Annotated in this window: 118 protein-coding genes, 1 pseudogene and 1 riboswitch (2 of these 120 running past the window's edge); of the genes and pseudogenes, 90 read left to right on the forward strand and 29 right to left on the reverse strand. The window is 47.0% G+C overall.

All coding sequences use genetic code 11. From position 1 onward, the window contains the following. Both rpiA and EXW93_RS05755 read left to right on the forward strand, forming a co-directional pair. Positions 1 to 509 carry the 3' portion of a ribose-5-phosphate isomerase RpiA gene (gene rpiA, locus EXW93_RS05750; RefSeq protein WP_174316106.1) on the forward strand. It extends 190 nt beyond the left edge of the window, so only the last 509 of its 699 coding nucleotides appear in the window; its start codon lies beyond the left edge, outside the window; it ends in the stop codon at positions 507 to 509. Between the two features lie 21 nt (positions 510 to 530). Next, positions 531 to 791 carry a hypothetical protein gene (locus EXW93_RS05755; protein WP_174316107.1) on the forward strand — a complete coding sequence of 87 codons (261 nt, stop codon included), beginning with the start codon at positions 531 to 533 and terminating at the stop codon, positions 789 to 791. A gap of 634 nt (positions 792 to 1,425) precedes the next feature. On the opposite strand, the gene EXW93_RS05760 is transcribed toward EXW93_RS05755, so the two are convergent. Further along, on the reverse strand, positions 1,426 to 1,569 hold the full coding sequence (locus tag EXW93_RS05760) for a hypothetical protein (RefSeq protein ID WP_174316108.1): 144 nt from the start codon (positions 1,567 to 1,569) through the stop codon (positions 1,426 to 1,428). A 1,425-nt stretch (positions 1,570 to 2,994) separates the two neighbouring features. On the opposite strand from EXW93_RS05760, the gene EXW93_RS16620 reads away from it, so the two are divergent. Together EXW93_RS16620 and EXW93_RS16625 are read left to right on the forward strand one after the other, a co-directional pair. Next, positions 2,995 to 3,300: a DDE-type integrase/transposase/recombinase gene (locus EXW93_RS16620; RefSeq protein WP_371811109.1), complete on the forward strand. Its 306-nt coding sequence runs from the start codon at positions 2,995 to 2,997 to the stop codon at positions 3,298 to 3,300. Positions 3,301 to 3,312: 12 nt separating this feature from the next. After that, positions 3,313 to 3,525, forward strand: a complete 213-nt coding sequence (locus EXW93_RS16625; protein ID WP_174316110.1) for an IS3 family transposase — start codon at positions 3,313 to 3,315, stop codon at positions 3,523 to 3,525. Positions 3,526 to 3,551: 26 nt separating this feature from the next. Here EXW93_RS16625 and EXW93_RS05775 read toward each other — a convergent pair whose 3' ends face one another. The 4 genes from EXW93_RS05775 to EXW93_RS05790 all read right to left on the reverse strand — a co-directional run bounded on the left by EXW93_RS05775 (position 3,552) and on the right by EXW93_RS05790 (position 6,860). Beyond that, positions 3,552 to 4,082 (reverse strand): hypothetical protein, encoded by a 531-nt coding sequence (locus EXW93_RS05775; protein WP_174316111.1) that lies wholly within the window; start codon positions 4,080 to 4,082, stop codon positions 3,552 to 3,554. A gap of 1,021 nt (positions 4,083 to 5,103) precedes the next feature. Beyond that, positions 5,104 to 5,508, reverse strand: coding sequence for a DUF350 domain-containing protein (locus EXW93_RS05780; protein WP_023467822.1), 405 nt, complete (start codon positions 5,506 to 5,508; stop codon positions 5,104 to 5,106). 13 nt (positions 5,509 to 5,521) lie between these two features. Beyond that, complete coding sequence (locus EXW93_RS05785) at positions 5,522 to 5,689, reverse strand: hypothetical protein (RefSeq protein WP_023467823.1); 168 nt, start codon at positions 5,687 to 5,689, stop codon at positions 5,522 to 5,524. A 55-nt stretch (positions 5,690 to 5,744) separates the two neighbouring features. Further along, positions 5,745 to 6,860, reverse strand: a complete 1,116-nt coding sequence (locus tag EXW93_RS05790) for a GGDEF domain-containing protein (protein WP_174316112.1) — start codon at positions 6,858 to 6,860, stop codon at positions 5,745 to 5,747. A 239-nt stretch (positions 6,861 to 7,099) separates the two neighbouring features. Here EXW93_RS05790 and EXW93_RS05795 point away from each other — a divergent pair, with 239 nt between their 5' ends. The 5 genes from EXW93_RS05795 to EXW93_RS05815 are packed head-to-tail and all read left to right on the forward strand — an operon-like array spanning position 7,100 to position 11,928. Continuing rightward, positions 7,100 to 8,539: a GntP family permease gene (locus EXW93_RS05795; protein WP_035398062.1), complete on the forward strand. Its 1,440-nt coding sequence runs from the start codon at positions 7,100 to 7,102 to the stop codon at positions 8,537 to 8,539. Positions 8,540 to 8,564: 25 nt separating this feature from the next. After that, positions 8,565 to 9,266, forward strand: coding sequence for a CoA transferase subunit A (locus EXW93_RS05800; protein ID WP_055967230.1), 702 nt, complete (start codon positions 8,565 to 8,567; stop codon positions 9,264 to 9,266). Between the two features lie 13 nt (positions 9,267 to 9,279). Then, positions 9,280 to 9,942, forward strand: coding sequence for a 3-oxoacid CoA-transferase subunit B (locus tag EXW93_RS05805; protein WP_035398057.1), 663 nt, complete (start codon positions 9,280 to 9,282; stop codon positions 9,940 to 9,942). 5 nt (positions 9,943 to 9,947) lie between these two features. Then, the gene (locus EXW93_RS05810) at positions 9,948 to 10,724 is read left to right on the forward strand and encodes a 3-hydroxybutyrate dehydrogenase (RefSeq protein WP_055967233.1); all 777 of its coding nucleotides are present in this window, start codon (positions 9,948 to 9,950) and stop codon (positions 10,722 to 10,724) included. A gap of 13 nt (positions 10,725 to 10,737) precedes the next feature. Continuing rightward, positions 10,738 to 11,928: an acetyl-CoA C-acetyltransferase gene (locus tag EXW93_RS05815; protein ID WP_174316113.1), complete on the forward strand. Its 1,191-nt coding sequence runs from the start codon at positions 10,738 to 10,740 to the stop codon at positions 11,926 to 11,928. A gap of 58 nt (positions 11,929 to 11,986) precedes the next feature. Here EXW93_RS05815 and EXW93_RS05820 read toward each other — a convergent pair whose 3' ends face one another. Continuing rightward, positions 11,987 to 12,919, reverse strand: a complete 933-nt coding sequence (locus EXW93_RS05820) for a DUF2268 domain-containing putative Zn-dependent protease (protein ID WP_174316114.1) — start codon at positions 12,917 to 12,919, stop codon at positions 11,987 to 11,989. A gap of 280 nt (positions 12,920 to 13,199) precedes the next feature. On the opposite strand from EXW93_RS05820, the gene brnQ reads away from it, so the two are divergent. The 11 genes from brnQ (at position 13,200) to EXW93_RS05880 (ending at position 25,919) form a co-directional block, all read left to right on the forward strand. Continuing rightward, positions 13,200 to 14,540, forward strand: a complete 1,341-nt coding sequence (gene brnQ, locus EXW93_RS05825) for a branched-chain amino acid transport system II carrier protein (protein WP_035398051.1) — start codon at positions 13,200 to 13,202, stop codon at positions 14,538 to 14,540. A 153-nt stretch (positions 14,541 to 14,693) separates the two neighbouring features. Next, positions 14,694 to 15,014 (forward strand): antibiotic biosynthesis monooxygenase, encoded by a 321-nt coding sequence (locus EXW93_RS05830; RefSeq protein ID WP_174316115.1) that lies wholly within the window; start codon positions 14,694 to 14,696, stop codon positions 15,012 to 15,014. 132 nt (positions 15,015 to 15,146) lie between these two features. Next, the gene (locus tag EXW93_RS05835; RefSeq protein ID WP_174316116.1) at positions 15,147 to 16,625 is read left to right on the forward strand and encodes an AraC family transcriptional regulator; all 1,479 of its coding nucleotides are present in this window, start codon (positions 15,147 to 15,149) and stop codon (positions 16,623 to 16,625) included. A 326-nt stretch (positions 16,626 to 16,951) separates the two neighbouring features. Beyond that, positions 16,952 to 18,646, forward strand: coding sequence for an IucA/IucC family protein (locus tag EXW93_RS05840; RefSeq protein ID WP_174316117.1), 1,695 nt, complete (start codon positions 16,952 to 16,954; stop codon positions 18,644 to 18,646). Beyond that, positions 18,603 to 20,228 (forward strand): IucA/IucC family protein, encoded by a 1,626-nt coding sequence (locus EXW93_RS05850; RefSeq protein ID WP_254606182.1) that lies wholly within the window; start codon positions 18,603 to 18,605, stop codon positions 20,226 to 20,228. Before EXW93_RS05840 ends, EXW93_RS05850 begins: the two co-directional genes overlap by 44 nt. Further along, the gene (locus EXW93_RS05855) at positions 20,215 to 21,411 is read left to right on the forward strand and encodes an AMP-binding protein (RefSeq protein ID WP_174316120.1); all 1,197 of its coding nucleotides are present in this window, start codon (positions 20,215 to 20,217) and stop codon (positions 21,409 to 21,411) included. Before EXW93_RS05850 ends, EXW93_RS05855 begins: the two co-directional genes overlap by 14 nt. After that, complete coding sequence (locus EXW93_RS05860; RefSeq protein WP_023467837.1) at positions 21,399 to 21,650, forward strand: phosphopantetheine-binding protein; 252 nt, start codon at positions 21,399 to 21,401, stop codon at positions 21,648 to 21,650. Before EXW93_RS05855 ends, EXW93_RS05860 begins: the two co-directional genes overlap by 13 nt. Continuing rightward, positions 21,643 to 22,641, forward strand: a complete 999-nt coding sequence (locus EXW93_RS05865) for a DUF6005 family protein (protein ID WP_174316121.1) — start codon at positions 21,643 to 21,645, stop codon at positions 22,639 to 22,641. Before EXW93_RS05860 ends, EXW93_RS05865 begins: the two co-directional genes overlap by 8 nt. Continuing rightward, on the forward strand, positions 22,589 to 23,416 hold the full coding sequence (locus tag EXW93_RS05870; protein ID WP_174316122.1) for a sugar phosphate isomerase/epimerase family protein: 828 nt from the start codon (positions 22,589 to 22,591) through the stop codon (positions 23,414 to 23,416). Before EXW93_RS05865 ends, EXW93_RS05870 begins: the two co-directional genes overlap by 53 nt. Before the next feature lie 94 nt (positions 23,417 to 23,510). Next, positions 23,511 to 24,623: a glycerol dehydrogenase gene (locus tag EXW93_RS05875; RefSeq protein WP_023467840.1), complete on the forward strand. Its 1,113-nt coding sequence runs from the start codon at positions 23,511 to 23,513 to the stop codon at positions 24,621 to 24,623. A 147-nt stretch (positions 24,624 to 24,770) separates the two neighbouring features. Then, a complete protein-coding gene (locus EXW93_RS05880) occupies positions 24,771 to 25,919 on the forward strand; it encodes an FAD/NAD(P)-binding protein (protein WP_174316123.1) in 1,149 nt (382 codons plus the stop codon). Positions 25,920 to 26,143: 224 nt separating this feature from the next. Here EXW93_RS05880 and EXW93_RS05885 read toward each other — a convergent pair whose 3' ends face one another. Then, positions 26,144 to 26,881, reverse strand: a complete 738-nt coding sequence (locus tag EXW93_RS05885; RefSeq protein ID WP_058265243.1) for a peptidoglycan DD-metalloendopeptidase family protein — start codon at positions 26,879 to 26,881, stop codon at positions 26,144 to 26,146. A 326-nt stretch (positions 26,882 to 27,207) separates the two neighbouring features. Here EXW93_RS05885 and EXW93_RS05890 point away from each other — a divergent pair, with 326 nt between their 5' ends. From EXW93_RS05890 to EXW93_RS05925, 8 genes are all read left to right on the forward strand, one after another. Next, the gene (locus EXW93_RS05890) at positions 27,208 to 27,669 is read left to right on the forward strand and encodes an NUDIX hydrolase (protein ID WP_174316124.1); all 462 of its coding nucleotides are present in this window, start codon (positions 27,208 to 27,210) and stop codon (positions 27,667 to 27,669) included. An 88-nt stretch (positions 27,670 to 27,757) separates the two neighbouring features. Next, on the forward strand, positions 27,758 to 28,633 hold the full coding sequence (locus tag EXW93_RS05895) for an SDR family oxidoreductase (protein WP_023467844.1): 876 nt from the start codon (positions 27,758 to 27,760) through the stop codon (positions 28,631 to 28,633). A gap of 13 nt (positions 28,634 to 28,646) precedes the next feature. Beyond that, on the forward strand, positions 28,647 to 28,835 hold the full coding sequence (locus EXW93_RS05900; RefSeq protein ID WP_029341324.1) for a hypothetical protein: 189 nt from the start codon (positions 28,647 to 28,649) through the stop codon (positions 28,833 to 28,835). A 152-nt stretch (positions 28,836 to 28,987) separates the two neighbouring features. Continuing rightward, complete coding sequence (locus EXW93_RS05905) at positions 28,988 to 29,368, forward strand: GntR family transcriptional regulator (protein ID WP_023467846.1); 381 nt, start codon at positions 28,988 to 28,990, stop codon at positions 29,366 to 29,368. Beyond that, complete coding sequence (locus tag EXW93_RS05910) at positions 29,361 to 30,038, forward strand: ATP-binding cassette domain-containing protein (RefSeq protein WP_055967275.1); 678 nt, start codon at positions 29,361 to 29,363, stop codon at positions 30,036 to 30,038. Before EXW93_RS05905 ends, EXW93_RS05910 begins: the two co-directional genes overlap by 8 nt. Then, complete coding sequence (locus EXW93_RS05915; protein ID WP_174316125.1) at positions 30,035 to 30,850, forward strand: hypothetical protein; 816 nt, start codon at positions 30,035 to 30,037, stop codon at positions 30,848 to 30,850. The genes EXW93_RS05910 and EXW93_RS05915 overlap by 4 nt, the downstream gene beginning before the upstream one ends. Before the next feature lie 55 nt (positions 30,851 to 30,905). Beyond that, positions 30,906 to 31,928: a hypothetical protein gene (locus tag EXW93_RS05920; protein WP_158408685.1), complete on the forward strand. Its 1,023-nt coding sequence runs from the start codon at positions 30,906 to 30,908 to the stop codon at positions 31,926 to 31,928. A gap of 78 nt (positions 31,929 to 32,006) precedes the next feature. Next, a complete protein-coding gene (locus EXW93_RS05925) occupies positions 32,007 to 32,300 on the forward strand; it encodes a hypothetical protein (RefSeq protein WP_023467850.1) in 294 nt (97 codons plus the stop codon). 27 nt (positions 32,301 to 32,327) lie between these two features. Here the strand turns inward: EXW93_RS05925 and EXW93_RS05930 are convergent, their stop codons facing one another. Continuing rightward, the gene (locus tag EXW93_RS05930; RefSeq protein ID WP_174316126.1) at positions 32,328 to 32,816 is read right to left on the reverse strand and encodes a DoxX family membrane protein; all 489 of its coding nucleotides are present in this window, start codon (positions 32,814 to 32,816) and stop codon (positions 32,328 to 32,330) included. Positions 32,817 to 32,943: 127 nt separating this feature from the next. Next, positions 32,944 to 34,128: an MFS transporter gene (locus tag EXW93_RS05935; protein WP_023467852.1), complete on the reverse strand. Its 1,185-nt coding sequence runs from the start codon at positions 34,126 to 34,128 to the stop codon at positions 32,944 to 32,946. 190 nt (positions 34,129 to 34,318) lie between these two features. Between EXW93_RS05935 and EXW93_RS05940 the strand changes: the two genes are divergently transcribed. The 8 genes from EXW93_RS05940 (at position 34,319) to EXW93_RS05975 (ending at position 40,183) form a co-directional block, all read left to right on the forward strand. Further along, on the forward strand, positions 34,319 to 34,744 hold the full coding sequence (locus tag EXW93_RS05940) for an OsmC family protein (RefSeq protein WP_023467853.1): 426 nt from the start codon (positions 34,319 to 34,321) through the stop codon (positions 34,742 to 34,744). Next, on the forward strand, positions 34,741 to 35,961 hold the full coding sequence (gene nagZ, locus EXW93_RS05945; RefSeq protein ID WP_174316127.1) for a beta-N-acetylhexosaminidase: 1,221 nt from the start codon (positions 34,741 to 34,743) through the stop codon (positions 35,959 to 35,961). The genes EXW93_RS05940 and nagZ overlap by 4 nt, the downstream gene beginning before the upstream one ends. 56 nt (positions 35,962 to 36,017) lie before the next feature. Continuing rightward, positions 36,018 to 36,120, forward strand: a riboswitch (TPP riboswitch). Positions 36,121 to 36,202: 82 nt separating this feature from the next. Further along, positions 36,203 to 36,796 carry a thiamine phosphate synthase gene (locus EXW93_RS05950; protein ID WP_023467854.1) on the forward strand — a complete coding sequence of 198 codons (594 nt, stop codon included), beginning with the start codon at positions 36,203 to 36,205 and terminating at the stop codon, positions 36,794 to 36,796. After that, complete coding sequence (locus tag EXW93_RS05955; RefSeq protein ID WP_023467855.1) at positions 36,793 to 37,737, forward strand: FAD-dependent oxidoreductase; 945 nt, start codon at positions 36,793 to 36,795, stop codon at positions 37,735 to 37,737. Before EXW93_RS05950 ends, EXW93_RS05955 begins: the two co-directional genes overlap by 4 nt. Continuing rightward, positions 37,734 to 37,934, forward strand: coding sequence for a sulfur carrier protein ThiS (gene thiS / locus EXW93_RS05960; protein ID WP_023467856.1), 201 nt, complete (start codon positions 37,734 to 37,736; stop codon positions 37,932 to 37,934). Before EXW93_RS05955 ends, thiS begins: the two co-directional genes overlap by 4 nt. Positions 37,935 to 37,936: 2 nt before the next feature. After that, the gene (locus EXW93_RS05965) at positions 37,937 to 38,701 is read left to right on the forward strand and encodes a thiazole synthase (protein ID WP_035398021.1); all 765 of its coding nucleotides are present in this window, start codon (positions 37,937 to 37,939) and stop codon (positions 38,699 to 38,701) included. Beyond that, the gene (locus EXW93_RS05970; RefSeq protein ID WP_174316128.1) at positions 38,698 to 39,705 is read left to right on the forward strand and encodes a ThiF family adenylyltransferase; all 1,008 of its coding nucleotides are present in this window, start codon (positions 38,698 to 38,700) and stop codon (positions 39,703 to 39,705) included. Before EXW93_RS05965 ends, EXW93_RS05970 begins: the two co-directional genes overlap by 4 nt. 121 nt (positions 39,706 to 39,826) lie before the next feature. Next, positions 39,827 to 40,183 (forward strand): hypothetical protein, encoded by a 357-nt coding sequence (locus EXW93_RS05975; RefSeq protein ID WP_023467859.1) that lies wholly within the window; start codon positions 39,827 to 39,829, stop codon positions 40,181 to 40,183. Positions 40,184 to 40,302: 119 nt separating this feature from the next. On the opposite strand, the gene EXW93_RS05980 is transcribed toward EXW93_RS05975, so the two are convergent. Next, positions 40,303 to 40,677: a hypothetical protein gene (locus EXW93_RS05980; protein ID WP_035398016.1), complete on the reverse strand. Its 375-nt coding sequence runs from the start codon at positions 40,675 to 40,677 to the stop codon at positions 40,303 to 40,305. Positions 40,678 to 41,079: 402 nt separating this feature from the next. Here EXW93_RS05980 and EXW93_RS05985 point away from each other — a divergent pair, with 402 nt between their 5' ends. From EXW93_RS05985 to EXW93_RS06000, 4 genes are read left to right on the forward strand one after another with little or no spacing between them, the layout of a single operon-like run. Further along, positions 41,080 to 42,201 carry an exonuclease SbcCD subunit D gene (locus EXW93_RS05985; protein WP_174316129.1) on the forward strand — a complete coding sequence of 374 codons (1,122 nt, stop codon included), beginning with the start codon at positions 41,080 to 41,082 and terminating at the stop codon, positions 42,199 to 42,201. Further along, positions 42,183 to 45,188 carry an AAA family ATPase gene (locus EXW93_RS05990; protein WP_174316130.1) on the forward strand — a complete coding sequence of 1,002 codons (3,006 nt, stop codon included), beginning with the start codon at positions 42,183 to 42,185 and terminating at the stop codon, positions 45,186 to 45,188. Before EXW93_RS05985 ends, EXW93_RS05990 begins: the two co-directional genes overlap by 19 nt. A 13-nt stretch (positions 45,189 to 45,201) precedes the next feature. Then, the gene (locus EXW93_RS05995) at positions 45,202 to 45,993 is read left to right on the forward strand and encodes an AAC(3) family N-acetyltransferase (RefSeq protein WP_174316131.1); all 792 of its coding nucleotides are present in this window, start codon (positions 45,202 to 45,204) and stop codon (positions 45,991 to 45,993) included. Between the two features lie 57 nt (positions 45,994 to 46,050). After that, a complete protein-coding gene (locus EXW93_RS06000) occupies positions 46,051 to 46,788 on the forward strand; it encodes a Bax inhibitor-1/YccA family protein (protein WP_023467864.1) in 738 nt (245 codons plus the stop codon). A gap of 170 nt (positions 46,789 to 46,958) precedes the next feature. Here EXW93_RS06000 and EXW93_RS06005 read toward each other — a convergent pair. Next, a pseudogene (locus EXW93_RS06005) lies at positions 46,959 to 47,311 on the reverse strand (hypothetical protein). Between the two features lie 128 nt (positions 47,312 to 47,439). Continuing rightward, positions 47,440 to 48,315: a LysR family transcriptional regulator gene (locus EXW93_RS06010; protein WP_174316132.1), complete on the reverse strand. Its 876-nt coding sequence runs from the start codon at positions 48,313 to 48,315 to the stop codon at positions 47,440 to 47,442. Positions 48,316 to 48,432: 117 nt separating this feature from the next. On the opposite strand from EXW93_RS06010, the gene EXW93_RS06015 reads away from it, so the two are divergent. From EXW93_RS06015 to EXW93_RS06030, 4 genes are read left to right on the forward strand one after another with little or no spacing between them, the layout of a single operon-like run. After that, a complete protein-coding gene (locus EXW93_RS06015; RefSeq protein ID WP_174316133.1) occupies positions 48,433 to 48,999 on the forward strand; it encodes a DapH/DapD/GlmU-related protein in 567 nt (188 codons plus the stop codon). A 49-nt stretch (positions 49,000 to 49,048) separates the two neighbouring features. Further along, positions 49,049 to 49,441 (forward strand): cyclophilin-like fold protein, encoded by a 393-nt coding sequence (locus EXW93_RS06020; RefSeq protein WP_217448900.1) that lies wholly within the window; start codon positions 49,049 to 49,051, stop codon positions 49,439 to 49,441. A gap of 25 nt (positions 49,442 to 49,466) precedes the next feature. Then, positions 49,467 to 50,213 carry an SDR family oxidoreductase gene (locus EXW93_RS06025; protein ID WP_174316135.1) on the forward strand — a complete coding sequence of 249 codons (747 nt, stop codon included), beginning with the start codon at positions 49,467 to 49,469 and terminating at the stop codon, positions 50,211 to 50,213. 15 nt (positions 50,214 to 50,228) lie between these two features. Next, the gene (locus tag EXW93_RS06030; RefSeq protein ID WP_174316136.1) at positions 50,229 to 50,603 is read left to right on the forward strand and encodes a cupin domain-containing protein; all 375 of its coding nucleotides are present in this window, start codon (positions 50,229 to 50,231) and stop codon (positions 50,601 to 50,603) included. Between the two features lie 43 nt (positions 50,604 to 50,646). Here the strand turns inward: EXW93_RS06030 and EXW93_RS06035 are convergent, their stop codons facing one another. Then, the gene (locus EXW93_RS06035) at positions 50,647 to 50,952 is read right to left on the reverse strand and encodes a hypothetical protein (protein WP_029341343.1); all 306 of its coding nucleotides are present in this window, start codon (positions 50,950 to 50,952) and stop codon (positions 50,647 to 50,649) included. 130 nt (positions 50,953 to 51,082) lie between these two features. Here EXW93_RS06035 and EXW93_RS06040 point away from each other — a divergent pair, with 130 nt between their 5' ends. The 10 genes from EXW93_RS06040 (at position 51,083) to EXW93_RS06085 (ending at position 60,046) form a co-directional block, all read left to right on the forward strand. Next, positions 51,083 to 51,817 carry a nuclease-related domain-containing protein gene (locus EXW93_RS06040; protein ID WP_174316137.1) on the forward strand — a complete coding sequence of 245 codons (735 nt, stop codon included), beginning with the start codon at positions 51,083 to 51,085 and terminating at the stop codon, positions 51,815 to 51,817. 75 nt (positions 51,818 to 51,892) lie between these two features. Then, a complete protein-coding gene (locus tag EXW93_RS06045; RefSeq protein ID WP_053453045.1) occupies positions 51,893 to 52,315 on the forward strand; it encodes a MarR family winged helix-turn-helix transcriptional regulator in 423 nt (140 codons plus the stop codon). Positions 52,316 to 52,383: 68 nt separating this feature from the next. Then, positions 52,384 to 53,394, forward strand: coding sequence for an ABC-2 transporter permease (locus tag EXW93_RS06050; RefSeq protein ID WP_174316138.1), 1,011 nt, complete (start codon positions 52,384 to 52,386; stop codon positions 53,392 to 53,394). A 182-nt stretch (positions 53,395 to 53,576) separates the two neighbouring features. Continuing rightward, positions 53,577 to 53,891, forward strand: a complete 315-nt coding sequence (locus EXW93_RS06055) for an ArsR/SmtB family transcription factor (RefSeq protein WP_029341347.1) — start codon at positions 53,577 to 53,579, stop codon at positions 53,889 to 53,891. A 132-nt stretch (positions 53,892 to 54,023) separates the two neighbouring features. Then, positions 54,024 to 55,328 carry an arsenic transporter gene (locus EXW93_RS06060; RefSeq protein ID WP_174316139.1) on the forward strand — a complete coding sequence of 435 codons (1,305 nt, stop codon included), beginning with the start codon at positions 54,024 to 54,026 and terminating at the stop codon, positions 55,326 to 55,328. A gap of 20 nt (positions 55,329 to 55,348) precedes the next feature. After that, positions 55,349 to 57,007 (forward strand): FAD-dependent oxidoreductase, encoded by a 1,659-nt coding sequence (locus tag EXW93_RS06065; RefSeq protein ID WP_174316140.1) that lies wholly within the window; start codon positions 55,349 to 55,351, stop codon positions 57,005 to 57,007. Positions 57,008 to 57,142: 135 nt separating this feature from the next. Further along, positions 57,143 to 57,475: a PadR family transcriptional regulator gene (locus tag EXW93_RS06070; RefSeq protein WP_023467878.1), complete on the forward strand. Its 333-nt coding sequence runs from the start codon at positions 57,143 to 57,145 to the stop codon at positions 57,473 to 57,475. Further along, positions 57,465 to 57,992 carry a DUF2812 domain-containing protein gene (locus EXW93_RS06075; RefSeq protein ID WP_023467879.1) on the forward strand — a complete coding sequence of 176 codons (528 nt, stop codon included), beginning with the start codon at positions 57,465 to 57,467 and terminating at the stop codon, positions 57,990 to 57,992. The genes EXW93_RS06070 and EXW93_RS06075 overlap by 11 nt, the downstream gene beginning before the upstream one ends. 203 nt (positions 57,993 to 58,195) lie before the next feature. After that, positions 58,196 to 59,410: a hypothetical protein gene (locus EXW93_RS06080; RefSeq protein WP_174316141.1), complete on the forward strand. Its 1,215-nt coding sequence runs from the start codon at positions 58,196 to 58,198 to the stop codon at positions 59,408 to 59,410. 18 nt (positions 59,411 to 59,428) lie between these two features. Next, positions 59,429 to 60,046, forward strand: a complete 618-nt coding sequence (locus EXW93_RS06085) for a hypothetical protein (RefSeq protein WP_174316142.1) — start codon at positions 59,429 to 59,431, stop codon at positions 60,044 to 60,046. Positions 60,047 to 60,100: 54 nt separating this feature from the next. Here the strand turns inward: EXW93_RS06085 and EXW93_RS06090 are convergent, their stop codons facing one another. After that, positions 60,101 to 60,739, reverse strand: coding sequence for an SDR family oxidoreductase (locus tag EXW93_RS06090; protein WP_174316143.1), 639 nt, complete (start codon positions 60,737 to 60,739; stop codon positions 60,101 to 60,103). A gap of 264 nt (positions 60,740 to 61,003) precedes the next feature. Here EXW93_RS06090 and EXW93_RS06095 point away from each other — a divergent pair, with 264 nt between their 5' ends. The 15 genes from EXW93_RS06095 to EXW93_RS06165 all read left to right on the forward strand — a co-directional run bounded on the left by EXW93_RS06095 (position 61,004) and on the right by EXW93_RS06165 (position 79,225). Next, positions 61,004 to 61,834 carry a transporter substrate-binding domain-containing protein gene (locus tag EXW93_RS06095; protein WP_174316144.1) on the forward strand — a complete coding sequence of 277 codons (831 nt, stop codon included), beginning with the start codon at positions 61,004 to 61,006 and terminating at the stop codon, positions 61,832 to 61,834. Then, a complete protein-coding gene (locus EXW93_RS06100; protein ID WP_023467882.1) occupies positions 61,827 to 62,624 on the forward strand; it encodes a transporter substrate-binding domain-containing protein in 798 nt (265 codons plus the stop codon). Before EXW93_RS06095 ends, EXW93_RS06100 begins: the two co-directional genes overlap by 8 nt. A gap of 102 nt (positions 62,625 to 62,726) precedes the next feature. Beyond that, on the forward strand, positions 62,727 to 63,005 hold the full coding sequence (locus EXW93_RS06105) for a hypothetical protein (RefSeq protein ID WP_174316145.1): 279 nt from the start codon (positions 62,727 to 62,729) through the stop codon (positions 63,003 to 63,005). A gap of 170 nt (positions 63,006 to 63,175) precedes the next feature. After that, positions 63,176 to 65,380 (forward strand): glycoside hydrolase family 3 N-terminal domain-containing protein, encoded by a 2,205-nt coding sequence (locus EXW93_RS06110; RefSeq protein WP_174316146.1) that lies wholly within the window; start codon positions 63,176 to 63,178, stop codon positions 65,378 to 65,380. Beyond that, positions 65,340 to 68,546 carry a GH36-type glycosyl hydrolase domain-containing protein gene (locus EXW93_RS06115; protein WP_174316147.1) on the forward strand — a complete coding sequence of 1,069 codons (3,207 nt, stop codon included), beginning with the start codon at positions 65,340 to 65,342 and terminating at the stop codon, positions 68,544 to 68,546. The genes EXW93_RS06110 and EXW93_RS06115 overlap by 41 nt, the downstream gene beginning before the upstream one ends. A 66-nt stretch (positions 68,547 to 68,612) precedes the next feature. Further along, positions 68,613 to 70,139, forward strand: coding sequence for a glycoside hydrolase family 13 protein (locus tag EXW93_RS06120; RefSeq protein WP_174316148.1), 1,527 nt, complete (start codon positions 68,613 to 68,615; stop codon positions 70,137 to 70,139). A gap of 18 nt (positions 70,140 to 70,157) precedes the next feature. Next, complete coding sequence (locus EXW93_RS06125) at positions 70,158 to 71,123, forward strand: LacI family DNA-binding transcriptional regulator (RefSeq protein ID WP_174316149.1); 966 nt, start codon at positions 70,158 to 70,160, stop codon at positions 71,121 to 71,123. A gap of 149 nt (positions 71,124 to 71,272) precedes the next feature. Beyond that, positions 71,273 to 72,505, forward strand: a complete 1,233-nt coding sequence (locus tag EXW93_RS06130) for a sugar ABC transporter substrate-binding protein (RefSeq protein ID WP_174316150.1) — start codon at positions 71,273 to 71,275, stop codon at positions 72,503 to 72,505. A 34-nt stretch (positions 72,506 to 72,539) separates the two neighbouring features. Next, complete coding sequence (locus EXW93_RS06135) at positions 72,540 to 73,427, forward strand: carbohydrate ABC transporter permease (RefSeq protein WP_149427119.1); 888 nt, start codon at positions 72,540 to 72,542, stop codon at positions 73,425 to 73,427. Between the two features lie 18 nt (positions 73,428 to 73,445). After that, positions 73,446 to 74,339, forward strand: a complete 894-nt coding sequence (locus tag EXW93_RS06140) for a carbohydrate ABC transporter permease (RefSeq protein WP_174316151.1) — start codon at positions 73,446 to 73,448, stop codon at positions 74,337 to 74,339. A gap of 174 nt (positions 74,340 to 74,513) precedes the next feature. Continuing rightward, on the forward strand, positions 74,514 to 75,437 hold the full coding sequence (locus EXW93_RS06145; RefSeq protein ID WP_254606183.1) for an ATP-binding cassette domain-containing protein: 924 nt from the start codon (positions 74,514 to 74,516) through the stop codon (positions 75,435 to 75,437). A 1-nt stretch (position 75,438) separates the two neighbouring features. Next, the gene (locus tag EXW93_RS06150) at positions 75,439 to 76,206 is read left to right on the forward strand and encodes an ABC transporter permease (RefSeq protein WP_023467885.1); all 768 of its coding nucleotides are present in this window, start codon (positions 75,439 to 75,441) and stop codon (positions 76,204 to 76,206) included. 63 nt (positions 76,207 to 76,269) lie between these two features. Then, complete coding sequence (locus EXW93_RS06155; protein WP_023467886.1) at positions 76,270 to 77,040, forward strand: hypothetical protein; 771 nt, start codon at positions 76,270 to 76,272, stop codon at positions 77,038 to 77,040. Further along, positions 77,037 to 78,263, forward strand: a complete 1,227-nt coding sequence (locus EXW93_RS06160; protein WP_035397981.1) for a glycosyltransferase family 2 protein — start codon at positions 77,037 to 77,039, stop codon at positions 78,261 to 78,263. The genes EXW93_RS06155 and EXW93_RS06160 overlap by 4 nt, the downstream gene beginning before the upstream one ends. Further along, on the forward strand, positions 78,260 to 79,225 hold the full coding sequence (locus tag EXW93_RS06165) for a hypothetical protein (protein WP_023467888.1): 966 nt from the start codon (positions 78,260 to 78,262) through the stop codon (positions 79,223 to 79,225). Before EXW93_RS06160 ends, EXW93_RS06165 begins: the two co-directional genes overlap by 4 nt. 50 nt (positions 79,226 to 79,275) lie before the next feature. Here the strand turns inward: EXW93_RS06165 and EXW93_RS06170 are convergent, their stop codons facing one another. The 8 genes from EXW93_RS06170 to EXW93_RS06205 form a co-directional block, all read right to left on the reverse strand. Then, on the reverse strand, positions 79,276 to 79,713 hold the full coding sequence (locus EXW93_RS06170) for an Asp23/Gls24 family envelope stress response protein (protein WP_023467889.1): 438 nt from the start codon (positions 79,711 to 79,713) through the stop codon (positions 79,276 to 79,278). A 52-nt stretch (positions 79,714 to 79,765) separates the two neighbouring features. Next, the gene (locus EXW93_RS06175) at positions 79,766 to 79,972 is read right to left on the reverse strand and encodes a DUF2273 domain-containing protein (protein WP_023467890.1); all 207 of its coding nucleotides are present in this window, start codon (positions 79,970 to 79,972) and stop codon (positions 79,766 to 79,768) included. A gap of 20 nt (positions 79,973 to 79,992) precedes the next feature. After that, entirely contained in the window at positions 79,993 to 80,535 is a 543-nt protein-coding gene (amaP, locus tag EXW93_RS06180) for an alkaline shock response membrane anchor protein AmaP (protein ID WP_023467891.1), read from the reverse strand. Positions 80,536 to 80,870: 335 nt separating this feature from the next. After that, a complete protein-coding gene (locus EXW93_RS06185; RefSeq protein ID WP_035397971.1) occupies positions 80,871 to 82,241 on the reverse strand; it encodes an amino acid permease in 1,371 nt (456 codons plus the stop codon). Between the two features lie 163 nt (positions 82,242 to 82,404). Further along, a complete protein-coding gene (locus EXW93_RS06190) occupies positions 82,405 to 83,289 on the reverse strand; it encodes a hypothetical protein (RefSeq protein ID WP_055967366.1) in 885 nt (294 codons plus the stop codon). 58 nt (positions 83,290 to 83,347) lie between these two features. Then, positions 83,348 to 83,941 carry an undecaprenyl phosphate transporter UptA gene (uptA, locus tag EXW93_RS06195; RefSeq protein WP_023467894.1) on the reverse strand — a complete coding sequence of 198 codons (594 nt, stop codon included), beginning with the start codon at positions 83,939 to 83,941 and terminating at the stop codon, positions 83,348 to 83,350. Between the two features lie 123 nt (positions 83,942 to 84,064). Beyond that, positions 84,065 to 85,384, reverse strand: coding sequence for a Na+/H+ antiporter family protein (locus tag EXW93_RS06200; protein WP_035398635.1), 1,320 nt, complete (start codon positions 85,382 to 85,384; stop codon positions 84,065 to 84,067). Between the two features lie 314 nt (positions 85,385 to 85,698). After that, on the reverse strand, positions 85,699 to 86,250 hold the full coding sequence (locus EXW93_RS06205) for a beta-class carbonic anhydrase (protein ID WP_035397969.1): 552 nt from the start codon (positions 86,248 to 86,250) through the stop codon (positions 85,699 to 85,701). Between the two features lie 336 nt (positions 86,251 to 86,586). Between EXW93_RS06205 and adhE the strand changes: the two genes are divergently transcribed. From adhE to EXW93_RS16375, 4 genes are all read left to right on the forward strand, one after another. Continuing rightward, positions 86,587 to 89,181 (forward strand): bifunctional acetaldehyde-CoA/alcohol dehydrogenase, encoded by a 2,595-nt coding sequence (gene adhE / locus EXW93_RS06210; RefSeq protein ID WP_174316152.1) that lies wholly within the window; start codon positions 86,587 to 86,589, stop codon positions 89,179 to 89,181. A gap of 190 nt (positions 89,182 to 89,371) precedes the next feature. Then, entirely contained in the window at positions 89,372 to 90,772 is a 1,401-nt protein-coding gene (locus EXW93_RS06215) for a hypothetical protein (RefSeq protein ID WP_174316153.1), read from the forward strand. A gap of 463 nt (positions 90,773 to 91,235) precedes the next feature. After that, a complete protein-coding gene (locus EXW93_RS06220) occupies positions 91,236 to 93,371 on the forward strand; it encodes a bifunctional 2',3'-cyclic-nucleotide 2'-phosphodiesterase/3'-nucleotidase (protein WP_254606184.1) in 2,136 nt (711 codons plus the stop codon). Further along, positions 93,368 to 93,949: a hypothetical protein gene (locus EXW93_RS16375; RefSeq protein ID WP_254606185.1), complete on the forward strand. Its 582-nt coding sequence runs from the start codon at positions 93,368 to 93,370 to the stop codon at positions 93,947 to 93,949. The genes EXW93_RS06220 and EXW93_RS16375 overlap by 4 nt, the downstream gene beginning before the upstream one ends. Before the next feature lie 38 nt (positions 93,950 to 93,987). Here EXW93_RS16375 and EXW93_RS06225 read toward each other — a convergent pair whose 3' ends face one another. After that, positions 93,988 to 94,869: a LysR family transcriptional regulator gene (locus EXW93_RS06225; RefSeq protein WP_174316154.1), complete on the reverse strand. Its 882-nt coding sequence runs from the start codon at positions 94,867 to 94,869 to the stop codon at positions 93,988 to 93,990. A gap of 101 nt (positions 94,870 to 94,970) precedes the next feature. Here EXW93_RS06225 and EXW93_RS06230 point away from each other — a divergent pair, with 101 nt between their 5' ends. The 8 genes from EXW93_RS06230 (at position 94,971) to EXW93_RS06265 (ending at position 104,457) form a co-directional block, all read left to right on the forward strand. Continuing rightward, positions 94,971 to 95,990, forward strand: a complete 1,020-nt coding sequence (locus EXW93_RS06230; RefSeq protein WP_174316155.1) for a ketopantoate reductase family protein — start codon at positions 94,971 to 94,973, stop codon at positions 95,988 to 95,990. A 13-nt stretch (positions 95,991 to 96,003) separates the two neighbouring features. After that, positions 96,004 to 96,741 (forward strand): acetoacetate decarboxylase, encoded by a 738-nt coding sequence (locus EXW93_RS06235; RefSeq protein ID WP_023467903.1) that lies wholly within the window; start codon positions 96,004 to 96,006, stop codon positions 96,739 to 96,741. A gap of 90 nt (positions 96,742 to 96,831) precedes the next feature. Further along, the gene (locus EXW93_RS06240; RefSeq protein WP_023467904.1) at positions 96,832 to 97,350 is read left to right on the forward strand and encodes a GrpB family protein; all 519 of its coding nucleotides are present in this window, start codon (positions 96,832 to 96,834) and stop codon (positions 97,348 to 97,350) included. Then, positions 97,343 to 97,789 (forward strand): DinB family protein, encoded by a 447-nt coding sequence (locus EXW93_RS06245; protein ID WP_035397955.1) that lies wholly within the window; start codon positions 97,343 to 97,345, stop codon positions 97,787 to 97,789. Before EXW93_RS06240 ends, EXW93_RS06245 begins: the two co-directional genes overlap by 8 nt. A gap of 19 nt (positions 97,790 to 97,808) precedes the next feature. Further along, on the forward strand, positions 97,809 to 98,693 hold the full coding sequence (locus EXW93_RS06250; protein ID WP_174316156.1) for an alpha/beta fold hydrolase: 885 nt from the start codon (positions 97,809 to 97,811) through the stop codon (positions 98,691 to 98,693). Positions 98,694 to 99,171: 478 nt separating this feature from the next. Then, positions 99,172 to 100,293 (forward strand): GTP-binding protein, encoded by a 1,122-nt coding sequence (locus EXW93_RS06255; protein ID WP_174316747.1) that lies wholly within the window; start codon positions 99,172 to 99,174, stop codon positions 100,291 to 100,293. Between the two features lie 111 nt (positions 100,294 to 100,404). Beyond that, positions 100,405 to 101,928 (forward strand): cardiolipin synthase, encoded by a 1,524-nt coding sequence (locus tag EXW93_RS06260; protein ID WP_174316157.1) that lies wholly within the window; start codon positions 100,405 to 100,407, stop codon positions 101,926 to 101,928. A 153-nt stretch (positions 101,929 to 102,081) separates the two neighbouring features. After that, positions 102,082 to 104,457 carry a glycoside hydrolase family 31 protein gene (locus EXW93_RS06265; RefSeq protein WP_174316158.1) on the forward strand — a complete coding sequence of 792 codons (2,376 nt, stop codon included), beginning with the start codon at positions 102,082 to 102,084 and terminating at the stop codon, positions 104,455 to 104,457. A 75-nt stretch (positions 104,458 to 104,532) separates the two neighbouring features. Here EXW93_RS06265 and EXW93_RS06270 read toward each other — a convergent pair whose 3' ends face one another. From EXW93_RS06270 to EXW93_RS06280, 3 genes are all read right to left on the reverse strand, one after another. Next, on the reverse strand, positions 104,533 to 105,327 hold the full coding sequence (locus tag EXW93_RS06270) for an SMI1/KNR4 family protein (protein ID WP_174316159.1): 795 nt from the start codon (positions 105,325 to 105,327) through the stop codon (positions 104,533 to 104,535). 104 nt (positions 105,328 to 105,431) lie between these two features. After that, positions 105,432 to 106,013, reverse strand: a complete 582-nt coding sequence (locus tag EXW93_RS06275; RefSeq protein WP_035397944.1) for a DUF1643 domain-containing protein — start codon at positions 106,011 to 106,013, stop codon at positions 105,432 to 105,434. Between the two features lie 15 nt (positions 106,014 to 106,028). After that, positions 106,029 to 106,712: a lytic transglycosylase domain-containing protein gene (locus EXW93_RS06280; protein ID WP_035397942.1), complete on the reverse strand. Its 684-nt coding sequence runs from the start codon at positions 106,710 to 106,712 to the stop codon at positions 106,029 to 106,031. Positions 106,713 to 106,819: 107 nt separating this feature from the next. Between EXW93_RS06280 and EXW93_RS06285 the strand changes: the two genes are divergently transcribed. The 5 genes from EXW93_RS06285 (at position 106,820) to EXW93_RS06305 (ending at position 110,946) form a co-directional block, all read left to right on the forward strand. Then, entirely contained in the window at positions 106,820 to 107,494 is a 675-nt protein-coding gene (locus tag EXW93_RS06285; RefSeq protein WP_052017160.1) for a CPBP family intramembrane glutamic endopeptidase, read from the forward strand. A gap of 147 nt (positions 107,495 to 107,641) precedes the next feature. After that, positions 107,642 to 108,064, forward strand: a complete 423-nt coding sequence (locus EXW93_RS06290) for a hypothetical protein (RefSeq protein WP_055967405.1) — start codon at positions 107,642 to 107,644, stop codon at positions 108,062 to 108,064. A gap of 303 nt (positions 108,065 to 108,367) precedes the next feature. After that, positions 108,368 to 109,048 (forward strand): ATP-binding cassette domain-containing protein, encoded by a 681-nt coding sequence (locus tag EXW93_RS06295; protein ID WP_174316160.1) that lies wholly within the window; start codon positions 108,368 to 108,370, stop codon positions 109,046 to 109,048. Further along, positions 109,045 to 109,863 carry a hypothetical protein gene (locus EXW93_RS06300; RefSeq protein ID WP_023467915.1) on the forward strand — a complete coding sequence of 273 codons (819 nt, stop codon included), beginning with the start codon at positions 109,045 to 109,047 and terminating at the stop codon, positions 109,861 to 109,863. The genes EXW93_RS06295 and EXW93_RS06300 overlap by 4 nt, the downstream gene beginning before the upstream one ends. A 12-nt stretch (positions 109,864 to 109,875) precedes the next feature. After that, positions 109,876 to 110,946, forward strand: a complete 1,071-nt coding sequence (locus EXW93_RS06305) for a hypothetical protein (RefSeq protein ID WP_174316161.1) — start codon at positions 109,876 to 109,878, stop codon at positions 110,944 to 110,946. 99 nt (positions 110,947 to 111,045) lie between these two features. On the opposite strand, the gene EXW93_RS06310 is transcribed toward EXW93_RS06305, so the two are convergent. From EXW93_RS06310 to EXW93_RS06320, 3 genes are all read right to left on the reverse strand, one after another. Then, the gene (locus tag EXW93_RS06310; protein WP_023467917.1) at positions 111,046 to 111,939 is read right to left on the reverse strand and encodes a hypothetical protein; all 894 of its coding nucleotides are present in this window, start codon (positions 111,937 to 111,939) and stop codon (positions 111,046 to 111,048) included. An 89-nt stretch (positions 111,940 to 112,028) separates the two neighbouring features. Further along, positions 112,029 to 112,235 carry a DUF2922 family protein gene (locus EXW93_RS06315; protein ID WP_023467918.1) on the reverse strand — a complete coding sequence of 69 codons (207 nt, stop codon included), beginning with the start codon at positions 112,233 to 112,235 and terminating at the stop codon, positions 112,029 to 112,031. Positions 112,236 to 112,271: 36 nt separating this feature from the next. After that, positions 112,272 to 112,499: a DUF1659 domain-containing protein gene (locus EXW93_RS06320; protein ID WP_023467919.1), complete on the reverse strand. Its 228-nt coding sequence runs from the start codon at positions 112,497 to 112,499 to the stop codon at positions 112,272 to 112,274. 68 nt (positions 112,500 to 112,567) lie between these two features. Here EXW93_RS06320 and EXW93_RS06325 point away from each other — a divergent pair, with 68 nt between their 5' ends. From EXW93_RS06325 to EXW93_RS06340, 4 genes are all read left to right on the forward strand, one after another. Further along, positions 112,568 to 113,563, forward strand: a complete 996-nt coding sequence (locus EXW93_RS06325; protein WP_235147642.1) for a potassium channel family protein — start codon at positions 112,568 to 112,570, stop codon at positions 113,561 to 113,563. Positions 113,564 to 113,632: 69 nt separating this feature from the next. Next, positions 113,633 to 114,325, forward strand: coding sequence for a hypothetical protein (locus tag EXW93_RS06330; RefSeq protein WP_023467921.1), 693 nt, complete (start codon positions 113,633 to 113,635; stop codon positions 114,323 to 114,325). 59 nt (positions 114,326 to 114,384) lie between these two features. After that, positions 114,385 to 114,798, forward strand: a complete 414-nt coding sequence (locus EXW93_RS06335) for a hypothetical protein (protein ID WP_023467922.1) — start codon at positions 114,385 to 114,387, stop codon at positions 114,796 to 114,798. Between the two features lie 49 nt (positions 114,799 to 114,847). After that, positions 114,848 to 115,343 carry the start of a S8 family peptidase gene (locus tag EXW93_RS06340; protein ID WP_023467923.1) on the forward strand. 848 nt of this gene lie beyond the right edge of the window, so only the first 496 of its 1,344 coding nucleotides appear in the window; the start codon lies at positions 114,848 to 114,850; the stop codon falls past the right edge of the window.

Consider the following 115,343-nt stretch of genomic DNA (forward strand, 5'->3'; position numbering starts at 1 on the left):
TACACATTCCGTTGATCGACTTGGAAGAGGGAATGGAAATCGATGTGACGATCGATGGGATTGATCAAATTGACGGACACTTCCAAACAATCAAAGGTGGTGGCGGTGCACTATTTCGCGAGAAAATCGTCGCACTGATGAGTCGAGAATTGCTCTATCTGACCGATTCCTCGAAGTTCGTCCATCATTTAAGCGGACCGTTACCGGTCGAACTGGATCCGTTTGCCTTACCGTATGTGCGGCAACGGTTGCGTGATAAGCATGTATCCGCAACGCTACGCGTGAAAGACAATCGTCCCTTCGTTACAGATGGAGGTCACGTGATTCTTGACGTAGACTTATCAGCCATCTCGGACGTCCGAGTATTCGCAAAAGAAGTGAAGAGTTGGTCGGGTGTACTCGAGACCGGTTACTTCGAGCGACAGCCCGATCATGTCCTGACGGTCGAAGAGGGCAAGGTCAAACGTATCGCGCATCCACGACTGCGTGACGGTGGTGGATTGGTTTAAGGAAAGAAAGAAGGAAACCGTATGGGCTTGAAAAAACGGTATTTATTCGGAGCAGGTGTCATTGCCGGTGCGAGTCTATTGTTGTTCAGGAAGCGGGAACAGGGCACACAGACCGATGCGCTACGTGATTATTTAGAGCATCTCGATCAGGATCCGAGTCCCGATGCTGCGAAAGACCCGGATGAGGTCGGATTGACGAAACTGGATTCGATCTATCGAGCTGAGTGGCAAGCGAATGGGTTCCCGCGTTCGCGGACGGAGTTAGAGGAGCTTGAAAAATAAAAGAACATGAAAACAGCCTTGAATCAAATGATTCAAGGCTGTTTGATTTATAAGTAATCGAAAAGTGTAGAAGATTACCATGAAAAATGGAATATTATGAGAAATTTCTCCGCTTCTAAATTAATCGAAACACATTTTTTTCAAACAAATAGCGGGTATCTATTTTGGTTTCATTTTATGGAACAGAGTTTGTTTTATTAATTTTTGTACCCAACAATCAATCGTGATTCCGGTTGGTTTAAAGCACGTTCTCCTACAAACTCTGACATCCAGTACCGGACATTTGTATAGGGTTTCTTCGCCGACCCTCAACGAATACGTAACCTGCAGGCGATTTTTAGGCGACTCGCGAGTATATCCCAGTCATCCGGTCACTCGTGAGGGACCTGCCAATGTATGATTGTGAGGACTGTCCTTAGCGATATGCTTCTATAATCATCATTTCTTTCTGACATTGCTTCGTGTTATTCCATAAGTAAACAGGTATTGAATAAGCGTTTATCACTGATGAACGAGTCTACGGCGGGAGATATGAATCAATTCATCATTCTTGTGCTTCCGTTTTGCGATCACTTGATTCTCTCCGACGACGGTTCGGGTACGATAATAGAGTTGCAAAATTCCTCGTGTCTCTTTACTCTCTTGTTCGATTACAATTCGCCAGTGTAAGCTGATACGTCATACCGTCAAACGTGCGTACGGAATCTGCGAGTGGAAGCTCTGTTAGATCAAAACGTTCTTGCTTCAGGTACGACCAGTTCCGTTTCTTCTCCATCATTAAGTCGAACGCATCCTAAGGAATGGATCCAAGTGTCTGTTCACAGGCTATTGCAAGGATTTGGATATCGAGGATAGAAGGAAGTGAACGATTGTGCTCATAGGCGCTGATTACTACCTGTGAGATCTCTCCATACGTCCTTTCGACCAACTCTACCACTCTCCGAATCGGTACATATCCATGCTTATTTCCTTCAAGAACCACAATATGACAATGTTTTTCTTGTGATAGTTAGAACGTAACAATTTATCCTGTCAATCAAATCGTTATTTTGATGTGTCAAAGATATTAAGGATGTTGCAATTTGTCGACATACGCTGTATCAACTAAAATATAACTTGCTTATATTTCGTATTAAATTAAAATTGTAAAATTATACATTAAAATATTTATTAATCTTATTATCTATTTAGTTGTAGTGCGAATATCCTCCATTTATTAAAAATAAAATGTAAGTTAGTTTTTATTGTCCTGTTTTTAATTTTTAAAGTTAATCAACCCTTTATTTGTTAGGTTTGCGTTGAATATCAAAGGTGGGCATTAATTTGAAAAAAGTCACAACTACAATTGTTAGCGTCATCTCTTGTTTTATGTAGTATTTTTACCTTCGACGATTCATGCTACAACGAACGATGCAAATGCATAAATACAGGAAATTAATGAATCTATTACTGATATAGATTCAACAATTCATGATTATAAGCCTTTTGTAAAAATGAATGAAGGAGGATACATTACTTTTACTTTCCAAGAAAATATTCCTCAAAGAATACGGGAACAATATGCTGTAGATGAACTGCAACTGCACTTTGATACTCTAAATCAATCAGTTAAAAATGGTGAAATCAGAATCAATTAAGACTTAAGTATCGATGAGACGATGATAGCAAGAGTAGCTGTATATAGTAAACGTACGTACCACTGGTGGGGATACGATCGCAAATTCAATAATTCACAAATAAAATCCTATATTAATTATTGTCAAACGATTGCAGATGAAGCAGATATAGTCACAGAAACGGGAGTATACTTCCCACCAGTTGCATTAATCGACAGGATACTGGTCATTGTTTGCTATACGTCTCGATGCAAATAATAAGTGGCAGGCGTTTATGTTGTTGTGACGTGGGCAATAGTATTCGTTATTGAACCTTTATAATTTTTGATATCAGCAAGAGAGAGGAAGCTTTAAACGGAGAGAAGGGTCTCTGGAACGACAAACATGGAAAGGTTCTGGAAGGTGGACGCCCGAAGACAGACGTGTCGATGGAGAGACGTTGGCGAAGATAGAGGAACGGATCAAATACCTGACGGCAGAGAACGTGCTCTTAACAAAGTTAGAGAAGTTAGAAGGACAGGTAAAACATTCGAACTAACACTAGCAGAGAAATATCAGACCATCAACACCGTTATCCGCATCGCGTCGTGCCGAACCGATTGAACCGCGAGTTTCGGAAGAGCGACCCCGGGAAGGTATTCGTGACCGATATCACCTATCTCCCCATCGCCTCCGGCGAGAACGTCTATTTGTCTTGTGTGAAGGACGTCGCCACACGCGAAATCGTGGCATACAAACTATCCACGGATCTTCGCATGGACCTCGTCTTTCAGACGATAAAAAAGCTCGAAGAGCATCTCCAGGGGAATCGACATCCCCAGACGACGATTCATTCGGACCAAGGCTTCTACTATACCCATCCAGGCTACCAGCGACTCGTTGACAACCCCTGACTGATCCAGTCCATGTCACGTCGGGGCAACTGTCTCGACAACGCACTGATCGAATCGTTCTTCGGTCATTTGAAGAATTATATCATCAACCGTTCGTGCGGATCAATCGAGGAGGTCCGAGAGAGGGGCGGGAGTTACATAAGCTATTACAACTGCGAGCGTGGTCGATGGAACCTAAAAAAGATGACCCCGAAACAATGTCGGGACCATCTAATCGCAGCATAGAAAACTTGATCTTTTTATTAAAATTTCTATTTTACAGGGTAGTTTACTGTATAGCAATCATTAACTTTTCTGTTAACTTCTTCATATGCTTCTTTTACATATGCCATAAAACTATCTATATGATAGGGGTTATTTACTTTTTTTGCATATTCTAATCCGTATAATGGTTCATTCCCAAACTCACCAGGATAATACAAATCATCCATATCTTCGCTACTTGTTAATGGATTTTCAATTCTGTGTTTTTGAGTTATTTCAAAAACTTCATCCTTATTTAGGGATTTCGAGAGATTTATAAACTTTTCTCTGTCTGGTCCAAGGTTAAACTGTATTCCAGTAAAATCAATACATATATTTTCACCTTTTGTCCAGCCATGAATAAATTCTCGGAATTTGAATGTACGATGAATAAATTTTTTATTAAAATGAACTGTTAAATAAGAAGAAATTAGATTCGCTGAAGTATGACAGTCGAATGGATAACCACGCTTCGCTTTATACATATAATAGATATAATCTTTTTCGATCATCCTGCAAAATTCTTCTTCCGACATCATGATTATCACGTCTTTCTCTCGCTATCGAGAATTGATGTTTTGAAATTGAAAATTGTATCTTAATATAAAGGGTGCTATATTTCAACAGGAGAAAAACTATTTCTTTGAGTAAACACTTGGTTCCTACTATTCAATTATACCAAAATGCTCATTCTCTTTAATAGAGTTTAATTACTTAACCTCTTGTCTAATCCATATTTTATTGCATCGTGATCTTTATAATAACTTAATCAATAATGCACCAATCTCAACTTATTGAAACCTATACGCGTTATGAATCATTTTAATTTCTAATTAGCCTGCATCAAAATCATATCAAGTTAGGCAATGACTTTTTTAATGTTACATCTTCTTTTTAAATTTTCGACTTGTTTTAAAAAAATCTTGATACACTGGCAATGTTAACGATTCATTTGGGTCAATATAGCTAAGACTAAGTTTCTTCGTGGCAGGATTAATCCGATCTTCGCTCGACAAAAAAACCCTGAATATATTGACTATAATACATTTCAAAGATATAAAATAATTAGAGGTTAACCATTGAACAATAGAACGAAGAACAATCTAATTTTGAGCTGTGTTGAAATCCTTCTATGATCATTAGGAGAATTACTTTTAGAAATTGTTGCGAGCAGGTTCTTCAATTATCGACATGACAACAAATGTGAAAATTGAAAGCTTTCGTGTATCAATGAAGTAAACCAACAGTTGAACGAGTTAAACGTCTTAGTCAATCTGGCTTCGTTCTTGATTTGATTGAAATAACTTGAAATACCTCATTACGATCACAGTGTCAAAGAAATCGAAATTGTTTAGGGATTATGTCAAGAAGAGGAAACGAAGTGCAGTATCAAAATGTAACTATGTGAATTATGTACTTTAAGGAAGGTGCTGTGGGAAAATTAATGTGCCTGCACTACACTTTAATAAAGAATACATATATTATACCTTCGAATTATCAAATGGAAGTTCAATCTAAACAGCCCTAGATCCTAATAATCCAGGGCTGTTTTCGTGCCTTTTAATATGTAAGCGATCCTGCAATGATCAAACCGATTGAAATCGATAAGAAAAGGAGCAGCAAGCCGACTGCTTCGTTATTCGCATCAATCTCTTTCGTCATGCTCAAACGTGGAATCAATAAATCTGCAAGATAGAACAAGACGATTTGTAAGACGATCGCGAGTGCACCCCATAACACCATATCGAGAATGCTGACAGAGTTCGAGATACTCGAATAGAGGACGATGGCAAGACCGAGAATACGTCCACCGAAGGCGTAGACGGCCGCTTTCTTCCCGTTACGGATGAGTTCGAGTTCCTTCGATTTCGTCGTCACCTCGAACAAGACGACACCGATTGCAAGTAGTACGGTCGCGACACCGATATACGAGAGCGTTGAAAGAAATAGATCACTGAATGTCATGCTGGTACCTCCATCATGATTTTTTATTTTTTTTGCGTTGTTCGTATGCAACATACAATTCAAGCAGTGCTCCGACGAGAATACCTGCTGATACATACAAATAGAAGTTGTCACCAATGAATCCGAACAAGAGACCTAAAATGAGGCCGATCAGGATATAGGGACCTTTTGCTAACTTCATGCCAATCACCTACCTCTTCTTTAAAGGTAGCGGATTTCAGAGGTGGCGTCCATCGTTATTCTTGAAAGCTGACGGCAGATTCTGCATTAGGAGAAAACAGGACGACTTGATTCCGTCCTTGTTGCTTTGCCTGATAGAGAGCAGCATCCGCATCCAGTAGAAGATCGTCGATTTGCAGTGTCGTCTCATCGTATGCGGCTAAACCAAACGATGCTGTGAGCTGTAGCTCTGTCGTCGCTAGTCGGAACGGACTAGAAGCGATCCGTTCGCGTAATTGCTCTGCTAAAGGCAAGACTTCAGCAAGCGAAACACCCTCAAACAGGACCGAAAATTCCTCGCCGCCGTTACGGGATAAATACCCGCTTTCTGACACTCCATCGCGCAGTCGATTGGCGAACTGCCGTAGCACCTCATCGCCCGCCTCATGTCCATACGTATCGTTGACCTGTTTAAAATGATCAATGTCGATCGTCAACAACACGACCGACTGTTTGGTTAGAATCAATCGCTGTTTGACATCCGTGAAGTATTCATTGAAGGCGCGTGAATTGTTCAATCCTGTCAAAAAGTCGAGTTGCGCTTTTTGCCGAAGCATCCGTAATGATTGTTTGGTCAACCGAATATCGCGGATGATCAGTAGGGCGAGCCAGCTACTGACGAACGATGCAGGAATGACGACTGCTATCACTTCAAGTAGAAGAATCTGTTTCGGTAAGACAATCCATAAGACAAGAGCGTGTAAAGCCGTCGCGTAGAGCGTCACGAGTGTGAATGTTCGTTTTGCATAAGGTGGCATTTCGCGAACGATTAAGCTCGTTCCTAAACCAATGGCGACAATGAAGCCGAATGCGGTGAAGGCTGCTAGATTCGTTCCTAAACTGAAACGATAGATGATGATTGCAATCGTCACAATCGTTGTCGGGATGGCGCCACCAAAATAGGCAGCGACGACGACCGGAATATGACGCAAATCAACCATGACGCCAGGTGCTGCTTCAATCGTCATCTGCATGAGTAGTAACGAGATGACAGTTAGAGCAAGACCGTACAACACGCGTGTCAGCCGTGGGGATTCACGGGTGATCGGGAGCGGTGATAATTTTCCGAGCAGATAGAAACCAGCCATTAATAGTGTCACGTTATGCAAGACGTCAAAAAGGATGCTTTTCATGAAATGTCCATCCTTTCAAATAAAGTACGTTACTTAAAAGACATACGCCATAAAAGGACTAACTCCTGTTCCTTGAAAAAATAATCTATTTGATGCAATTGTGTCTATAATGTGAACTTATGATTTCTATAAGCTGTACTTATAGTTTAACGGAATTTAATTGACCTCTTCGACACTGCGTTGTTAAATGATGAAGAAGCGATATGAAAGCGCTTACTAAAATCGAAGGAGATCTACTTATGGAACTTGTCATCATTCTTCTTGCCTTATCCTTATTGATGTTCGTTGCCTATCGTGGTTTTTCTGTCATCCTATTTGCGCCAATCTGTGCCTTGTTCGCCGTCTTACTGACGAACCCGGATTGGGTGTTACCTTTCTTCTCGAATATCTTCATGGAAAAGATGGTCGGCTTCATCAAGGCGTACTTCCCGGTCTTCCTCCTCGGGGCGATTTTCGGAAAAGTCGTTGAGATGTCCGGTATCGCGGAGTCGATTGCAAAGACGATCATCCGTATGATCGGTGCGAAGCGTGCCATTCTTGCTATCGTCTTACTTGGCGCCATTCTTACATATAGCGGCGTCAGCTTATTCGTTGTCGTCTTCGCTGTGTATCCGTTCGCAGCAAACTTGTTCCGCGAAGCGAACATCCCGAAACGCCTCATCCCGGGAACGATCGCCCTTGGTGCATTCACGTTCACGATGGATGCCTTACCAGGAACACCTCAGATTCAAAACGTCATCCCAACGACGTTCTTCAAAACAGATATCTATGCAGCACCAATCATGGGAACAGTCGGTGGATTGTTCATCCTAGTCGTCGGCATGTGGTATCTCGAGTCACGTAAGAAAAAAGCCCATCAAGCAGGGGAAGGCTACGCTGGATTTGAAGCGACGGCGGCAAGTGCCGCACCGCAGATGGAGTTGAAGAACGAACCGGAAATGACACTTGAGACGGATCGTCAACCGGTCTATCGGCAAGTCCTTGCCTTCGTCCCACTCGTCCTCGTTGCCGTCATGAACAAAGTCTTCACACTCTCGATTCCGAAATGGTATCCAGAAGGGTTCGATTTTTCAGCGATTGGTTTAGAAGCATTCGGAAAGATCGAGACGCCGGCCGTTCTTGCAATCTGGTCCGTCCAAATGGCGTTATTGATCGGAATTCTCGCAGCGATGCTGTATGACTTCCCGAAGATCAAGACGAATTTCCAAGCTGGTTTGAATGTCAGTATCGGTGGCGCGCTTCTAGCGGTCATGAATACAGGTGCTGAGTATGGTTTCGGAGGCGTCATCGCCGCACTTCCTGGATTCAAGTCCGTCTCAAGCGGAATCTCAGAGACCTTTACGAATCCGCTCGTCAACGGAGCCGTCACGACGACGACACTTGCCGGCGTTACTGGTTCCGCATCAGGCGGGATGGGAATCGCGTTAAGTGCGATGTCGGATAAATATACGCAAGCCATCACATCAGGCGGCGTGCCACCGGAAGTCATGCATCGCGTCATCTCGATGGCGTCCGGCGGAATGGATACGTTACCGCATAACGGTGCCGTCATCACGTTACTTGCCGTTACGGGGCTGACGCATCGTCAGTCGTATAAGGACATCTTCATGATTACGATTCTCAAGACAGTGACGGTCTTCTTGATGATCGGATTGTATAGCTTGACTGGTTTGTACTAAGGATTTTTAAAGGGGGCATCATCAGATGAAACAGGGGAAAGTATACGCATCATTCGCGGAAGCGACAGCAGACATCTTTGACGGGGCGACGCTAGTCGTAGGGGGCTTCGGACTCTGCGGAATCCCGGAAAAATCAATTACCGCGTTGCAAGAGAAGGGCGTCAAGGATTTGACGATCGTCAGTAACAACTGTGGCGTCGATGACTTCGGACTCGGTCTCCTCTTGCAGACGCGACAAATCAAGAAGATGATTTCATCGTATGTCGGGGAAAACAAGACGTTTGAGCAACAATACCTCAGTGGCGAGATCGAAGTCGATCTCGTCCCACAAGGTACGCTTGCCGAACGTATCCGTGCCGGTGGAGCTGGCATTCCCGGTTTCTATACACCAACAGGCGTCGGGACACCGATTGCTGAAGGAAAGGAACAAAAGGAGTTCGACGGGAAGACGTATCTCCTTGAAGAAGGAATCGTCGGTGATTTTGCGATCGTCAAGGCATGGAAAGCAGATCGACTCGGGAATCTCGTCTTCCGAAAGACGTCACGCAACTTTAACCCGATCGTCGCGACAGCCGGAAAAGTAACGATCGTCGAAGTCGAAGAACTGGTCGAAGTCGGTGAACTCGATCCGAATGAGATCCATACACCTGCTGTCTACGTTCAGCGCATCGTCGTCGGAACGGATTATGAAAAACGCATCGAACGCCGGACTGTCCGGGAAGCTTGAGGAGGAGACGGATATGAAAACGACACGAGAGATCATCATTGAACGCGCACTTCAGGAAGTTGAAGATGGGATGTACGTCAATCTCGGGATCGGGATTCCGACATTGATCGCCAATGCGATTCCGGACGATATGCATGTCATGCTGCAATCCGAAAATGGACTGCTTGGCATCGGACCGTATCCGCTTGATCATGAAGTCGATGCCGACGAAATCAACGCCGGTAAAGAAACGGTCACGGCACAATCTGGAGCATCTTACTTCGACAGTGCCGAATCGTTCGCGATGATTCGCGGCGGACACATCGACCTCGCGATCCTCGGAGGGATGGAAGTCGATCAGAACGGTGACCTCGCGAACTGGATGATTCCGGGCAAGATGGTCAAAGGCATGGGCGGGGCGATGGACCTCGTCAACGGAGCGAAACGAGTCGTCATCATCATGGAACATGTCAACAAACACGGCGAATCGAAAGTCAAACAGGCGTGTACCTTGCCGTTGACAGGACGCGCCGTCGTCAACCGTTTGATTACGGACCGGGCCGTCTTTGATTTCACACCGGACGGAATGGTCTTGATCGAGACGCTGAATGGTCATACGGTCGAAGACGTCAAACAAGTCACGGAAGCACGATTCACGGTCAGTCCGGAACTCGAGCGCGTGACGGTAGGGGAGTGAAGCAGATGGTTCAAGGAGATATCGTACTCGTCACAGGTGCAGGAAGCGGCATCGGTCTTGAAATCTCAAAGGCGTTTGCTGTGGCAGGAGCGAAGGTCGTCGTAACGGACGTTCGCGCAGAAGCAGCAGAAGAGGCGGCGGCAGCGATTCGCGCAGCTGGTCATGAAGCGGTCGGCATGACGCTCAACGTCACTGATGAAGCACAGGTCGAAGTCGTCTTGAAGCAGACGGTCGAACAGTTTGGTCGACTCGACGTCTTGATCAATAACGCGGGTCTTCAACACGTCTCACCAATTGAAGAGTTTCCGACTGAGAAATTCGAATTGATGATCAAGATCATGTTGACGGCGCCGTTCATCGCTATCAAACATGCCTTTCCGATCATGAAGGAACAAGGCTACGGACGGATTCTTAACATGGCATCGATCAATGGTTTAATCGGTTTTGCTGGGAAAGCGGCGTATAACTCGGCGAAGCATGGATTGCTCGGTCTGACGAAGGTCGCAGCCCTTGAAGGAGCAGAACACGGGATCACCGTTAACGCGATTTGCCCGGGGTATGTCGATACACCGCTCGTCCGAAATCAAATGGAAGACTTGGCGAAGACGCGTCACGTCGAACTTGAGAAGGTACTTGAGGAAGTCATCTATCCGCTCGTTCCACAAAAACGGTTGCTCGCCGTCGAGGAAATCGCGGATTATGCATTGTTCCTTGCGAGCCGCAAAGCAAAAGGCATCACAGGACAAGCGAACGTACTCGATGGAGGATATACGATTCAATAAGGAGATGGAGCAGATGAGTGAAGCAGTCGTCATCGTAAGTGCGACGCGCACGGCGATCGGAAATTTCAATGGGAGTTTGAAGGACGTCAAAGCAACGGAACTCGGAGCGACAGTCATCCGTGCAGCACTTGAAAAAGCAGGTGTCGCTGGGAATCACGTCGATGAAGTCTTTTTCGGTAACGTCCTCTCAGCAGGACTTGGTCAAAATCCAGCACGGCAAGCGGCACTCGCTGCCGGATTACCGGAGACATGTCCAGCGATGACCGTTAACAAGGTCTGCGGATCCGGTCTCTCAGCCGTCCATCTCGCGTATCAGGCGATCAAGTCGGGTGAAGCCGATGTCATCGTTGCCGGTGGGATGGAGAACATGAGCCAAGCGCCGTATGTCCTATCGGGCGCGCGGTCTGGGCTGAAGATGGGTGACCAACCGCTCGTCGATACGATCATCCAGGATGGACTTGAGTGTGCGTTTAATGACTATCACATGGGAATCACGGCGGAGAATTTAGCCGACATCTACGAACTCTCCCGCGAAGCCCAGGACCAGTTCGCGGCGACGAGTCAGCAAAAAGCGCAGACGGCATTAGCAGAAGAACGGTTCGTTTCGGAAATCACGCCAGTGTTGATTCCACAACGAAAAGGCGACCCGATCCGTTTTGATCAAGATGAGTTTCCGCGTGCCGGAACATCTGTCGAAACACTCAGTCGTTTGCGCCCGGCATTCAAGAAGGACGGAACGGTCACGGCAGGCAATGCATCTGGCATCAATGACGGAGCTGCGGCGCTCGTCATCATGTCCGTGACAAAGGCACAAGAACTCGGCGTGACACCACTCGTTGAGATCGTCGCGAACGGAACGTCCGGTGTCGACCCGAGCATCATGGGAATCGGTCCCGTCCAAGCGGTCCAAAAGGCACTCGATAAAGCGGGACTGACGCTTGAGGAGATTGATGTCATCGAAGCGAACGAAGCGTTCGCGGCACAATCTCTCGCGGTCGATGCGGAGCTACAGTTCCCGCATGAGAAGCTCAACCGAAATGGCGGTGCAATCGCGCTCGGTCATCCGATCGGTGCGAGTGGGGCGCGGATTCTCGTTACGTTGATCCATGAACTCGAGCGGACGGGTGAGACACATGGTCTTGCGACGTTATGCGTCGGGGGCGGTCAAGGGGTAGCGACGATCGTCAAAAAATACGAAGGTTAACTAATAAAGCACGAGACGAAGGAGATGTTTGCTCCCGTTGTCTCGTGCTTTATTGATTTTAGCGAATCGTTAACATGTCTTTGTAACTGCTTTTTTCGAGAATTTGCACGGAGGACATCCGTGACCATTCCGTCAAGGAAATCTCGGGATGTTGCTTCACGAAGTCGGAGACGATCATGTAACCGAGTCTGTATTTTACGAACGATGGAATTTGTTTTTCGTAATTTCCTAAGAACAGATCATCCGTCGTCAATCGTTCCGCATTCAGCTCCGAAATCACATGCTCTAAAGTATGGTCAAGTAGAGGGGCGATCGCTTCCGATGATTCCACAGGATAAAGCTTGTGGGCAAAGAATTCCGCTTTTCCTTCGAGGATGATGTAATCGAGCATCGTCGCACGATTCGGTTCATCGAGGGCTACGGTATGATGGTACTCATGCGCCGTTGTGTTGCGTAATGATGTTTCCGAAAAATCCTTCAAGAAGAACAGACTCATTGAATTGTTTCCTTGCGCGACACCGCTGACACCACCATAACGTTTGGCATCATCATGCTCGATTGGTGTCGTCGGGGAGACGAAGACGACGAGCTTCTCATCCCGTGGAAGTTGTTTCATCGAAGTCAGGAGACTGGACTTGATCTGTTTCATGATGCGCTGATGGTGTTTTTTCAAATATGTATTCATCTGCTTTAAGTCCTTGATGTTTTCCGATGGCTGTTCGTAAAGGCTAGGAACGGGCATCGCTTGGAGCTGTTCTTTTTTGATGACGCTATTTTTAGCGTCCAATACATATTTTTTAAATAGTGCCTCATTGTCCTCTGGATGTTTCGAAGCCGCTTGAATGTAATCGTCATACGCCTTGTACAAAGGAACGATTTGAATCTCTTGTTTCTCATGCGTAAATGAGATGTCATACGTCTTCGGTTTTTCGGCAGCGGGGGAACAACTGGCAAGTAAAAGGGTGGCGCTAAGAAGATAGATCGATTTCATAGAAAAACCTCCTGTTTGATTATCCATATATTTACTTTCTTCATGAAGCCTTTTAATCCTACTACGTCATATGAACTTATGAATCCGGTTTCATGCTTCGACGCACAGACGTAACAAATTCTATAGACCATAGCTCCACCAAACTTTCTGCGCAATTTTCAGAATATTCTCCAGATAAACTCCTAGCACGAGCTCTTAAACGTATGGTATCCTTTCGAACGAAGTACTTCATCTGCTTAGGGAGCGAGATGAAGTCGATCATCATCAGTGGGGGTTTATTATGTCTAAAACTGTTCCAACATCATTTATCATCGTCATCGGCATGATGCTCTTCGCCTTATTCTTCGGGGCAGGAAATCTCATCTTTCCGCCGATGCTCGGACAGCTCGCAGGGGAGCATGTCTGGGTCGCCAATGCCGGATTCCTCGTCACCGGTGTCGGTCTACCATTGCTTGCGATTCTCGCATTTGCGTTTTCAGGGGAACGCGATCTACAAGCGATGGCGTCACGCGTTCATCCTGCGTTTGGAATCGGCTTCTCGGTCATTCTGTATCTTGCGATCGGTCCCTTCTTCGCGATTCCTCGTGCCGGAACGGTCTCGTATGAGATTGGAATCAAGCCGTTCTTCAGTGAATCGACGAGCCACTGGCCGCTACTCATCTTTACGGTCTTGTTCTACACGGTTGCGTGTCTCTTATCATTGAATCCGACGAAAATCGTCGATGTCGTCGGGAAAGTACTGACACCGATTAAAATCACGTTCATCGGTCTGTTGATCGTCGTCGCTGTCCTGCATCCAATCGGAAGTTTTCAGAATCCTTTGAAGACATATCAGTCGAATGCCTTCTTTAACGGTTTCCAGGAAGGATATATGACACTCGATGCACTCGGTGCCTTCGTCTTCGGGATTATCATCATCGCAGCGATCAAGGAAAAAGGTGTCACATCGAAGCGACAGTTGCTGTTGATTTGTACGAAAGCGTCATTGATCGCAGCGGCCTTGCTAGCAATCACGTATTCGGCACTTGCCTTCATGGGTGCTTCAAGTGTCTCGGAAATCGGACAACTGGCGAACGGCGCAGAGATTTTGTCAGCTGTGTCGGATTATTACTTCGGTGAATACGGTGCGATTTTACTCGGTCTGATGATCACGGTCGCCTGTATGACGACAAGCGTCGGCTTGATCACGGCCTGTGCGTCGTTCTTCTCGGCACTCGTGCCAAAAATCTCGTACGTCAAATGGACGATTGGTCTATCGGTCTTCAGCGCACTCGTCGCGAACATCGGTCTGAATCAATTGCTCGCCGTCTCAAAACCAGTCTTGATGACACTTTATCCACTGGCAATCTGTCTCATCTTCCTGACATTCTTGCATCCACTCTTTAAAGGTAAACCAGCCGTCTATCAAGGGGCGCTTTGGATGACATTCGTCGTCAGTTTGTTTGATGGATTGAAGACAGCAGGGATTAACGTCTCAGCTGTCACGAACGTGTTCGACGCGGTATTACCGTTTGCTTCCGTCAGTCTCGGATGGGTCGTACCAGCCATCATTGGTGGAGTGATCGGAGCAGTCGTCGGTAAGAAAACAGCGGAGACACAATCGTCGTCGCGTGTGGCTTAAATTAAATCCCTTCACTCAGATTACACTGGGTGAAGGGATTTTTTTGTAACGATGAAACGTATTCTAACAACAGTTGTTGACAAAAACCGGAGGAATAATGCTATAGTGTTAATGCAAATGATATTCATTATCAATTAGAAGGAGTGATAGGTGATGTTCATCCAATTAAAAACATTTAAAGTCAAAAAAGGAAGTGCTGTTGAAATGATCGAGCGTTTTTCAGGAAAGGGAATCATCGAGCAACAACCAGGGTTCCTCGATTTAAGTGTCTTACATAAGAAGCGTACAAAAGAGGAAGAAGAAGTTCTTGTCCTGATCCGCTGGGAATCGGAACAAGACTGGAAAGCGTGGGAAACGAGTGAGGTACACCTTGCCGGTCACCGAGAAAGAAGGGGGCAACCAGGTCCCTCCTTCATTCTTGACGGTCAGCAACATTACTATGATGTGATTGGATTTAAGACAGCAGATACATGATCGACACAACAATAAACAATCACGTAGGCAAGTGAAAGAAAAGCATCTCGAAGATTCCCTTACATATTGATCAAGATTGAACGGATACGGAAAAGCGTCAGATGGTATATGTTTTTTAGGAGTGAGTTGAAAATGACAGAAGCACTGCATGCATTTCGAGTGAGGAAACACGCTTTACAGACAGGAGGACAATTAGCGATACGTCCGGGTTTGATTGTCGTCATACAAGGCGTTGGCATTACCTACACGGAAAGGAAACGTCTAGAATCGGGCGAAGCCTGTTTCATCATGAAATCAGGTGAACGATTCATCGTCCAGGAGGGACATTGTCTCTTGTATCAGTTAGAGGTTGAACTGACGCCATTTCTAGTCTACCGTCAACCAACGAATGAACTAGTGGAGTGTTTAGAACGAATGCGCGGATGTCCAAACACAATGACCGGTTCTCTTAGACAACATCGCTATCTGTATCAACTACTGGAGCAATTAAGTGAACGTCGTCATGAGCAGACGTTTGAGGAAGTGACGTCCCAGTGGTTAAAAGAACTCGGAAAATCAAGAACAGTCAGTGACTTGGCAAGTGAGTTAAACATGTCACTGCCGACGTTTTCCCGCCAATTCAAAAAGCACTACGATCAATCACCAAAGGAACTGATTCATCAATTGCGGATGCAACGGGCGAAGGAGTGGATGATTGCACATCCAGATTGGACGATTGCTGAGATCGCAGAACGTGTATCAATCAATGATGAATTTTATTTCAGCCGTCTCTTTAAAAAACGTGAGGGACTATCACCAAGTCAGTACCGGAAACGGTTGTTTCCACGGGTCGGAATCTGGAGTCAAGCGTTGTTGCAAGATCACTTATTGGCACTTGGCATTCAACCTGTCATCGCACCGTCTTTTCCGACACAATATCGTTCGAACGGTGTGCCAGACTATTTAAGTGAACTCGAAGGTACGCAACTATACGACGCGTCAGCAACGATTTTACCGGAATGGTTTGAGACATCAAATCTCGATCTCGTTTTACGGACACCGATACGAGGTGAATCACCACCTATGTTGACGTCTTGTCCGGTCATCGATATTTCGAAACAAACTTGTTGGAAGGATTACTTGTATGCTGTTGCTAGGGCAACCGATACGCTTGAGCGAACGACTGACATCATCAACGAAGTCGAAACGCTTGAAACAATTGTGAAGCAACAGTTCGAATTCAATCGGAATGTGACATGGGCAGTTATTTGGATCAGAGACTCAGAAGTCCGACTGTACGGACGAACAGGGCATACGATGTTAGATTTTCTGTTCAGTGAAATCGGTTTACAGCCCGTGGAAGGACTCCCGCACACCGTCTACATGACAATCAGCCTAGAAACATTACAGCAGTTGGATCCGGATGGTCTGTTCATACTGTGGAGTCAACCTGCAGATGTGGAACGAATTCGAGGAACGAGGGTGTGGCAAACGCTTCGTGCCGTTAGGTCGGAGCGTATATTTTACCCAGACAGTGTCGATTGGGATCCGTGGGGACCACTTGGGAGAATGCATATGTTACGTCAATTGCATACATATATCAGCGATAGTAACTGTTTTGTTTGTCCATGAAGAATGAAAAGAAAATCCATGTCACTCATCATTGATAATGATTATCATTACAGACGGAGTTCACGATGAGGCAGAGAAGACTGACAAATGAACCTAAAAAGTCGTCGCCTTGTCGTACGAAAATTAGGGAGGATCGTTTGTTTGATTGGTGTTAAATCTCACGACGATATGTGACTTCTGCATTTAATCGATTGTGAAAACGGATTGAAGGAACTTGAAAACGTTTTACTTAAAATAAGTGTGTATACGCACCATCAAAAACGGGGAAACCCGTTTTTCTATTGATGTGGAATGAGAATGATTTTCAATAAGGGGAGGAACAGAGCGTGCGAACATGCGAAGAACAAATCGAGCGATTAGCGACCGAGGTGACGCTTCAATCGTTCATGAACAGCTACATCAGAGAAGTGAACCCGGGCGAATGGGTCAACGAGAGACCGTTTGATGCATCCGAGACATCCTCTTTTTATTGGATGAAGCCGTATCTCATCGAAATCAAACGTCGTTCCATCATCGGACGCCACGAGATTGGAATGATTCGTGAAGAGACAAAGAACGGATGGCGGGAAGTTTCAGCCATGTCTTGTATCATCACCTGTTGCATCAAGCTTCAACAAAAAGACCCGAATCAAACGGACTTACTCTTTCGTGTTCTTGACAGTCACCGGACAGTGCAATTGATTTTAGAGGAACAGCTGAACGCACGAGAGCAAGAGACGTTCATCGATTATGAACAACGCTTGTGGTGTGGTCATTGGTTCCATCCGACCCCGAAAAGTAGAGTCGGTATGACCGACTGGCAACAAAAGGCGTATGCGCCTGAATTCCGTCAACCGTTTCAACTTCACTATTTCACAGTACATGAGACATTGCTCGAAGAACGTTCAAGTAGCAACGAGACGATTAGTCAGCTTATGAAAAATCAACTGGGTGATTTGATTCAAGTGACAGCGCAAGAGCGAGTCATTCCAATTCATCCGCTTCAAGCCGAGTATTTGTTACGTCAGCCGACAATCAAGCAATGGATCGAGCAAAGTATTCTCCGTTATCATGGCGCAACTGGACCACTCTATAACGCGACTTCGTCGATCCGGACCGTCGAAGCACTCGACCGAAGTCATATGTTGAAGTTATCCATACCTGTCCAAGTGACGAACTCAAGACGCGTCAACAAGCGGCACGAATTAGAGGCCGGTTATTTGATGCATCGATTGTTTTATCATCTGTCTCTTCCTGATACGTTTGACCTCATTCACGATCCTGCGTATTTAGCGATCCGGACTAAAGAAGAGACCGGATTCGAAGTCATCCTGCGAGACCCTGCACCCCACGCGGTAAATGTTGCAGCACTCGTCCAACCGACATTACCGAATTCGGAATCTCTCCTGCTGCGGCTCATCCGGCAGTCGGGATCAATCGCATCGAAACATGTCACTCGGTGGTGGAAACAGTACCTGGAGTTGACGTTAGGAGCAATCGTTACACTGTATGAGGAACAAGGAATCGGACTCGAGGCGCATCAGCAAAATAGTCTCATCACATTCGAAGACGGATGGCCGGTTCGATATCACGTCCGGGATAATCAAGGCTATTACTTAGCAGACACGAATCGAGATTCCTTTACCCTGCTGGAACCGGAACTGAAGCATACGACGTTGTTCTACCCAGAAGAAGTCATTGCTGAGCGTTTGACGTACTACATGATTTGGAACCATCTAGCGAGTATCATCGACCGATTGGCAGCAGACACATTATTAAAGGAAGAAGTTGCTATCGCGTTACTGCACGAATGGTGTCAAGTACGAGTTAAAAGTCTAGAAGGGCGAGGCAGAGCTTGGCTTTTGATGTTGTTAGAATCGCCGACACTTCCATACAAGGCGAATTTACTAACACGCCTACAAGGACTCGATGAACTTGAAGTCGAGGGGGAACGGGTTTGTTTCATCGACTTGGATAATCCGTTACGGGAGGGCAACTATGCTTTACGACAGCAAAACACGCATCTGCAAACAACTTCTTGAGAGTTTGTTATTCGAGCGGATTCTTCCTTTTACTGAAATGATTGTCGGAATGAAGAATCGTTTTACATTCCACATAAAAGATAGTGAAGTGACAGTCGAAGGAAAACGCGGTCCTTTCGACCGAATCCGGCTCGACATCACGACGTTACGCTCATCGAAGTCATCTGGCGTCAACGACTGGTTTGAGCATCTCTTGACGCAGTTGCCGATCCCAGACGACTTTCAGGAAGAGTTGCGACGTACACATGATTTCGATGACTTGTCGCAGCGGCATCGTCTACCAATCCACCGAGCAGGCTTGGATTATGAAAAGTTGGAGCAGACCATCATCGAAGGGCATCCCTATCATCCTTGTTATAAATCAAGGATTGGCTTTTCGCGAGCTGATCATGAAGCATACGGACCTGAAGCGGGCAATCGCTTCCAGTTACATTGGATTGCCTTACCTTCTACGCTCGTTCAAGGAAATGGAATCCTACCTATTCCACTGATTCTTGGAGAACCGCTTCTACATATGTTTTTAGTCAAACTGGAAGATTTCAACCAAATCGATTATCAGATTCTTCCTGTCCACCCATGGCAATGGTTACGTATCAAGCAGGAGGTGGCACAAGTCGGAGGTGTCGACTTAGGCGAAGGCGGGGTATTCGTGCAAGCGACGCAGTCGATTCGAACCGTTTTTTGCCCAGGTCAGCCCGAACTACCGCATATCAAATTGCCGCTCGACTTGAAGCAAACGTCAGCCGTTCGGACTTTTTCCGTGCCGAATGTCGTGGCAGCTCCTGCAGTATCGGATTGGTTGAAAAAACAGGCGAGTGAATTGCCGATGACGTTGTTATCTGAATTTGCTTCATGCGTCGGCTCGAGCGGTCCACTTGCGGGTCGGGTCGGCTGTGTCTTTCGTGAAAACGTCTTGACGTATGTTCACAAGGGGGAACAGGTCATTCCCTTGACAGCACTTGCTCAAATCGAGGTGGATGGACGACATTTTTTAGGACCGTGGTTGGAACGATATGGTCATGAACGGTGGCTTCGTCGATTCTTCGTCGTCTATCTCGAACCAGTCATCCGACTCGTGACCGAGAAAGGCATCGGTGTGGAAGCTCACGCCCAAAATACGTTACTTGTCTTACGGGACGGATGGCCGGAACGGATCATTCTCCGCGATTTTCATGATAGCGTCGAGTTCGTCACCGAGTTACTCGACGATCCATCGGATGTACCCGATTTTAAGAGGCTACATCCTGATTTTGATGCACCGCTCAATACCTATTATGAAATGTCACACCCGCTTGCCTTACGCGAGCTGCTGTACGATACATTATTCGTCTATCATTTGACGGAACTAGCGTATCAACTTGAACTGACGGAGAACTTGAATGAAGCGACGTTCTTTGATTGGATGCATCAGACGATCGAGGGGTTGCCGATTGATCGTGACCGACTAGAACGAATCGGATGGTACGAACAAAGAGTAACGGCAGAAGCCTTACTGGCACCACGGTTTGGTTTGACGAATCAAATCGATGTAAAAAATTCACTAGTTCAACGAGGAGAGGAAGACGATCATGCTATGGATTGAGAAAGAATGGGTGACAGCAGAAGAATTGACGACACACGAACTGGTGAAGCAATCGTTCATAACGGAAGGGAAGACCGTAGCCATCTGTACGTCAGATACAAAAGCATGGTTAGCCCTCTGTCTTACGATGCGACGTATGAATGGAACAATCCTTCCCATTCATCCGGAGACGCCTGTTTCTGGTGCTGAGCGTCTAGCGATACAAGCCGGATGTGGCTATTTGATTTATCAAGAGACCATCATTCCGCTTCCGGAAGCGGAAAAACGTGCGGGTGGATTGATTCAATTCAGTTCCGGTACGACGGGGCAACCAAAAATCATTCACCGGACATGGGAGTCGATCGAGACGGAACTGAATGCTTATACGAACAGTTTTCCGCTGACGACGAAAGCGACGATCGTTGCTTGTCCGACGACACACTCATTCGGATTACTGTGTGGAGTGTTCGCGACTTTAAGACGCGGAGCAACACCAGTCATCCTACAAGACTTCTCACCACGTCATGTGCTAGCAATCCATCGTTTGCATCCGGACGCGATCATCTATATGGCACCGGGACTAGCGTATGCGATGAGTTTGTTCCCGGAATCCGTTCACGCAGTGATGATTTCCGGGATGACATTACCAGAAAAGTGGTTCCGTTCGATCGAACGGAAGACACGTCATTTGCTTCAACAGTATGGCTGTTCAGAAATCGGTTGTATCGCACTTCATCCGAATCCGCCGAGTCCGCAAGCGATCGGCTTTCCACTAGAGCATCTTGAGATTGAAACTGGAACGAAGGGAAAACCAGCAGAATTAGTCGTTTCGCAACAAGGCGTACGGATTGGTACGAAGGATTTAATGTACGTTGAAGACGGGCTGCATTTTCTTAGCCGACTCGATGAGATGATCAATGTGTCTGGCTTATCCGTCTATCCCGGAGAAGTCGAAGATGTCTTGTATCAGCTGCCGACCGTCGAGGCTGTCGTCGTCTTTAAACGAATGGATGCGTTCCAAGGAGAGCGCGTCTGCGCTCAACTCGTGACGACGGCATCGGAGGAAGAACTAAACCAACATTGCAAGAAGCATCTCGCACCTCATCAACGACCGACGGAGTGGCAACTCGTTGAGCAAATTGAGCTGTCTGCGAATGGGAAAGTGAGTAGAAAACGATTGGGGGAACAAACATGTCCCGTTTAACGATTGCGCAATTCGAAGATATACTGACCGAACAGCTCGAATGGTCATCATCTGTCGCTATTTCGACAACAGACTCTCTACGAGATGATCTAGGACTGGATTCGATGCGCTTGATTCATCTGTTGCTTCACCTTGAATTGGAACACGGATTAGTGATTCCAGATGAGCACATGTCAGCCCTTCCCAAAATGCGAGTAGAAGAGTTGATGTCTGTTTTACAGGAGGTCATACATGATTAAAGTACACTGTCTCGTCAGTTGCGTCTGCGAGACGATCAAACGATCGGCCGCTGACCATCGTCCCTATTACTTTGGCGTATGGGATTCTTCGTTTTCCTTGTCAGCCGATTATGTCCTCTCACATCATGATGAGAAGATCAACCATCAGGAGATGCTTGATTGGTATGAACGTCTTTACGGAATCCCAGTCGAAGAATGGTACGACCACGAACAGTCAAAAGACGAAAACATCGCTCAGCTGATTCAACGAATCGAACAGAAAAACGAGGACGAGTCAGTGATCGTCATGTTGGATTTAGCTAGTCTACCTGAGCGCGAAAATAAATTTCACCATGATGTGTTTCCCCACTACGTCATGTTAGAGGCGACAGAAAATCCGGAAATATGGCACATGCTTGATCCTGATTTCCGGTATGAAGGTGAACTAGAAAGAGAACGTATTCTTGCAGCAGTACGCCATCGTGCTGTCGCTGGTGGGTTTGCGTTTCGAAATACGGATGTTCGAATACCAGATGCGACGACGGTAAGTGCCTATTTCATGAGTTGTCTAAACGTACATCATCCATTGACTGAGGCAGTCAAGCGTGTTGTGCATCACTATCGTGAACAACCTGAGGGATTATCGAAAGCCTTAAAGCAGTTACCTGTCATTGCCATTCGAAAATATGCCTATGAGCATGCATTTGCTTATTTATATGAAGCGATTGGACGCGACTTGGAGACATCTGATTTTGAAGAATGGACGGATGAGGTTGAAACACTTGTCAATCAATACTCTGTCATCCAACATCGGGCTGTCAAATATGCTATAACGCGTCAACCGGAAGTGTATTTAGAAATCGAACGATTGATCGAAGAACAATGGGCACGGGAGAGTGCCATCAAACGGCAACTCGTCGACACGTTCCATGTGTATCAACGACAGGAGGGGATTGAACATGAAACTCGCACTCTGTACGATCAGCTATCGGCATCATCTGCGTTCATTTAATGATTTGATTGATTTTGCTTCAGAAGAACACTTTGACGCCATTGATATTTGGGGGGTTCATGCTGAACATTTAAGAACGGAAGAAGTCGAACGGCTGAAATCGTCCCATCTGAATGTCAGTATGCTAAGTCATTATTTAAATTTAGACGCACCGATGTCAGAACTGCTTGCGGAGACGAAACGACTCTCGCGATTAGCGACACGAATCGGAACGGAGCGTATCCGCATCTTTGCGGGGAATGAGGCGAGCCATACCTTATCCGATGCCAAATGGGATCAACTCGTTTATCGGTTGAAGGGGATTTGCCGTGTCCTTGATTCTGCAGGACAGCGATTATTACTTGAATTTCATCCGAATACTGCAACAGATACGGTAGAGACAACGATACGTTTACTACAAGCGATCAACCACCCGGCATGTCGGATCAACTTTGACGTCTTACACGTCATCGAATCAAAGGCAGATCCCGTCGAAGCATACTTCAGACTCGCATCGTATGTGGATCACCTACATTTAAAAACAGTGGCGAATGTTGATCAATTCTCAGTCTTTGAACCAACAAATGTCTATGCGGCAAGCGGATCGCGGGAAGGGATGGTTCCATTGTTCGAAGGTATCGTCGATTATCACCAGTTCTTTGAAGACGTTTCAGGTCATCTCGATCACTTGACAGCAAGTCTCGAATGGTTCGGTCCTGATCCAGACAAGCGTTTAAAAAGTGATCGACTTCTTATTGTACAAGCACTTGAAAGAGTACCCGTTTTGTCAAAATGATTCGAATCGATGGGGTTTAAACGTCAGCAGAAAAGGCAATTCCTCTATTGTATGTCATTGACCATCGTGTCCCTTACAGAAAGGATGTTGAAACATGTCAGAACGTGTCTTCATTAGTCCCTCAAAGTATGTCCAAGGAAAGGATGTCATTGACCGGCTCGGTACATATGTGAGCCCATTCGGTGAAAAAGCGCTCGTCATCGCGGATGATGTCGTCTGGAAAATCGTCAAGGAACGTGTCGAACACTCGTTGTCCGGCGAAAATGTCGGCATCGAGAAAGCGGATTTCAGTGGCGAAGCCTCACGGCATGAAGTGAAACGAATCGCTGAGCAAGCACAAGCGGCAGATGTCCGGTTCGTCATGGGTGTGGGAGGCGGAAAGACGCTTGATACGGCAAAAGCCGTCTCGGATGAGTTGAACGTGTCAGTCGTCATTGTCCCGACGCTTGCTTCGACCGACGCACCGACGAGTGCCTTGTCCGTCATCTATTCCGACGAAGGGATTTTCGAAAGTTATCGTTTCTATAAGAAGAATCCCGATCTCGTTCTCGTCGATACGAAATTGATTGCCCAAGCACCAGCCCGCTTCTTTGCGTCCGGAATCGCCGATGCCCTCGCGACGTGGGTTGAGGTCCGGAGTGTCGTCGCTTTTGGTGGACAAACGATGGCAGGGGGACGACCGACGATTGCGGCACAAGCGATCGCCAAACGGTGTGAGGAAGTCTTGTTCGAGCATGGTCGCTTGGCGTATGAATCCGTTCAGGCGCAAGTCGTAACACCGGCACTCGAAGCCGTCGTCGAGGCGAATACGCTCTTAAGTGGACTCGGTTTCGAGAGTGGTGGGCTAGCTGCAGCGCATGCGATCCATAACGGGTTCACAGCGCTTGACGGTGAGATTCACCACTTAACACATGGTGAGAAAGTTGCCTTTGGTACACTCGTTCAACTGGCGCTCGAAGAACATCCACAAGAAGAAATCGAGCGGTACATCGCGCTCTACACGGATCTTGGCTTACCGGTGACGCTCGAAGACGTCAAGCTAAAAGATGCGTCGCGTGAAGATATCGTCAAGGTCGGCGAGGCAGCGACTGCTGAAGGCGAGACGATCCACAGCGGTTTCAACGTCACGGCGGACGAAGTCGCGGATGCGATCATCGCAGCTGACCGCTATTCGAAAGCGTATCTAGCGAAACATGCTTCTTCCTGATTGATGCGTTTAAATCCGCTTCCTCTACCGAGAGGAAGCGGATTTTTTATGGGCTTTCGTCGAATGACGCTTGAATTCTTCTTAAAAACACGCTATCGTTATAAAACGTAATGATTACGATTTAATTCAGGTGAAGGAGTTTTTGTGATGACGGATCGATATGAATGGGTGATTGTTGGCGGAGGAATTCATGGAATGACGGTATTCAATGCCTTACGTGAAAAAGGAATCGATCGGGAGATGATACGGATCATCGATCGTCACCAGCAACCATTGATGAACTGGCGTAAACAAACCGAACGGATTGGCATGCCTTACCTACGTTCAACTCGGGTGCACCACACTTCGACGAATCCGACGAGTCTCAGGCATCATGCGGAAGAACAGGATTATACACATCAAGCCTTCAAGGATACATACGGACGGCCATCCTTGGAATTATTCAACGACCATGCTCTTCAATTGGCGAAGCAAAATGAAGTGGAGGCGAGCTGGGTCCAAGGGGAAGTCGCACGGCTAAGACGAGAAAGCGGAACGTGGATTGTCTCGACAGACGAAGGCGAGTTACGAACAAACCATGTCGTTCTCGCTCTCGGACAATCGGAACATCACGTCATGCCAGAATGGGCGAAATCGGCGCGTCACGTTTTCTTATCGAAGCACGATACACCACCGGTCGTCATCATCGGAGGTGGGATTAGTGCTCTGCATCATACGATTCAATGTGCCGAGCGCTATCCCGGGCAGGTGACCCTTCTTTCACGACGTCCGCTCGAAAAAAGTGCATTCGATGCCGATCGAAAATTCATGGGACCAAAAGGATTGACACCATTCAAGTCCTTGTCGGCTAGCGAGAAACGAGCGCTGATCGTACAGGAGCGTCGCCCGGGAACGGCAACACAGGATTTGATTCAACGTGTCCGTCATCTGATTCGAGAAGGAATCATCAGTCATGTGATTGGTGAAGTCGAGCAGGAAGTCGAAAGCGGAGTAAAGCTGATGGATGGTCGTATTCTCACCGCTGAATCGATTATTTGCGCAACGGGTATCCGTCCGATGGTCGTTGAAGGATCTTGGCTTGAAGCCGTCCAGCAAGAGTTGAAGCTGCCATTATCTCCTTGCCGGACACCATTACTAGATGAAGAAACCTTTGAATGGGGAGAGAATCTATTTGCGACAGGTAGCCTCGCTGACTTAACGGTTGGTCCGTTCGCTCGCTCGATTTACGGAGGACAAGCCGCAGCGCGTGCGATCGCCTCGACGATTGAAGCGAAACAGACAGAAATGCTCGTCTAACACTATATCGCTATCCCCGTAAACATTACGAGAAGTCATGTTTACGGGGATTTTAATGAAAGAAAGACAATCTTATCAATTCAACGAATTAGTCTAGTAAGATTTAACGCTAGTCGCTTGCTATCATCATGAAAGTAAGTTGACTCATTTGGGTGTAATTGGATAAAATGTAAAATTAGATGGAATTCAAAAAAGGTACCCCGGACGGAGTACCTTAAACGTATTTATAGGAAAGCGAGTGGGTTGACACTGCTTGCTGCAGACGAACCGCTGTAGGTGTAGTTTCCACGGTGGATCTCGAAGTGCAGGTGAGATCCGAATGAGTTACCAGTGCTACCGACAGCTCCGATGTTCGCGCCTTTCGGGATTGATTGACCGACAAAGACAGAACGTTTGCTAAGGTGAGCATACACTGTTGTGTACGAAATACCGTTCACTTTATGTTCGACCATGACATGGTTACCATAAGCTCCCTGATATGATGATTTGATGACTTTTCCGGCAGCAGCTGCTTTAACGGGTGCTCCAGTCGGTGCTCCGAAATCGATGCCGTTATGGAACGTGTAGCCGTACTTACCGCTAGCATTCCCGTAGCCTTGCGTGATTGGTCCGCTTGTCGGACGCATGAATCCAGTCGATGAAGAGAACGATGCTTTTTTCGCTGATTTATTAGAAGTATTGTACTTCTTGACGTAACCAGAATAGACGTAGCGTTTTTCACCTTTATGCATGATTTTCGTCCAGTTTCCTGTCTGACCGAGGTATTTGAATGTTTGACCCGCATTGACGCCGTCGACGATACGGTGTTTTAACGATGGACCAGTCCGGACGCGAAGTCCATCTGCTTTAATCTTTACTTTATACGATGAGCCAGAAGAGGCTTCAACTTTACCTGTACCCGTAGCTGCAAAACCTGAAACAACGAGGGCGCTCATTGCTAACGTCGTGATTGTTCGTTTCATGAATGTTCCTCCTAAGTTGAATATCTAGTGTTGTCGTCGGAATGACATATATAGAAGTGGATGCGTTTAGTGTGTGTTGAAGTGAGTGATGCGGTCATTTGACTAACGAGAGTATAGCATTCAAACATCAGACCTTTGTGTTTCAATTCGATTGCTAAAATATATTCTAATAACATTTGTTGTAATATTGAGTACTCGTTCAATTCGAAAATCCTTTAAAATCAAGATGAATTCGTGTTACAACGAGATGAATTTGATGACAAAACGCAATCGTGGGAAATGATGAGAAAGTATGGGAATCTAATAAGAAGAGAGTAGGTAATGGGATGGATTTGACGTTTACAGTAAATCAAAAAAAGCTTAACATTCGCGCAGTGGCGCTGTTGATTCAAGATGGACATCTTTTGATTCATCGTCAAGGAGAAGATGATTTTTGGTCATTACCGGGAGGGCGTGTCCAGTTCGGTGAAAGTGGTGCCAAAGCGATCGAACGTGAGATATTAGAAGAACTCGGTCAGTCGATTGAGCCACCGGTCTTCCGTTTCCTCCATGAAAATTTCTTTGATTATGCTGCGCACCAATTTCACGAACTGGGACTATTTTATGAAGTGACGTGCCGTGAACCATTACCGCTCTCAACGGATGACTTCTATGGACCAGAAGGTGAAGGATTGACATATCGGTTCGTACCGTTCGAAAAGTTAGATCAATATACGTTGTATCCAAGTGAACTCACGCATATGCTCCGAACGAGTATATTCCCGCCCCTGTTGACGAATGACATCTGACTTTTTTAGAAAAGCGTTTACATATACTTCGCAAGGGAATCGTTGAACATATGATTCATTATGTCATCGATGAGGGAGTGGAACGTTCATGAGGGAAGAGCAGTTCGAAGCGTTACATCAGGAAGCACGAGGGCAGACGCAGGAGCGACAGCCGGGCATCGAATATATCATGAAACCGGAGCCGATCTACGATGATCCAGATTATGTCGGTTCAGGTAAGTTAAAAGGGAAAGTCGCGTTGATTACCGGAGGGGATAGTGGAATCGGGCGTGCTGTTGCCGTCGCTTTCGCTAAAGAAGGGGCGAACGTCGCGATCGTTTACTTAAATGAGGGGAAAGACGCTGAAAAAACGGTGGCAACCATCGAATCATACGGCGTCAAAGCATTAAAGATCGCGAAAGATATTAGTCGACCGGAACACGCACAACCAATCATCGATACCGTCATCGCAGAGTTTGGACAATTGAACATTCTCGTTAATAATGCCGGGAAACAATTCCCGCAAGATGACTTTCTAGCCATCACACCGGATCAACTCCGAGAAACGTTCGAGACGAATGTATTCTCGATTGTCTACCTGACGCAAGCCGCATTGCCGCATCTAAAAAAAGAAGACACGATCATCAATACCTCGTCCGTGACAGCATACGCCGGTGCACCAACGTTGATCGATTATTCGGCGACGAAGGGAGCAATCGCGACACTGACGCGTTCACTTGCATCAAGCTTGATCAAACAAGGGATTCGGGTCAATGCCGTCGCACCAGGTCCGATTTGGACACCGCTCATTCCAGCGACGTTCACGAAGGAAAAAGTGGAGGCACACGGGGAAAATACGTTAATGAAACGCCGGGGACAACCGTCCGAAAATGCAGCGGCCTATGTCTATCTCGCCTCTCGCGATTCGAGTTACGTCACGGGTCAGACGATTCATATCAACGGCGGCGATTACATCACGTCTTAAGGGGGAGATCAAGATGAAGAAGAATCCGAATGAAGTGCCTGAACGCGAACCGGATCATCAACCGGACGAGATCCCGCAGACACCACCGAGTGAGGTACCAGATACGCCACAGGAAGACCCGGTCCGTCAGCCGGAACCGGATACGTTCCCAGAACCAACCGAGATTCCGGATACACCGCAGGAAGATCCGAATCCCTATTAACGAGTGAAGTGACCATCATCCAAAATTGGATGGTGGTTTTTTCGTGATAAAGAAGACAAACTATCTTGACAATCAAACTGTATGGTGAGTATGATACAGAAGAGAAGTGTATTATTGTTTTAATACATTAAACAGGAAAGGGAGGTCTACCGATGCAGTTCGACCAAAGAAGCCCGGTGTACCTGCAGGTCGTCCGTTGGTTTAAACAACGAATCGCGACCGAGGAATTGCAAAGCGGGCAAGAGATCCCGTCCCGCCGCGAAATCGCCGCACAGCTCGGAATTAATCCGAATACCGCACAAAAAGCATATAAAGAGATGGAGGAGCAGCAATTGATTACAACAGAACGGAATGTCCCGAGTAAGATTACACGTGATCCACAAGTAGTTCAAAAAGTACGTGCCGAGATGCTGGAAGAAGCCGTCTCTGAATTCATCGATGCCGTCAAAGCGATTCAAATCCCACTTGATGAGGTCGTCTCGAAGGTCGAGACGGTGTATCAGGAAACGGAACGGAGGAAGATCGATGCTTGAAGTCCATGGCTTACAAAAGAAATACGGAAAAAAACCGGTTCTCCAAGGAGTCTCGTTCTCGGTTCCGATGGATCAACTGACGTGCCTGATCGGTTTGAACGGTGAAGGGAAATCGACGATCCTGAAGGCAATCGCAGGTCTCGTCCCAGTCAACGCGGGAACAGTTCTCGTCGATGGCGAGGTCAATCGAAACAAGATCGCCTTCGTTCCGGATATCCAGACGATGCCCGGCTACATGACGGTCGGTGATGCGCTGACGTATATGGCGGATTATTACTCCGACTGGAACCAGGCGACAGCGGATGAACTGATGCGGATCTTCCAGTTGTTATCGACAGATAAGATTACGGACTTATCAAAAGGGAACCAGGCGAAGGTCAGTTTGATTCTTGGTTTTGCGCTCGATCGTCCGTACTTACTACTCGACGAACCATTCGCTGGGATCGATCTGTTTACGAAAGAACAGATCGCAGGACTATTCTCGAGTCACTTCATGGAAGGACGCGGTATCCTGATGACGACACACGAAATTCAGGAAATCGAGCACTTGATCGACCGGGTCGTCTTCTTACAGGACGGTCGAATCATCGATGAACATGAGACGGAAGAGATGCGGGAACTGTACGGGAAATCGGTCCAGGACCGGATGCGGGAGGTCTATCAGCGATGAAACAATACATACAATTGACGAACGAAGAGATTAAGCGGAGTTTTAAGCTTTATGTGATTGTCGTACTTGCTATGGTAGCAATTGAGCTGGTGTCGGTCGTTGCGCAAGTCATGTATCACGCACGGAAAGTCGAGAATTTCATGGAACTTAATCGAGTTTCCGTCGCAGAAGCACTTAAACAAATTGATACACTTGGATACTCTGAGGCGTCCTCTTTCTTTAGTTATGTGACTCTGATCGGAATGGCGATTGTTGTCATCTATGCGATTCAAATTTGGTATCGAGATTGGTTAGGAGAAACAAAGTATATTTATCGTTTATTGATGCTTCCAGGAAATCGGGCAAGTATTTTCTTCTCAAAATTGACGACAGTCTTTTTAATCATCGTAAGTTTTATTGGCATTCAGTGGTGTGTATTGCAATCAGGTTTTTATCTGTTTGATTGGTTGATTCAGCCGGAATATCAAAATCAAAGTAACTTAAGTCCAGTCCGAAACGTGATGAACGATTTTTATACGATGAATCTGATCGACTTAGGGATCATTCTCGCCATTTCACTATTCATTGTCAGTTTTATTTTCTTGTTGGTTTTAATCGAACGTTCATTCCGTAAAGGAAAAGCCATTATCAGAATTGGACTTGAAATTTTTGTTCCTGTTGCTTTAACGATTGGTATATTAGCGCTTTTAGATGAGACGCGTTACTTACTGGAGACAGAGGCGATGTTTCTTCTGATTGGGTTAAGTCTCTGTTACTTCGTGTACATGATCTGGAAAAGTCTTCGATTACTGCAACGAAAAATTACGGTGTAAGGAGTATACTATGCGAACCTATAAATATATATTGTGTTTGGGAGTCATTTGTATTTTGACACTTGGAGTCTACGCCGTGTACTCTTCTTCAACAGATGAGCCCACATTTACGGTCCAAACGTTACAGGGAACTTCAGATGATCCGTTGGTGAAACAACTTCAATTCGAATTCAATGATCCTGAAAGTTATAAAACAGATTACGAAGTTACGTTAAAAGGAGAAGTTGAAAAAAAGCGAACGAATTATTTGTCTGAGTTCGCTAGAGATTACTCCGATGTGACGGATGCCCCGCGTAGTTTCCGGCATTTCATGAACCAAATCGAATTATCACGATATGAGCAAGACAAAGAGGTATTTGGATTACACGTCAATGAAGATGGATCATGGGATCTACAATCATGGAAACGTGGCACGGAAAAGGTGCAGATTGTTTCTTTACCAAAACCGGCAAAGACTAAAGGGATCTACTATCAACCATTTCAACGAACGAAACAGAAGTTATATGTCAAACGAATTGGCGATGTTATACAAAAACCAGGTACAAATCATATCTACGTGATTGATTTAAAGAAAAAAACAGTCCAACTTATGGATTTACCATTTCAATTAACAGAAGACGATGAGGTACTCGCCATCTATCAGAATCGTGTCTTATATCGACAGATGCCTGACGATTCCAAGACAAGAGTTTATCTGAGAGACAATTCAAAAACGACACGATTAAAGTTGTTTGAAGTTGAAGACATGTGGGATACACGTGTGATAGACGAAGGTACCGTCGTAGGGATGACAGAGAACATGACCGAAACAAAAATCAAATGGTCGACGTTTGACTTACGAACAAAGCAATTCACGCAGCATCGTTATGATTTACCTAAACGAGATGCCAATGAAGTGCAACGACACACATCGGCAATCCTTGAGAACGATTTAGTGTATTCCTTCATCGAAACAAAGAAAAATGGCACATCTATCCTTGTTTTAGATGCACAGACTGAAGAAGTTCGATACGAGGGGACAATCAAATATGACATGCCTAAGAGTGACCTTCAACTCAACGGGATGACAATCAACTGAACTACGAAAAAATAGTAAAATATTTGAAACCTCCCGTTTTCTTTCGACGTATAAAGACTATACAAAGGGGGAACTCACATGCAATTCTTGATTTTTGTTGTCTTCGCAGGTGCTATGTATTGGTTCTACTACAATTTCTTACTCGGGTATCGTAAGAAAAACATCACGATGACGTTCGACGATCGGTTTTATTCACTCGACGAACATGTCGCAGCAATCGAACAAAAACTCGCAACGGATGGGCATTCGGCACGTTATCTCGGTGACCGTCGCTTTGAAGTTGATGGTAAACCATACCTATTCCTCGAGCGTACGGTCTCAGTCGGCGGGACCCCGACACAACAGACGATTCTTGAGCAACAAAAAAAATAACTCTCCCCGTGCGGGAGAGTTTTTTTGTTAGACTGGAATCCGGTCAAGGGGATGCGGTTGCTGCGACGAGCGATACCAGCGGATGATCCAGTAATCGATACCGATTTGATACGCAAAGCGTCCTGCAGCCAGTAAGGCGATTGATGCTGCTAAGAATACTGGATTCAACGCAATCGTCCCAGCGAGTAAGTAATTGAGATTCATGATGCTTCCGACGACCATTGCAGGAACCGTCAACAGACTAAGAATCAACAGGATCCCGACGACGAGTTCCGCGAACGGAATCAAGGCGTTGATCAGCCCGACGTTCGGTAAGGCGAGTTGCTCAATCCACGTCGCGTACCAGGAACTGACGAGTGCGTCTTCGCCCGTTGACTTCGCGAGCGCTCCTTCGAGAAACGGTTTTGCATCAAAGCCATTAATGTACTTACCGATTCCAGCGATGAACCACTGGATTCCGAGCCAGAGTCGGATGATTGTCAACAGACCGAGACCGATGATGTGTAATGTTTTCACTTTCAGACACTCCTCTACTACAACATAGTCCCCATCATACTGAAAAATCATCAGCGAGATGGGGACTATCATCATAACGTCATCGAACCGTCATCGACCTGTTACAAAAAAGGACAAGGTAACGGTTTCATGAGCGTTGATCGAGGCGATGACTGATTGCAGTTAATAAAGCAGCAACGAGCGCGACCAGTCCACCGACGAGTGCCGTGTTCATCATCGGACCGTTCGCATAGACGATGCCACCGAGTGCCGAACCAAAAGCAATCCCGACGTTACTCGCAACCGGCATCAATGAAGCGGCGAGTCCTTTTGCTTCCGGGTTGAACTTTTCAGCGAGGTCAATCAAATAGATTTGTGTCGAAGTCGTCAGTAGAATCGACATCAACGACATCAAGGCGATGTTGAACAGACCAAGCGGAAGGGATGCTGTCGTGAAGTATAATGCAGCAAGAACGACTGCTTGCACGACGAAGACGAACCGTAAGCGGCCCATCGGATTTTTGCTAGCAATCTTGCCGGCAAGGATGTTACTAAAGATTGAGACGACGCCGTAAGCGAGCAAGATCGGACTGATCCACGTTTTCGCAATCCCGAGTTCTGTTTGCAGAATCGGCACGAGATATGTGTAGACGACGTAAGTTGCCCCGAATCCAAACGACGGAATAAAGAAGGCGATCAGGATCCGTGGGTTGGCGAGCAATCCAAGCTGTTCCTTAATAGAACCAGAACCCGTCGATTGCTGGACCGGAACGATCTTCCATACTGCGAGGAACGCAATCATTCCCATGACTGTCGTTAGCCAGAACGTAGCTTCAAAGCCAGCATGTTGCCCGATGAACGTTCCAATGGGGACACCGAGAACGTTCGCGAGTGTAAAACCACCGAAAATGAACGAGACGGCGACACCGCGTTTGGCGACAGGCACACCGTCACTTGCGACGACCATCGCGAGTGAGATCAAGACACCAGTCAAGATGGCTGTCAGAATGCGGGTTGCGAGCAACACTTCGTAACTTGGAGCAAAACTACTGGCAAGGTTCAGTAAGACCCAGGCGAGTAAGAGACGTAGGATCAGGCGACGCCGTTCCAGATGACCGGTCAGCGACATGACGATCGGTGTACCGATTGCAAAGGAGATGGCAAAGGCTGAGACGAGCGTACCGGCTGTTGCGATCGTGATATCAAGGGCTGAGGAGATTTCAGCGAGGATCCCGACGATGACGAATTCGCTTGTTCCGAGTACGAACGTCAGGAGCGACAACGTGGCGATCAAGAGCCAATCGCGTCGACTTAAACGAGTAGTAGGTGACATGGATAATTCCTCAATTCTAGCGCTTGCGCGCGAAACTATGAGTAACAGGATAGCATGAAACGATTTCGTCGGGTATCGCAAAGCGAGATTTCGGGAAAAGAACCATTATTCGAAATAGCGTGTGAATTTCCAGGCGTACTGTTTTTTGCGTATACTACAGAAGAAGACTACTTATAAAGGAGTGGAAACGATGCAAGCGACAGTGACATGGAACAAACAGATGGGGTTTAGTGGACAGACGGAATCAGGGCATCACCTGGCGATGGATGCAGCACCCGAAAACGGGGGTGAAAATCAAGCGCCGCGACCGACTGAGCTACTGCTACATGCCGTTGCCGGCTGTACCGGAATTGATATCGTTTCGATCTTAGAGAAGATGCGCTTGACGATCACCCATTTCGAAATGGATATCGAAGGAGAACGGGCAGAGGACCATCCGCGGCGTTTTACGTCGATCTCGATTCATTACCGGCTCGAAGGAGATCTCCCGGAAGATAAGGTCCGTCGCGCCATCTCGTTATCAAAGGATAAATATTGTTCGGTCTCGCAATCCCTGAACGCTGAGATTTCCGTCTATTATTCGATCAATGGTGTCCGGAGCGAGGATCCTTTGTGAAGAAAGTCGTACTGATCGGTTGCCTGTTGCTTGCAGGGTGTGCGCAGGAGACGACGGAACCAACGAAATCATCACAACCGGAATCGAAACAACCGACAGAAGAAAAGAAACCGAAGCCTGAGCCGACGAAAGAAGAACGACAACAAGCAAAACTAAAGCAACAATTAAAAGCGATGTCGACGTCAGAAAAAATCGATCAACTGCTCTATATCGGAGTCGCCGGCACGGAACTTTCAGCAGCTGACCGGAAATTGTTACAGACGCATGCGATTGGCGGGGTCTTATTGCTCGGCGGAAACATCACGTCAGAAGAACAACTCTTGACGTTCACACGTGCGATTCAAGAGACGAATCAAAAACCGTATGCGTTTGTTGGGATCGATGAAGAAGGCGGACGGGTCAGCCGGGTACCGGATCAACGATTACGTCTACCGACGAGTCAACGGATGGCGCAAGGAGCAGATGATGCGAAAATGGAAGATATCGGACGTACGCTCGGACATTTGTCACGATTTTATGGCTTCAACATGGACTTCGCACCGGTCCTAGACGTCAACAGTAATCCGAACAATCCGATCATCGGCGACCGTGCGTTCAGTGCTGATCCGAAGACCGTCGCGACGCTTGGTACGGCCCTGATGCACGGGATGCAGGAGACGGGAACGATTCCGGTCGTCAAACATTTTCCCGGTCACGGCAATACGAGTGTCGATTCCCATGTCGGGCTACCGAAAGTGACGGCATCAAAGGAAGAACTGAAGCAGACGGAACTGTTACCGTTTAAAGAAGCGATTCAAGAGGGCGCCGAGATGGTGATGGTTGCCCATATTCTCTATCCCGCGTATGACGATACGAATCCATCCTCGCTCTCAAAGCCGATCTTGACTGACCTCTTGCGTCAGCAACTCGGATTCAACGGTGTCATCATCACGGATGATCTCGTCATGGGAGCGATCACGAAACGATATGGTCTCGCAGAAGCGGCACGTCAGTCGCTCGTCAATGGAGCTGATATGGCGATGTTTTCAGAGGCAGGTGCTTACGCAAAAGTTCATGCTGAAGTGATGCAAGCCGTCAAAGACCAAACGCTGACGCCGGAGATGCTCGATGCTAAAGTAATGCGCATCCTGAAGCTAAAGCAGACGTATGCCGACAGCCAAGAGCAACAGCGACCGACGAAATCGGAGCTGATTCAGCAAGTGGAAGCGCTCAACTAGGACTAGCGAAGCAAAGCGACTCATGCTAGACTAATGGGGCAAGCCAATTAAACACGAAAAGACACTAGGGGAGTCTCCCAGCAGACTGAGACGGAAGTATCCGGACCCTTTGAACCTGATCTAGTTCGTACTAGCGGAGGGAAGTGGCTCGAAACCCTAGATATCCTTAGCGCTTCAGCGCATTTTCGGACCACTCCCTTCAACATCGGGAGTGGTCCTTTTTCGTATGGAAAGGAAGAACATGATGCGTTTACATCTGATTTCGACGGGATCCATTCATCCGCTTGACGAAATAAAGACCTTTCAATCACTTCAACCCTATACGGATCAGCTGCATCTACGTGAACCGAACTTATCGGCGGCAGAATTACTTGATCTGATTGAAGCACTCCTTGGGCATGGTTATTCGCCTGAACAGTTAACGGTTCATGACCGGGTCGACGTCGCCCATGTCGCCGGCATCGGTGTGCAGCTGACGCGCCGTTCCTTGCGTGTCCGCGATGTGCGACGTCATTTTCCGAATCTCGTCATCGGGAAATCGGTCCATTCACTAGCAGAGGCACTGGCAGCAGAAGCGGAAGGAGCCGACCGACTGCTGTACGGTCATATTTATCCGACAGCGTCGAAGCCGGACCTACCACCCCGAGGGATCGACGCATTAAAGCAAGTCGTCACCTTCACGACGAAACCAGTCATTGCGATCGGTGGGATTACACCAGAATGCATGCCTGAAATCGCAGCGACCGGGGCAACCGGAATCGCCGTCTTATCGGGTATTCTCGGTCAATCGGATCCACTCGCCGCCGTCAAGCGTTATCAGGGGGTTCGCGTATGACGAATCACATCATCATCGGCGGTGGAGTCATCGGGTTGACGCTTGCTTATGGTCTCGCCTGTCAGAATGAATCCGTCGTCGTCTTAGAACGTGGAACATGCGGACGAGGAACGAGCCGCGCAGCTGCCGGGATGCTCGCGACGGACATCGAGCTGAGGGCGGAATTGCATGCACTTGCCGCACGTAGTCGTCGTCTGTATCCGTTGCTTGCACGTCGACTCGAGCGAGAGACAGGCATCGATTGTGGGTACCGGGAACAACCGTTTTTGTTAAAACGTAAAGGACGCGAGCATCTGTTTCCAGCTGTCGGTCAAATCGATCCACGACGACTGACGACTGCATTGATGTATGCCTTACACGCACGTGGCATATCGATTGAAGAACAGGTAGATGTCACACGCATCGAAGAGAACGATGACTTCATCAGGATCGAATCGAACGCAGGAACGTGGACCGGACGAACAGTGACGGTCGCTGCCGGACGCGGGTCGCAAGCCTTGCTCGATACAGTCGGAAATTCGATCGCGACATATGGGGTCAAAGGGGAGTGTCTCGCCGTCCGTCTCGCGGGTCAGCCGTTACGCTCGATTCTGTTTGATGAAGCCGTCTACCTCGTGCCAAAAGCTGACGGACGGATTTTGATCGGTGCGACCGAACTGCCGCACGACGAGACGGTCGGCGTCAGTGTCGCTGGGATCATGTCACTGCTTCAAGCAGCAGAACGACTGTATCCACCGATTCGTGACGCGGTCATCGAAGAAGTCTGGTCCGGTGTACGACCGCAAACGGTGTCCGGCTTGCCATATATCGGAGTCACCGATTCATCCCGTCGGATCTTCCTAGCGACAGGGCATCATCGGCATGGCATATTACTCGCACCAGCGACAGCGGAAGTCTTGGTAAATACATTACGGTTGATTCAGAAGGAGGAAGTCCGATGAACATTACGATTAACGGCAATGACCACACGATCGAACAGATTAAAACGATCGAGGACATGCTCACGCAACTCGGCTTAGGGGAAAAGCTCGTCATCGTCGAACAGAATCGACAAATTATCGATCGCATGGCGTACGGTCAGACAGTCGTTCGGGACAATGACACATTTGAAATCGTTCATTTCGTAGGAGGAGGATAAACATGCTGAAAATTGGAGAAAAGACATTTGAATCACGGTTATTGCTCGGAACAGGGAAATATACGGATGCTACGGTACAGCAGAAAGCAATCGATGCGTCTGCTTCACAAATTTTGACATTTGCCGTCCGTCGGCTCGATATCTTCGACAAACAACAAGCGAATTTCTTGGAGTCGCTTGATTTAGCGAAGTACGATCTACTTCCAAACACGGCTGGTGCGAAGACGGCGGAGGAAGCTGTTCGGTTAGCGAAGCTTGCGCGGGCATCCGGTATGTGTGACATGGTCAAGGTCGAAGTGATTGGTTGCGATAAGACGTTACTACCTGATCCGATCGAGACGTTACGGGCTTCTGAAGAATTACTCAAAGAAGGCTTCATCGTCTTACCGTATACGTCAGACGATGTCGTCCTTGCACGGCGACTCGAGGAACTCGGTTGTCACGCCATCATGCCGGCTGCATCACCAATCGGTTCCGGGCAAGGCATTCTCAACCCACTTCATCTACGATTCATCATCGAGCAGACGACGGTCCCGGTCATCGTCGACGCCGGGATCGGCTCGCCGACCGACGTCGCCTATGCGATGGAACTCGGTGCGGACGGTGTCTTATTAAACTCCGCTGTCGCCCATGCGAAAGATCCGGTCAAGATGGCGCACGCCATGCGACTAGCTGTCGAAGCAGGGCGCTTCGGATACGAAGCGGGACGAATCGAGAAAAAACAGTATGCGGTCGCGAGTAGTCCAACGAGTGGATTGATTCGATGAACCGTTACTCACGGCAAACTCGATTTCAACCGATCGGGGAAGCGGGACAAGCACGCTTAGCAGCAGCAAAGGTACTGATCATCGGCATGGGAGCGCTCGGAACGGCATCGGCAGAACAACTCGTTCGCGCCGGTGTCGGCGTCGTCCGAATCGTCGACCGTGATTATGTCGAGTGGAGTAATCTACAACGACAACAGCTTTATACCGAGGAGGATGCGCGTCATATCGTACCAAAAGCGATTGCCGCAAAAGCACGGCTTGAAGCGATTAATTCGACGGTGACGATCGAAGCGCATGTAGTAGACGTCGACCGGGCAGCGCTGACGTGGCTTCTCGATGATATTGATCTGATCATCGACGCGACGGACAATTTCGATATTCGCTTGCTGATGAACGACATGGCGTCGATGCGTTCGATTCCGTGGATTTATGGTGGATGCGTCGGCAGTTATGGGATCACGTTTACCGTCCGTCCCGGGGAGACGCCGTGTCTGCATTGTCTGCTCGATCAATTACCGCGAGATCAGGAGACGTGTGATACAGCGGGAATCATCGGACCAGCTGTACAGATGGTCGCTTCCTTGCAGGTGACGGAAGCGTTGAAGTGGTTGAGCGGAAAAACGGACGCCATGCGGACGCGCTTGCTTGCGTTTGATGTCTGGTCGAATACGTTTCAACAAATTAACGTCCAGTCACTGAAGCAAACGGAGTGCCCGTCGTGCGGCATCGATCCGTCCTACCCTTACTTATCGGATCAAACGGTTCGTTTCACGGCACTGTGCGGTCGGGATGCCATTCAAATCCGAGGAGACGGACAGCGGGATCTGGAACAGTTGAAACAACGTCTCCAGCCGGTCGCTGCGATTTCCGCCCATAATCCATATTTGCTGGCGTTTACGACGGACGAACATCGGATGGTCGCTTTCCGAGATGGACGCGTTCTGATTCATGGCGAGGCGGATCTCGTTAAAGCGAAGCGGCTCTATCATGCCTATTTCGGCTAACGTTCACAAAACAGTAAAACTAATTTTAAATATATATGTTTTAAATGTTTGAAAAACAGGTAAATAAGACTTCAGACGTAAATCGGTCTACAGGTTTTGAACGTGAAGAGGAGTGATTCAGATGAAACAAGAATTCGATCCAATCAAGGATCAAGCACAGACGGAAGACGCCCAAGCAGTTGTTCAGCAAGCCAACTGGAATCCGGATCGGTACCGGACAAACTTGAACCCATTCTATCTGTCACCTTGTAGTGTCGAACGTAGAGAAGACGTGCATCAGGATGCATCGAAAATTCTCGAAGTCGAGACGTCGTCGCCCCTCCAACAACTTTTTGAACACAATCAAGCAACGCATAAATCAGAACAATCGGGCAAAAAATTTAAAACAGGCATCGTCGTCGGCGTCGGTGCGATCATCGGCGGATCGGTTTCTGTGATTCGTTCCGTCCAACGTTTTAGAAAACAACGGACGAAATAACACATTAGTCACGAGAGTGAAAAAAGCAGGAGGCATTCGCCTTCTGCTTTTTTGTATATCCCCTCAATCTACAAGTAAAATGAGGGTGATATGTGTTCATTTTTTTATGAAATCAAAAATCATGAACCGGTTACGTTATCGAATACAGCAGATTTACCGTTTAAATAGACGTCGATGATTTCATGCTTAGAATCTAATGTTAATTTAAAGACATGTTGTTTCATTTTCTTACTAGTATCGTTAGATTCGTCCAATTTTATTTTCACTGTATCTTCTTTTGATTCGAGATCAGTAGTAATTGTTTTCTTTGTGTTATAGACAATATAGGCGATATCATCTTTCGTGTTAATCAATTGCAAAGTAGAGTCAGGATTAATTTTCATTTGTACATCGTTAGGTATTGTCTGTAACTCACTCAAACTGAGTTTAGACTCGTTGATGCTACAGGCAGATAATAAAGTACATAACAGAGCTAACAGTATAAGTTTTTTCACGTTTTACCTCCTCATATTTCAATGGATGATCCATAACGATTAAAGTTTACGAGAGTCCTGACATGATTCAATTATTACTTGAGGTATAACGACACTAGCTTAACACAAAATACATTTATTGGATATTGGAAGTGACCGGAAGTAAGGTTTTTCAAAACATCAAAATTTCGTCAGATTTGTTTGAGCATCGTATAAATCACCTAAGAAATTCAGGTGAAAGATAACGCATAGTGCTTCTCTTCAATAACAAAAAGTATACTTTTTATTTCTTCAAATTCATTGTTGAGTCGCTAAGAAATATGATGACTCCTTCTTTTTGTGTTCCAAACGGATGTTCGTCGCAGAACGACCGCTTGCATGCTACACTTAAGCTACTATATTTAAAAAGTGAGTGTGATGAAGATGAAATGGATACATACTGCCGATTGGCATCTCGGCAAAATCGTTCATGGCGAATCGATGCTCGAGAACCAGCGGGCGGTCTTAGCGGATTTTTTGACACTCGTCGACCGCGAACAACCGGATGCGATCGTCATTGCGGGTGACTTATACGACCGCGCCGTACCACCAACGGAAGCCGTCGAACTGCTTGACGAGACACTGGCTGCCTTGATCCTTGACCGGGATATCCCGGTCGTTGCGATCAGTGGAAATCACGATTCAGCCGAACGGTTAAGTTTCGGAACGACGTTACTCCAACGGGCCGGTCTGCATCTCGTCGGAAAACTAACGCCGGTCATTACTCCGGTTACGATCAAAGGAGTATCGTTTTATCCGGTGCCATTTGCCGATCCTGCGACCGTTCGGTACGTGCACAAGGACGAAACGATCAAGACACATGATGATGCGATGCGGACGATTCTTGCTGCATGTATTCCGGATGGACCGAGTGTCCTCGTCGGTCATGCCTTTGTGATCGGTGGACTCGAGACGGATTCGGAGCGGCAATTGTCCGTCGGAACGGCAGGGCAAGTTAGCGCAAGCCAGTTTGCACCGTTTACGTATACGGCACTCGGTCATTTGCATAATCCACTTGCGATTCAATCCGAGACGGTTCGCTACAGCGGATCGCTCTTGAAATATTCATTCTCGGAAGCCCATCATGTCAAAGGGGTCGATGTGTTGACGTTGAACGATAAGGGTACATTCGATCGCCGGTTCGAACCACTTGAACCAAAACGTGACTTGCGGGAACTGACTGGAAGTCTCAGTGAACTGACAGACCCGGCGTTCGTCGCGACACAAGACACGGACGATTACTTAAAGATCAATCTAACGGACGGCGAAGCCTTGATGGATCCGATGGGCAAGTTGAAAAAAATCTACCCGAATATCCTTCACCTCGAGCGAATTGGATTCGTCCGCGAGAGTACGCGGGCAGTCAAGGCGTCGCGAGAGCAAGTCAAGGATGCATCCGTTGCAGATCTATTCAGTGAGTTTTATGAAGCAGTCCGTGAGAAGAAACCAACGGAAGCGATGCAAGCCGTCCTGAAGGAGGAAGCGACATGCGCCCAGAACGATTGATATTACGCGCCTTTGGACCGTTTGCTGGTGAAGAGACGATTGATTTCACGGCACTTGCCGGACGGACGATGTTCGTCATCTCCGGGAATACCGGAGCAGGAAAAACGACGATCTTTGACGCATTGACGTTCGCTCTGTATGGCGAAACGTCAGGCGGCGAACGGGAAATGAGCGAACTGCGAAGTCATTTTGCCGTGCCCGAGCAAAAGACGGAAGTTGAACTGGAGTTTACGCTGAAAGGGGAACGGTACCGGGTCATCCGTCAACCGAGTCAACCGCATCCGGTCAATAAAACCGGCTACTCGCATGAAGCCGAGCTCGCTCGGTTCGACGGAACGACATGGAAACCGCTCGCGGTCAAAATTCCAGAAATCAAGCAACGGGTTCAAGAGCTGATTCAGCTCGACCATAAACAGTTTTCGCAAATTCTCCTGTTGCCGCAAAATAAGTTCCGCGAACTGTTGATGGCAGAGTCAAAAGACAAACTCCAGATTCTCAAACAGCTGTTTAAGACGGAACACTATGGTGAGTTCCAGCAACGTTTGCACCGACAAGCGCTCGATCTTGCGGCACGCATCAAGGAAACGAAGACGAAGCAATGGGCCAAGCTTGAGGAACTACCTGTGCAAGCGAACTGGAGTGAACTGACGGAAGGCGACATCCGGTTACGGATGGAAGCGTTGACGACCGAACGGGACGAGTGGTTAACGGCTGCACGTCAAGCTGAAGTAGAGACCCGTGCGATTGTCGAGAAGAAAACGACGCAATTGCAACAAGGCGAGCAACTCGAAGCGGTTTTCCAAGAGCAGGAGCGACTTCAACAGACGGAACAGTTACTACTGGATCGCCTACCGGAAATCAAACAGATGCAAGAAGAAGCAATGGCGGCTGAACGCGCTCAAATCGTCGCACCGATCTATGACCAGTGGCAACAGGATCAAGAACAATTGACGCAACTCACGCATCGAAAACAGGAAACTGAACAGCACATCGCTCGCTTGAAAGAGCAACAAGAGGTCGTGCAAGCAAAAGTGGATCGATTGCTAGCGGAGGAACCACAGATTGAGCAACTCAGTCGTCGTCTCGAAAAGATTCAAGAAGAGCGCGAACGCTTGGAAGCAGAAACGGCTTTACGACAACAACAGCAACAACTAGTAGAACGTTTGAAGCTTCTTGATCCAGAGTCATTACGGAAGCAACTCGAACAAGCACGGACGGATCGAAAGAACGTTCAAGAACAACTGCATCCATTGCAAAACGTCGGAGCAGAGCGCTTACAGGTGCAAGAACGGCGCTTCATCCTGCAACAACTGGCGACGAAGATAGCGGAACACGACAAATTGGAAGCAGAACGACAACAGCTGATCGTCCGCGGCACGAGCGTCCGGGATCAAAAAGAGGCAGCAGCGCGCCAGTATGAAGAAGCGCGTAGATACGAACGGGAACAACTGGCTGCTGAACTTGCCAAAGGATTGACGGACGGGACGGCTTGCCCGGTTTGCGGGAGTACATCGCATCCGCAGCATGCTGTCGCCGTCGCAAAGGAACTATCCGTCGATGTAGCACAACAGCGGTTCCTTGAAGCCCAACAAGCGCATCAAGAATTGCAAGCCTCTTACCGGACAGTTGCGGAACGTCTCGGACAACTGACGACCGAAATGAAAAAGACGAGTGAAAACGAGTCATCTCATGCGGATGTTTCAGCACAGCTTCAGGAAGTTGAACAGACGGAAGCCCGATTAGCGGCAGCGCAGACGGAAAAAGCGCGTCTTGAGACTCGTCTGCAACAACTCGAGCAATCCATGGATCAGTTGCAACTGAAGATCGATGCAATGATCAAAGACCGGACTGTCATCGAATCGGAACTGGCGCATCTGACAGGACGTCTGAGTCAATCAGGAGAGTCCACGAAATCGCTACCAACACTCCGTGAGGAACAACAACAGGCAGAAACACGTATCGAGCAGTTCAAGCAAGTCAAACAGCAACAGCTACGCGAGAAGGAACAGCTCGATCGTGACTTCGCGGAACACCAAGGTCGATTCCGTCAATTAACTGAGGCATCTGCTGAACAAAGCGACCGATTAACGAAACGCGAAAACGAATTACACGCAGTCCTGGCAGAAGAAGCGTTTCCGACGATCGAAGCCTTCCGCGATGCGAGACGTTCTCGTGACGAACTCCGTCACCTCCAAGAACGTTTGGAACAAGACCGCCTAGCGCGGCAGGAATTGAAGCTGAAGCAGGAACAAGCCCGTTTGAAGACAGAAGGTCAAGTGCGTCCGGATCTCGAACAGTTGCGGATGGATGTGAAGACGTCGTCGCTCGAACTGACGGAGCGGACCGACCGACGTGTCGGGCTTGAGAAGGAACGCGCACACATCGATCAATTGATCGCGGCTTGGGAAAGCCTGCAACGCCAGATTGAGGACGAGGATGCGAGATACGGCATCATCGGTGAACTCGCTCGCGTTGGTGTCGGGGAGAATGCGCAACGGATGACGTTCGAGACGTACGTCCAGACGGCATACTTCGATGAGATCTTGTTCGCCGCAAACCGGCATCTGCACGAGATGACCTCTGGTCGTTTCCAGCTTGAACGGAAAACAGAGGCGGGAAAAGGACTCAAGAAATATGGGCTTGATTTAAATGTCTTTGACGCGTACACGTCGCAAACACGTCACGTCAAGACGTTATCTGGTGGAGAAAGCTTTAAAGCATCACTTGCGCTTGCGCTCGGATTGTCGGAAGTCGTTCAAGAAGCAAGTGGTGGCGTGTCACTTGAAACGATGTTTATCGATGAAGGATTTGGAACACTTGATCCGGAATCACTCGAACAAGCGATCGAGACGTTGCTCTCGATTCAAGCGAGCGGTCGCATGGTCGGAATCATCAGTCACGTCCAGGAACTGAAGTCACGAGTTGACGCAAAAATCGAGGTCAAACAAGGAAAAACGGGGTCGACGATTGCACTAGTCGTCGAGTAAGGAGCTAAGATCGATGGAAACACGAAACATGGTCACGAAAACACAAATCAAAGAGGCGTTACACGAATTAGGTGTGACGCCCGGTATGAAGCTGTTCGTCCATTCGTCTCTCAAACAAATCGGCTGGATTCCCGGCGGCGTACAAGCGTTAATCGAGGCCTTACAGGAAGTCGTCACGACGGAAGGGTTGATCATGATGCCGGCGCAGAGTACGGATAATTCGGATCCGAAAAACTGGAGCCAACCGGCTGTTCCCGAGGAATGGTGGGAAACGATCCGCCGGGAGATGCCGGCATATGACCCGGCAAAAACGGTCACACGCGGTATCGGGCGCGTCCCGGAAGTCTTCCGGACGTATCCCGGCGTCGTTCGAAGCGATCATCCGATGTGGTCCGTGACCGCCTGGGGGAAAGATGCGGCGACATTCGTTGCCGATCATACATTAGAAAATGGCTTCGGTCCCGGTTCACCGATTGAACGCTTCATCGAGGCGGACGGTCAAATTCTGCATATCGGTTCCCCTTGGGATACGACAACCGTCTGGCATTACGCGGAATACGGATTGAATCGTCCGGACGTCGAGGATGGCTGTAAAATCAAAGAGGGAACGACGGAACGATTCATTCATTACCGACATCGCCAAATCGATAGTGACGCGTTCGGTCCGATCGGTGAAGGGTTAGAAAGTGCCGATTTCGTCACGTCTGGTTTGATCGGACAAGCGAAATCGTACCGCATCGATGCGAAAGCCTCGATCCCAGTCGTCATGTTGCAATTAAAAGCGCTTGATCAATGGTTATTTTGAAACTTTTTCGGGAAACCTTCGTAGTAGAAAACAGAATCATAAAAAGGAGTGAAAGCAATGGCTTCACGTTTTAAAGTAAACCCGGCATTGCGTCGCGGATTCGATACGGCTCGTATCGGAGAACGACCAATGACAAAAAGCGGGACGATGAGCAAGATTTTCTTGATGCTCGCTCTCGTCACGGCAGCAGCAGGGGGAAGTTGGTTCTTCCTCGCAGAAAACCAAGGATTGTTGTTCCCAGCCTTAATCGGTGGATTCGTCATCGGTCTGATCCTTGCCTTGATCATCACATTCAAACCAGCAACAGCACCGGTCCTTTCACCGATCTATGCGTTGGCAGAAGGTGTCGCCGTCGGAGCATTGTCGCTCGTCTTTGAAAGCATGTACCCAGGTATCGTCGGGAAAGCGGTTCTTGCGACTTTCGTCGTCGCGTTTGCGATGTGGTTCGTCTACTCGACGGGGATGATTAAAGTGACGCAACGTTTCCGTTCTGCGGTCACAGCAGCGATTCTTTCGATCTTCGTCTTGTACGCAGTCAACTTGATTCTCTCGTTATTCGGTGTCGATCTCCCATTCATGACAGGTAGCTCACCGCTTGCGATTGGTATTCAATTCGTCATCGTCATCGTGGCATCCCTGTCACTCGTGATGGACTTCGATTTTATCTCGCAACAAGTTCGTGCGGGTGCTCCAAAATCGATGGAGTGGGTTGCAGCATTCGGATTGATTGTGACGATCATCTGGCTCTATATCGAATTACTCGATCTCTTATATCGCCTCGCGGCGCGGGATTAACAGCAACAGACGACGGAAAGTCCGTCGTCTCAGATTGTAGACAAACCCTCATTTCAAAGACGAAATGAGGGTTTGTTGTATGTCATACATAGGAATGGTATAAATCTACAGATGTATGCAAAACTGAAAAGATAACTTCTTGCAATATCAGGTAATTACGAGTAAAAGTTTTAAAATCCAGTGATATCAAAATTTGATAAATCTAATTTCAAGCCTTTCAGCTGCTTTATTAAAATATCAAATTTTAAAATATCTTTATTTCTTTTATTCTCAGGAATAGTATCTGGATTAAAAATTTGCATTCCTTCTTCTATCCATTTTTTCGATACAACTGAAATGCAACTTCTAAAAATACTTCAGGTATTGTTATAAAACCATGGATGACATCATGATCTTCGCTAAACCCGTATTCAAATCCACAACAAGGACATATTTCATATGTTTTTGAGTATGTCCCATCTATAAAGATTGGTTCTTCTAATCCTTCAAATCCACATACTAAGCATTCATGTAATGTATTCATTTTATAAATCGCACTCCTTTGCGAAAACTTATATCAATATTAATTTTTAAAATAGTTGGTACTTGTCAATTTATTCGGATGTATAAGTTTAAAACAAACGTAACAATCGTATCTGTATCATCGTCTCCTTAAGAATGATATCTTTCCTTGATTGTTCGCAGTAACACGCGCGCACTGGGCGATAAAGTCGCCTCTTTTTTCCAAATCAAATGGACGTCCGAGACGACGGGAGGATCGAGGGGAAGAAAGATTAGATCGGAAGCGGTCGTATCGATGATGCCATCGATTGCTAGAGCGTGACCCACCCCTTGACGTACAAGTAAGGACGCATTGAACAACAAATTATATGTTCCGATGATCTGACAATCCTCAAGCGTTAAACCACTCTGTTCATGGAAATACGTGTCGAGCTGTGTCTGCTCGGATAGGAGCAAGGAAAGGGAGAGGAGCTGCTCCCGCGAAATCGTTTTAGACTGTGCGATCGAGGCATCACGACGTGTTAAGACCCCCCAACGATCCTGACCGGGCAACCGTAAGGAATGAAACGCGGATAGATCGAACGGAGCAATGACAAGTCCGAAATCGAGCAATCCCTTTTCGAGCCGGTCGAGTACATCATTCCCATTGCCGCTGTACATACGAATCGTTACATCAGGATGAATGGTGTGTAACTCTCTAAACGCTTGCAACACCGTCGTCAATTGTTGAGTTTCGCCACCACCGATATGAATTTCACCCGTCAATACTTCTTTTGTGTTCAAATCGACTAATACCTTATCTGCTAGAGTAACCATCTCGCGTGCGCGCTCTTCAAAGAATCGTCCCTTTTCAGTCAAACGAAGCCCTTGCTTCGAGCGTTCGAACAATTCGACCCCAATCGTCTCTTCTAGTTGTTGCAGCTGACGCGATAATGCCGGTTGCGACAATCGAAGAATCCGTGCCGCTTTCGTAATGTTTTTTTCTTCAACTAAAGCTAAAAAATAACGTAGTTGTTGTAATTCCATCATTTCACCTCTTTCCATGCGAAAAACGTATGATTTATTACTTAAGATTAGCATTAGACATGAATGGTTGTCAGCCGTAAGATGAGACCAAGCAATCAAAAGAAAGGAGAATATACGATGACTGAACTACAAACTTATGTGAAAGAACATACGATTCTTCCAACGGATTCGGTCCTTGAGCACATTCATGCCATTCAAGATGAAATCGAACCGGAATTGCAGCGATTGAATCAAGCGATCTCACAAGAAGAGCGAAGACAGGTGCTTGCTGTGATCACAGGGCAAGACATCGATTCGTCTGTTAGAGTCTTAACGCCTCTATTTACGGATTTCGGACGGCATCTATCCATCGGCAAGCACGTTTTCCTCAATCGAGGTGTCATGTTCACGGATCTTGGTTCGATTCGTTTGGACGATCATGTCTTAATTGGTCCGTTCGCACGGTTGCTGACTGTCAACCATCCGGAATCACCGACGAAAAGAGGTGGCGTTGAGACAGCACCGATTCATGTCGGGCGTAATGCTTGGATTGGCGCTGGGGCGACGATTTTGCCTGGCGTGACAATTGGTGAGGATGCGATCATCGCAGCGAACGCCACGGTTACACGTAATGTTCCGCCCCGTACGATCGTCGCAGGTACTCCGGCGAGAATCATTCGAATGGTTGAGATGTCGGATGAGTAGGTGGTACGGTTGTCTACTTGCATTTTTTCTATTGAGTGGATGCACCGACATGAAAGAATCGTCACGACCGAGTGAATTAGAACAAAGGGAGTTGAAAAGCGTCTTGCTCCAAATCGATGGAACAACTGTGCCGATTCGTTTTGCAGACAATGAGACGGCGAGGGCTTTGCAAAAAAGACTGCCACTGACAATGCAGATGAAAGAGTTGAATGGAAATGAGAAGTATCATTACTTTCCGTTCTCGTTACCGACGAATCCAAAGAATGTCGGAACGGTGCAAGCGGGAGATCTCATGCTGTATGGATCAGATTGTCTCGTCCTGTTTTATGAGTCGTTTCAAACGTATATAAAATACACGCGAATTGGTTGGGTCGAACCGAATCGATTACCAGAACTATTATCGGCTGATACAGTACGTGTTCAAATGAGCACGAAACAATAAGAAAACAAGAGAGGAAGTCATCATCATGGCCATTCAAGGAAAAGTCATTATCATCACAGGAGCAAGCTCGGGTATTGGAGAAGCAACAGCACGCTTACTGGCAAGACAGGGAGCAAAGCTAGTGTTAGGATCACGTCGCAATGATCGACTGGCAAAACTCACGGAATTGATCCAAGCAGAAGGCGGGGAAGCAATATACCAAGAGACAGACGTCGTGAAACTGGAGGATAATCAACGTCTCATCGAAGCAGCATTGACGGCGTATGGTCGAATTGATGCGATATTCCTTAACGCGGGGCTGATGCCGAGTTCTCCACTATCTGCTTTACAAGTAGACGAGTGGAATCAAATGATTGACGTCAATCTCAAAGGTGTCTTGAACGGGATTGCGGCTGTCATGCCGACATTCACTTCCCAACGTGCGGGGCATATTCTGACGACCTCATCCGTAGCAGGTCTTAAGGCATATCCGGGTGGAGCCGTATATGGCGCAACGAAATGGGCAGTACGTAACTTAATGGAAGTCTTACGGATGGAGTCAGCGCAAGAAGGAACGAACATCCGCACAGCGACGATTTATCCGGCAGCGATTCATACCGAATTGCTCGAGACGATTTCACACGGAGAGTCCCTGGAAGGAATGACGGCACTATATGACCAATACGGTATCTCACCAGAGAGTATCGCGCGGATTGTCGCCTTTGCGATTGATCAACCAGAGGATACGAATGTGAGCGAATTTACGGTCGGTCCAACGACTCAACCGTGGTAAAAAGGAGGAGTATGGATGTTTCCACGAGGCGAAAAGAACGAAGCGTATCAAGAGGTATTCACAGGTATCAGTTATTTAGCACCACTTGTCGACGAATCATTACCCGTTTCCGTATCACATGTGACATTCGAGCCGAAGACGCGGAACCATTGGCACATCCATGATGGAGGATATCAAATTCTCCTCGTCACGGAAGGGGAAGGATGGTATCAAGAAGAAGGGCAACCCGCTCGACATTTGCAAGCAGGAGATGTCGTCGTCACGCATGATGGTGTGAAGCATTGGCACGGGGCAACACGGTCTTCCTGGTTTTCGCACATTGCGATCACTGCTGGTACACCAATCTGGCTCGAGGCAGTTTCAGACGAACAATATGAAGTAATGAAATGAATAGAAAGACCATCTGAACTTCGCTGTCAGATGGTCTTTTTGATCATATTCCGTGCTCGCTTTTTAGTTGATCGACGTATTGTTTTGCTTCGAGTAAGGACGATCCGAGCGTCTCTCGAACGCGTTTGACAGCTTCAACCGTCTTTCCTTCATGAAGCAACTGAACCAGTTCGACTTGTAACGCTGCTTCTTCTAGTGACACCTCATTCAGACCGAGGTGCTCTTCGATCCGTTGTAGCTTCTTCAGAATCGTTTGTTGGCGGCGTTTCGCTTCGTCTGCTTTTTGAGATAAGGACATCCAGATGAAGAATAAGACGATTAGTGGTGCGAACGTGACGACAGAATCCATGGAGAACACCTTCCTTTGTTTCACCGTACCATAGGATAGTCACCATAACAAATAGTGGAAAATGATGCAGAAATTGATTATGCTGATATAGTGGAAAATAAAGGGTTAATATGGAAAGGAGATAAATCTAGTGGATAATGTGTTAGTGACATTTTTACCGCTCTTGATTCAAATCGGACTGATCATGGTACTGTTCTTCTTCGGAACGTTTGGTCTGTTTTTCTTCGTAAAACGCAGTTCGTATCACAGTAGTCGTTATTATCGTTTAACGCGCGAACCGTTTTTACGGATCGTTCGTGATAAAGGGAAATGGGGCGAATACTTGACGACACGTCAACTCGATCAAGTTTCCGGATACGGCACTTATGTCTTTAATACATACTTACCACGTGCGCGTGGAGAAGGAACGACGGAGATCGATGTGACGTTCATTCATGAAAGTGGCATCTATGTACTCGAATCGAAAAACTACAGCGGGTGGATTTTCGGACGCGAGCAGGACCGTCAGTGGACGCAGCAGTTCCAGAATCGCTTCAAGCAACGGTTCTATAATCCGATCAAACAAAATGAAGGGCATCTCAAAAGCATGCAACGCTTCTTAGAAGGAACGGATCCCGCGCTCTTTCACTCCTTGATCGTTTTCAGCGAACGCTGTGAACTGAAAAAGATCACCGTCGATTCAGCGCATGTCCGTGTCTTGAAACGAAATGTCCTTCGCAAGACGATCGAGCAACTCGCGACAGGAAAACCATTGACACCGAGTCAAGTTGATACGATTGCAGGGGAACTCGGGGTTCATTCACAAGTCGATCGTGCCACGCAACAAGCGCATATCGAAGGGATTCGCCAACGCCAGGCAAAATGAGACCGTTGACGGACTTGTTCTTCTTCAGGTATAGTGGATAAATAATAAGTAGTGCAACTATATGGAGATGATGGGATGAAAGAATCGGAATGGTCGCTGGGCATGCAATTATCCCGTAGTTATTATGCGTTCAAACGTGCTGCTGCTAAACGGATGGAAGCGTTCGGTCTGACACCAGAGCAGTTTTCTGTCCTGAGCGAACTCGCTAAACAAGATGGTGTTTCGCAAAAGCAGCTGGCACTCGTGACAGAACGTGATCAAACGACGATTGGTAAGATTCTCGATAAGCTCGGTAAAAAAGAACTGATTGTTCGGACGCCGGACCCCCGGGACCGACGAGCGGTTCTGCTCTTGATGACACGAGAAGGACGCGACATCGTCGATCGCCTCGGACCAGAGCTCGATCAGCTACAACTCGAAGCGTTCCGTGGACTATCGCGACAGCAAATCGAGCAATTAAAGGAAACACTTGAGACCATTCACCGGAATGTGACGTGAATGGTTTTCCTTCGGGCATATAGTTGCACATGATATTATAAGTAATGCATATAAAAGGAGATTGTAATATGAAAGCATGGAAAGATGTCTGGTCAATGACACAAACGAAAGTGGGGCTCGTCTTCGCGATCGTCGTCCCGCTCTTGTTCCTCGTCGTCTGGATGACTGGTTACGAAGGAACAACGGAACGACTCGATCAATTGAACGTCGGTGTCGTTGGCGAAGTGAACGACCCGTTCGTCACATCACTAAAAGAAGCACCGTTCACGGTCCAAGCAGTTCCGACCGAAGCGAAAGGGTTGGAAGCACTCGATGCCAATGAAGTCGATCTCGTCCTACAAAAGGATGATACAATACGTCAACTAACGGCGCACGTCAGCCAGACGAATGCCGAATTCGCGAATGCGATTCTCGAGCGGGCAACGGAAACGATCGGCAAACAGTTGAATGGTGAGCCGACGTTTACGACATCGGTCGTCACGGAGCATGCCGTCTCAGATTTTGCCTTGTCGATGCTGCCACTCGTCCTCGGGTTCGTCATCTATATCGCGACGATGACGATGGGGATTCAATTCAATCTTGTCAGTACGATCTTAAGTAAGCGTCATTCGATCTGGTCGCTATTTTGGAGTCGCCAACTGTTGCACGGGATTGTTCTTTTGGTCGTTCCATTACTGCTCGTTTCCATGGCACATGTATTAACGGACATCACGACACCATTCATCAAACTGTGGGCGTTCGAGCTCCTTGTCGTCGCGACCTGTATCGCCGTCACGCAGATGAACTTTGCGATATTTGGACCGATTGCGCCACTCGTCAACGTCGCATTGATTCCGTTCCAGTTGATGACTGCTGGAAACATCGTGCCGGCGAAGATGCTGGCACCGTTTTATCAATCGCTTGGAACATTCCTACCTGTTCCGAATGCAGTCTCCGGTTTCAGTCGATTGCTGTTCATGAATGGTTCAGTAGGGACACAGGTGCTTCATTTATCACTGATTGGTCTCGGTAGTTTTATCGTGACATGTTTAGTGGTGAGTTGGAGGGAACAACGACAAGCACGACGTGTTGTTGCATGAAGAATATAAGAAGAATCGTCATCGAATGAGATGGCGATTTTTTTATTTGAGATAGATTTATGAAAAAATCATTGCATAACAAAAAGGTTATATAATAATATGGTTATGTGAAAAGCGAAAAAGATAAATTCGCTCCTGTATCAGGCATGGATTATACGTTTAAGAGAAAGGAGGACTCTCCAGTGATCGAGACAGCAAAACGGGTAGAAGAGATGAGTCAGTTCTTAAAGCTACTGAGCGATGGAACACGTCTTGAAATTTTGCGAAGACTACACGTTCGGGAACATTGTGTCTGTGATTTCGTCGAAATGTTTGATATTTCGCAACCTGCAGTCAGTCGTCATCTAAAATTATTGCGTCAGTCCCATCTCATCTTGGAACGACGTGAACGACAATGGATTTATTTTCGAATCAATCCAGATCACCCGCAACACAAGTTGTTATTGACGATTTTAGAAGAAATGGACACTCCGGACATCCCGGACAGAAGTTGCTAAGGACACACACCGTGGATGAAATGGATTAGCACGAGCAAGGCATTGGAATCGAGACGATATTCCATTCTTGATGACACGTTCAAGGTTGGCGAATCGTTAACAGAACCACTCGAAATTTAATACAGAAATGAAGTGAACGCATTGACCGGTACACATTTACTAGCGATCGGAATTTTTCTGATCACCTTATTCTTAATCATTAAACAACCGAAAGGACTCGGCATCGGTTATTCCGCAATGGGGATGGCACTCGTTGCGCTATTGACGGGAGTCGTCAATCTCGATGATGTTTCGACTGTCTGGGGCATCATCTGGAATGCCACCTTTACGTTCATCGCCCTGATCATCATCTCATTGATTCTTGATGAGATCGGATTCTTCGAATGGGCGGCACTCCACATGGCACGCATCGCGCGAGGTGGTGGTGTCAAACTATTCGTGTACATGACATTACTTGGTGCTGTCGTTGCGGCTTTATTTGCGAACGATGGGGCAGCATTGATCCTGACACCAATCGTCCTCGCGATGGTTCGTCACTTGAAACTTCCGGATTATGTCGTGTTAGCCTACGTATTCGCTTCCGGATTCATTGCCGATACAGCCAGTTTACCGTTCGTCGTCTCGAACCTCGTCAACATCGTCTCAGCAGACTTCTTTAACATCGGGTTTACGGAGTATGCGTCACGGATGGTATTCGTCAATCTCTTTTCTGTCGTAGGCAGTCTGATTGTCTTGTATCTCTATTTCCGAAAGAGTATCCCAAAGAATTACGATGTAGCGCAACTCGTCGCACCCGCGACAGCGATCAAGGATCAACGGATGTTCAAGTTATCTTGGTTCGTCCTCATCTTGCTTGTCGTCGGATACTTTACGAGTGACATCGTCGGCATTCCAGTCAGTCTTGTCGCTGGAATCATCGCCTTGTTCTTCTTATTGATGGCACGTCGTTCACCGAGCGTACCGACGAAAAAGGTCATCGGTGGTGCACCGTGGGCGATCGTCTTCTTCTCACTTGGAATGTACATCGTCGTCTACGGACTTCAAAATGCCGGATTGACACAAGTTCTCGCTGACATCATTGATGGCTTTGCGACGAATTTAGCAGCCGCGACATTTGGTATGGGCTTCTTGGCTGCTATCTTGTCGTCCATCATGAATAACATGCCGACCGTCATGATCGATGCCCTTGCGATCGATTTGAGCCAGGCGACTGGAACGATGCGAGAAGCGCTCATCTATGCGAACGTCATCGGATCCGATCTTGGACCGAAGATCACGCCGATTGGTAGTCTAGCGACATTACTTTGGTTACACGTGCTTCGGACGAAAGGCGTGAAGATTGGTTGGGGTCAATACTTTAAGATCGGAACGATTCTGACGATCCCGACACTTGCCATCACATTGCTTGGCTTGTATATCAGCTTGATACTTTATTGATTTTTGAGGAGGAACGAAAGATGAAATTGATGATTATTGGTTCAGTTGCTGCGGGAACATCAGTAGGAGCAAAAGCACGTCGTAACAGTGAAGAGTTAGAAATCACGATTTATGATCGGGATCAGGACATCTCGTATTCAGGTTGTGGGATTCCCTACTTCGTCGGTGGGGAGATCGCTGACATCGACGAATTGACACCGCGCGATGCCGCTTTCTTTAAAAAACGATATAACATCGATATTCATACACAACACGAAGTCGAGTCGATTGATCATGCGACAAAAACGGCGACGATCGTCAATCTCCTGACAGGGGATCGTTTCACGGACACGTATGATACGTTAGTGCTGGCAACCGGTGCTTCTAGTATCGTTCCACCGCTTCCAGGCGTTGAGCATGAGAATGTCTTTACGGTTCGAAATGTCCGCAATGCCGACGCGATCCGGTCCTACATTGATGCCCATGATCCGAAAACGGCAACAATCGTCGGTGGAGGATTCATCGGACTCGAGATGGCAGAGCAATTGACGTATCGCGGTATTCAAGTCACGCTCGTCGAACGCTTGCCGCAAGTCATGCCGCCACTTGATCGCGATATGGCAGAACGCGTAGCGGATCACTTGAAAGATAAAGGGGTATCCCTCTTGCTTGGCGAATCCGTGACAGCGTTCAACGGAGAAGAACGTATTTCTGAGGTCGCGCTTGAGAGTGGAAAAACGATCGAGGCGGATCTCGTCATTTTATCTGTTGGCGTCAAGCCGAACACGGGTCTTGCGAAGCAGATTGGCGTAGCGCTTGGTAAAACAGGAGCGATTGCAGTCAACCGTCACATGCAGACGAATGTAGCCGATGTCTACGCAGTCGGTGACGTCGCGGAGAGTTTCTCCGTCATCACGGGTGAAGCACTTTATCGTCCGCTTGGTTCAACAGCGAACAAGATGGGACGGATTGCCGGCATGGTCATTACCGGAGAAGAAGCGGAGCACCGTGGTATTTTAGGGACAGGAATCTTTAAGGCGTTCGATTTGACTGTCGCTCAAACGGGGTTGACGGAAAAAGAAGCGCGTGAGTCAGGCTATGACATCGAAGTCTTGCATAACATCAAACCAGATCGTCCGGAATACATGGGCGGGAAAGAGATGACGATCAAAGCGATTGCCGATCGGGCAACAGGGCGAGTTCTCGGAGCCCAGATCGTAGGTCCGCAAGGTGTCGACAAACGGATTGATGTCCTGGCGACGGCGATCACCTTTAAAGCGAAGGCAGAGGATTTATTCCATCTCGACTTAGCTTACGCTCCACCGTTCGCGACGACGAAGGATCCCGTTCTCTATACGGGAATGGCACTCGATAATGCCATCAAAAAAACAGCGCGTTTGATGACGCCGAATGAATTGATCGACCAAGTCGCGGGTGGGAAGTCGTTCCAAATCATCGATACACGCTCAAAAGCACAATTCGAAAAAAATCATGTTGATGGAGCGATTCATATCCCGCTTGGTGAACTGCGAACACGCGCGAAGGAACTGGATCCGACGTTACCGACGATCGTCTACTGCAACAAAGGCGTGACGGGGAATGCTGCGCAAAACGTCTTGAAAAACCTTGGATTTACGGATGTATGCAACTTATCTGGTGGTAACAAGAACTATCAACATATTAAAAAATGCTTGTCATAAAATCGAACAATATAGCGTGATGATCCTATTCATTTAGGGATCGTCACGTTTTTTTGTTGCCAAATCGTTAGAAATAGGATATATTTAGTATATCGGGAGACGATATAACGGAAGACGTAGTAAGGAAGTGGGAAAATGGCAAAAACAGTCCAGGAGACAGCATTAACAGAAGCTGTCTATTATATTTTACTGTCACTTCAACAACCCCGTCATGGTTATGGCATCATGCAATTCGTCCAGGAGTTGAGCAACGATCGTGTCAAATTAGCTGCTGGTACGTTGTACGGCGCACTCAGCAGTCTGGTCGATAAAGGATGGATTGAAGCGATCGAGCAAGAAACAGGGCGAAAGAAAGAGTACATCATAACGAATCAGGGGCGGGAGAGATTACAGGTAGAGCTGGATCGACTAAAAGAACTCGTGCGACATGGACAAGAAACGATGGGAGTGGATCAAGGTGAGCAGTAAAACGGTCTATCGCTTTTACGCTGATTATGCAAAAGAAGAAGTGTGGTTAAACGAGATGGCAAACAACGGCTGGTACTTACAGCAGTTTCGACTCGGACGTTATGTATTCATCAAAGGTGAACCTGGTATGTACACGTATCGAATCGAGTTATTAGAAAACATGCCAAAGCATCCGAAATCGCAGGACTACTTTGCGTTTTTGGAAGAGATGGACATCGAAGTCGTTGATACATCGTTCCGCTGGGTCTTCTTAAGAAAACGGACCTCGGACGAACCATTTCATTTGTACTCGGACTTTGATTCACAGATCCATCACGAACATCGGATTTTGCAACTCTATAAAGTCGTTTTTTTCGTGAACATCATTGCAGTACTCATTAATTTGTTTAATCCGATTACCGACACGATGATCTGGTTCAATCTCGCGATCGTGACGGGTCTCTCATTCGTGATGCAACGCCACGAACGTAAAATTCAAACGTTACGTGGATTGCGTGCCATTGCGGAGCAGGATTAAACGCATATAACCTGATTTCGCACTTCCTCATGTCTCTAAATGAAACGTGGGGAATTTTTTTTGTGGTTAGAGTTTAGGAGAATGTTGTAAAGTTGGTCAATTCGTCTAACAGTGTTGTAAGAAAGACGTATTACGTCATCTAACAGTGTATAACTAGATAGAAATAACTGTTTAAATAAACAAGTCAAGGAGTCATGAATCGAATGGATAAGTCTATCCGTAAAAAGCGGATTTTTTATAGTCTAGTGTTTTTAGTCAGTGGAAGTATCCTTTTAGCGACCTGGATGAAAGTGCAACAGGATCGTGCAAACGCAACTGTCCTAACACGTTCTTCAATTACAGCCATCGATTTTAGTCCTCAACAAGACACCGTGATGTTGGTCTATCCAGGACAGGGAAAAGGGAAAACGAATGATCCTGAACTTGCTTACAGTTCGATTGTCACGATCAACATGAAAGGACAGGTATTAAACGAACGTCAGATCCATGATCCTGCAATCACGAACATGACGCTTGTGCAAAAACCGAGTACGCCGAATGTGTTGTATGCCTCTGGCGCAGGATATCCGAACCACTTTCATACGTTCGATTTTACGAAACGACGGTTTGTTCAACATAGTGTGACGTATTTCAAACACGATCCCATGATGGAATCGATCAAACACTTTGGTCCGAATACATGGTTCAAGACGTTGAATTCATATAAAACCGGTATGCAGCGCTCGTCTCAAGGAACAGGATTTTCGCACACTTTTTCTAATTTTGATACAAAAGAAAACTATGAGACGCCTGCACGATTCGAACCAGGAAACTCGATGATGATTGAATTAAAGCAGCATTTAGCGTATGCCAGTATAGGTAGCGAAGATGAACAAGAAGAAAAAGCAGCGATGATTTTTTTGGATAAACGAACTGAAAAACCAGTCGTATATCGTAAAAGAGATGAACCATATGCATACTCAGCACTCTATGGAAAGGATGATGCGGCATACTTCGCTAGTACGGACGGCTGGATGATTCGGATCAATGAGTCAGGGGAACAAACCGAGCGATACTATCCATTTCTTCAGAATACGAATTTTGATAGTACCGATCCGATTCGAATGATTGATGCAACACAAGGGATTCAAGTCGTTCAGCAATTTTCTCATGATAATCAAAATCGGGATCGCCATATCCTAGTCAAATGGTCATTCGGTCAATCGTTCTCGGTCCAGAAAATCAAACCGAAATTTTGGAAAGCAGACAAATGGTACAAGTACTTATATATTCATCCCAAGACGAAAAAATCATACTTCATCGAATTTGACCCTGAACACCCGGATAAAGGGAAACTGCTCATTACGAATAAAAAGTATGAGTTGCTTCACGAGATGCCGGTTGAAGGACCGATTGGAATCGACTTTGTGATTGAGTGAGGCAGGGGGAAAGATGTTTTGAATCGTATCGAGCGATTTGAATTTGAATTTGAAGAAAAAGCGGGAGACCGACTTCCGTTGTTCACGTATCTAGAGCAACAGCAATCAGATTGGTCTTCTTTACAAGATGATGAAGCGCGTGAGGGAAACTTTCACGTAAGCATGTGGATCAGTGGAGAGAAGATTTCCTGGTCATATGACGTGCGAGAACGGGACGAAGTAACACAAACATATCGGTTTAGCATTTTCATGCAACGCTGGAAAAACATCTGGGAATGGGATCAGCAGCGTCACTTGCTTAGTGGAAACGGATTTGGAATTCATCAAACACTAGCCGACTCCGTCAGGACATCTGCCAAGTCTGAAGCATATTTGGAAAGGGCATCGAACGAGCTTGCTGGCTACGATGCGGAAGGACTACTCTTTTATTTTGGTCCCGGACCGTGGGACGACTTTCAGAACGCGGATGATGAGCTGGATATGTTTCTCGAGTTCGATGAGATCAACACAAAAGAGAAGATGCGTACGGAAGGGCTGTATTTTGATTACGATACCCAGCGCTGGATCGATATTCCGGCGTCGTTACCCGTCATTGGTGAGACGATGCTCGTGATGTATCGCCAATTATACGAATGATTCATTTGATCAAAAAAAGCTCACGTCTCGGAAATCGAGACGTGAGCTTTTGTATTAGAATAATTCGTCGATCGGTGTGTCACCTTCAAGCAGTGTGACGACTTGCTTCGACGCCTTGTCGTGACCGATTGCAGCTAGAATGACGCGTGCGACATCCTCACGCGGAATTTTTTTAGTTGCTTGCTCGGACGGATCCGTCGTGACGTTTCCTGTGCCGACTTCATCGGATAGTCCGCCTGGGCGAAGAATCGTGTAGTTAAGTGACGATTCCTTCAGGACACGATCCGCGTAGCGTTTTGCAATGTAATACGGCTTCATGCTGTCAGACCATGTTTCCGGCGAATCGGCATTCAAGGCACTGACCATGATGAACTGTTTTGCATTGATTGCTTCCGCTGCTTCAATCGCTTTGACAGCACCGTCGAAATCGATCAGCATCGTCTTGTCCGCTCCTGTGTGACCGCCGGATCCTGCCGTAAAGATGACGACATCTGATCCTTGTAATGCATCCGTGATCGTCGCGACGTCCGCTTCCAGATCGAGATGGACCGGGGTATGACCTAATTTCTCAAAATCACTGAACTGGTCCTTGGAACGTAATCCTACTTTGACATCGTGTTCCGAATCCTGCAGTAAGCGAGCAGCGTGACGACCTACTTTACCATTTGCACCAATGATGAAAATCTGACTCATGTTCCATTCCTCCATTTCACGATTTGATGATTCTGTTTCAGTATGGAAAAGACGAAGGGATTCTGTAAAGAGAGACGACTTGTAGAACTGTAACCGTCATCAAAATATCTTTTTAACGCTTTTATGCATAAAATCATCAAATTATCTTGAAATCACGTGTAAGTGTGGTAGGATAATGACTATTACCCACACCGAAAATCATTTGGGTTAAATTGTAGCAATATTCGGTGAATGGGCAACGACGAAACAGAAAGGAGAGATACGATGAGAAAGAAACCATGGCTACTGGCAGGACTTGTTTTGACAGGCGTTGCCGCTTGGACGATTTGGAATCAACAGACGGATGCCAAAGCACATGACATCTTCGAAGACCAAAAGCTGGTCGTCGGGACGACGGGGGATTATAAGCCCTTTACATACTGGAACGAGGAACGGAATCGTTATCAAGGCTTTGATATCGATGTCATCCAAGCGTTCGCCAAAGCAGCAAATCTTGATGTGACGTTCGTCAAGACGACATGGCCGACATTATCGGAGGATACGAAATCAGGAAAGTTTGATATCGCTGTCGGTGGCATCACGAAGAAAGTCGAGCGCGAGGTCGTCGGAGACTTTACATCGTCGTATTTCTCCTTTCAAAAAGCACCGCTCGTAAAGAAGAAAGATGTCGAACGCTTGAATTCGCTCGCTGCAATCAATGATCCAGCAGTCAAAATCGGTGTCAATCCGGGTGGCACGAACGAAGCGTTCGTGAAGAAGCATTTTTCGAAGGCAGATGTGACCGTCTTTGAGAACAACTTGGACATCCCGAAAGCCGTAAAAAGTGGACAAGTCGATGTCATGGTGACGGACGACATCGAGGCGTTGCATTACGCGACAGAACTCGATCTTGCGGTGCCGAAACTGACAGAGGCGTGGGAACCAGCCGAGATGGCGTATTTGATGAAACCGGATCAAAAACAGCTTGGAGACGTTTTCCGAGTCTGGATTGAAAGTGCAGAAGGGCAAAAACAGGTTGAACAACTAAAGAAAAAATGGAACATCGTCTCGACGCGTGAGACGGTCGGAGCGAAAGGAGCGGGAGCACATGAGTAAATGGGGATGGATCGTCGTCGGAGGTGGCGTCCTGTTTGCGAGCTTATTGACGCTATGGCAAGCGGAGCAACCACGACGTGTACAAGCGAAGAATGTCTTTGCGACGAAAAAAATCGTCGTCGGAACGACTGGGGATTACAAACCATTCACGTACCTGAACCGGAAGACGAACGAGTACGAAGGATTCGATATCGAAGTGATCCGTTCTTTCGCGAAGACGACCGGTATCGATGTCGAATTCGTCCCGACGACATGGCCCACGCTATCTGCTGATCTTGCTAGCGGGAAATTCGATATGGTCGTCGGGGGCGTAACGAAGAACATCGAGCGCGAGATCATCGGTGACTTCACGTCGAGTTATCTGTCGTTCCAAAAGACACCGCTCGTCCGTAAAGAAGATGCTAAACGCCTTGCTTCGATCGAACAAATCAATCGTCCGGACGTGACGATTGGTCTAAATCCAGGCGGAACGAATGAACAGTTCGTCCGTAAGACGTTCACGAAGGCGAATATCGTCATGTATGAACAAAACCTCGACATCCCGCATGCGGTTGCCTCAGGTGAAGTCGATGTCATGATCACCGATACGGTCGAGGCGATTCATTATGAAGCGCTCGACAAACGACTCGCGGCACCAAGAATTCAAGAAAAATGGATTCCAGCAGAGAAGAGCTATCTCGTTCGAGAGTCGGAAGGAGACGTTGTTGATGTCTTCAATCTCTGGATGCAATCGCACGAAGGTCAAGAAGAGATGGAGCAATTAAAAGAAAAATGGCAAGTGGCGTCTTAAGTGGATCGTGTCTCCTGACAGCAGGAGGCACGATTTTTTCGTAACAGGAATCTAGTGGGAAAGGACGAACAAGTATGTAGAAGCAAATTAGGAGGAATCAATATGTTAAAAAACGTGTCAACGAGACAATGGCTCATCATGACCGTTCTTTTTGCTGGTATCACTTACACATGGATTGTCATCGGAGAGTCATGGATTAATCCTACGTTGTTATTCGGAGGGGCGATTGTACTTGCGAGTGGTGCAGTGCTCTCATTTAGTCTCGCGTTAGCCCGAACTGTTCGATTAACAGGAATCGGATTAACGATGATGCTGGTGTCAATCGGTACGACGCTTGTAGCGTCTGCTGGTGTCGTGTATGGCATTTTTATTTGGTCATAAAGGATCTAAACAAAGTAAGAACTCTTTTCTGAAAAGCAAGAGTTCTTACTTTTATTCTTTTTATCGAAACGTTTCGAAAGAAAGGTTGAAGATTTTTATGAAAGCGCTTATAATTTTGATTAACAAGTGAAACGTTTCGATAAAATTTAGGGGATAAGAGGTGCTGATAGATGAACATTAAATCATTATTACAGCAAATGACGCTACAGGAAAAAATCGGACAGCTCGTTCAAATTCTCCCTTCTGTCTATGATCCACAGACATCCGATACTGTGACTGGACCAGTGGCTCAACTAATGGAGGAAAGTGGTCTGACAGAGGACAACCGTTATGAATTGGGATCTGTCATAGGAATTCATCAAGCAGAACAGGCATTTCGCATTCAGCAAAATTATTTAAAACATAATCGATTAGGAATTCCATTATTGTTCATGGCGGATATCGTTCATGGTCATCGAACGATTTATCCAGTTCCGTTGGCGCTTGCTTCTATGTGGGATAGTGACGAAGTGGAAATGATGGCGCGTCAATCTGCTATCGAAGCAACAGCTTCGGGACTGCATGTTACTTTTTCGCCAATGGTGGATCTTGTACGTGATGCGCGTTGGGGGCGTGTCATGGAATCGACAGGTGAGGATGTTTGGCTCAATGGAGAATATGCGGCAGCCTTCGTACGTGGTTATCAATCAGAGGATTTAAAACAAGCTGATTCTTTAGCAGCTTGCGTCAAGCATTTTGCGGCTTACGGTGCCGCTGAAGGTGGTCGTGATTACAATACGGTTGATATGTCGGATCGTGAATTACGAGAGTTTTATTTACCGGCTTATCTACGGGCAATCGAAGCGGGTGCCCGACTCATCATGACAAGCTTCAACGTCGTTGATGGTGTTCCCGCAACAGCTAGTACGTATCTGTTACGCCAAATTCTTCGAAAAGAGTGGGAGTTTGACGGGGTCACGATTTCGGATTGGTCTTCTATTAAGGAATTAATCCAGCATGGTGTCGCGGGTTCGCTTGCTGAAGCTGGAGAAAAAGGAATCAAAGCAGGCGTCGATATCGATATGATGTCAGGTGCTTACTTAAATCATTTGGAACAACAGATCGATGATCAAGTCGTTTCGATGGACTTATTAGACGAAGCAGTACGCAGAATACTTATGTTAAAGCAAGATCTTGGGTTGTTTGAAGATCCTTATCGTGGCATTGATCCCGAACTTGAGAAAAGAGTCCACTTATCTGAAAGTCATCGGAATACGGCACGGCGTTTAGCTGAAAAAAGTTGTGTCTTACTGAAAAATGATCAAATCCTGCCATTAGCAGAAGATCAGCGGATTGCGTTGATTGGACCTTTTGCTGCTTCAACGGATGTACTTGGTCCATGGGCAGGCAACGGAAAACGTGAAGAAGCGGTTTCCATTCGAGAGGCGTTTGATGAAGCGAATGTTGATTATGTTTTTGCGGAAGGATCAACGATTGATACGGAAATTGACTGGGATCAGGCGATGGAAGTAGCGGCGCAAGCAGAAGTGATTCTTTTAGCTTTAGGGGAAGCGTCTTGGATGAGTGGAGAAGCCGGAAGTCGAACGGACATCCGTTTGCCGAAAACACAACGCGATGGCTTGGCAAGACTTGCGACACTTGGAAAACCGATCGTGACCGTGCTATTCAACGGGCGACCACTCGATCTTCGAGATGTCGTTGAACATTCCGATGCAGTGCTTGAAGCATGGTATCCGGGCACAGAGTCAGGAAGAGCGATTCATCGTTTACTGTATGGTCAAGCGATTCCTTCTGGAAAACTGACGATTTCATTTCCGTATCATGTCGGTCAGTTGCCATTACGTTACGATGCTTTACCGACGGGTCGACCGATGACGATCGAAGGCGCTGATCCACGCTATACAAGTAAATACCTGGACGCTCCAAATGAAGCGTTATTTCCATTTGGTTTTGGATTAAGTTATAGCCATTTTAGCTATACACAGTTAAGACTACATGAGCAGCCGCAGGGAACTACATGGGAAGCATCCGTTGTTGTTACGAACGATGGCTCATTAGATGCGGAAGAAATCGTTCAATGGTATGTGCAAGATCCAGTTGCTGACGTGTCACGTCCCTTACGTCAATTAAAAGGATATGAACGCGTTCTTGTGAAAGCCGGTTCCAGTCGAGAAGTGACATTTCGTATCGATGCTTCGATGCTGATGTATCAACATCCGGACGATTCGGTTAAAGCGGATGCTGGTGAATTCATTCTCTATGTTGGTACGGATAGTACATGTGTATTACATGAAAAATTTTGGTTGAAACAGACCGTTGAAAAGGGGCAATTTGATGAACACATTAACGACCGTTCCACATCTACGACACGATGAATTTAGTGTGACACTAACTGAAGGCGGCGACATTCGCCAAATTCGTTACCAAGATATCATGATTAATCAATTGATTCATCATCCGTTTGATGAGTCCTTGATGAATGTATATGTTCGTCATGGTTCCAGTGTGGCCTTACCGTTACTTGGTATTCATTCGCCTAGTAAATTAGCAATATCTGAGCATACGATCAGCTGGAAAGGTGACTATGAGACATTCGGATACGAGGTCGTCGCAAGTCTTCACACGACTGGCATGCACTTTAAAGTCTCACTCATTGGGGAAGGAGAATTTGACGTAACCTATGCCCAGGATTTAGGACTGGCTGACGAAGCCGGTGTACGTACGAATGAGGCGTATATGGCACAGTACATTGACTACGTCGCGACCGAACATGGGATATTAGCTCGACAAAACCAGCGACAGTCGACGGGCTTTCCGAGCGTTGCGATTCTCTCGCATGATCGAATCGAAGAGTTTGCGACGGATGGTTTTGATGTGTATGGTGCGTCATATCGGCAATCGAATGTAGCAGAGGGATTAAATGCATATTTACCCTCTCGAATAAATCAGTATGAGTTCGCATTACCGACGATTCGAACAGCTGTCAAAGAATCAGCTGGAGAGCTATCTTTCCAATTTGAGCTGCGGTTCATTCCTTCTATGGAAGAAGCACTCGATGAACAATCGATTGATCAATTTATACCTTTATATGAGCGTGAGGAGCAACGGAAGGAACATCACCGTACGGCTTTCTTACAAACACCAAAGACGATTGTCGGGAATACAGCGACGATACAACAACTCGACGATTTGTATCCGGAACGGTTGCTTGAAGAGTGGGCAGGAACACAGTTGTTGTCCTTCTTTACACCTAGTGGTCATCATGTCGTTCTAAAAGAAAAGGAACTTCTTGTTGAACGTAGTCATGCAACCATCTTATTAAATGCGGGGAGTTTAGCGCCAACAGAAAAGAAATTGGCGACAACAGTCCATATGAATGGTGTCTTCAATTCGCACATCGTATATGGGAATACGAATTACAACAAGTGGATGGCGAACGTCAGAAATCCTTTGAACATCCCTAAAACGTCTGGGCAACGCATATACATCGAGCAAAAGGAAGCCTATCAATTATTAGCGTTACCGTCGATTTTTGAAATGGGATGGAACGAAGTGATCTGGTATTACTTCTTAGATGACGAGACGATTGAAGTCCGAACATCAATTGGTGCTGAGCGACCTGTGCTTGAGACGACGGTTAAGACGCGACATCCGCGTGCGATGAAAATCAGTCAGCAAGTGACGATGCATACACAAGAATATGATGTGCCGTTTCAAATGGAACAGATCGGAACACGCCTTCATTTTACGGCAACAAAAGAATCATTGAGTAAACGGATTCTACCTGATTTGACATACACGCTTGAAATGGATCAGCCTTTTTCAACGGGCTCCACATCTGAATGGTTAACTCAGCCAATCGTAGACGATTTGGTGTGGTTATCTGTCGGAGCGACCGATCATCTTGTCATGAGAATGGGGGCAGGAATGCAGTGTGAATTCAATGCTGACGAAGAACGGAAGTCCTTCAATCAATGGAAGGCTGCTTATCGAAAAAACCTCAAATTTGAAGACGTCTGGCAGGACGCGAATGCTCTACAGTTTCAAGTAGACTGGTACATCCAAAATATGCGGATCCATTACCAATCACCGCACGGTTTAGAGCAATACGGTGGTGCTGCATGGGGAACACGCGACGTATCGCAAGGTCCGATGGAATTTTTACTGGCGTTCGGTCATTTTGAAGAAGCTCGCGCATTACTGCTTCAGATTTTTTCACATCAATTCGAGGCAGGACATTGGCCACAATGGTTCATGTTTGATGAATATGCTGGTATCCAGCAGGAGGATAGCCATGGTGATGTGATCGTCTGGCCACTGAAAGCATGCGCAGATTATCTTCAGCGAACACACGATTGGGCGTGTCTCGATGAACTACTTCCATATCGAACAGAGACCGGTCAGGAAACACTAAAACAATCGCTCATGCATCATGTAGAACGAGCGTGTGCACGGATTGAAAAGGATTTCGTACCGAACAGTGTCTTTTCCGCATACGGCGGAGGCGATTGGGACGATACGTTACAACCAGCAGATGATGCGTTAAAGAAAAAGTTAATCAGTACTTGGACGGTAGCGTTGACATTCCAAACATTCCGTACGTTAGCAAACGAGTTACCACAATCGTCATTAAGCATACGATTAGCGGAACTAGCTACTACCATCGAACAGTCCTTCCAGTCAGACATGATTCTAGACGGGGTCATCCCTGGATTTTTACGAGTCGGAGAAGATGGATATCATCCGATGATTCATCCCTCAGATGATGGACTACCAATGAAATATCGATTGTTACCGTTGACCCGTAGTATCATCGGAGAACTCGTTACACCAGAACAAGCTATGCAAAACTTAAAGATCATTGAAGAACATTTAAAGTTCCCGGATGGTGTGCGTTTGATGGATCGCCCAGCACAATATCGTGGTGGTGTGAGTCGTCATTTCATGCGGGCAGAACAAGCAGCTAATGTCGGTCGTGAAATTGGACTGCAATACGTGCATGCCCATATTCGTTACATTGAAGCACTGGCGAAAATCGGAGCTGATGAAAAGAGCATAACGGAAGCATTTGACGTCATTAATCCTGTGAATCTAAAAGTGCCAAAAGCAGTCCGCCGTCAGAGAAATGCGTATTTCAGTAGCTCGGATGCTGCGTTTACGACGCGTTACGAAGCGCAAGAACGTTGGAACGAATTAAAAGAAGGTAAGATTCCGGTTAAAGGCGGATGGCGAATTTACTCGAGTGGACCAGGTATCTGGCTGAATCAATTAATGACGAACGTCTTGGGGATTCGAGAGCATTCAGACGGACTACTTCTTGATCCAGTCATAACCGGAACTATCCAGATGGACCTATTCGATATCCCTTGTCGTATTCGAATCACACGGGGGGAACAACGACGCATTTTATGGAATGGACAACTGCTTAATCTTTCAAATCAATCCAATCGTTATCGTCAAGGTGGCAATCTATTGCCACGTGAGGCGTTAAAACCGATACTTCCAAGTGGAAATGAATTGCAAATCGAGCTTCCGCTCTAAAGTAGGACAGGATGACTTCGAGGAAGTCGTCCTGTCCTTTAGCATATGAGAAATGGAGTGAACGACATGATAAAAAGTCATCGGCATCAAGTAGTCTATCATCTGTATCCGAAAAGTTTTCAAGATACGAATGGAGACGGAGTCGGAGATCTGAATGGTATTCGGAAGCGATTGGGTTATCTGCAGAGGTTAGGAGTGGACATGATTTGGTTATGCCCAGTGTACACGTCACCTGGTTATGATCACGGGTACGACGTAGCGGATTATACTTCAATTGATCCCCTATACGGGTCTATGGACGAAATGGAAGCCTTGATTGACGAAGCGAGTCAGCATGATATTACGATCATGATGGATATAGTCGCGAATCATACCTCATACTGTCATGAATGGTTCATCGCATCTGAACATGATCCGGACGGTCCATACGGAGACACGTATATTTGGCGTGACGAACCGACAGAAGTGGAATCTTTTTTTGGGGGTTCTGCTTGGACGTATTCGAGTATACGTCAGCAGTACTATTTCCACTCTTTCGCGAAGGAACAACCGGATCTTAACTGGAATCAGCCGATAGTGGCAAAAGAATTTGCACGTATTCTATCGTTTTGGATTGAAAAAGGAGTTCGTGGATTCCGTTTTGATGTCATCGATTTAATCGGAAAACAAATTCATCCGCACCGCTGGCTAAATTTCGAACGTGTACAGGAGGGATTACGAGAGATGTTGGCACCCGTTGATCGTTCAAATCTTCTTTTAGTCGGCGAAGCAGGAGGTCTATCTCCATCCGAAATTCGTCAACTTCAAGAAGAGGGATTACTTGATGTGGTGTTTAACTTTGAGACGTGCGCTCTTGACGAGGTGGCGGGTAAAAACAAATGGCACCTCCAATCGTTTGATCCAGCGGAATTAAAAAAGACGATTAAAAAATGGCAAGATGAGATGGAAGAAGACGGCTGGAACAGCTTATTTTGGAACAATCATGATCAGCCACGCGCTCTCTCTAGATGGTACGACGATGATATAAGAGCAGCAAAAATGCTAGCATTGCTCCAGTTGACATTACGAGGAACCCCTTTTATTTATCAAGGAGATGAGATCGGAATGACGAACGGAAACATTCAGCAATCTGATTATCAGGATATCGAAACCCTCCGTTATTTACAGCAAGGTGGGGCGATACAGTCCGTTCAGCTGAAGGGTCGTGATCATGCACGTCTTCCGATGATGTGGACGAAAGAAGGTGGATTCTCGACAGGAACAGCTTGGTTACGGGGAATGACCGATGTTGATCGTAACGTCCACGATCAACAACTGGATGATGATAGTCTCCTGCAGGTGTATCGACGTTTACTTTCGATACGCAAGGCAGAACCCGCCTTATTGGATGGAGAAATGAAATGGCAGGAGACACCATCAACGATGATCGCATTTGATCGAATTCATGGCGAACAGTCCCTTCGTATTTTAGTTAATTTGTCGAATCACTCAATCCAACATCGAATAAAGACAGGCAAGACATTAATAGGTGTAGGGGACTACTGTGAAGAGGAACTCGGTCCTTACGCGGCGGTCCTATGTTATACTTTTTGAAGAAGGAAGTGAAGTGAAATGACAGGAATTAAGGATATTGCAAAGGCAGCAGGCGTCTCGATTTCGACCGTTTCCTACGCGTTGAATGGGAGTACGAAAGTGACGGAAAAAACACGTCAACGTATCATGAAAATCGCGGAAGAGTTGAATTACATCCCGAATGCTGCTGCTAGAACGCTGAAGACTCGCAAGACGCATATCATCGGCGCCTTTCTAGGAGATTATTCAGGATCGTTTTACGGCGAATTATTAAAAGGAATTAATCATGAGTTGTCAGAAACGGGATATGAGCTGATCGTCTGTAATGGACCGGAATCCCATCGCCTCATGACAGAACGCATCGTCGATGGTGGAATAATTTTAGGTCATCGTTTCACCCAAGAACAAATTCTTGGATTTGCTGACCGGGGACATCCGCTGACGATTCTTGATCGAAACATTGATCATCCGAATATTAGTTGTGTGCTACTTGATAATGAGATGGGTATGCAACAAGCGATGCGAACGATAATCGCTACAAATCCACACTGTATTCATCTCGTCGATGGACCGGAAGAAAACCATGATGCTTTCGAACGTCGTGCTGTTGTCTTAGAACAGGCAGACTTAGCAGGTGTTGCGGTTCGTATATGGGAAGGTGGATTTACGAAACGTTCTGGTATCCGTGCTGCAAGTGAAATCCTTGAAGAGTTGAAAGATGGGGATGCCATCGTTTGTTTGAATGATGATATGGCTCTTGGCGTATACGATGTCTTACAAAATACATCATTTCGGATTGGTCTCGATATATCACTGACGGGATTTGATAAGCTTGAGGTTACGAATTATACACAACCGAAAATCGCAAGCGTCAGTTATTCGAAGTTAGATTGGGGAAAGTCCGCTGCTCGCGCCTTACTTCAATTGATTGATAAACAAGAGCGAACGAATGCGAAGATTGACTCAAAGTTCATCGTCGCAGGATCGGTCCTCCAAAAGAAATAAAAAAAATAGGTTGTAAGCGCATACACGTATGCTTATAATGTTTATAGAAACGTTTAACCTGTTGCTTTAAGGAAAAACCTTTGTATAAACATTATTTTTTTAGAAAACAATCGAAACGTTTCGATTAAACGAGATGGAGGAATGGAACCATGAAAAAACTCGGACTAGCACTTGCGGTCGGCGCATTGTCGGTATCAACATTAGCAGCTTGTTCATCAGGATCTGGAGAAGATGACAAGACATTAACGGTATGGGCAATGGGTGAAGAAGGAAAGGCATTACCGAAGCTCGTAAAAGAATATGAAAAAGCAAACAAAGGTGTCAAAGTGAAGGTTCAGGCGATACCATGGGATACGGCACATGATAAATTGTTAACGGCAGTCGCTTCGAAGAACGGACCAGATGTCGTTCAAATGGGTACATCTTGGATGCCAGAATTCGTTGAAGCTGGTGCTCTTTCAGACATGAAAAAATATGTGGAGAAGTACCCATCTCTTGCAAAAGATAATTTTTATGAGGGATCTTATGAAACAGTCGAATTAAAAGATGGCGTTTATGGTGCGCCTTGGTATACCGATACTCGAGTTCTCTACTATCGCAAAGATGCGTTATCTGATGTCGGGTATAAAAAAGCGCCAGAGACATGGGAAGAACTCGAGGATGCTTCAGCTAAGCTTGCGAAACGTCCAGGCGAAAATATGTACGGGATTACTTTGGATACGAACGATCAAATGTTGAACTTCATGTTTGCACGCCAAAATGGATCGGACTTATTGACGCAAGATAACAAACCGTTATTTAATCAGCCGGAATTCATTGAAAGTGCTGAATATTTAACGAGTTATTTCAAACAAAAGTATGCTCCGATTGATTTAGGAATGGATATCGTACAAGCATTTGGTGCAAAGGATCCGAATGTTCCAATGTTCATTAGTGGACCATGGATGATCAATCTGATTAATGAACAGATGCCGGGTATTGAATCGAAGTGGGGGACTGCAGTCCTCCCCAAAAAAGAAAATAATATTTCATTCCTAGGTGGAGCGAACCTGAGTATCTTTGAAAGTAGTTCTAAAAAAGATCAAGCAGCGAAATTCATCGCGTATATGAGTGAACCAGAAACACAAACAGCATGGATGGAGATGACGAAGTCGCTCCCTTCAACAAAAGAAGCATGGAAAAACGATACACTTCAAAATGACGAGAAACTGAAGACGTTTGGTGAACAAATGAAAGCTGCTCAACCAATGCCTCTCATCTCATCGTGGGAGAAAGTATCACAAACCTACTTACAGAGTTTCGAGAAAATGTACCGGGGCGATGCAGCGGTCGACAAAGAAGTGGAAGTGTTCCAAAAGAAAGCAGAAACCATCTTAAAATAATCGAAGCGGAAGCTTAAAGGAAGGAGTCCTCTGAATGAGACGGTTGCTCAACCATCAGGCGCCTTATCTGTTCATTGCACCGACCATCATTTTACTGTTTCTGTTTTCGATTACGCCGCTTTTCGTCGCCGTAGTGATGAGTTTTACGAACATGGATTTAGCGGGAATCGCGAACTATGCAAACATCGAATGGATCGGTACTTCAAACTATCTTGAAATTTTTAAAGATGAGGTTTTCTTAAAGGCATTAACGAACACGGTTTTTTATGTCATTTTGGGTGTACCACTTGTCATTACACTTTCGCTCTCCATTGCCATTGCGATTAACTTTGGTCGTGGAAAAGTATTTGAATGGTTTCGTGTCGTCTTTTATATGCCGTCGATTACGAACGTTGTTGCTGTTGCCGTCGTTTGGGGATTCTTATTCAATCCCCAATACGGGCTCTTTAATTTTATCCTGAATGCAATTCATCTACCGGATGTTCCATGGTTGCAAGATCCACTTGTTGCAAAATTATCATTGATCCTATTAGCCTTATGGCGGGCTGTCGGAATCAACATGATTATCTTCCTTGCGGCATTACAGGGGATTCCAAGAACGTATTATGAAGCAGCTGCACTCGACGGAGCCAGTACGTTTCAACAAATGTTTAAGATCACGATTCCTCTCTTACGATATGCCATTTTCTTCGTTACGGTGACGACATTGATTGGATGGATTCAATTTTTTGAGGAACCGTTCATTATGACGGAAGGTGGACCGTTGAATTCAACGACGTCATTGGCGCTGTTCATTTATCAAAACGGTTTCCAACTGAGTAACTTCGGATATGCTGCTGCTGGATCCGTTGTCCTATTCGTTTTAATCATTACCGTCACATTGATCCAGTTCCGTGTTCAAAAAAATGATAATCCATACTAAGGAAGGGGGGACGATTCGATGATTCCGAAAGAAAAACCTGTGATTGTAACAGGCAAGGAAGCTCGATTTTCACCAATCGCGAGTCCGGAGAAAAGACGAAAAAAGTCTACTTTTCAATGGGGTCTTGCAACGGTATTGACGTTACTAGGTCTTTGTTTTCTCTTACCGTTTTTTTGGATGGTTCTTTCTTCAGTAAAAACGGATGCAGAAATTTTAGCACTTCCGCTAACGATTTGGCCAAAAGAGCTAACTTTTGAGCATTACGTTAATTTATTCGTGAACCTAAACTTTTTGACCTATTTGAAAAATACACTTTTGATCGTATTAGCATCATTTTTTGGTCTACTCTTAACAGCGATGGCTGGTTATGGATTTGCCAAATTTCGTTTTAAAGGGAGTAAGTTGCTATTCATCGGAGTACTCGCCACGATGATGATTCCGGGGCAAGTAACGATGATCCCAGTCTATTTAATGCTTAATCAAATGGGATTAACGAATACGATGACAGGAATCGTTTTACCTGGATTAGTTGGTGCGTTCGGCGTATTCCTATTTCGCCAATTCATGACGACGATTCCAGATGAGCTGCTAGAAGCATCTCGACTAGATGGAGCAAGCGAATGGCGAATTTTCTTCTCAATCGTTCTTCCGATGTCAAAACCTATTCTAGCGGTACAGGGAATTTTAACATTCATTGGAGCATGGAATAGTTTCTTATGGCCACTCATCATCGCGAATGACGAATCACTGTATACTCTATCTGTTGGCTTAGCGTTACTGCAGGGGCAACATGGTGGGAATTACGGACTGCAAATGGCTGGAGCTACATTCATGGTCATCCCAATTATCATCATCTTCATGATTTTCCAAAAGTATATCATCGAAGGGTACAATATTTCAGGTATGAAATAAGTATATGTTTTAATCTCGCGTTCTCTTTTGAGATCGCGTTTTTTTGTAAAAAATCGCTGAATAGTTCGTATGAAAAGATTGCGCGTTACGTCCTCTATATAAAAGTTTTATTGATTCGAGAACAGAAAAAACGGGAAAATCTTGGACATGACTTTGAATTCAAGGAAAGAAGGAATGAAGATGATTCATGTCGAGAACTTGACGAAGACGTACAATGGGAAGGATGTTGTCAAAGGTATCTCGTTCGACGTTCAGGCAGGGGAGATTTTTGCCTTTCTTGGACCGAACGGGGCCGGGAAATCGACGACTGTTCAGATGCTGACGACATTGATTCCGATTTCCGGAGGTCGGGCGACGATTCAGGAATTTGATGTCGTCAAACAAGAAAAACAGGTTCGCTTGCAAATTGGAGTCGCCCTTCAAGATACCGGCATCGACGAAGATTTAACCGGTCTTGAGTTACTCGTTCTACAGGGAAAATTATTTGGATTAAGTCAGACGGAAGCTAAGAAACGGGCAGAAGAATTGCTACGACTCGTCGGACTCGATCGAGACGGCAAGCGTCGATCTGGCACTTACTCCGGTGGGATGAAACGTCGGCTTGACCTGGCTTTGACGCTCGTCCATCAACCGACTGTTTTGTTCCTTGACGAACCAACGACAGGACTCGACCCCGCGAGCCGTGTACAAATCTGGAACGAGGTCCGACGATTAAACGAAGAGTTCGGCACGACGATCTTTTTGACGACACAGTACTTGGAAGAAGCCGATCAGCTAGCCGACCGAATCGCGATCATCAATGAGGGACAATTGATTGCGGAAGGAACGGCAGCTGAGCTGAAAGCAGCAAATGGAGAAGAGCGGATCGAATTGACGCTAGCTGAAAAAGAGAACGAACGGGTCGTCTTAGAGATGTTTGCCGGTCGTCAGGAAAAAGATCGCCTCGTCATTCCTTCGCGGGGAACGGAGACACTGCGCGCTGTCGTCCGTTTTCTCGACGAACGGAAAATGGTTGCGACGTCACTGGTCGTCAAACAACCGTCACTTGATGATGTCTTCATTCGTTTAACGGGACAAGCTTATAAGGAGGAATCGTGACATGATACGGGAAACTTGGTTTTTGATGCGTCGGAGTCTTCTCGTCACGTTACGTAATCCATTTTCCTTCATTCCGAATTTGATCATCAGTGTCTTTTTCCTGCTCGTCTACACGAGTGGTTTGTCCGGAATCTCAAATTTACCGCAGTTCGACGGCGTCGATTATTTGAACTTCATTTTGCCTGTTTCGATCGTCTCAGGTGCTGTTGGTGGAGCAGGGGGAGCGGGTCAAGCGCTCGTCAAGGATATCGAGAGTGGTTATTTCGCACGACTCTTATTGACACCCGTCTCGCGAACAGCGATCGTCCTCGGACCGATGCTTGCCGGGATGCTGCAATTATTCGTTCAAACGTTACTGATCTTCGGGATGGCCTTTTTGCTTGGTCTATCGATTCCAGTCGGTGTCAGCGGCTTTTTCTTGACGATCTTACTCGCGCTTGGCTTTGGTCTCGCCTTTGCCGGTTACTCGGTCGGTGTCGCTTTGAAGACACGGAACGCACAAGCTGCTCAAGCTGGAACGCTTCTGTTCTTCCCGTTGATTTTCCTGTCGACGACGTTTGTACCGAAAGACTTGATTGAAGCCGAATGGCTCAAGATTGCTGCGACGATCAATCCGACGACCTATATCATGGAAGGGATGCGCAGTGTATTGACCCGTCCGGAAATCGATTGGTCGGTTTATTGGCAAGGTTTGATCGTCGCTGCTGTTCTTAGCATTGCGATGGTGATCTTTGCTGCGTTGAACGCACGTGGGGCATTGAAAAAATAGGATATTCTTATCCAATTTAAGGGTATATATTTGAGGATTCGACGATTAAAGAGGAGGGGTTCAATGAGGCGATATGCGTTGTCACTTTTATTATTAGTAGGTCTCTTGGCTACTGTTCTTGTCTTGTATCAGATGACGTTTGACATCACAACGTCGATCCTTCATTTCTTATTGGTTCCCGTATTGATCATTATGACGCTCTTGAATGGAAGAAAAAATTTCTTGATATTGATCAGCTATGTTCTTATCATGGGTTTTCTCTATCTCATTTTATCGTGGTATAACGAAGCATCAAACGAGCAACAGTTGTCCTACATCGGACAACATCTCTTATCCTCAGTCGGTGTCTTTTTATACTGGTTGTTCTTGCGGCAGTTACGGAGTGTATTCGAAGAGAATGCATCGCTTCAAAAGCGGGTTGCTTTGCTTGAGGGTTTCTCCGCTTCACCTCAATTGCTCTCTTACAGTGAATTTTTAGACCGAACGGATTTCTTGATTGCGGGTGCGAATCGTCGTCAAGAACAGAATATGTTGCTGCATATTCACATTCCATACGCTAGTTTAAACAAGAAAACAATCATGCAACAATTGACGGATGCTGGACTAAAGGTATTTCGCGCACATTATGACGTCATGTCGCAACGAAACCGTCAGGAATTCATCATCTTTCTGCAAAATACCGATCATGGTGGTGCGGAGATTGCGTGGCAACGTTATGAGGATGAACTTCGACAACGCTTTACGGTACTTGCGTTTCCGTTTCAGGTCGAAATTCTTCCTGTACGATCATCTGTGGAAGAGACGTTGAAGCAACGGAAGGTGGTAGATCAATGAACCTCGTCTTGAACGTCATCATGGCGATTTTTTGGTTACTTTTACTGTATTATTCTTATCTGACGATTGCCGGTATTCTCGATCGATATGGAAAAAAACAGCAGATCACTTTAACGGAGTATCCATCTGTCGCTATCTTGATCCCCGCACATAATGAAGGCATCGTCATGCGTCAAACACTCGAGGCGATGATGGGGATCGAATATCCAGGGAAACTCGACGTATTTTTACTCGATGATCAGTCGCAAGATGAGACGCAAGAGATTGCTATGGAATTTACGACGATGTTCAGTCGAGTCCATTACATCCATGTCCCAAAAGGTGAACCAATCGGAAAATCACGTGTCCTGAACTATGGTCTATCGATCACGGATTCCGAATATTTCTTAATTTTTGACGCGGACAATCAACCGAAATCTGACACTGTGACACGACTCGTCGAACAAGCAATGACTCAAAAGAATGCTTGTGGAGCGGTTGGAATCGTCAAGACGATCAATGCAACGACGAACCTGCTAACGCGGATGATTGCGATCGAATTTCAAGTGTTTCAGCTGATCATGCAAAGCGGTCGTTGGAAAGCATTCAAGACGGGGTCATTAGCAGGGACGAACATGTTGTTGAAACGAGATGTCATCGAAGAATTAGGTGGATATGATCCGTATGCACTGGCAGAGGATGCGGAATTGACGATGCGGATCACGGCACTCGGTTACACACTTCCTGTCGTCTACGAGGCGGAGACATGGGAACAAGAGCCGGAAACGATGAAAGTATACATGAAGCAACGAACGCGTTGGATGCTTGGAAACATCTATTTATTAGAAAAATCACTACGTACACGAGATTTTTGGAAAGGAAGCACGCTCGTCCATTCCTTGCAGCATATCATGACGTACCTCCTCTTCATCTTCTTGTTGTTAATCTCTGATATCGTCTTGATTCTCGGATTGTTCGGTTATGCATTTGATGAGGCGACGACGCCACTCATCATGTTTTGGTTCATGACTTATCTTGTCTATACGATCCAAATCTTAGCGGCGCAAGAACTCGAAGGAACTGCTAGCCCGAAGAATGTCCTCGTCGGGTTGATTATGTACTTTACCTACGCCCAATTATTCGTCATTCTTTTATTCCGCGGAATGTATGCATATCTTAAAAGTAAGGTACGCAATGAGGTCATCGTCTGGGATAAGACGAAGCGCGTCAAGATTGAGTCATGAAAAAAGGACTAGGGATTGGTCTACTCATCATTTTGTTAGCAGGGGGAATTTGGTATTTCGTGCAAAAACAAGAGGATGATATTATTCAACAAGTAGAAGCGGACTATATGCAAGACGGTATCATTCGTGCTTATGATCGTTCGGATGCCCAACGTCTGTCTGAGAGTCTTGGTCAGTATATGCAATATGTATTATTGATTGATGATGAAGTGCGATTCAAAGAACAGGTACAGATACTAAAAGATCATTTTTTAGTTGAGCGCGGACCAGATGTATACATCAAATGGGAGTTGGGTGAGAATACGGCAACGAATGCATGGATTGACGACATTCGTATATCGGAAACGTTAATCCAAGCTAGCAAACAATTCAATGAACCGACCTATTCAAAGCTTGCGAGTCGAATCGAGACAACCTTACTCAAGCGGCAACGAATAAACGGTAAAATCGTTGACTTTTACGATTGGGATTTAAATCAGGCAACGGATGTACTCCACTTGAACTATTTAGAACCGCCGGCACTTAAGCGATTGAAGTTACTCGATTTTGCAAAAGAAAGAGTGGTTCAAGCGAAAAGAGAAGGTCCATTCACGGCAGAACTCTATTTTGCAAATCAAGACGAATCAAAGTGGGCAGATGACAAAGTCGTGAACATGATTGATCAAGTCTTGATTGAACGATTACGGGTAGGAGTGACGGATGAATCAGACGCGTCTTTTCGATCGTTCATCTCTAAAGAACTGAAGAACGGGAAAATATATGCGCGGTACGACCGTTCATCAGCGACACCGACGATGAAAGACGAATCAAGCTCCGTCTATGCTTTACTCGTACCTCTTTTGACTGGTAAAGAACGTTCTTTTGTACTCAATCGTCTGCAAGAGATTGAGACAACGAATGCTAAAGAGACGCACGTGTTTGACGTTCTGAATAAAGCAGTCATTTTAAAAGAATTTGAATAAGAAAAAGCTGGAACGGATTTTCCCGTTTCCAGCTTTTAGTTTGCTTGTGATTACTTGATTTCGCGTTTTTCTTGCTCTTCTTTCGACGATTTGCTTTTTGCGTCGAACTCTGAACGTGTCATGACATCTTCGACATGCATGTTGATTTCGACGACATCGAGTCCTGTCATATCATGGACTGATTTTTTGATTTTCGTTACAGCGTCTTGGAAGATGGACGGGATGTTTTTGCCGTACTCGACGATGACTTTTAAGTCGAGTGCGACTTGTCGTTCGCCGACTTCTGCGTCGATGCCTTTTGTGATATCTTCCGTGCTCCGGAAACGATCTGTCAATCCACTCATGAAGCCACCACTCATTGAGAGGATGCCTTTGACATCATTTGATGCGATACCGGCGATTTTTTTAATGACTTGATCTTCGAATGTGAGTTTGTTTTCGCGCACTACTTCGTTTTCGTTTTGTTTAGTGTTGATTTCGTTAGCCATGAGAAATCTCTCCTTTTAGTGCAAGTTGAATGATTTTTTATTCTCTGTATGCTCAATCCCGTTGAAAGAATTGAATCCATCCCTCGACATCTAGCGCATTATCCCGCCACTGACCAATCAAGTAACCGATTGTTGCGAATACGATGATCAACAACGTCGGTCCAAAACCGATCGTCAAGAACAAGGTGGCGAGGATCAGTCCGACTAGCCCGCCGAGTAGACGGTAGCGATACGGACGAAGTGCTTCGCTCGTTTTCATGATCTTCCTCCTCTCGTATCTTAGACGACGCGTTCAGACGTTTTCGTCTTCGTGTCACTAATCCGGACGCGTGTTTTTGTGACAGGTAGTTCGAGCAATGATTCGACCGCATTCTTGGCGCGTTCTTGAATGTCTTTTCCGATTGTCGGCAAGCCTTCTTGACCGAAGACGGAACAATCAACTTCAAGCGCGACGGTTTCTTTTTTCGAGTGAATGTCTGCGTTGACGCGTGGCGAACGTACGCCGTTGATACCGCGAATCGACTCGAGTGCCGTTCTTTCGATCGTTTGCTTAGAGATCGTGATATTCCCGTCACCCGTTTGAATCAGGAGACGTTGTCCTTTTGAACGACTGAGTAGTCCAGTGAATAATAGAATGACAAATACGAATGCTAGGAAGCCACCAAGTGATAAAATCGTGTAGCTATACCATTGTTGATCTTGCCACTGTTCAATCAAAGGACTGAGTCGTGGAACATCATAGACGCCAAGTACAAGAAGACCGACGCTGACTAAACCGAGAATGCCGATCAGAACGAGTAGGAAACGATTGAATCCGTTCATATTACATCTCTCCTTTCTGCCGTTAAATTGTTTTAACGTGATTGTTCTACACATGAAATATTATGTGTATGGTGAAATTATTCCCGCTCAAACGAACTCGAAACATGAAAATGCACTTAGAATTAAAAGACTATTTATTCTGAAAATTTATCTATTTATTAGAAAAATAGTAGATGAAATACGGCTTTACGCATTGAAATCAAGAATGTTACGACGTCTTAAGGGTTTAAGCGTTCGCGAAAAATATCTATCATGAATATTATTCAATGTCAATATAGAAAATCATCTCCATCAAAAAACTCCTCTCATGCGGTCATGAGAGGAGAGACAGACGTTTATTTTTCGATTTTCGGTACTTTTACGATGTAATAGACCGTACTTAAGATCAAGAAAGCGACTCCAATTAAGATCGAGACGCGTGTCTCATCGTTGAACAACATCCCGACGAGCACTGTCACCAGCGCAACGATCGACAGATAGTTCGTCACCGGCGCACCGGGCATTTTGAACGGATGTGAGGCTGTCCGTTCACTTTCAAGTTTACGATACCGAATATGACTGATTAAAATCGCAAACCACGGCACCATCCCTGGTAGTACCGAAGCACTGTAGACATAAACGAAGATGTTCGTATCCTTCCCGAGAACGAGTGGCAAGGTGATATCGAGAATGACGCCGAAGAAAATCCCGATTGAAATCGCGAAGACCGTGTAGAATGGAATGCCGCGTTTGTTGACCTTTAAGAAGAAGGACGGCACTTGTCCTTTTTCAGCCAATGCATAGATCATCCGGCTTGCGCTGAAGATCCCGGAGTTACAACCGGATAAAGCGGCTGTGATGACGACGAAGTTGATGATACCGGCAGCAATCGTGACACCAACCTTGGCGAATGTCGCAACGAACGGACTGCCGAGATCCGATAACTCATTCCACGGATACACCGTGACGATGATGAAGATCGATCCGACGTAGAAAATCAAAATGCGCCAGACGACACCATTGATTGCCTTCGTGATATTCTTCTCTGGATCTTTTGTTTCTCCAGCTGTCACGCCGATCAACTCGACACCGATGTAAGAGGCGAAGACGATCGAGAGCGCAAAGAAGAAGCCGGTGAAACCATTCGTGAAGAAGCCACCGTTCGCCCAAAGATTCGAGAAGCCGACCGGGTTTCCGTCATTCCCTAGACCAAAGAAGATGATGCCGAATCCGGCGACGATCATCAGAAGAATCGTTATTACCTTGATTGAGGCGAACCAAAATTCGAGCTCACCGAACATCTTGACGGAAGCAAGGTTCGCGAGCGTCAAGAGAATGATGACGACGACGCCTGGAATCCAAGTCGGTAGCTCCGGCCACCAAAAGCGCAAGTATGTCCCGACAGCGATGACTTCACTCATCCCGACGACGACCCAGTTGAAGATATTACTGCTTGCTGTCAAGAAACCAGCTGCTGGATGGATATAGTCGTTTGCGAACTTTGCGTACGAACCACTGTGAGGATGGGTGTAGACCATCTCACCAAGTGCCCGCATGATGAAAAAGATAAAGACTCCTGCTAGCATGTACGCGAGTAAGACGGATGGTCCCGTCCAAGCAATCGTACTCGATGCTCCAAGGAAAAGACCGACCCCGATCGTTCCTCCGAGTGCAATCATTTGTACCTGTCGTGCTGTTAAATCTCGTTTCAAATTCGAACTCATCATTTCCCCCAAAAAAATTCTGTGACGTCATAATGTTCAGACAATTTGTCCAAATAACTATAACGCTGAGTATACTATCCTCAGATAGAACTCGCTAGTCTTTTTGAAAATTTGGGTTAAAGGTTTTCAAAAGTAAAAAGATTATGAAACAACTGTGTAATGGCTTTCATTTGCCTGCTAAGAGAGAGACAAGTCGCTGACCGAGTCTCCCGAAATATAGGTGTTCCGAGGTCGCTAGTACGATCAAGTCATTACGCATTGTAAGGTCACCTGACAGGGTATTTCCCTGTTCTGTCATGAATCGAATCGAACGAACACTTTCAAAGAGCGTACCTTTCCGTTCGAGTAAATGTGCTTCATCAGAATTTGCGGCAAGCAGAAAATCGTCGTACCGAGCGAACTGAGAAAAGGCGATCGTAGGTGCCTCACAGACGAGATCTTCCTCTTGATCGATACGAATGAAACGGTAATCAGAGTAGTAGAAGAACCAGATTTCTTTTGATGAACAGACGTTTAAGGCGTAACAATCATCAATCGGGTATTGACGGTTTTTATATTTTACTTCGCCCGTATCGTCAAAAGCGACGAGACCAAAGGCACCATTTGAACTGGTTACGGCGTCAGCATAGACACCTTCGTCAAAATAACTGACCCAAATCCACCCTCGTTCATCGATTTGCATGTTTTGAATCCCATCATCTAAACAAAATTGATTGACTAGATTTCCCTGAACATCATAAATAAAGGCATTCGGCAACCACGTTCCGTCTACGTCATCATCGCAACGGGAAGCGACGAGTAACAAACGTCCATCCGGAAATCGATCGACGAGCGAAAAATCAATTTCGCTTTTTTTAACGATCGTCGTCTTACGCCAATCATCCTTCAATTGATGAATGGAAAGGACGTGTTCATTGCGTGCTTCGTCGAGGGTTTCTTCGACGATTAAAATATGTCCGTCGACGGTGATCCCGGTCGCGACAGGATGACCCGCCCGATAGGATGCAGTCAAACGACGTAACGGAAAATGAGCAAGTGGGGATGTGAGCATGGCAGGACCTCCTGTTTGTTTAAAAAAACAGTCCGTCGTCAGACAGACTGCTAGTTGTTCAAACCGTTCGTTGACGGCGTTTGTAGATGACATAGAAGATGATCAAGACGACGGCAGCGATTAGGACACCGTTCGTGTACGGTGCAGCCACTTCCTTGATCGAGCGCCAGTTCGTTCCGAGCGTTTCACCAAGATACAGGAACAAGATCGACCACGGAATGATCGCAAGCACCGTATAAAGAGAAAACTTCGTTTGATCCATCTTGGCAAGACCTGCCGGAATCGAGATGGCATGACGGACGACCGGGATGAAACGGGCTCCAAAGATGACGCCTTGTCCGTACTTTAAGAACCAACGCTCGGCTAGATCGAGATGATGTTCTGAAATCAAAACATACTTCCCGTATTTCAGGATAAGGGGACGACCGCCGTAGCGAGCGAACCAATATAAGAATAATTGCGAGAATAATCCACCGATGACGGCAGCGACGATAGCAAGCGGCCAGCCGATCGTTCCTTGGGAAATCATGAATCCTCCGTAAGAGAGGACGATTTCACTCGGTATGATTTCAATCATCAACCCGAGGGCGATGCCGAAATATCCGAGATCGGCAAGCGAAAGCAAAATCTGGTTGACGACTTGAGATAACACGTTAGACAACTCCTTTGTATCAGTTCATTCCTTTATTTTAGAGAACCGAGGACGAAATGAAAAGGAAAAAAACGGAGACAATTCAAAAGACGGATTCGCGATGACAGCGAATCCGTCTTGTTTTTATAATACGACCGCAGCGATCGTACCGAAGATGAGTAATGGAATATTGTAGTGCAGGAACGTCGGAATGACCGTTTCTCGCATGTGATCATGCTGACCATCAGCATTCAAACCACTCGTTGGTCCGAGTGTCGAGTCAGATGCTGGGCTACCCGCGTCACCGAGAGCACCGGATGTACCGATGATGGCAATCGTCGCTTCTAAGCTGAATCCGTACTGGATACAAAGTGGAACGAAGATGGCAGCGATGATCGGAACGGTCGAGAAACTGGAGCCGATACCCATCGTGACGAGAAGACCAATCAAGAGCATGACGAAGGCGGCAACGAGTTGCGAATCGCCCATCAACGCTTTCGAGTTCTCGACGAGAGGCTCGATATCGCCCGTCTTACGCAAGACGTTTGAGAATCCGTTCGCTGAAATCATGACGAAACCGATGAATGACATCATGCGCATACCGCGTGTAATGACGTCATCTGCTTCACTGAAGCGAACAAGACGAAGCAACAAGAAGAGGATCAACCCCGTCGTCGCAGCGAGAATCATTGATCCGGTCTGTAGTTGTACGATCAAGGTCGCGATGACGACAACACCACTTAAGACAAGCTTTGTTTTCGTGATGACCGGAATTTCATAATCGTCTGGAGCGATGTCGCGAATCTCATACGTCCGCTCTTTCCGGTAGGTGTACAAACCGATCAAGAGACCAACGACCATTCCGAGTGCTGGAATCGCCATCGCTTCGATGACGGAAGCTCCAGCAGTATCGAGACCATTTGCCTTCAGGTTCTTCAGCAAAATCTGATTGAGGTAAATGTCTCCGAATCCAACCGGTAAGAACATGTACGGTGTCACAAGACCGAACGTCATGATGATCGCTATCCGGCGTCGATCGATCTTAAGCTGAGAAAAGAGACCAAGCAACGGCGGAATGATGATTGGAATGAATGCGATGTGGATCGGCAACACGTTTTGTGAACTGATCGCAAGCAAGAGAATCGCGAACAAGATGAATCCTTTTAATTTTTTGACGGAAGCGGCACTTGCGTTACCACGCGAACGCGCAATCAAAGAGTGCGCAAGTGCATCCGGTAAACCTGTTTTCGAGAGGGCGACGGCAAATGCACCGAGCATCGCGTAGCTAAGGGCAATTTCTGCTCCGTCACCAAGACCACCGGAGAATGCTTTTGTCGTCGCAGTCAGGTCAAGACCACCGACGAGACCACCAGCAAACGAACTGATGACCATCGCGAGCACGATGTGGACGCGGAAGATCGCTAAAATAAATAGTAAAAAGACGGCAAACAATACGGCGTTTATCATTCAGTAAAACCACACTTTCTTTTGTTATCACTGTACTATACTAAAGTATCTTACAGCCATGTTGGAATGCTGTCAAGAGTAAAAGTCTGACCTCGTAATCGAAAGATGAATGATACGCTTTTTAGCTCTCCACAAGAAGTTACATTCTGTTATACCCCGAAGCATGAAGTGAGAAGCGTTTTGATCACTGAAAATGACTCATACGAAAAACGTGCCATCCTTCTCCGTTACGAGAAAATATGGCACGTTATTTTTAAATTAAGACGGAGTAGAATATCCGAATCTATTTGCGTTTCTTCTATAGAGAGTGATCAGCAATCGACGACGTCGAGCTTACCGGTACCCGGATCGATGACGAGTCCGTGAACGTTCGTCCCAGGTGGTAGTAATGGATGGTTCTTCACGAGGCTGACCGAGTGAGCGACGCTCTCTTGAACTGACGTGAAACCACGCAACCATTGATTCAAATCAACGCCAGATACTTCGAGCGTGTGAAGAATCTGTTGGTCGATGCCCCGATCCTTCATCTCGTTGATCATGTGGTTAGGATCAATCGTGCTCATGCCGCAGTCGTGGTGACCGATGACGACGACTTCTTCAGCACCAAGAGCATACAACGCGACGAGAATCGAGCGCATGACGGAACCGAATGGGTGCGATAGGATAGCACCGGCATTTTTGATGATCTTCGCATCCCCGTTCTTAAGACCAAGTGCGTGTGGGAGGAGTTCCGTCAAGCGGGCATCCATACACGTCAGGATGACGACCTTTTTGTCTGGGAACTTATCCGAGACGAACTGTTCATACTGTTTTTCGGCGACGAATCGCTCGTTGAAGGCTAGCATTTCCTGTACAACTGACATTCAAGTGTCCTCCTTTAGTGGTAGCTCTTAATATGTACCCCATATCAGAATACAAGATGATGAAACGGCTATCAAGTCAGGAAAATGCGAGGTGTGACAAATCGCACACATCCATGTACATGAAGCAAAACGATGAAAAAGAGGAATTTACAACAGTTGTAAACGTTATCAAAGATGTGATGGAATTCACAGGATGGTCATGCACAAAACAGGAAAAAGGGGTTATGATTGATTTGTGAAGGAAAGCACAAACTATTGAAAAACAGCTTGGCATTCCTGACATAATGGTTAGCAAATCAAACTCAGATTCGTTCCACGACAGGGAGGAAACCACTCATGGCTGTGAAAGAAAAAACAAAATCGACGGCAACGCCGGTCGAACAAGCAGTTGGACAAATCGTTGAAAAAGGGCAACGCGCATTACAAGAATTACTGACATTCGATCAAGAAAAAATCGATACGATCGTTCGGGATATGGCACTTGCCGGACTTGAACGGCACGTCGAACTCGCTCGTCTCGCGGCAGAAGAGACGGGACGCGGTGTCTTTGAAGATAAGATGATTAAAAACATGTTTGCGACAGAATACATCTACAACAGTCTACGTCATGAAAAAACGGTCGGGATTTTAGAAGAAGATGTCCAAAACGGCATCACATATATCGCTGAACCCGTCGGTGTCGTCTGTGGTGTCACACCGGTCACGAACCCGACATCAACGACGATGTTCAAAGCATTGATTGCGATCAAGACGCGCAACCCGATCGTCTTCGCGTTCCACCCATCGGCACAACGTTGTTCCGTTGAAGCAGCGAAAACACTCCGCGACGCAGCCATCAAAGCAGGGGCACCGAAAGACTGTATTCAATGGGTCGAAGAACCATCACTTGAAGCAACGAAAGTCTTGATGAACCATGAAAAAATCGCCATGGTCCTTGCGACAGGTGGAGCAGGAATGGTCAAATCGGCGTATTCAACAGGTAAACCTGCACTTGGTGTTGGACCAGGGAACGTTCCGTGTTACATCGAACAGTCTGCGAAAGTCAAACGGGCAGTCAGCGATCTTGTTCTTTCAAAAACGTTTGATAACGGGATGATTTGTGCGTCTGAGCAAGCCGTCATCGTCGACCAAGAGATTTATGCGACGGTTCGTGCGGAAATGGAAGCACTCGGTTGTTACTTCTGTACACCGGAAGAAAAACAACGCCTCGAATCACTCGTCATCAAAACCGATACGTGTGCCGTCAACGCGGACATCGTCGGAAAACCTGCGACATGGATCGCAGAAAAAGCCGGCATCGATGTTCCGGAAACGACGGTCATGCTCGTCGCAGAACTCGAGAACGTCGGAGCGGCAGAACCATTGTCTCATGAAAAACTCAGTCCCGTCCTCGGTGCGTACCGCGTCGCTTCGACCGAAGAAGCGTTCACGATTGCAGAACAGATGCTTGAAATCGGCGGTCTCGGTCATACAGCCGTCATTCATACGACGAACGATGACTTGATGACAGCGTTCGGACTCCGCATGAAAGCCTGCCGGATCCTTGTCAACAGCCCATCTGCTCATGGCGGAATCGGTGATCTGTACAACGAGTTGACACCATCACTGACACTCGGTTGCGGATCATACGGGAAAAACTCTGTTTCTGAAAACGTGACAGCGAAACACTTACTCAACGTCAAAAAGGTGGCGAGACGACGCGTGAACATGCAATGGTTCAAGGTCCCTGAAAAAATCTACTTCGAAAAGAACTCCGTTCAGTACTTGCGGTCGATGACTGACGTCTCACGTGTCATGATTGTCACTGATCCAACGATGGTACAGTTCGGGTATGCCGATAAAGTAATTCAAAACTTACCACAGTCCGTCAGTTACCGGATCTTCGACCAAGTCGAACCAGATCCATCGGTGACGACTGTTCAGACAGGTGCTCAAGCGATGCGTGATTTCAAGCCTGACTTGATTATCGCCCTCGGTGGTGGTTCGGCGATGGATGCTGCAAAAGGAATGTGGCTCTTCTACGAACAACCGAACGAAACGTTCTCGAACTTGCGTCAAAAATTCCTCGATATTCGCAAACGGGCGTATCAATTCCCGACACTCGGTCGTCAAGCGAAGTTCGTCGCGATTCCAACGACTTCGGGTACGGGTTCAGAAGTAACACCGTTCACCGTCATCACGGATAAAGAGAAAAATGTCAAATACCCGATTGCTGACTATGCATTGACACCAGACGTCGCAATCGTTGATCCAGAATTCGTCATGACCGTCCCGGCTTCAATCACTGCTGATACCGGAATGGATGTCTTGACGCATGCGACAGAAGCATACGTCTCGGTGCTTGCGAACGACTACACGGATGGACTAGCACTCAAAGCAATCAAGATGATCTTCGACTACTTGCCACGAGCATATGCTAACGGATCAGACGCCGAAGCACGCGAAAAAGTGCACAATGCGTCAACGATGGCAGGGATGGCATTCGCGAACGCCTTCCTCGGCATCAACCACTCGATTGCACACAAAATCGGTGGCGAATTCACACACACACACGGACGGACGAACGCGATCCTGATGCCACACGTCATTCGCTATAACGCGTCACGTCCAACGAAACTAGCAGCATTCCCGAAATACGAATCATTCGTCGCGGATGAGCGGTATGCCGACATCGCACGCTACCTCGGTCTTCCGGCAGCAACGACGGAACAAGGGGTCGAATCCCTTATCCAAGCCGTTGCTGATCTTGGACAACGTCTCAACATCAAAATGTCATTCAAGGCGCAAGGCATTCAAAAAGCAGACTTCGAGGCAAAACTCGATAAGATGGCAGTCGATGCCTTCGAGGATCAATGTACGACGGCGAATCCGAAGATGCCGCTTGTCGCTGAGTTACGGACGATCATGGAACAAGCATACGAAGGCATCTAATAGAGAAAAAATACCATGGCACCTGATCGTTCAACCGGCTTCTCACTGTGAGAAGCCGGTTTTTATTTTGGAAATCAGTGGAGACAGTCAGAGAAAAGGTGGGATATAATGGCTGTTGAATGAATTTGATGTTTTTGGTTTCGCTGTAGCAGGAATATTCAAACATCAGACATAAAAAGGAGGAAATGGGATGGAGTCAAGGCAAGAAAGGAAACAACGACGGTTTTCCGTCTGGGATGTCCTGTTTGGCGTCCTTATCGGTCTCATCTTTTTCGGTGTCATCTATGGCGTGATGGCATTTTTGACTTCACAAATCACTTCATCCTCAGACTATCAGGATCTCGTGACGCAGATGCAACAGGCGGATGTCTCCTGGAAAGATGCAGACATCACGGTATCATTGATGCTACTGTTCGTCGGTGGGCTGTCGATCACGATGCCGAGTGCGGTCCGGGAAGGGATCATCAATCAGGTACTCGACGCGAGTTCTGCTGGTGATGTCTTATCGTTGTTTGGGATCGACTTAAAACAGGTCCTCGCACCACTTACGTTCGATGTCTCTTACGGCACGTTACTTTATTCTGTCTTTGGCATCGGTTTAATCGTCCTGTTATTTTTAGTATTACGGATTAAGGCAAGTCGTCTTGGGTGGACGATTCGATCGGTTAGTTTCTTCTTAACCGTCGGGATCATCTGGTTCGTCCTTGCCGGACGCGGAAACGACGTGCCATTCCTCTCGTTACAAGACGGCTATGCGATGAGTGGCATCTTACCGCTTCTCGTCGTCAGTTTGCTTGGTTGGATGGCGTTCTTCCCGCAAAAGTTATCCGGTCTGACAGCTGCTGGACGTGCCAGCTTACTGATTTTGATGCTCGCAAGTACGCTTCAACTCGTCTTTACGGTACAGGACGAAGCGGAATATGACGGCGATTCTTCACTACGGACGGCATTGACCGTCGCGAGTCTGAACGCCGGAAGTGGCGGGATGTACGACTGGATCCACGGCGGTCAAGTCGTGTATCAAGCAGACGTCCTTGGAGCTAATGCGGAAATCCCCGTCTCGATGTTGAACGGGGAGACCTCAACGGATCAGCTCAATGACTCGATCCAAAAAGTCGTCGATGGGATCGACACGGACCGGGTGACAGAACAATTGTTGACGTTACTCGGTGGAGAACGTCCGGATTTGTCAGCAACACAATTGAAGCTCGATCCTGTTGATTACGGCGTCGCGCGGCAGACGATCCAAGTGATTGATGCGGAATCGGCAGGAGCGACGCCACCGAATGTCTCCAGTGAGAGTGCGTATTGGGTGTTGTTGCTCGTAACGTTTGCGATCTACTTCGTCTGTAGTATCCGAAGCTTCAAATCGATCATCGATCCGTTCGTCTTTGCGATCGCGATCGGTGTCATCAGCTTCATCGTCAGTCAAGCTTCGTATGTTCAGTTCGCAATGAAATGGCGCAGTGACGTCTTATTCGAGTTCGCTCAACAGACGGCAGGCTGGACGGTACTATACGCTGCAGGTCTTGCGTTACTTGGTGGAATTCTTGGTTATGTCGTCCGACGGAAACCAGATAAAACGGTGTAAGGGACGTGGAGTGATGAAGCTCCTCCACTAGGAGAGATACCCTGAATGGGGACGACGAACGTTACTGTCATCCTCGCTTTCCACAGACGAGAGGTAAGTCGCGTATCCTAAACTACGACCGGGTCTTACCAGACCCTGACTTAAGCGAAAACCATGCTTTTTTTTCCTGTAGGAGTCGAGAAGGAACAGTTACGTTCTACATCAAGCATAAACGATACGTTTTCAGGTTCATGACCTGAAATGTATCGTTTTTTTACGTGGTTTATCTCATTTGCATCATCTCCTTTTTTTACCATGTAAACTTGGTTTGTAAAGGGAAAATCAACAATGTTAAGCCAGTATTTGGAATTAGTTAAGTAGGTTAAATAAGACGGATGTCCGACCTATTTGAAAGGACTATTAGCTATAATCGAACCATGCTAAATTAATGAAGCAGTCAAAACATCCTGGGGGGAAAATCCATATGAAAAAAGCAACGAAACTCGTCATCGCGTCGACATTGATCGCACCGATGCTCGTACCAGTCGTTCAAGTCAAGACACTTGCTGCCGACAACAGTGTCGTCAAGTTACGCTTCTTAGAAACAACGGATTTACATACGAACTCAATGAACTACGATTACTTCAAGGATGCGCAGGACGAAACGATTGGTCTCGTCAAAGCGGCTACAGTCATCAAAAAGCAACAAGCTGAAGTGGGCGTTACGAATAGCTTCTTGTTCGATAACGGAGATACACTTCAAGGAACGCCATTCGGTGATTACGTCAAGAACCAGTACGACAAAGGAAACAAAGGCAAACATCCGATGTACGAATTGATGGAATACCTTGGTTATGATGCGGTCACGCTCGGAAACCATGAATTCAACTTCGGTCTTGATTTCCTTAAGTCAGCGATGAGTGCTTCGAGCGGTTCAATCAAGTTCGTCAACTCGAACGTATTGGATGCCGTCACGAAAAAGCCAATCGTCGCGGACTACAACAAAGATGGAAAAGACTATCAAATCATCGAACGTCAAGTCAAGGACCAGAATGGTGACATGAAAACAGTTAAGGTTGGTGTGTTCGGAGTCGTCACGCCACAAATCATGGTTTGGGATTCATCGAAACTTACTGGAAAAGTAACGGCTGAAGATATCATCCCGACTGCTAAAGTAACAGCGAAGAAATTAAAAGACGCAGGCGCAGATGTCGTCGTTGCACTCGCACATACAGGGATCGGGGATACGACGGATCAAAAAGATGGTGATGAGAACGTCGGCTACGCGTTAACGAAAGTTGCAGACATCGATGTCTTGATGACAGGTCATCAGCACGGGAAGTTCCCAGCAGCCGATTCAGCGTTCAACAAACTACCGAATGTTGATAAAGAAAAAGGCTTAATCAATGGGAAACCAGTCGTCATGGCAAACACGCAGGGGAAAAACGTCGGTGTCATTGATCTTCAGTTGAAGGAAGTCGACGGGAAATGGGTCGTTGATACGTCTGGCGCTAAACTAGCGGACGTGACGAAAGATACGACAGCAGATGCAGATGCAGTCAAGTTGATCGAAAAGGCGCATGAAGGAACACTTGCTTACATTCGTCAAGAAGTCGGTACGATCAACGATGATATCCAAAGTTTCTTCGCCCTCGCACAAGACGATGATTCAGTTCAGTTCGTAACGAACGCTCAGAAATGGTATGTCGAGAAGCAACTAAAAGAAAATGCCGATCTCGCGAAATACAAAGATCTTCCTTTACTATCGGCAGCAGCACCTTTTAAAACGGGTGGACGAAATCAAGTAAATGCAAATGATTATACATTAATTAAAAAGGGACCGATCGCATTAAAAAATGTTGCCGATCTCTATGTTTATCCAAACACACTACAAGTAGTGAAAATTACTGGAGCAGACGTGAAAAACTGGCTTGAAATGTCTGCCGGTCAATTCAATCAAGTTGGTGCTGAGCAGACGAACTTGTTGAACAAAGACTTCCGCAGCTACAACTTCGATATTCTCGACGGCTTGACATATGAAATCGATATCACGCAACCGGCGAAATTCGACTATAACGGCGCTGAAATAAATAAAGATGCTAACCGTGTCCAAAACATCAAGTATCAAGGAAAAGCGATCGCAGACGATCAAGAATTTCTCGTTGCTACAAATGATTATCGTGCAGGAAGTGCGACATTCCCGGGTGTCGGCGCTGGTAAGAACATCGTCTACAAATCGGCTTACGAAACACGGAACGTCATTTCGGACTTCATCAAAGCGAAACAACCGGTTGATTATAAAGCCGATGACAACTGGTCACTCGTCGCAAGCAAACCGACGACGGTCAGCTTTGATTCAGCGGCTGCAGCTGCACCGTACGTCAAGCGGTATGAAGGCATCACGAACACAGGTGAAACACGTCCAGGTGAGACAGGTACGTTCCTTAAATTCAATATGAACGTTCCGATGAAAGACTTCACGGTCTCGGCGAAAGCAGTTAAACCAGGTGCAAAAGTCGTTACTGGTCAAGCCGTTTCAGGTGCGAAAGTCACAGTCAAACTCGGGGAAAAAGTCCTTGGAACAGCAACAGCAAACGAAGCGGTCAATACGAAGTCGTGACACGTCCGCTCAAATTGCGTGACAAGTTGACGATCGTCTCTGAACTCAGCTTCATGAAGACAGAAACGAACGTCACAGTCGGAACAGGTGTCGTTGCGACACCAGCGATCGATAAAAAGTCAGCAGTCTACGGTTCAACGGTCCTCCGCGGTAAAGCAACGGAAGGTCTTGACGTGACGCTCTATAAAGGATCAACGAAGATCGCGAAAGCGAAAACGACGGCAAGCGGCTTCAAGATTGCGGTCAAGAACGGTCTAACGACAGGTACGTACACGGTCAAGTCGACAGACATCTCGAACAAGATCACGAAAAAGACGTCGTTCACGATCAAGAACACGTATCCGGTCAAAAAATGGTCAGGCAAAAAGACGTTGACAGGTAAAGTCGAAAAAAGACAAATCGTCCGCCTCTACCAAAAAACAGAAGCTGGTTATCAATTGATCGCTCAAGACGTGGCGGATCAGCACGGGAACTATGTCTTGAAGATGCGTAAGGCATTGACGAACGGCTCGTACAAACTCAACATCTATACAGCGAAAGATCATCTCGATCAGTCACGCTACTTCATCACGAAGTAATATCTCACACGGATGTCTGCATATGCAGGCATCCGTTTCTATTTGGCTAGATATGTGCGTTGTGAGAGTAGAAATCGTTTAATGCGTTCGTAGATGGTTGCTTGCTCGACTGTTAATTGATTCGTCGCGTGCGACATGTAGAGTCGTGACGTAATGGTAAACACATCGTCTGTGATGAAGGGAAGTCCCATCTCGCGACAGACGGAGACGGGAACGAAGCTGAAATACCGTTGCTGGCGTAAGGCGAGTTGCAGTGAGACGTCATCAATATAGTGCGAGGTATCGGCATAGATGTTTAGTTCCGCCATCTTCAATTGGATGAAGCGGTTGTAGTCCTTATTGTGGGAGGGAAACAAAAAGGCAGTTTCCGTTGCATCCGCATAGAGAGCCGTAATCGCTTCTTTCTCTGAATGGGAAGCAGGATAGGTGATGACGATATCTTCCTCCACGATCGGTTCGCTCGTAATGAGCGGGTGCTTGAGTTCCATAAAGCTAATCGAGAAATGGAATTCTTGATGAAGCAGACCGCTTAAAATGTCGCGGTTCGAGAGGATGTCCGAATTGAACAAGGGCGCCGTCTGCGGTAGGAGAAATTCTCGTAGAATCAATTGGATGAAGCGACCATGCGAACTGGCAAGACTAAGTGGCGTTTCGGTAGAGGCATCATTTCGCGCCATGCGTTCCTGGACCCGTGTTAGCTCGTGTTCGATTTTTTCGACGGACTGCAGTAGAAGTCGTCCATTGTCGGTCAAGCTGATCGTTCTGCCTTTTCGATGAAATAACGTCGTGTTCAATTCACGCTCCAGTTTTTTGATCGTCGTACTAAGGGCAGGCTGACTGATGAATAATCGTTCGGCAGCACGCGTCACGTTCAATTCCTCCGCGACGTGACGAAAATAATTCAAATGTAAGAGTTCCATGATATCCTCCCAACATAACCTATAGGTTATTAAAATATATAAATATATATATTTCTGTTTATGATAAAACCAGTATATCGTAAATACCAGAGGTGATAGATATGAAAATCGGAATTTACGGAGCAGGATCACTAGGAACCATCATGGGAGCTTATTTAAGTCAACAGTATGAGGATGTCGATTTGATTGATACGAATCGCGCACATATCGAAGCGCTGAACACAACAGGCGCGCATGTCATTGGACCAGATTTGACGCAAGCCGTCCAGGCGATGCATCCGGATGACATTACGGAGATGTACGATATCGTATTGTTGCTGACGAAACAGGTCTACAATGAAACGGTCCTGGCGAAAGTCCGGACGATCTTGAAGGAAGACGGTATTCTCGTCTCCTTGCAAAACGGTGTACCGGAAGAATTCATTCAACAACAGATTCCACGCGAACGCATCATCGCGGGATCCGTCGAGTTCGGAGCGACATACGTCGGACCAGGCAAATCACGTCTGACATCGGATTACGAGCACTTCAAGACGTATGCGATGCAAATCGGTGAACTGGATGGCAAGAAGACGGACCGAATCGTCCATCTGAAGGGCATCCTTGATCACATCGGTGGGACGGAGATCTCTGATAATCTACCGGGAACGAAATGGTCAAAACTCGTCATCAATAGTACGTTCAGTGGATTATCCGCTGCGTGTAACGGTACGTATGGCGACGTTCTCGATCATCCGGTCTTGTTACGGGCAGCGATTCATACGATGCAGGAAGTCGTTGAAGTCGGTCACGCCCACGGCATCACATTCGCACCGATGAGTACGTTTGAGCCGGCAGCTTACGCAACACTAGACGATATCGATGAAAAACTGAGCACCGTGCCACGATTGATGCACGGGTCGCGTGACTTAGAAGCGAGTATGTTGCAGGACTTACAAAAAGGGCAACCGACCGAAATTCGTTTCATTAATGGGATCGTCACGATGTATGGCAACACATACGATATCAAAACACCATTCAACTCACTCATTCAAGAAATCGTCGAAGAAGCGCAAGCAGCGAAGACGGTTCCAGATTTTGAAACAAGTGTCGCACGCTTTGCCGCATTGTTAAACGCATGAAGGAGGGATTCAGATGAGACAGGAAGATGTAAAAAATATCGTCGCGACGCCGATTAATGCACCGGTCTTTCCGGCGGTCGATATCTTCTTTCGAAATCGGGAATACTTGAACATCATCTATGAGACGGACATCGAAGCGTTACAAGCAGTCGTTCCGGAACCGCTCGAGGTGCTGAGTAATCAGATCAAGTTTGAGATTATTAATATGCCGGATAGCACAGGTCTTGGGAGTTATCTCGAGTGCGGGCAAGTCATTCCGGTTCGGTATCAAGAAGAGGTCGGTGAGTTTTATCTCTCGATGTATGTCAACAATCAGCCGGCGATCGCTTCTGGTCGTGAAGTGGCTGCGTTTCCGAAGAAGTATGGTTCACCCCGGCTTTATCTCGACAATGATGTACTCGTTGGAACGCTTGACTATCATTCGCTCCGCGTTGCCCAAGCGACGATGGGATACAAGTATGTTCCGATGGCGGTCGAAGAGGCACAATCGATTGTCGGTGCGCCGCAGTTCATGCTCAAACAGCATCGCGGTTATCAAGGCGAGTTGATCATCTCCGAACTGACGCGGAGTCAAATCACGGATCTTGAGATTAAAGAAGCATACCGTGGACCGGCGCGACTTCAGTTATTCGAACATGTCATGGCACCACTCGCTGACTTCCCTGTTCGGAAGATCGTCGATGCCCAGCATATCATCGCTGATCTTCGACTTGGTGGACCTGCGAAACTGTATGATTATTTAACGGATTAACGACTCTCTAACATTAACGACCTCCAAAATGGATGGTCGTTTTGTTTTACCCCAAAAACTGGCATACTGAATTGAGAGGGGGAAACGACCATGCGACAAGTCATTGTGTTACCGTATCAATCAGAATGGGCGAGTGAATACTCACGAGAAGCGGATCAGTTACGAGAGGTTTTCGGAGCACGTCTTAAGCAGATCCATCATATGGGAAGTACATCAGTTCCGGGACTCGCTGCAAAACCGATCATCGATATCTTACCCGTCGTCGATACACTCGAGGGAATTGAGCAGTTCGACGGACGGATGGAAGCGCTCGGTTACGAAGCGAAGGGTGAATTCGGGATGCCGGGGCGTCGGTACTATCGAAAAGGTGGAGACGAACGGACGCATCACATCCATCTCTATGCGGCAGGAAATCCAGAAATCATGCGTCATCTCGTCTTTCGGGATTACTTACGTACCCATCCAGAAGAAGCCGCTGCTTACGGAGCATTAAAGGAACAATTAGCAACGACATATCCGCTTGATATCGAAGCCTATATCGCCGGCAAGGATGCGTTCGTCAAGGAACTCGAACACCGCGCAATCGCTTGGAAGAATGCGCATGACTGACTGGGAACATGCCCTCATTCGCCATGTCGGTGTTGGTGTAAAGACGTCGAAAGCATTATTTGAGAAAATCGAGGTGCAGGATTGGGACGCGCGACCAATCCCCGGGAAACGGACCGTCGGTGAAGTCGCTGTCCATCTCGCTGTGTTACTTGAAGCCGATTTGATGCTAGCAGAAGGGGCGACGGCTGAAGCAATGCAGGCGTTTTATACGGAACCGGTACCGCGCGATCAGTTAAATGAACGAATCAATCGTGCGTTTTCTATCTATCAGAAGAAAGTCACGACCGGATTTACGACGCGTCCGACGTACTGGGGCGTTACCGACTCGATGAACGGCTGGGCAATCGAAGCAGCCGTGCATCTCTATCATCATCGATCCCAGTTATTTGATTACTTGAACATCCTTGGGTACGAGCTAGAGATCTCGTTATTTGAATGAATGGAAGTAGGGGTAGTGTATGGAATATATCGTTGAAACATCAGCCGGTCGCTTTGATACCCGGCTGACAGGAAGTGGGGACGTCACATTCGTCCTCGACCACGGGATGATGTCGAACCGACACCAGTGGGGCTGGTTACGAACTGAATTATTGAAACGGGGGCGGGTCTTTGAATATTCGCGTCTCGGGTATGGTCGGTCGAGTCGTGGCAAAAACAAACGACTCTTTACGCATCAAGCGGATGAGCTCGCGGACGTCTTACGGATGCTTCGTGTCGAAGGACCGTATGTCTTCATCGGGCACTCGCTCGGAGCCTATATCTCGCTCGCGAGTGGACGATTGTTTGCAGACGAGACACGCGGCATTGTCTTGCTCGATCCCTCGCATCCCGATGTCGACGAGGCATTACCGAACTGGTACGAACGAACACAAGAGGAGTGGAATCGATTCCTCTATTTCCTTAGTCACGTCCGACCGATCGCCTGGATGATTCCTGATCGTCTCGGCAAAAAGATGTTCAGTGTCTTACCGGAAGCCGATCAATTACCGATGTGGCGGCATTTTGCGGCACCTGGACATTGGCGGGGGACGCTCGACGAATGGCAAACGGTCGAGGAGAACAATCAGCTGATTCTTTCGTTGCTTGAAGACGTGACACAGCCGGTCCTCGTCCTGTCCGCTTCGAATTGGGCGGGTGGTATGCCAGAAAGTTGGTTAAATCCAGCATTGACCGAACAAATCAATGCGGCTCACGCTGCGTTCGCCGATAGTTTACCGAACGGGGTGTATCATGTGATTGCGGATACAAATCATTACACGATTGCCGGGTTTTCGCACGAGGCAGCGGAGCGGATCACGGATTTGATTGGTACAACATGGGATTTACCGATTCAAAGTCAGTAGTAAGGTTACGCTTTTTCGTTTCTCTCGAATCGTTTTCCTGGGACAAGCATCGCACCGCTTCACTTCGTTGCAGGGTCGCTTCTGCTTGTATTTCCCTAGAAAGCGATTCCGAGCTAAAAAACGTTTTTTTCTTGTGCTTCGGAATATCTGACGGAGCTGACTCTAAAGCCAGTATCTACAAAAAATGACGCGTCACACGCCACTCCTACAGGAAAAAGCGCATTATGCGCTGTCAGAGACAAACAAGACCCGCTTTCCTGCTTGAAGGAAGCAGGAAAACTGGCTTGTGTCTCGCCTGAGGAAAGGGCGTGAGAAGATGCGTCATTTTTTTTGGAGTCAGACCGGTCTACTCCTTGAGTCGATGCTTATCGGCTTTTTTTTAGGGAACAAAATAAATCGAAATCATTACGATTGACGTCAGGTAAAAAGTCGGTTACTCTATAAAACGTAATGATTACGTTTTAGGAGATGAATGATGATGCAACCGATATCGATCACCGTTTTATCTGGATATCTTGGATCCGGTAAAACGACACTATTGAACCATTTACTACATAATCGCGAAGGGCGCCGCCTTGCGATCATCGTCAACGACATGAGTGAGGTCAACATTGACGCGGCATTGATTGAGCAAGGCGGGTTCTCGCGGACGGAAGAGTCGTTCGTCACACTTTCGAACGGGTGCATTTGCTGCACGTTACGTGACGATTTATTACTTGAAGTCAAACGCCTCGTCGACCAAGGCGATATTGACGGTATCGTCATCGAGTCGAGTGGTATCTCGGAACCGATTCCGGTCGCACAGACTTTTACGTACGAAGATACGGACAGTGCCATCGACTTATCACAAGTCACGAAAATCAACGCGATGGTCACGGTCATCGATGGATATCGTTTTCTGAAGGACTTCGAGTCTGGTGAATCGTTGATTGAGCGGAAACAGGCAGTCGATGAAACAGACGTGCGCGAAGTCGTCGATCTACTCGTCGATCAAGTCGAGTTCGCGGACATCATCGTCTTGAATAAAGTCGATCGCCTGACACCGGAAGAGCGCCATACCGTCATCGGTTATCTAAAGGCATTAAATCCAGTTGCCCGTTTGATCGAGGCGACGTATGGTCAAGTCGATCCGGCAGACATCTTAGATGTTGATCTATTTGATTTTGAACAAGCGGCAGCGAGTGCTGGTTGGATCCGTGAGTTGAATGCGGAAGAACATATTCCGGAAACGGAAGAGTATGGGATCAGCTCGTTCGTCTACAAGCGCGACGTGCCGTTCCACCCGGAGCGTTTGCTTGCCTTGATCGAAGACTGGCCGCAAGAAGTCGTCCGGGCGAAGGGATTCTTATTCCTTGCGACACGTCCCGAGATGGCATTGCTGTTCCATCAGGCAGGATATGCGTCGAACATGGAATACGCTGGTCGTTTTGCATCAGATGAGGATCGACGGACCGAACTCGTCTTGATCGGCATCGGACTAGAACAAGAGAAGCTCGAAGCGCTATTCGATGCGTGTCTCGTCCAAGCAGACGAAACGGACTGGGCGTCATTGAATGATCCAATTCCTGGTCGCGAGATGTACGAAGAAACATTTTTATAAGAGGTCAATCTTTCGAGAAACCGTATCTGCGGTTTCTCTTTTTTGTTATATTTTCATAGTGAATGGGGAAAGAATACTAGTGAAGGTATGTTAATTGAAGGAGGAAAATCTGTGCGCAACCGGATTTTACAATTCGCACTCGTATTTTTAGTCGCCGGTGGCATCATTTGGGGACTATATCAACTCGGCTATTTATTTTATGTCTTAACGATTTCAGCGACGGTCGTGCCGCTCGCCGTCATCATGATCATTTTCATCGAAAACCGGACAGCAGAATCAACGATCGCTTGGTTCCTCGTTCTGATTTTCTTACCAATTCTCGGAGTCATCATCTGGTTGATGTTCGGTCGGAATCCACGGCGCCGCCGTCGGAATCGTCGTTCGCATGACGAACGGAAATTGCTCAAGCAAGCGATTCGTCCAGTTCGGTCGCTTGCTGTCAGTGAGTTGCCACCGAATCACTTGAAGCTTGCGAACACGATTCGTAACTTCGGTGGCGGCGGGGTGGACGTTCATACAGCAAGTGAAATCCTGACGAACGGGGAAGAGACGTTCCCAGCGATTTTGGACGCGATTCGTCAAGCGCAGCATCATGTCCACATCCAGTACTACATTTATCGGAACGATGAGACAGGCAAGGCAATCCGTGAAGCGTTGATGGAACGACTCGAAGCCGGAGTAACGGTGCGGTTCATGTATGACGGACTCGGAAGCTATATGCTCGGTGAGAACTTCCTGCGCCCGCTACGCGACGCTGGAGCGCATATCGCAGCCTATGATCCAATCTCGAGTCCCTTGTTCATCTTCACGGCAAACTTCCGCAATCACCGAAAAATCGTCGTCGTTGATGGAAAAGTTGGCTTCACCGGCGGATTGAACGTAGGGGATGAGTACGACGGCAAGAGTAAGAAGTTCGGGTTTTGGCGTGATACGCATTTGCGGCTCGAAGGACGTGCCGTCAAAGAATTACAAGCGACGTTCCTCGACGACTGGATCTATGCCCAAATCGAATCGGATGACACATGGGAGACGTTTGCGGGGGATGAGTCAATCCACCAGTACTTCCCGAAACATGATGTGGCGTCAGACGGGGCGATTCAAATCGTCACGAGCGGACCGACCTCAAAGGACCCCGCGATTCGTAATGCCTTGATTGCCGCGATCATCGCAGCGCAACGTTCGATCTGGATTGCGACACCGTACTTGATTCCGGACAATGAGACGATGACGCTACTCCGACTCGCGGCACGTGCCGGACTCGACGTCCGCATCCTGACACCGGGTAAAGGCGATAGTTTTACGTCTTATTACGGGACCCGGTCCTACTTCGGACCACTTCTGAAGGACGGCGTCAAGATTTACACGTACAACCGTCACTTCATCCATGCGAAACTGTTTCTCGTCGACGGGAAGATCGGTGCCGTCGGAACAGCAAACATGGACATTCGCAGTTTTGTTCTCAATTATGAACTAATGGCGTTCCTGTATGACACAGAAAGTACGGAACAGCTCGAGCGTGACTTCATCGCTGATTTCGATGTCTCGATTCAGTTATCATCGAATGATTACGTCAAACGTCCGCTCCGCTTCCGCATTTTTGAGTCGCTCTCGCGCTTGATTTCACCCTTATTATGACGCAACGTCCCGCATCGATTTTCAGGTGCGGGACGTTTTTTGGGTTCATTCTTCCTTGAAGTGGGAACATGAACTCTTATACACTAGATGTGTAATCGGTTGCACACTACTTAGCCTGGAAGGAAGTGAAAGGGGCGTAAGTCCCGAACCCGTATGCGAACAATTGATGAATCCCATTTCTACACGCGCGACATGAAACCACAAGCACGACCAGACGCCATCATCCAAGGAGATGTCTACCGTTTCACGGTCTTGACGAGTCGCATGATTCGACTCGAGTACGCGGCGGATGGACAGTTCGAGGATCGACCGACCCAAACGGTCTTCAATCGTGATTTCCCGGTACCTGCTTACCGCATCGTCGAAAACGAGGAAGAATTGCAAATCATCACCGAGCACGTCCATCTGCATTATACGAAGGGACCGTTCGCTGCGAACACACTTTATATCGATGTCTTAGGGAACTTCAGTACCTACTACAGCCGCTATACGTTCGGCGGACCGCTCCGGACGTTAAAAGGAACGGCACGGACGCTTGATCATGCGGACGGCGTCATCCCACTTGAAGAAGGGATTCTTTCACGACAAGGTTACGCGGCGATCGACGACTCGAACGCCTTCGTCCTGACGGAAGACCACTTCGTCGAACCGCGACGCTCCGGTACGCATGACATCTATTACTTCGGATACGGTCACGACTACAAACAGGCACTGCGTGACTTCTACCACCTGACAGGACCGACGCCGATGTTACCACGTCAGGTACTCGGCAACTGGTGGAGTCGCTACTGGCGTTATAGTGAGAAGGAATACAAGGATTTGATGACGCGCTTCAAGACGGAAGACATTCCGTTCTCGGTCAGTGTCATCGATATGGACTGGCACGTCACCGATATCCCGGAACGGTACGGGAGCGGCTGGACGGGCTATACGTGGAACCGTGATCTATTCCCGGATCCACGCGGATTCTTACAATGGTTGAAGGATGACGACCGGATGGTAACGCTCAACTTGCACCCGGCGGACGGTGTGCGTGGGTTTGAAGAAGCCTACGAGGCGATGGCGGTCGCGATGGGCGTCAATCCCGAATCGGATGTCCGGATCCCATTTGATTTCTCGGACCGGACGTTCATCGAGAACTACTTCACGAAGCTTCATCACCCGCACGAGGCAGATGGCGTCGACTTCTGGTGGATCGACTGGCAGCAGGGCGCGAACTCGAAGATGAAAGGGCTTGATCCGCTCTGGATGCTCAATCATTATCACGCGCTCGATATCGCCCGCGATGGCAATCGACCGTTGATCTTCTCACGTTACGCGGGACCCGGAAGTCACCGCTATCCGGTTGGTTTCTCAGGCGATACGATCATCTCGTGGGCATCACTCCAATTCCAGCCGTACTTCACGGCGACAGCGTCGAACATCGGTTATGGATGGTGGAGCCATGATATCGGGGGACACCAACGGGGAGAGAAAGATGACGAGTTATCGACACGTTGGCTCCAATACGGTGTCTTCAGTCCGATCACGCGCCTGCACAGTACGATGAGCATCTTCAACGGGAAAGAACCGTGGCGTTATTCGACCGATGCGGCGAACGTCATGAAGAAATATTTACGACTTCGGCACCAGCTCGTGCCGTACATCTACACGATGAATGCCCGTAATCACTTTGACGGCTTGCCACTCGTCTCACCGATGTACTATGAGCATCCGGAAGACGATCAAGCATACAACGTTCCGAATCAGTTCTACTTCGGAACGGAATTGATCGTCGCGCCGATGGTCACACCAATGCACCGGAAGCTGCACATGACGGCGACGACAGCGTGGTTGCCGGAAGGGGAATGGTTCGATTTCTTCAATGGGCACCGATACCGCGGCGGCAAGCAGATCCGTCTGTTCCGTTATCTCGAAGACCAAGGTGTACTCGCAAAAGCCGGTGCGATCGTTCCACTCGGTCGTCATCTCGAACAGTCGAATGCCCTGCATAATCCGGACGATCTCGAAGTCGTCGTCTTCCCGGGAGCATCGAACCGCTTTACCTTGTTCGAAGACGATAGCACAGGTGTCGCGCACCGCGACGGTGTCAACGTTGAGACGACGTTTGCGCTCGACTGGGAAGCACGTGAGTTGACGATCGCGGCACCAACCGGACACCGTGACTTGCTACCCGAAAACCGCTCGATTACGTTGATCTTACGTGGAGTCCGTGAAGGATACGTTCAGCGCGACGGAGAGAGTGTCACCGGCGTCTATGATCATGCGACGCAGTCCCTTCGCGTTGAACTGGGTGAAGTGACCGATACGATCACGTTGTCGCTCCAAGTCGAGATCTCGACGAACGAGAATAAGATGGACCGGTTGTATGCGTTCCTCGACCAAGCGGAAATCAGCTATGATTTAAAGGATCGTCTCTACCGTCTATTGTCACAAAAGCTCGACCCGGTCAACATGATGCACCAGTTGCAAGCACTTGAACTCGAGAAGGATCTCGTCGACTGTCTGCTTGAGTTGATGTTGTCTTAAACGATTGGATAGATATGCGAAAAAGCCAGTATTCGTCATCCGAATGGACGAGGAATACTGGCTTTATGGTTTAGGTCAAAACTCTTCCTCATCGTCGATCCGAGACAATATATCTTCTGCATCGAGATCATCCTCTTTACTGAGGATCAAGGCCGTGACGTCGGCTCGTTTCTGTTCTAACAACTCCGGGTTGTTCGTCAAGACTTCCATGAGGTAATACGCATAGGAGTCGAGGAAATCAGGATGGTCGTTTCGTTCAATCAGTGTCATGAACGCTTCAACGAGTTCTTCCTGTTCTTCATCGAGAATCATCCAGTGGGAGTAGGCGAGGAGCTTTTCATTTTCGTCATCTCCACGAAGGATATCCTTGATTTCGGGTAGCGTCAGCAGTACGAATTCTGACATGACAACTTCCGGAACATCAGTACTTAGCTTCGTTAACCACTCGTCATAGGTCGCTGCGACGAAATGTGTCGTCTCATCTGAAATATCGAGGCACCAGACAGTCGGCTCGGCGGCTTCCGTAAAATGGAAGTACCAAAAATAGCTACCTTCTCCTTCCGCGAACATCATGACGTTTCCCTCGACGTCCCATTCCCAGAGGACCGACAATTCGTCCAGATACCGTTCGAATGTCAATGACGTCATGGAGCGGAGTGGGAGGTGTAATCCGGTTTCTTCGTCCGACCATGTATTTTCGAACTCGACCATCACGGCCATGGCTTCCGGAACACCACCGTTTTGTTCCTGGATTTGTTCGAGGTAACGGACGGGGAGTCGACCGTTGACGGCTTGCTCGATTCGTTTAATGTCTGTTTCTTTGACTGAAATCATCGGTTCTTCCTGTAATTCTTCATCCCAAAATGGCATCGTATGACCTTCCTTGCTATGTAATATGTAGACTTTGATTATACGCGAAGTTGATGGAAAATGTTTCAAAAAAGACCCTTGCCGTTATGGAAGGGTCCATTGCGTCATTTACGACGCAATTTTTTCGCTTTTTGTTTCATGTCGTTGTACGTGATCATCGGGCTATCGTCCATCGTCAAGCGCAGATGGTTCGGTTCGCCTTTGTTCGTAATGCCGGAGCAGTACAAGATGTCGGCATATTCATTGAATAGATCCTCGTAAGCCGGTAAATGGTGCATCAGTCGACCAGGCGATCCCCAGCCACAGAGGACGACGCCATTTTTCGCTTTGACTTCAGCAAGTGTCTTTGCGACGAACTCATAGTTCGTCTCATCGAAGCTCGCTTGCGCGAACGGCAGATCCTCGCTGACGAGCAGGTCCGGCATCAAACTGATGATGTCATATTGCTTAACAGGATCACTGACATATTTCTTCATCAAATTGTACGCACGTTGTGTCGTCGTTCCAGAGAGAAAGGCGTCCGTCGTCCGTGGTGTGTAGATTAAAGCGGCGACGTGCGTACCTTCTGCGATGTCGTCAAAGATGTAGCTGCGTAAATAGCGTTTCGTCTTGTCTCGATCAAACGTCGTCTGGACGCGGATCGACGATTCCTCAATCAAGAGTTCGGAAGAATCGGCTGGTGTCATGGGTGGTGCCTCCTTTTAATTGGTCAAACGTGAGCTGATGCGAAGGAAGAACGCGAGTGTCTTCTTCTTGAGATCGAGGTCGTTCGCATCGATCGCCTCGACGTGTTGCTGGTAACGATCATATTGGGCGAGCACGTCAGAAACATATTGTTCACTGCGATTGTATTCAAACAGTGCTGTCGCGAGCGTGTCTCGGTCCGAGGTCTTCGTAACATCGTGTTGTTTCAGGTATTTCGCTGCCGTGTGGGCGCTGTCGACGAGACTCGTTGGGTCAGCTTTGCCGTCGCCGTCCGCGTCGACTCCGAGACCACCATATTTTTTGATGGCTTCCGGATCCGTGACGTCGATGCCGTCATGCTCGATGTCACCGAGCGACGTGCCGCCTTTGTATCCCCAACCGACCCATGTTTTCGGCATGAATTGGAACGGGCCGATGGCGCCAACGGACGATTGCATCGCTGACGAGTTTGAGAAGATCGTCTCGACGCGATGAATGGAGGCGAGGAGCTTCCAGTCGATGCCGTAACGTGCCGCGGCTTGTTCGTAGATGTCGATGTTCTCGGCAGGTACGCCATGCTGTCCATAATACGTACGATACATTTCATTTTGAACACGTTCCCGATTTTGCCAGTAGATGAAACTACTGACGATGAGGGCGAACAGTACGAACAAGATGCTGATTCGAAAAACTTTTCGCATGTTGTTCTCTCCTCTGTATAGGATTCCACTGAATGGTATCATATTTTAGTAGGGTCTAATAGCACTTTCTGTGACGGGAGTGTGGAATCAAAAAAGGAGTCGAAGTCATGTATCTCTTCCTAAATGGATTTTTACTCGGATTGCTCGTCGTCCTTTCAATCATCGCAGCGGTCCGACCAGTCGATTTGACGATCGTTCCTCGCAAGGAATTCTACCCCTCGATGGTCCAGTCGAGCGGCATCTTATGTCTGTTGCTCGTCGGTGGCACGCTGATTAGCGGCACACGGTTGCCGGAAATCGGTTTGACGTTTTTTGTCCCAAGTGGTCCGGTTTGGTACGCGACAATCGGACTGCTTGTCTTGCTTTGTATCGTCTTGCTTTTGACAGCGACCGTTCCAGCGTTTCGCAAACGTTTGTTGCCGCTTTATCAAAGTGAAGCGGAACGACTGATTTTACCGCGAACGAAAGAGGAGCGAACGGGGTTCCAAATGGTCGCGCTGATGGCAGGAGTGACGGAAGAGTTGATCTATCGCGGGTTTCTCTTTCATACGCTCGGATTATTTTTACCGTTTTCAGACGTTAGCTTTGTCTGGATCGGGGCCATCTTGTTCGGGGTCGCCCATCGTTATCAAGGGTGGTTCGCGATTCTCGTGACGGGGCTGATCGGGGCGGGGTTCGGCTACTTGTATCTAGCGCTCGAGACACTCTGGCCGCTGATCATCATCCATGTCTTGATTGATCTCGTTGCCGTCTACGTCTACAAGGACGATGTTAATTCCTGACATCGTCAAAAAGCGTTGAGTTTGATAGACTGAATGTCAAGCGAAGTTATCGTTTAAATTGGTCAAGTTGACGGTTGCAGAATAGGTCAAATGACAGGTAGAATGAGAAGGTAAACGCTTACACATCAAAAGGAGATGGATGAAACCATGCGAACGATCACTTCCACTGGCGAGCGAAAGAAGACGAGTTGGACATTGAATATCGGCAATCAGCCACATTTGATGATGGATGGTGTGACAGAACAAACGCTTGATGCCGAACAACGTGTCATCTACGACGAATTTTTGATTCCGACGACGGACACTTTGATTCATCGGTTTAAAGCCCGCTTCCCGAACCATCTCTGCGAGAACGGGTATGATGTGTATGGTGCTGCCGCTTTTGACGAACAGGTCGTCGAACTGATCTCGAATTGGTTCATAGAGCTGGTCACCGTCTTAACAGCGATGCAGCGGACGAAGGGCATTCAGCATGTCCAGATTGAAGGCGGTGTCGCAAAACGGACCGACTTCTTACCGACCGTGCGTCGGACATGCCGGGCACTGGAGTCAACGATTGATATTTATTGAAACACCAGTCACGTGTTCAGAGGGGGCGTCCATTAGGGCGTCCTCTCTTTTTTTTGTTCATCTCGAATCGTTTTCCTGGGAAGTGATTTCGAGTGAACAAATCGCTCTCCTTTCTTCCGGTCATAAAAAGTAGAAACAAAATCAAAGTACTCGCGGAGTCGGACATTTTTGTCCGGCTCCTTTTCATTTTCTGGATGATAGCAGGAAAAAACAGGTTGACGCTAGACTGTATGGCATGTACCATACAGTTAACAGATGTACTATTGTCTTAATACAATGGTCGTAATCAAGGAGGGAAGTCTAGTGCTTGAAGTGAAAGGGCTACAAAAGCGATACGGACGAAAAAAGCACGTCTTATGTGACGTGACGTTCTCTGTCGGTCTAAACGAAGTGACATGTCTGATCGGCTTGAACGGGGAAGGGAAGTCAACGATCCTAAAAGCAATTCTCGGTTTGATTCCGGTGGATGCCGGGACGGTGACGGTCGACGGTAAAACGTCGCGTGATAAAATCGCATTCGTGCCTGATCTTCAGACGATGCCGAGCTATATGACGATTGGACAAGCGCTCACGTATATGACGGATCATTATCCGGATTGGAATCAAGAGACAGCGGAACGGTTACTAGAGACGTTCCAGCTGTTTACGACGGATAAAATGGCGAACTTATCAAAAGGGAACAAGGCGAAGTTCAATCTCGTCTTAGGATTCGCGCTTGATCGACCGTACATATTACTCGACGAACCGCTCGCGGGAATCGATCTCTTCATGAAGGAACAGATTGCCTGGATTTTCTCAAGTGAGTTCATGGAAGGACGAAGCATCCTGATGACGACACACGAAATCGCTGAGGTCGAGCAGGTGATTGACCGAGTATTATTCTTACGGGACGGAAAGATCGTTGAAGTCAAAGAGACGGATGAGCTGCGCGGCCGTCATCATCAATCGGTCCAGGACCGGATGCGGGAGGTTTATCAAGGATGAAACGTTGGTTGTTATTAACGAATGAAGAACTGAAACGAAGTACGAAATTACTGGTTTTGTTGATTTCAGGATTGATTGTCGCAGAAATTGCGTCACTGCTCTATCAGATTTACGATTATCAGCACTCGGTTGAGGCAACGATGCGGATCGAACAGATATCAGAACTCGACGCCATCGAGCAGGGTGGTGGTCCGCTGTTATTTGCGCAAGCAACGAATTTTTACGATTCGATCATTGTATTAGCGATGGGGATGATTGTCCTGTTCGCGTTCTGGATTTGGTACCGCGACTGGATGGGCGAGACGAAGTACATCTACCGGCTACTATTGCTTCCTGGATCACGCCGGGCGATTGTTGCATCGAAGATGACGACACTCTTACTTGTCGTCGCTAGTCTGATCGGCATCCAGTGGGTCTTGTTGTTGCTTAGTCGCACTCTCTACTTATGGTTATTACCAGATGCTCAACAAGTCACAGCTAGCATCAACGAATACTCCTTCTACATGAAGTTGTTCTACACAATGTATCCGAGTGATATTTTATTCATCTTACTGATGACATTCATCGTCATCTCGTTCGTTTTCATGACAGTTTTACTTGAGCGATCGTTCCGAAAGAGCAAAGCGTTCTTCCTCGTCGGATTAACCGGGATTGCGCTGATTGCCGGGTGGATCGTGATAGGTGTGACGTTGTCAGCTATTTCGAACGATTTGAGTCAACTGCACATGCAATTTTATCTCGGGTACGTCGTGCTCTTGACGTTATATGTGTCGTATAAAAATCTGCGGTTAGTCCAGACGCGCCTATCCGTCTAAAGGAGAACTCTCATGAAACGATATCGTCAACTTTTGATCTATGGATTGATCATTCTCATGACAATCGGAAGCTACATCGGTTATACACTATCGATCCAAGGGGCGGACTTGTCGCTTGAGACCGTCAGTGGAAAGTCTTCGCAAATCGAAAATTTTAATTTACGTCTTCAGACGAAAGGGATGCGCTCGACGATTTATGATGTCAACGCAAAGGGTGACATCGAAAAACAGTCAAACTCTTACGTCGGACAACTATTCCGTGAAGATAAAATGACGGATTTACCAGACAAATATTATGCATTCACGACAAAAATGGAAACAAATGTAAGTGGAGATGAACAATCGGAGTATGCGATTCAGATTAAACACAATAAATTACGATTTAAGATGTTTACGTTCAAGACGGAGGAGATGTTCGAGAAAACATTTCAGTATGATACAAAACTTGAGACAGGGATTGACTTACAAGCCAGTGTCATCGATAAGCAGGCGATGAAAGTTTACATCCAACTTGATCGGATCGATCAGCCCACGAAAACGAAACTTCTTGTGCTCGATTTAACAGGCGACCGAGTCGAAGAAATCGTTCTTCAAAAACCAGTAGCGCCTAAAAACGCGCGTCAATTTTTAGCAATTCATCAAAATGAGATCGTCTACACGGAACAACCATTTGATGGCGACGAAGAGAACACGAAACATTCTTATTTCCTTGATGATGGGAAAAGCGTTCGGTCCATCGAGGAGTTAGATCAGCAACAAATCGGTTATACGCCTTATGCAAATGGTCGTTACCTGATTGGACTCCGTCTGCCAGAAGGAGAGACGAAACGCATCGAATGGTCGACGTTCGACTTGGAAACAAAACGATTATCCGAGCATAGTGTAAGTAGTCCGCTTGTTTTGAAAAAGATTGATTGGTTGGATTCGACGGACGAGATGCAACTTTATCTCTCATCCGAGACGAACGCTGGCTTCCAAGTGTCCGTGATTGATTTGAAGCATGAGCAATTGATATATCAGGGAAAAATCAAGGATGCGAATCGCAAAAAAGGAACGAATATCTACGATTTTTCAGTTCAATGATCAACGAATACAAAAACGCTTCACACCGGAAAAGTTGTCCGGTGCGAAGCGTTATTTTTTCGTTTTGACTAGGAATCGATACGTGTTAAGGCGAAAGCATTAAGACGTGAAGTTTTTCTCTGCCGCTTTACAGGCACGCAATAAGGCATCCTTGAAGAAGCGATCTTCTTGCGAAGCAAGTTGTTGTGTCGCTTCTTCGTCACCACGCAGGGAGCGGGCGAGCATCTGGATGACCTTGACCCAGCGCCGGACGTGATCGAGCTGCGGGCGACCCATCGCGACGTAAACCGTGAACCAATCGTTCTGATCGCGACGGATCATCCGTTGGAACAGTGATTTTGCAAGGTCGACTTCTTCGGTCGTCGGGAGCTCGTTCGTCTCGAAATAGCGACGTAAAGCGGCGACGGCAGTCGCATACGCTGCCTTGACGTCTTCTGACGGCTGGTGTTTGCCGTAATCGGATGTCGACAAATGAAGTAAGGCAGGTTTCTTTTCGACACCCGTGATCCAGGCGGAAATCGTCTTGTTGCCTTTATAGGCTTGACGGTTCGCGACCGGGAGTTTCGCCGTGACGTTACCGACTTTTCCGATTAAGGTCACTTTGTTGTTGCGATCCTGAATTTCGGTCACTTTCATCTCGACTGTATCCCCCATTTCATGAGGAATGGCTTTTGGCTGGAGCTTTTCTCCTGCCGAGAGCGGTGAACGCTTGCGGATCATCCGCAGTGCTTCTTGTTCAATCCGGTCGTCAAGCGACCACAGATGTTCCGGTGGGACGTTGCGGAACCGGCGACGTCGGACCTTGATGTACTGGTCAAGCGCGTCAGCAGCTTGCTCCCGCGTCGATTCACCACGTGCGACGGGGCCGATGATGTCTCGGAGCGTAATGGATTCGAGACGTTCCATGATGCCTTCGAACGGGATGAGTTCCATTACGTAGAGACTACAGACGACGAGTTCGCATTCGCGAGGAGTGAGTGGGCGTTTGGCCATAAATTGACTTCCTTTCAGCTGGTTGATGTTTCTAGTATACCAAAAAAAAGCCATCGTCACGTAATCCCGTGACGATGGACTGAAAAAGCTTACAAGACGAATGCCGATTCCGAACTGTTTTGCAATTCGGCGGACGAGAGACGTGTGACACCGTTCATGAACGGGTCATGGGCGACGAACAAGTCACCGATTGCTTTGATCTCAGCCACGGTCGCATTCTCCTTTGCGCCAGCGATGCGTAAGCGATACGGCTTTTTCGTCACCGTATCGAACGTCAGGACGATCGTATGTTCCATCAATGGTCACTCCTTTCATGAAATGTAGAGGATGGGTTATGCCTTCAGTAAAGCGTAGTCACGGCTGATTTCCGTCAGCGCGTAGCGTCCGTCGAGTAAGCTGCCGATCGATTGCCCAATCGAAGCGACGACGTCTGCTGGAAGATTCGAACGTAAGCCGTTGTAGCGGCGGCGAGCGACGACGGCATCACCGTTTGCTGTCACCTTGTCCTTACGCTCGAAGACGATGACGAGACTCGTCTTGATCTCTTCTGCTTGTGTCATGTGTATCACCTCCTTCGCCCTTATTGACAGGGGAAGAGACCGGATTGTTCGAAAGGAATGAAAAAAACATGGTCTGGTTACGTTTTTTACGAAAAGTCTCGTTTCTACGGATGCGGACGCTCGGATATGCATCGTTGATCTTCGTCTTCGGTGTCGCAGGTATCATGTATGCGCTTGAGCCGGAAACATTCGGGTCCTACTTCCGCGCTGTCTACTGGACGATGACGACCGTCGTCACGGTCGGATACGGTGACTTCTTCCCGAACTCGGATACCGGTCGGATTCTGACGATTTTCGTGTTCATCTTCGGGATCGGGATCGTCGGTGGATTGATCTCAAAACTGGTCGACGGTGTCCAGTTGATTCGTAATCAAAAGGAAAGAGGGTTGTTACAAGTGAAGGAAACAGGACATACGGTCGTCTTCGGTTATAGTCGACGTTCGAAGCACGTCATCGAGTCATTGCTCGAACATACGGATGTCGTCCTCGTCGACGACCTAGAGCGGGAGCCATTCAGTCACCCTCGGTTCCATTACGTCTGTGGTGATCCGGCGCTGACGTCGACGCTCGAGCGAGCTCACATCGAAAAGGCGGTCCGTGCGATCGTCCTCGCGGATCATTCGATTCCCCCGGTCCATGCTGACGGACGGACACTGTTGATCGCTTCAAGCATCGAACGGGCGAACCCGAACATCTACACGATCGTCGAGATGATGCTCGAAGAACACCTCGACAGCTTCGAACAGGTCAAGGTCGATGAGGTGTTGCTTGGTGACGAGACGATTGCCCGGATGGCGATCCTCGCGTCCCATCATCCTGGCGTGACGAAGGTCGTGACGAATCTGTTGACGAAAGACGGTGAAGGGATGTTCTCGATTCCGACGCGACCGGAATGGGCGACATACCGCGATGCGTTTCATGCCTTGCTAGAAGAAGGGGTGACGATTCTGTCCGACGGGAAACGGCTTGATTTGAATCGGCGACTTGATGAAACGATTCCGAAAAACGGGACATTGATCGTCCTTTGCTCAGAAGAGACGGCGAATCGAATTGGAGCGATTTAGGGAAGAAAGGATTTAACTAATCTTTTTTCGGGTATAGTAAACAAATTTACTAGACGGAGGAAAAGGATTATGACACAACCACAACCAGAATGGATTCAAGAATTATTCGAGACGGTCGATCAAGGCGAAATTAAAAACGCACCAAAATTACTCTATATGGCATTAACGCTTGAACCAAATTATTTTACAAAAGCAGTTAGCCGTTTTAATCAGCGATTGGAAGTCGAACCATTAACGGACGTTTCGGAATTGCTGACGGTCTATCGTCAATTCTTCCTTTCAGCTAATCCATCGGAAGAATACTGGTCGCTTGCCTGGAACGAACTCATCCAGACCCTACAACATATGATTGATCGACCAGAAGCACAGCAATTACTTAAAGAACATGTCGATTTACTCGACTGGTGGTCAAGTGAATCGTTGCTGTCGCTCCCGAGTTGGTTAACGATTCTCGACGTTGCAGAACGCATCGACGCGCTTGATCAATTTAGCAGTTATCTTCCAGATATCTTCGAGAGCTACGCGCTCGAGACAGCAAAAGATGAGCCGTTCGCTCGACTTGCCTGGTACGCGCTCGCGAGCAATCAACAAGCGTTGCTTGCCCCGTACAGAGATCGGATTGAAGCCGGTTCGTCGAAGGAAATTCAGTCTCTTCGTCAAGCGGATCTCCTCGATCAAATTGAAACGACACGGGTCGTTATGTTAAAGTCGAAAGATAACGAGCCGATTGAATTAACATTTGATCGAAAATGGACATTATAAATTATCGAAGAAAAAATGACACCTAGAAGCCGCACGAATCCAATCCAAGGGGTGTAGGGATGATTCACGTCAATTTACCGAGTGGTGACTATGTCGTGTTAGTAGAAATAAATCGTGAAGTGCTGCTGTGTCATTCGATTGAAGAAGCGGAACAAGCACAACGCGACCGGTATGAACTGGTCGGACGGATGAGCGAACGCTTGCCGGCAGAAGTGATTGGACCCTCGATTGCGGACTTCGTCCGCTTTTCGACTGGGTTCATCGGCGAAGAAGTAACGTGGCATGAAGAAGAGGAAGCGTTCTTTTGCCAACAGTTCGAGACGTTCGACGGGTCCCCGTTAGGTGAAGATCTGACAGGCATCGATGCAACGCGTTGGCGTGCGGTCCTTGCACGCTATTATGCTTACGTGACGATCGGAAAAATCATTCCTTTTGAAGTCAGCGAAGAACCGGACGGTACGGTTCCGCTTTAGTCCAGACGATTCTTCGGTCGGCGCGTAAACAGAGAAGGGCAGGGTTCCCATGAAAAAGCAACTTGCACTACTCACGCTAGCGACAATCGTCGCCATGCCAACGTCTGCCTTTGCGCAGTCTCAATACGTACAATACGACCCAACTTTTACAGAACAACAAAAACAAAACTGGTTGGCGAATCAGGGGCTAAGCGAGATTCGTGCCTTGAAACAAAAAGGATTCTCTCTCGTCGAGCCACTTGCACATCTCGAAGAAGAGGATATCGATGCCGACTTGATTCCGATCACGGACGTCAAGAAAGCGACGGATTCTGCCCAGTTCCAGCAAACGTATCTCGATCAGTCACGGATCCCTACTTACTGGAAGTACAGCCGTGGTAAATCGGATATTCGCGTTGCAATCATTGATGACGCGATCGATACGAAACACCGCGAGTTCAAGGACGTCATTTATAAAACGACGACGATCTCGGGCATCCGTAAACCGGACGATCACGGAACGCACGTCGCTGGGATCGTCGGGGCACGGGAAGACGGGAAAGGGA

Source organism: Exiguobacterium sp. JMULE1 (assembly GCF_013337175.1).
Taxonomy (GTDB): domain Bacteria; phylum Bacillota; class Bacilli; order Exiguobacteriales; family Exiguobacteriaceae; genus Exiguobacterium_A; species Exiguobacterium_A indicum.

Bases quoted from the DNA above. Each gene is read 5' to 3' on its own strand.
- EXW93_RS05755 (WP_174316107.1), top strand. From the start codon at position 531: ATGGGCTTGAAAAAACGGTATTTATTCGGAGCAGGTGTCATTGCCGGT.
- EXW93_RS05760 (WP_174316108.1), bottom strand. From the start codon at position 1,569: ATGATGGAGAAGAAACGGAACTGGTCGTACCTGAAGCAAGAACGTTTT.
- EXW93_RS16625 (WP_174316110.1), top strand. From the start codon at position 3,313: ATGTCACGTCGGGGCAACTGTCTCGACAACGCACTGATCGAATCGTTC.
- EXW93_RS05775 (WP_174316111.1), bottom strand. From the start codon at position 4,082: ATGATGTCGGAAGAAGAATTTTGCAGGATGATCGAAAAAGATTATATC.
- EXW93_RS05780 (WP_023467822.1), bottom strand. From the start codon at position 5,508: ATGACATTCAGTGATCTATTTCTTTCAACGCTCTCGTATATCGGTGTC.
- EXW93_RS05785 (WP_023467823.1), bottom strand. From the start codon at position 5,689: ATGAAGTTAGCAAAAGGTCCCTATATCCTGATCGGCCTCATTTTAGGT.
- EXW93_RS05790 (WP_174316112.1), bottom strand. From the start codon at position 6,860: ATGAAAAGCATCCTTTTTGACGTCTTGCATAACGTGACACTATTAATG.
- EXW93_RS05795 (WP_035398062.1), top strand. From the start codon at position 7,100: ATGGAACTTGTCATCATTCTTCTTGCCTTATCCTTATTGATGTTCGTT.
- EXW93_RS05800 (WP_055967230.1), top strand. From the start codon at position 8,565: ATGAAACAGGGGAAAGTATACGCATCATTCGCGGAAGCGACAGCAGAC.
- EXW93_RS05805 (WP_035398057.1), top strand. From the start codon at position 9,280: ATGAAAACGACACGAGAGATCATCATTGAACGCGCACTTCAGGAAGTT.
- EXW93_RS05810 (WP_055967233.1), top strand. From the start codon at position 9,948: ATGGTTCAAGGAGATATCGTACTCGTCACAGGTGCAGGAAGCGGCATC.
- EXW93_RS05815 (WP_174316113.1), top strand. From the start codon at position 10,738: ATGAGTGAAGCAGTCGTCATCGTAAGTGCGACGCGCACGGCGATCGGA.
- EXW93_RS05820 (WP_174316114.1), bottom strand. From the start codon at position 12,919: ATGAAATCGATCTATCTTCTTAGCGCCACCCTTTTACTTGCCAGTTGT.
- brnQ (WP_035398051.1), top strand. From the start codon at position 13,200: ATGTCTAAAACTGTTCCAACATCATTTATCATCGTCATCGGCATGATG.
- EXW93_RS05830 (WP_174316115.1), top strand. From the start codon at position 14,694: ATGTTCATCCAATTAAAAACATTTAAAGTCAAAAAAGGAAGTGCTGTT.
- EXW93_RS05835 (WP_174316116.1), top strand. From the start codon at position 15,147: ATGACAGAAGCACTGCATGCATTTCGAGTGAGGAAACACGCTTTACAG.
- EXW93_RS05850 (WP_254606182.1), top strand. From the start codon at position 18,603: ATGCTTTACGACAGCAAAACACGCATCTGCAAACAACTTCTTGAGAGT.
- EXW93_RS05855 (WP_174316120.1), top strand. From the start codon at position 20,215: ATGCTATGGATTGAGAAAGAATGGGTGACAGCAGAAGAATTGACGACA.
- EXW93_RS05860 (WP_023467837.1), top strand. From the start codon at position 21,399: ATGTCCCGTTTAACGATTGCGCAATTCGAAGATATACTGACCGAACAG.
- EXW93_RS05865 (WP_174316121.1), top strand. From the start codon at position 21,643: ATGATTAAAGTACACTGTCTCGTCAGTTGCGTCTGCGAGACGATCAAA.
- EXW93_RS05870 (WP_174316122.1), top strand. From the start codon at position 22,589: ATGAAACTCGCACTCTGTACGATCAGCTATCGGCATCATCTGCGTTCA.
- EXW93_RS05875 (WP_023467840.1), top strand. From the start codon at position 23,511: ATGTCAGAACGTGTCTTCATTAGTCCCTCAAAGTATGTCCAAGGAAAG.
- EXW93_RS05880 (WP_174316123.1), top strand. From the start codon at position 24,771: ATGACGGATCGATATGAATGGGTGATTGTTGGCGGAGGAATTCATGGA.
- EXW93_RS05885 (WP_058265243.1), bottom strand. From the start codon at position 26,881: ATGAAACGAACAATCACGACGTTAGCAATGAGCGCCCTCGTTGTTTCA.
- EXW93_RS05890 (WP_174316124.1), top strand. From the start codon at position 27,208: ATGGATTTGACGTTTACAGTAAATCAAAAAAAGCTTAACATTCGCGCA.
- EXW93_RS05895 (WP_023467844.1), top strand. From the start codon at position 27,758: ATGAGGGAAGAGCAGTTCGAAGCGTTACATCAGGAAGCACGAGGGCAG.
- EXW93_RS05900 (WP_029341324.1), top strand. From the start codon at position 28,647: ATGAAGAAGAATCCGAATGAAGTGCCTGAACGCGAACCGGATCATCAA.
- EXW93_RS05905 (WP_023467846.1), top strand. From the start codon at position 28,988: ATGCAGTTCGACCAAAGAAGCCCGGTGTACCTGCAGGTCGTCCGTTGG.
- EXW93_RS05910 (WP_055967275.1), top strand. From the start codon at position 29,361: ATGCTTGAAGTCCATGGCTTACAAAAGAAATACGGAAAAAAACCGGTT.
- EXW93_RS05915 (WP_174316125.1), top strand. From the start codon at position 30,035: ATGAAACAATACATACAATTGACGAACGAAGAGATTAAGCGGAGTTTT.
- EXW93_RS05925 (WP_023467850.1), top strand. From the start codon at position 32,007: ATGCAATTCTTGATTTTTGTTGTCTTCGCAGGTGCTATGTATTGGTTC.
- EXW93_RS05935 (WP_023467852.1), bottom strand. From the start codon at position 34,128: ATGTCACCTACTACTCGTTTAAGTCGACGCGATTGGCTCTTGATCGCC.
- EXW93_RS05940 (WP_023467853.1), top strand. From the start codon at position 34,319: ATGCAAGCGACAGTGACATGGAACAAACAGATGGGGTTTAGTGGACAG.
- EXW93_RS05950 (WP_023467854.1), top strand. From the start codon at position 36,203: ATGATGCGTTTACATCTGATTTCGACGGGATCCATTCATCCGCTTGAC.
- EXW93_RS05955 (WP_023467855.1), top strand. From the start codon at position 36,793: ATGACGAATCACATCATCATCGGCGGTGGAGTCATCGGGTTGACGCTT.
- thiS (WP_023467856.1), top strand. From the start codon at position 37,734: ATGAACATTACGATTAACGGCAATGACCACACGATCGAACAGATTAAA.
- EXW93_RS05965 (WP_035398021.1), top strand. From the start codon at position 37,937: ATGCTGAAAATTGGAGAAAAGACATTTGAATCACGGTTATTGCTCGGA.
- EXW93_RS05970 (WP_174316128.1), top strand. From the start codon at position 38,698: ATGAACCGTTACTCACGGCAAACTCGATTTCAACCGATCGGGGAAGCG.
- EXW93_RS05975 (WP_023467859.1), top strand. From the start codon at position 39,827: ATGAAACAAGAATTCGATCCAATCAAGGATCAAGCACAGACGGAAGAC.
- EXW93_RS05985 (WP_174316129.1), top strand. From the start codon at position 41,080: ATGAAATGGATACATACTGCCGATTGGCATCTCGGCAAAATCGTTCAT.
- EXW93_RS05990 (WP_174316130.1), top strand. From the start codon at position 42,183: ATGCGCCCAGAACGATTGATATTACGCGCCTTTGGACCGTTTGCTGGT.
- EXW93_RS05995 (WP_174316131.1), top strand. From the start codon at position 45,202: ATGGAAACACGAAACATGGTCACGAAAACACAAATCAAAGAGGCGTTA.
- EXW93_RS06000 (WP_023467864.1), top strand. From the start codon at position 46,051: ATGGCTTCACGTTTTAAAGTAAACCCGGCATTGCGTCGCGGATTCGAT.
- EXW93_RS06010 (WP_174316132.1), bottom strand. From the start codon at position 48,315: ATGGAATTACAACAACTACGTTATTTTTTAGCTTTAGTTGAAGAAAAA.
- EXW93_RS06015 (WP_174316133.1), top strand. From the start codon at position 48,433: ATGACTGAACTACAAACTTATGTGAAAGAACATACGATTCTTCCAACG.
- EXW93_RS06020 (WP_217448900.1), top strand. From the start codon at position 49,049: ATGAAAGAATCGTCACGACCGAGTGAATTAGAACAAAGGGAGTTGAAA.
- EXW93_RS06025 (WP_174316135.1), top strand. From the start codon at position 49,467: ATGGCCATTCAAGGAAAAGTCATTATCATCACAGGAGCAAGCTCGGGT.
- EXW93_RS06030 (WP_174316136.1), top strand. From the start codon at position 50,229: ATGTTTCCACGAGGCGAAAAGAACGAAGCGTATCAAGAGGTATTCACA.
- EXW93_RS06035 (WP_029341343.1), bottom strand. From the start codon at position 50,952: ATGGATTCTGTCGTCACGTTCGCACCACTAATCGTCTTATTCTTCATC.
- EXW93_RS06045 (WP_053453045.1), top strand. From the start codon at position 51,893: ATGAAAGAATCGGAATGGTCGCTGGGCATGCAATTATCCCGTAGTTAT.
- EXW93_RS06050 (WP_174316138.1), top strand. From the start codon at position 52,384: ATGAAAGCATGGAAAGATGTCTGGTCAATGACACAAACGAAAGTGGGG.
- EXW93_RS06065 (WP_174316140.1), top strand. From the start codon at position 55,349: ATGAAATTGATGATTATTGGTTCAGTTGCTGCGGGAACATCAGTAGGA.
- EXW93_RS06070 (WP_023467878.1), top strand. From the start codon at position 57,143: ATGGCAAAAACAGTCCAGGAGACAGCATTAACAGAAGCTGTCTATTAT.
- EXW93_RS06080 (WP_174316141.1), top strand. From the start codon at position 58,196: ATGGATAAGTCTATCCGTAAAAAGCGGATTTTTTATAGTCTAGTGTTT.
- EXW93_RS06090 (WP_174316143.1), bottom strand. From the start codon at position 60,739: ATGAGTCAGATTTTCATCATTGGTGCAAATGGTAAAGTAGGTCGTCAC.
- EXW93_RS06095 (WP_174316144.1), top strand. From the start codon at position 61,004: ATGAGAAAGAAACCATGGCTACTGGCAGGACTTGTTTTGACAGGCGTT.
- EXW93_RS06100 (WP_023467882.1), top strand. From the start codon at position 61,827: ATGAGTAAATGGGGATGGATCGTCGTCGGAGGTGGCGTCCTGTTTGCG.
- EXW93_RS06105 (WP_174316145.1), top strand. From the start codon at position 62,727: ATGTTAAAAAACGTGTCAACGAGACAATGGCTCATCATGACCGTTCTT.
- EXW93_RS06110 (WP_174316146.1), top strand. From the start codon at position 63,176: ATGAACATTAAATCATTATTACAGCAAATGACGCTACAGGAAAAAATC.
- EXW93_RS06115 (WP_174316147.1), top strand. From the start codon at position 65,340: ATGAACACATTAACGACCGTTCCACATCTACGACACGATGAATTTAGT.
- EXW93_RS06120 (WP_174316148.1), top strand. From the start codon at position 68,613: ATGATAAAAAGTCATCGGCATCAAGTAGTCTATCATCTGTATCCGAAA.
- EXW93_RS06125 (WP_174316149.1), top strand. From the start codon at position 70,158: ATGACAGGAATTAAGGATATTGCAAAGGCAGCAGGCGTCTCGATTTCG.
- EXW93_RS06130 (WP_174316150.1), top strand. From the start codon at position 71,273: ATGAAAAAACTCGGACTAGCACTTGCGGTCGGCGCATTGTCGGTATCA.
- EXW93_RS06135 (WP_149427119.1), top strand. From the start codon at position 72,540: ATGAGACGGTTGCTCAACCATCAGGCGCCTTATCTGTTCATTGCACCG.
- EXW93_RS06140 (WP_174316151.1), top strand. From the start codon at position 73,446: ATGATTCCGAAAGAAAAACCTGTGATTGTAACAGGCAAGGAAGCTCGA.
- EXW93_RS06145 (WP_254606183.1), top strand. From the start codon at position 74,514: ATGAAGATGATTCATGTCGAGAACTTGACGAAGACGTACAATGGGAAG.
- EXW93_RS06150 (WP_023467885.1), top strand. From the start codon at position 75,439: ATGATACGGGAAACTTGGTTTTTGATGCGTCGGAGTCTTCTCGTCACG.
- EXW93_RS06155 (WP_023467886.1), top strand. From the start codon at position 76,270: ATGAGGCGATATGCGTTGTCACTTTTATTATTAGTAGGTCTCTTGGCT.
- EXW93_RS06160 (WP_035397981.1), top strand. From the start codon at position 77,037: ATGAACCTCGTCTTGAACGTCATCATGGCGATTTTTTGGTTACTTTTA.
- EXW93_RS06165 (WP_023467888.1), top strand. From the start codon at position 78,260: ATGAAAAAAGGACTAGGGATTGGTCTACTCATCATTTTGTTAGCAGGG.
- EXW93_RS06170 (WP_023467889.1), bottom strand. From the start codon at position 79,713: ATGGCTAACGAAATCAACACTAAACAAAACGAAAACGAAGTAGTGCGC.
- EXW93_RS06175 (WP_023467890.1), bottom strand. From the start codon at position 79,972: ATGAAAACGAGCGAAGCACTTCGTCCGTATCGCTACCGTCTACTCGGC.
- amaP (WP_023467891.1), bottom strand. From the start codon at position 80,535: ATGAACGGATTCAATCGTTTCCTACTCGTTCTGATCGGCATTCTCGGT.
- EXW93_RS06185 (WP_035397971.1), bottom strand. From the start codon at position 82,241: ATGATGAGTTCGAATTTGAAACGAGATTTAACAGCACGACAGGTACAA.
- EXW93_RS06190 (WP_055967366.1), bottom strand. From the start codon at position 83,289: ATGCTCACATCCCCACTTGCTCATTTTCCGTTACGTCGTTTGACTGCA.
- EXW93_RS06205 (WP_035397969.1), bottom strand. From the start codon at position 86,250: ATGTCAGTTGTACAGGAAATGCTAGCCTTCAACGAGCGATTCGTCGCC.
- adhE (WP_174316152.1), top strand. From the start codon at position 86,587: ATGGCTGTGAAAGAAAAAACAAAATCGACGGCAACGCCGGTCGAACAA.
- EXW93_RS06215 (WP_174316153.1), top strand. From the start codon at position 89,372: ATGGAGTCAAGGCAAGAAAGGAAACAACGACGGTTTTCCGTCTGGGAT.
- EXW93_RS06220 (WP_254606184.1), top strand. From the start codon at position 91,236: ATGAAAAAAGCAACGAAACTCGTCATCGCGTCGACATTGATCGCACCG.
- EXW93_RS06225 (WP_174316154.1), bottom strand. From the start codon at position 94,869: ATGGAACTCTTACATTTGAATTATTTTCGTCACGTCGCGGAGGAATTG.
- EXW93_RS06230 (WP_174316155.1), top strand. From the start codon at position 94,971: ATGAAAATCGGAATTTACGGAGCAGGATCACTAGGAACCATCATGGGA.
- EXW93_RS06235 (WP_023467903.1), top strand. From the start codon at position 96,004: ATGAGACAGGAAGATGTAAAAAATATCGTCGCGACGCCGATTAATGCA.
- EXW93_RS06240 (WP_023467904.1), top strand. From the start codon at position 96,832: ATGCGACAAGTCATTGTGTTACCGTATCAATCAGAATGGGCGAGTGAA.
- EXW93_RS06245 (WP_035397955.1), top strand. From the start codon at position 97,343: ATGACTGACTGGGAACATGCCCTCATTCGCCATGTCGGTGTTGGTGTA.
- EXW93_RS06250 (WP_174316156.1), top strand. From the start codon at position 97,809: ATGGAATATATCGTTGAAACATCAGCCGGTCGCTTTGATACCCGGCTG.
- EXW93_RS06255 (WP_174316747.1), top strand. From the start codon at position 99,172: ATGCAACCGATATCGATCACCGTTTTATCTGGATATCTTGGATCCGGT.
- EXW93_RS06265 (WP_174316158.1), top strand. From the start codon at position 102,082: ATGCGAACAATTGATGAATCCCATTTCTACACGCGCGACATGAAACCA.
- EXW93_RS06270 (WP_174316159.1), bottom strand. From the start codon at position 105,327: ATGCCATTTTGGGATGAAGAATTACAGGAAGAACCGATGATTTCAGTC.
- EXW93_RS06275 (WP_035397944.1), bottom strand. From the start codon at position 106,013: ATGACACCAGCCGATTCTTCCGAACTCTTGATTGAGGAATCGTCGATC.
- EXW93_RS06280 (WP_035397942.1), bottom strand. From the start codon at position 106,712: ATGCGAAAAGTTTTTCGAATCAGCATCTTGTTCGTACTGTTCGCCCTC.
- EXW93_RS06285 (WP_052017160.1), top strand. From the start codon at position 106,820: ATGTATCTCTTCCTAAATGGATTTTTACTCGGATTGCTCGTCGTCCTT.
- EXW93_RS06290 (WP_055967405.1), top strand. From the start codon at position 107,642: ATGCGAACGATCACTTCCACTGGCGAGCGAAAGAAGACGAGTTGGACA.
- EXW93_RS06300 (WP_023467915.1), top strand. From the start codon at position 109,045: ATGAAACGTTGGTTGTTATTAACGAATGAAGAACTGAAACGAAGTACG.
- EXW93_RS06305 (WP_174316161.1), top strand. From the start codon at position 109,876: ATGAAACGATATCGTCAACTTTTGATCTATGGATTGATCATTCTCATG.
- EXW93_RS06310 (WP_023467917.1), bottom strand. From the start codon at position 111,939: ATGGCCAAACGCCCACTCACTCCTCGCGAATGCGAACTCGTCGTCTGT.
- EXW93_RS06315 (WP_023467918.1), bottom strand. From the start codon at position 112,235: ATGGAACATACGATCGTCCTGACGTTCGATACGGTGACGAAAAAGCCG.
- EXW93_RS06320 (WP_023467919.1), bottom strand. From the start codon at position 112,499: ATGACACAAGCAGAAGAGATCAAGACGAGTCTCGTCATCGTCTTCGAG.
- EXW93_RS06325 (WP_235147642.1), top strand. From the start codon at position 112,568: ATGGTCTGGTTACGTTTTTTACGAAAAGTCTCGTTTCTACGGATGCGG.
- EXW93_RS06330 (WP_023467921.1), top strand. From the start codon at position 113,633: ATGACACAACCACAACCAGAATGGATTCAAGAATTATTCGAGACGGTC.
- EXW93_RS06335 (WP_023467922.1), top strand. From the start codon at position 114,385: ATGATTCACGTCAATTTACCGAGTGGTGACTATGTCGTGTTAGTAGAA.